At 43.2% G+C, this 115,343-nt stretch carries 105 protein-coding genes and 1 pseudogene (2 of these 106 running past the window's edge); 42 read left to right on the forward strand and 64 right to left on the reverse strand.

Annotated elements, in window-relative coordinates; translation table 11 throughout:
* The 10 genes from LLW17_RS03485 to uvrC form a co-directional block, all read right to left on the reverse strand.
* Positions 1-565, reverse strand: the 5' end (the start) of a protein-coding gene (locus LLW17_RS03485; protein WP_228228876.1) for a TonB-dependent receptor. 1,970 nt of this gene lie to the left of the window's left edge; the window shows 565 of its 2,535 coding nt (coding positions 1-565); it begins with the start codon at positions 563-565; the stop codon falls past the left edge of the window.
* Positions 566-740: 175 nt separating this feature from the next.
* On the reverse strand, positions 741-2,384 hold the full coding sequence (gene pgi, locus LLW17_RS03490) for a glucose-6-phosphate isomerase (RefSeq protein WP_228228877.1): 1,644 nt from the start codon (positions 2,382-2,384) through the stop codon (positions 741-743).
* A gap of 2 nt (positions 2,385-2,386) precedes the next feature.
* Positions 2,387-3,625: a M23 family metallopeptidase gene (locus LLW17_RS03495; RefSeq protein WP_228228878.1), complete on the reverse strand. Its 1,239-nt coding sequence runs from the start codon at positions 3,623-3,625 to the stop codon at positions 2,387-2,389.
* 31 nt (positions 3,626-3,656) lie between these two features.
* Entirely contained in the window at positions 3,657-4,610 is a 954-nt protein-coding gene (locus tag LLW17_RS03500) for a tryptophan 2,3-dioxygenase family protein (protein WP_228228879.1), read from the reverse strand.
* Complete coding sequence (locus tag LLW17_RS03505; protein ID WP_228228880.1) at positions 4,610-5,386, reverse strand: DUF3108 domain-containing protein; 777 nt, start codon at positions 5,384-5,386, stop codon at positions 4,610-4,612. Before LLW17_RS03505 ends, LLW17_RS03500 begins: the two co-directional genes overlap by 1 nt.
* Positions 5,387-5,618: 232 nt before the next feature.
* A complete protein-coding gene (gene hppD, locus LLW17_RS03510; protein WP_228228881.1) occupies positions 5,619-6,779 on the reverse strand; it encodes a 4-hydroxyphenylpyruvate dioxygenase in 1,161 nt (386 codons plus the stop codon).
* Between the two features lie 45 nt (positions 6,780-6,824).
* Entirely contained in the window at positions 6,825-7,190 is a 366-nt protein-coding gene (locus LLW17_RS03515; RefSeq protein ID WP_228228882.1) for a four helix bundle protein, read from the reverse strand.
* A 190-nt stretch (positions 7,191-7,380) separates the two neighbouring features.
* Complete coding sequence (locus tag LLW17_RS03520; protein WP_228228883.1) at positions 7,381-8,565, reverse strand: homogentisate 1,2-dioxygenase; 1,185 nt, start codon at positions 8,563-8,565, stop codon at positions 7,381-7,383.
* Positions 8,566-8,643: 78 nt separating this feature from the next.
* Complete coding sequence (locus LLW17_RS03525; RefSeq protein ID WP_228228884.1) at positions 8,644-10,905, reverse strand: patatin-like phospholipase family protein; 2,262 nt, start codon at positions 10,903-10,905, stop codon at positions 8,644-8,646.
* On the reverse strand, positions 10,902-12,698 hold the full coding sequence (gene uvrC / locus LLW17_RS03530) for an excinuclease ABC subunit UvrC (RefSeq protein WP_228228885.1): 1,797 nt from the start codon (positions 12,696-12,698) through the stop codon (positions 10,902-10,904). The genes LLW17_RS03525 and uvrC overlap by 4 nt, the downstream gene beginning before the upstream one ends.
* A 162-nt stretch (positions 12,699-12,860) precedes the next feature.
* On the opposite strand from uvrC, the gene LLW17_RS03535 reads away from it, so the two are divergent.
* Genes LLW17_RS03535 through LLW17_RS03555 form a run of 5 tightly spaced genes read left to right on the forward strand, consistent with a single transcriptional unit; the run spans position 12,861 to position 16,882 of the window.
* Entirely contained in the window at positions 12,861-13,286 is a 426-nt protein-coding gene (locus LLW17_RS03535) for an ATP-dependent zinc protease family protein (protein ID WP_228228886.1), read from the forward strand.
* Positions 13,283-14,155: a 30S ribosomal protein S6--L-glutamate ligase gene (rimK, locus tag LLW17_RS03540; RefSeq protein WP_228228887.1), complete on the forward strand. Its 873-nt coding sequence runs from the start codon at positions 13,283-13,285 to the stop codon at positions 14,153-14,155. The genes LLW17_RS03535 and rimK overlap by 4 nt, the downstream gene beginning before the upstream one ends.
* Before the next feature lie 3 nt (positions 14,156-14,158).
* Complete coding sequence (locus LLW17_RS03545; protein ID WP_228228888.1) at positions 14,159-15,145, forward strand: succinylglutamate desuccinylase/aspartoacylase family protein; 987 nt, start codon at positions 14,159-14,161, stop codon at positions 15,143-15,145.
* Positions 15,135-15,698 (forward strand): 5-formyltetrahydrofolate cyclo-ligase, encoded by a 564-nt coding sequence (locus LLW17_RS03550; protein ID WP_228228889.1) that lies wholly within the window; start codon positions 15,135-15,137, stop codon positions 15,696-15,698. The genes LLW17_RS03545 and LLW17_RS03550 overlap by 11 nt, the downstream gene beginning before the upstream one ends.
* A gap of 50 nt (positions 15,699-15,748) precedes the next feature.
* Positions 15,749-16,882, forward strand: coding sequence for an ATP-binding protein (locus LLW17_RS03555; protein ID WP_228228890.1), 1,134 nt, complete (start codon positions 15,749-15,751; stop codon positions 16,880-16,882).
* Here the strand turns inward: LLW17_RS03555 and LLW17_RS03560 are convergent.
* The 12 genes from LLW17_RS03560 to gdhA form a co-directional block, all read right to left on the reverse strand.
* Entirely contained in the window at positions 16,872-17,498 is a 627-nt protein-coding gene (locus tag LLW17_RS03560; RefSeq protein WP_228228891.1) for a lipoprotein signal peptidase, read from the reverse strand. The genes LLW17_RS03555 and LLW17_RS03560 overlap by 11 nt on opposite strands.
* Before the next feature lie 116 nt (positions 17,499-17,614).
* Complete coding sequence (locus LLW17_RS03565) at positions 17,615-18,241, reverse strand: hypothetical protein (RefSeq protein ID WP_228228892.1); 627 nt, start codon at positions 18,239-18,241, stop codon at positions 17,615-17,617.
* Between the two features lie 69 nt (positions 18,242-18,310).
* Positions 18,311-18,694 (reverse strand): TraR/DksA family transcriptional regulator, encoded by a 384-nt coding sequence (locus tag LLW17_RS03570; protein ID WP_099645546.1) that lies wholly within the window; start codon positions 18,692-18,694, stop codon positions 18,311-18,313.
* A gap of 6 nt (positions 18,695-18,700) precedes the next feature.
* Positions 18,701-22,135 (reverse strand): isoleucine--tRNA ligase, encoded by a 3,435-nt coding sequence (gene ileS, locus LLW17_RS03575; RefSeq protein ID WP_228228893.1) that lies wholly within the window; start codon positions 22,133-22,135, stop codon positions 18,701-18,703.
* A 374-nt stretch (positions 22,136-22,509) separates the two neighbouring features.
* Positions 22,510-24,237: a hypothetical protein gene (locus LLW17_RS03580; RefSeq protein ID WP_228228894.1), complete on the reverse strand. Its 1,728-nt coding sequence runs from the start codon at positions 24,235-24,237 to the stop codon at positions 22,510-22,512.
* Entirely contained in the window at positions 24,234-25,430 is a 1,197-nt protein-coding gene (locus tag LLW17_RS03585; protein ID WP_228228895.1) for a DUF4249 family protein, read from the reverse strand. The genes LLW17_RS03580 and LLW17_RS03585 overlap by 4 nt, the downstream gene beginning before the upstream one ends.
* 15 nt (positions 25,431-25,445) lie before the next feature.
* On the reverse strand, positions 25,446-28,208 hold the full coding sequence (locus LLW17_RS03590) for a TonB-dependent receptor (RefSeq protein ID WP_228228896.1): 2,763 nt from the start codon (positions 28,206-28,208) through the stop codon (positions 25,446-25,448).
* Positions 28,209-28,928 (reverse strand): hypothetical protein, encoded by a 720-nt coding sequence (locus LLW17_RS03595; protein ID WP_228228897.1) that lies wholly within the window; start codon positions 28,926-28,928, stop codon positions 28,209-28,211.
* Between the two features lie 634 nt (positions 28,929-29,562).
* A complete protein-coding gene (locus tag LLW17_RS03600) occupies positions 29,563-31,968 on the reverse strand; it encodes a TonB-dependent receptor (protein WP_228228898.1) in 2,406 nt (801 codons plus the stop codon).
* Positions 31,969-31,977: 9 nt separating this feature from the next.
* On the reverse strand, positions 31,978-32,694 hold the full coding sequence (gene recO / locus LLW17_RS03605) for a DNA repair protein RecO (RefSeq protein WP_228228899.1): 717 nt from the start codon (positions 32,692-32,694) through the stop codon (positions 31,978-31,980).
* Entirely contained in the window at positions 32,694-34,961 is a 2,268-nt protein-coding gene (porZ, locus tag LLW17_RS03610; protein WP_228228900.1) for a type IX secretion system anionic LPS delivery protein PorZ, read from the reverse strand. The genes recO and porZ overlap by 1 nt, the downstream gene beginning before the upstream one ends.
* A 95-nt stretch (positions 34,962-35,056) precedes the next feature.
* Positions 35,057-36,400, reverse strand: coding sequence for an NADP-specific glutamate dehydrogenase (gene gdhA, locus LLW17_RS03615; RefSeq protein WP_228228901.1), 1,344 nt, complete (start codon positions 36,398-36,400; stop codon positions 35,057-35,059).
* Positions 36,401-36,610: 210 nt separating this feature from the next.
* On the opposite strand from gdhA, the gene LLW17_RS03620 reads away from it, so the two are divergent.
* Positions 36,611-37,417 (forward strand): THC0290_0291 family protein, encoded by an 807-nt coding sequence (locus LLW17_RS03620; RefSeq protein WP_228228902.1) that lies wholly within the window; start codon positions 36,611-36,613, stop codon positions 37,415-37,417.
* A gap of 13 nt (positions 37,418-37,430) precedes the next feature.
* On the opposite strand, the gene LLW17_RS03625 is transcribed toward LLW17_RS03620, so the two are convergent.
* Positions 37,431-38,573, reverse strand: a complete 1,143-nt coding sequence (locus tag LLW17_RS03625) for a cystathionine gamma-synthase (RefSeq protein WP_228228903.1) — start codon at positions 38,571-38,573, stop codon at positions 37,431-37,433.
* Between the two features lie 105 nt (positions 38,574-38,678).
* On the opposite strand from LLW17_RS03625, the gene LLW17_RS03630 reads away from it, so the two are divergent.
* A complete protein-coding gene (locus LLW17_RS03630; protein WP_228228904.1) occupies positions 38,679-39,437 on the forward strand; it encodes a DUF3298 and DUF4163 domain-containing protein in 759 nt (252 codons plus the stop codon).
* Here LLW17_RS03630 and LLW17_RS03635 read toward each other — a convergent pair.
* On the reverse strand, positions 39,421-39,897 hold the full coding sequence (locus tag LLW17_RS03635; protein WP_228228905.1) for a DinB family protein: 477 nt from the start codon (positions 39,895-39,897) through the stop codon (positions 39,421-39,423). The genes LLW17_RS03630 and LLW17_RS03635 overlap by 17 nt on opposite strands.
* A 174-nt stretch (positions 39,898-40,071) precedes the next feature.
* Here LLW17_RS03635 and LLW17_RS03640 point away from each other — a divergent pair, with 174 nt between their 5' ends.
* A complete protein-coding gene (locus LLW17_RS03640; protein WP_228228906.1) occupies positions 40,072-40,425 on the forward strand; it encodes an arsenate reductase family protein in 354 nt (117 codons plus the stop codon).
* 9 nt (positions 40,426-40,434) lie between these two features.
* Positions 40,435-41,334, forward strand: a complete 900-nt coding sequence (locus LLW17_RS03645; RefSeq protein ID WP_228228907.1) for a DMT family transporter — start codon at positions 40,435-40,437, stop codon at positions 41,332-41,334.
* Here the strand turns inward: LLW17_RS03645 and LLW17_RS03650 are convergent.
* The gene (locus LLW17_RS03650) at positions 41,327-41,803 is read right to left on the reverse strand and encodes an acyl-CoA thioesterase (RefSeq protein WP_228228908.1); all 477 of its coding nucleotides are present in this window, start codon (positions 41,801-41,803) and stop codon (positions 41,327-41,329) included. The two genes, LLW17_RS03645 and LLW17_RS03650, sit on opposite strands and share 8 nt — an antisense overlap.
* Before the next feature lie 141 nt (positions 41,804-41,944).
* Between LLW17_RS03650 and LLW17_RS03655 the strand changes: the two genes are divergently transcribed.
* From LLW17_RS03655 to treF, 3 genes are all read left to right on the forward strand, one after another.
* Positions 41,945-42,913, forward strand: a complete 969-nt coding sequence (locus tag LLW17_RS03655; protein ID WP_228228909.1) for a YheT family hydrolase — start codon at positions 41,945-41,947, stop codon at positions 42,911-42,913.
* A gap of 55 nt (positions 42,914-42,968) precedes the next feature.
* The gene (locus LLW17_RS03660; protein ID WP_228228910.1) at positions 42,969-43,481 is read left to right on the forward strand and encodes a plastocyanin/azurin family copper-binding protein; all 513 of its coding nucleotides are present in this window, start codon (positions 42,969-42,971) and stop codon (positions 43,479-43,481) included.
* 89 nt (positions 43,482-43,570) lie between these two features.
* On the forward strand, positions 43,571-45,184 hold the full coding sequence (gene treF / locus LLW17_RS03665) for an alpha,alpha-trehalase TreF (protein WP_228228911.1): 1,614 nt from the start codon (positions 43,571-43,573) through the stop codon (positions 45,182-45,184).
* 146 nt (positions 45,185-45,330) lie between these two features.
* Here treF and LLW17_RS03670 read toward each other — a convergent pair whose 3' ends face one another.
* Genes LLW17_RS03670 through LLW17_RS03680 form a run of 3 tightly spaced genes read right to left on the reverse strand, consistent with a single transcriptional unit; the run spans position 45,331 to position 48,586 of the window.
* A complete protein-coding gene (locus LLW17_RS03670; RefSeq protein WP_228228912.1) occupies positions 45,331-46,260 on the reverse strand; it encodes a hydroxypyruvate isomerase family protein in 930 nt (309 codons plus the stop codon).
* Positions 46,260-46,898: a gluconate 2-dehydrogenase subunit 3 family protein gene (locus LLW17_RS03675; RefSeq protein WP_228228913.1), complete on the reverse strand. Its 639-nt coding sequence runs from the start codon at positions 46,896-46,898 to the stop codon at positions 46,260-46,262. The genes LLW17_RS03670 and LLW17_RS03675 overlap by 1 nt, the downstream gene beginning before the upstream one ends.
* 2 nt (positions 46,899-46,900) lie before the next feature.
* The gene (locus LLW17_RS03680; RefSeq protein ID WP_228228987.1) at positions 46,901-48,586 is read right to left on the reverse strand and encodes a GMC oxidoreductase; all 1,686 of its coding nucleotides are present in this window, start codon (positions 48,584-48,586) and stop codon (positions 46,901-46,903) included.
* A gap of 191 nt (positions 48,587-48,777) precedes the next feature.
* On the opposite strand from LLW17_RS03680, the gene LLW17_RS03685 reads away from it, so the two are divergent.
* The 6 genes from LLW17_RS03685 to LLW17_RS03710 are packed head-to-tail and all read left to right on the forward strand — an operon-like array spanning position 48,778 to position 54,794.
* Positions 48,778-49,755: a sugar phosphate isomerase/epimerase family protein gene (locus tag LLW17_RS03685; protein WP_228228914.1), complete on the forward strand. Its 978-nt coding sequence runs from the start codon at positions 48,778-48,780 to the stop codon at positions 49,753-49,755.
* Positions 49,756-49,762: 7 nt separating this feature from the next.
* On the forward strand, positions 49,763-50,995 hold the full coding sequence (locus tag LLW17_RS03690; protein ID WP_228228915.1) for a nucleoside permease: 1,233 nt from the start codon (positions 49,763-49,765) through the stop codon (positions 50,993-50,995).
* A gap of 9 nt (positions 50,996-51,004) precedes the next feature.
* On the forward strand, positions 51,005-52,159 hold the full coding sequence (locus tag LLW17_RS03695; RefSeq protein ID WP_228228916.1) for a Gfo/Idh/MocA family protein: 1,155 nt from the start codon (positions 51,005-51,007) through the stop codon (positions 52,157-52,159).
* Between the two features lie 25 nt (positions 52,160-52,184).
* Entirely contained in the window at positions 52,185-53,240 is a 1,056-nt protein-coding gene (locus LLW17_RS03700; RefSeq protein ID WP_099645520.1) for a sugar phosphate isomerase/epimerase family protein, read from the forward strand.
* Between the two features lie 7 nt (positions 53,241-53,247).
* Positions 53,248-53,988: a 3-keto-disaccharide hydrolase gene (locus LLW17_RS03705; protein ID WP_228228917.1), complete on the forward strand. Its 741-nt coding sequence runs from the start codon at positions 53,248-53,250 to the stop codon at positions 53,986-53,988.
* Between the two features lie 2 nt (positions 53,989-53,990).
* Positions 53,991-54,794 carry a 3-keto-disaccharide hydrolase gene (locus LLW17_RS03710; RefSeq protein ID WP_228228918.1) on the forward strand — a complete coding sequence of 268 codons (804 nt, stop codon included), beginning with the start codon at positions 53,991-53,993 and terminating at the stop codon, positions 54,792-54,794.
* A gap of 71 nt (positions 54,795-54,865) precedes the next feature.
* Here the strand turns inward: LLW17_RS03710 and LLW17_RS03715 are convergent, their stop codons facing one another.
* Positions 54,866-55,282, reverse strand: a complete 417-nt coding sequence (locus LLW17_RS03715; protein WP_228228919.1) for a hypothetical protein — start codon at positions 55,280-55,282, stop codon at positions 54,866-54,868.
* A gap of 78 nt (positions 55,283-55,360) precedes the next feature.
* Positions 55,361-56,452 carry a zinc metalloprotease gene (locus tag LLW17_RS03720; protein WP_228228920.1) on the reverse strand — a complete coding sequence of 364 codons (1,092 nt, stop codon included), beginning with the start codon at positions 56,450-56,452 and terminating at the stop codon, positions 55,361-55,363.
* 176 nt (positions 56,453-56,628) lie between these two features.
* On the opposite strand from LLW17_RS03720, the gene LLW17_RS03725 reads away from it, so the two are divergent.
* The 3 genes from LLW17_RS03725 to nadD are packed head-to-tail and all read left to right on the forward strand — an operon-like array spanning position 56,629 to position 58,654.
* On the forward strand, positions 56,629-57,489 hold the full coding sequence (locus LLW17_RS03725) for a YicC/YloC family endoribonuclease (RefSeq protein WP_228228921.1): 861 nt from the start codon (positions 56,629-56,631) through the stop codon (positions 57,487-57,489).
* Positions 57,489-58,064, forward strand: coding sequence for a guanylate kinase (gmk, locus tag LLW17_RS03730; RefSeq protein WP_228228922.1), 576 nt, complete (start codon positions 57,489-57,491; stop codon positions 58,062-58,064). Before LLW17_RS03725 ends, gmk begins: the two co-directional genes overlap by 1 nt.
* Before the next feature lie 2 nt (positions 58,065-58,066).
* Positions 58,067-58,654, forward strand: coding sequence for a nicotinate (nicotinamide) nucleotide adenylyltransferase (gene nadD / locus LLW17_RS03735; RefSeq protein ID WP_228228923.1), 588 nt, complete (start codon positions 58,067-58,069; stop codon positions 58,652-58,654).
* On the opposite strand, the gene LLW17_RS03740 is transcribed toward nadD, so the two are convergent.
* The 3 genes from LLW17_RS03740 to LLW17_RS03750 form a co-directional block, all read right to left on the reverse strand.
* Positions 58,651-59,247, reverse strand: coding sequence for a hypothetical protein (locus LLW17_RS03740; RefSeq protein ID WP_228228924.1), 597 nt, complete (start codon positions 59,245-59,247; stop codon positions 58,651-58,653). The genes nadD and LLW17_RS03740 overlap by 4 nt on opposite strands.
* A 165-nt stretch (positions 59,248-59,412) precedes the next feature.
* Positions 59,413-59,907 carry a peptidoglycan-binding protein LysM gene (gene lysM, locus LLW17_RS03745; RefSeq protein ID WP_228228925.1) on the reverse strand — a complete coding sequence of 165 codons (495 nt, stop codon included), beginning with the start codon at positions 59,905-59,907 and terminating at the stop codon, positions 59,413-59,415.
* Between the two features lie 222 nt (positions 59,908-60,129).
* Positions 60,130-61,059: a nicotinic acid mononucleotide adenyltransferase gene (locus LLW17_RS03750; protein WP_228228926.1), complete on the reverse strand. Its 930-nt coding sequence runs from the start codon at positions 61,057-61,059 to the stop codon at positions 60,130-60,132.
* 287 nt (positions 61,060-61,346) lie between these two features.
* Between LLW17_RS03750 and LLW17_RS03755 the strand changes: the two genes are divergently transcribed.
* Complete coding sequence (locus LLW17_RS03755) at positions 61,347-62,336, forward strand: NAD(P)H-dependent glycerol-3-phosphate dehydrogenase (protein ID WP_228228927.1); 990 nt, start codon at positions 61,347-61,349, stop codon at positions 62,334-62,336.
* A gap of 2 nt (positions 62,337-62,338) precedes the next feature.
* On the opposite strand, the gene LLW17_RS03760 is transcribed toward LLW17_RS03755, so the two are convergent.
* From LLW17_RS03760 to LLW17_RS03790, 7 genes are all read right to left on the reverse strand, one after another.
* The gene (locus tag LLW17_RS03760) at positions 62,339-62,680 is read right to left on the reverse strand and encodes a DUF6036 family nucleotidyltransferase (RefSeq protein WP_350355194.1); all 342 of its coding nucleotides are present in this window, start codon (positions 62,678-62,680) and stop codon (positions 62,339-62,341) included.
* 130 nt (positions 62,681-62,810) lie between these two features.
* Positions 62,811-63,002: a hypothetical protein gene (locus LLW17_RS03765; protein WP_228228928.1), complete on the reverse strand. Its 192-nt coding sequence runs from the start codon at positions 63,000-63,002 to the stop codon at positions 62,811-62,813.
* 22 nt (positions 63,003-63,024) lie between these two features.
* Positions 63,025-63,420 (reverse strand): hypothetical protein, encoded by a 396-nt coding sequence (locus LLW17_RS03770; RefSeq protein ID WP_228228929.1) that lies wholly within the window; start codon positions 63,418-63,420, stop codon positions 63,025-63,027.
* Between the two features lie 2 nt (positions 63,421-63,422).
* Entirely contained in the window at positions 63,423-63,590 is a 168-nt protein-coding gene (locus LLW17_RS03775; protein WP_228228930.1) for a hypothetical protein, read from the reverse strand.
* 46 nt (positions 63,591-63,636) lie between these two features.
* Positions 63,637-64,653: a phenylalanine--tRNA ligase subunit alpha gene (gene pheS / locus LLW17_RS03780; protein WP_228228931.1), complete on the reverse strand. Its 1,017-nt coding sequence runs from the start codon at positions 64,651-64,653 to the stop codon at positions 63,637-63,639.
* Positions 64,654-64,754: 101 nt separating this feature from the next.
* Positions 64,755-65,453: a hypothetical protein gene (locus LLW17_RS03785; protein WP_228228932.1), complete on the reverse strand. Its 699-nt coding sequence runs from the start codon at positions 65,451-65,453 to the stop codon at positions 64,755-64,757.
* 11 nt (positions 65,454-65,464) lie between these two features.
* The gene (locus tag LLW17_RS03790) at positions 65,465-65,821 is read right to left on the reverse strand and encodes a hypothetical protein (RefSeq protein WP_228228989.1); all 357 of its coding nucleotides are present in this window, start codon (positions 65,819-65,821) and stop codon (positions 65,465-65,467) included.
* Positions 65,822-65,928: 107 nt separating this feature from the next.
* On the opposite strand from LLW17_RS03790, the gene LLW17_RS03795 reads away from it, so the two are divergent.
* Positions 65,929-66,474, forward strand: a complete 546-nt coding sequence (locus tag LLW17_RS03795; protein WP_228228933.1) for a CvpA family protein — start codon at positions 65,929-65,931, stop codon at positions 66,472-66,474.
* A gap of 58 nt (positions 66,475-66,532) precedes the next feature.
* Here the strand turns inward: LLW17_RS03795 and LLW17_RS03800 are convergent, their stop codons facing one another.
* The 12 genes from LLW17_RS03800 to LLW17_RS03855 all read right to left on the reverse strand — a co-directional run bounded on the left by LLW17_RS03800 (position 66,533) and on the right by LLW17_RS03855 (position 79,682).
* Positions 66,533-68,131, reverse strand: a complete 1,599-nt coding sequence (locus LLW17_RS03800; protein WP_228228934.1) for a SulP family inorganic anion transporter — start codon at positions 68,129-68,131, stop codon at positions 66,533-66,535.
* 104 nt (positions 68,132-68,235) lie between these two features.
* On the reverse strand, positions 68,236-68,868 hold the full coding sequence (locus LLW17_RS03805) for a carbonic anhydrase (RefSeq protein ID WP_228228935.1): 633 nt from the start codon (positions 68,866-68,868) through the stop codon (positions 68,236-68,238).
* A 98-nt stretch (positions 68,869-68,966) separates the two neighbouring features.
* On the reverse strand, positions 68,967-69,257 hold the full coding sequence (locus tag LLW17_RS03810; RefSeq protein WP_228228936.1) for a hypothetical protein: 291 nt from the start codon (positions 69,255-69,257) through the stop codon (positions 68,967-68,969).
* Positions 69,258-69,328: 71 nt separating this feature from the next.
* Positions 69,329-70,138 carry a tetratricopeptide repeat protein gene (locus LLW17_RS03815; protein WP_228228937.1) on the reverse strand — a complete coding sequence of 270 codons (810 nt, stop codon included), beginning with the start codon at positions 70,136-70,138 and terminating at the stop codon, positions 69,329-69,331.
* Between the two features lie 21 nt (positions 70,139-70,159).
* Positions 70,160-71,902, reverse strand: coding sequence for a BatD family protein (locus LLW17_RS03820; protein WP_228228990.1), 1,743 nt, complete (start codon positions 71,900-71,902; stop codon positions 70,160-70,162).
* 28 nt (positions 71,903-71,930) lie between these two features.
* The gene (locus tag LLW17_RS03825) at positions 71,931-72,776 is read right to left on the reverse strand and encodes a tetratricopeptide repeat protein (RefSeq protein WP_228228938.1); all 846 of its coding nucleotides are present in this window, start codon (positions 72,774-72,776) and stop codon (positions 71,931-71,933) included.
* A gap of 10 nt (positions 72,777-72,786) precedes the next feature.
* A complete protein-coding gene (locus LLW17_RS03830; RefSeq protein WP_228228939.1) occupies positions 72,787-73,836 on the reverse strand; it encodes a vWA domain-containing protein in 1,050 nt (349 codons plus the stop codon).
* Positions 73,837-73,946: 110 nt separating this feature from the next.
* Positions 73,947-74,951 carry a vWA domain-containing protein gene (locus LLW17_RS03835; RefSeq protein WP_228228940.1) on the reverse strand — a complete coding sequence of 335 codons (1,005 nt, stop codon included), beginning with the start codon at positions 74,949-74,951 and terminating at the stop codon, positions 73,947-73,949.
* Positions 74,941-76,626, reverse strand: a complete 1,686-nt coding sequence (locus LLW17_RS03840) for a hypothetical protein (protein WP_228228941.1) — start codon at positions 76,624-76,626, stop codon at positions 74,941-74,943. The genes LLW17_RS03835 and LLW17_RS03840 overlap by 11 nt, the downstream gene beginning before the upstream one ends.
* A 7-nt stretch (positions 76,627-76,633) precedes the next feature.
* Positions 76,634-77,500 carry a DUF58 domain-containing protein gene (locus LLW17_RS03845; RefSeq protein ID WP_099645494.1) on the reverse strand — a complete coding sequence of 289 codons (867 nt, stop codon included), beginning with the start codon at positions 77,498-77,500 and terminating at the stop codon, positions 76,634-76,636.
* 130 nt (positions 77,501-77,630) lie between these two features.
* On the reverse strand, positions 77,631-78,635 hold the full coding sequence (locus tag LLW17_RS03850; RefSeq protein ID WP_228228942.1) for an AAA family ATPase: 1,005 nt from the start codon (positions 78,633-78,635) through the stop codon (positions 77,631-77,633).
* Positions 78,636-78,842: 207 nt separating this feature from the next.
* On the reverse strand, positions 78,843-79,682 hold the full coding sequence (locus LLW17_RS03855; protein ID WP_228228943.1) for a DUF4382 domain-containing protein: 840 nt from the start codon (positions 79,680-79,682) through the stop codon (positions 78,843-78,845).
* Positions 79,683-79,831: 149 nt separating this feature from the next.
* On the opposite strand from LLW17_RS03855, the gene LLW17_RS03860 reads away from it, so the two are divergent.
* From LLW17_RS03860 to LLW17_RS03875, 4 genes and pseudogenes are all read left to right on the forward strand, one after another.
* Positions 79,832-80,587, forward strand: a complete 756-nt coding sequence (locus LLW17_RS03860) for an SDR family NAD(P)-dependent oxidoreductase (RefSeq protein ID WP_228228944.1) — start codon at positions 79,832-79,834, stop codon at positions 80,585-80,587.
* 33 nt (positions 80,588-80,620) lie between these two features.
* Positions 80,621-81,009, forward strand: a pseudogene (locus LLW17_RS19060) (four helix bundle protein).
* A 37-nt stretch (positions 81,010-81,046) separates the two neighbouring features.
* Positions 81,047-82,183 carry an ATP-binding protein gene (locus LLW17_RS03870; RefSeq protein WP_228228945.1) on the forward strand — a complete coding sequence of 379 codons (1,137 nt, stop codon included), beginning with the start codon at positions 81,047-81,049 and terminating at the stop codon, positions 82,181-82,183.
* Positions 82,183-82,914, forward strand: coding sequence for a metallophosphoesterase family protein (locus LLW17_RS03875; RefSeq protein WP_228228946.1), 732 nt, complete (start codon positions 82,183-82,185; stop codon positions 82,912-82,914). Before LLW17_RS03870 ends, LLW17_RS03875 begins: the two co-directional genes overlap by 1 nt.
* A gap of 41 nt (positions 82,915-82,955) precedes the next feature.
* On the opposite strand, the gene LLW17_RS03880 is transcribed toward LLW17_RS03875, so the two are convergent.
* Complete coding sequence (locus tag LLW17_RS03880; protein ID WP_228228947.1) at positions 82,956-83,558, reverse strand: hypothetical protein; 603 nt, start codon at positions 83,556-83,558, stop codon at positions 82,956-82,958.
* 301 nt (positions 83,559-83,859) lie between these two features.
* Between LLW17_RS03880 and LLW17_RS03885 the strand changes: the two genes are divergently transcribed.
* From LLW17_RS03885 to LLW17_RS03895, 3 genes are read left to right on the forward strand one after another with little or no spacing between them, the layout of a single operon-like run.
* Complete coding sequence (locus LLW17_RS03885) at positions 83,860-84,312, forward strand: DUF2059 domain-containing protein (RefSeq protein WP_228228948.1); 453 nt, start codon at positions 83,860-83,862, stop codon at positions 84,310-84,312.
* A gap of 25 nt (positions 84,313-84,337) precedes the next feature.
* Entirely contained in the window at positions 84,338-85,462 is a 1,125-nt protein-coding gene (locus tag LLW17_RS03890) for an SPFH domain-containing protein (protein ID WP_228228949.1), read from the forward strand.
* Positions 85,463-85,480: 18 nt separating this feature from the next.
* On the forward strand, positions 85,481-86,572 hold the full coding sequence (locus LLW17_RS03895; RefSeq protein WP_228228950.1) for a TFIIB-type zinc ribbon-containing protein: 1,092 nt from the start codon (positions 85,481-85,483) through the stop codon (positions 86,570-86,572).
* Between the two features lie 54 nt (positions 86,573-86,626).
* On the opposite strand, the gene amaB is transcribed toward LLW17_RS03895, so the two are convergent.
* The 3 genes from amaB to LLW17_RS03910 form a co-directional block, all read right to left on the reverse strand.
* Positions 86,627-88,180 (reverse strand): L-piperidine-6-carboxylate dehydrogenase, encoded by a 1,554-nt coding sequence (gene amaB, locus LLW17_RS03900; RefSeq protein ID WP_228228951.1) that lies wholly within the window; start codon positions 88,178-88,180, stop codon positions 86,627-86,629.
* A 141-nt stretch (positions 88,181-88,321) separates the two neighbouring features.
* Positions 88,322-88,858, reverse strand: coding sequence for a 3-hydroxyanthranilate 3,4-dioxygenase (locus LLW17_RS03905; RefSeq protein ID WP_228228952.1), 537 nt, complete (start codon positions 88,856-88,858; stop codon positions 88,322-88,324).
* A 322-nt stretch (positions 88,859-89,180) separates the two neighbouring features.
* The gene (locus LLW17_RS03910) at positions 89,181-89,678 is read right to left on the reverse strand and encodes a CAP domain-containing protein (RefSeq protein ID WP_228228953.1); all 498 of its coding nucleotides are present in this window, start codon (positions 89,676-89,678) and stop codon (positions 89,181-89,183) included.
* Positions 89,679-90,078: 400 nt separating this feature from the next.
* Here LLW17_RS03910 and LLW17_RS03915 point away from each other — a divergent pair, with 400 nt between their 5' ends.
* The 3 genes from LLW17_RS03915 to LLW17_RS03925 are packed head-to-tail and all read left to right on the forward strand — an operon-like array spanning position 90,079 to position 92,029.
* A complete protein-coding gene (locus LLW17_RS03915; protein WP_228228954.1) occupies positions 90,079-91,131 on the forward strand; it encodes an isoaspartyl peptidase/L-asparaginase family protein in 1,053 nt (350 codons plus the stop codon).
* Entirely contained in the window at positions 91,121-91,666 is a 546-nt protein-coding gene (locus LLW17_RS03920) for a hypothetical protein (RefSeq protein WP_228228955.1), read from the forward strand. Before LLW17_RS03915 ends, LLW17_RS03920 begins: the two co-directional genes overlap by 11 nt.
* Positions 91,667-91,711: 45 nt before the next feature.
* Positions 91,712-92,029 carry an antibiotic biosynthesis monooxygenase family protein gene (locus LLW17_RS03925; RefSeq protein ID WP_228228956.1) on the forward strand — a complete coding sequence of 106 codons (318 nt, stop codon included), beginning with the start codon at positions 91,712-91,714 and terminating at the stop codon, positions 92,027-92,029.
* Between the two features lie 271 nt (positions 92,030-92,300).
* On the opposite strand, the gene LLW17_RS03930 is transcribed toward LLW17_RS03925, so the two are convergent.
* Entirely contained in the window at positions 92,301-92,798 is a 498-nt protein-coding gene (locus tag LLW17_RS03930) for a CAP domain-containing protein (RefSeq protein WP_228228957.1), read from the reverse strand.
* A 457-nt stretch (positions 92,799-93,255) separates the two neighbouring features.
* Here LLW17_RS03930 and LLW17_RS03935 point away from each other — a divergent pair, with 457 nt between their 5' ends.
* From LLW17_RS03935 to LLW17_RS03960, 6 genes are all read left to right on the forward strand, one after another.
* Entirely contained in the window at positions 93,256-98,829 is a 5,574-nt protein-coding gene (locus LLW17_RS03935; RefSeq protein WP_228228958.1) for an alpha-2-macroglobulin family protein, read from the forward strand.
* 27 nt (positions 98,830-98,856) lie between these two features.
* Positions 98,857-101,202 carry a penicillin-binding protein 1C gene (gene pbpC / locus LLW17_RS03940; protein ID WP_228228959.1) on the forward strand — a complete coding sequence of 782 codons (2,346 nt, stop codon included), beginning with the start codon at positions 98,857-98,859 and terminating at the stop codon, positions 101,200-101,202.
* A gap of 97 nt (positions 101,203-101,299) precedes the next feature.
* On the forward strand, positions 101,300-101,803 hold the full coding sequence (locus tag LLW17_RS03945; protein WP_228228960.1) for a GbsR/MarR family transcriptional regulator: 504 nt from the start codon (positions 101,300-101,302) through the stop codon (positions 101,801-101,803).
* A 6-nt stretch (positions 101,804-101,809) separates the two neighbouring features.
* Positions 101,810-102,946 carry an efflux RND transporter periplasmic adaptor subunit gene (locus LLW17_RS03950; protein ID WP_228228961.1) on the forward strand — a complete coding sequence of 379 codons (1,137 nt, stop codon included), beginning with the start codon at positions 101,810-101,812 and terminating at the stop codon, positions 102,944-102,946.
* A 12-nt stretch (positions 102,947-102,958) separates the two neighbouring features.
* Positions 102,959-106,099 carry an efflux RND transporter permease subunit gene (locus LLW17_RS03955; protein ID WP_228228962.1) on the forward strand — a complete coding sequence of 1,047 codons (3,141 nt, stop codon included), beginning with the start codon at positions 102,959-102,961 and terminating at the stop codon, positions 106,097-106,099.
* A gap of 2 nt (positions 106,100-106,101) precedes the next feature.
* Positions 106,102-107,499: an efflux transporter outer membrane subunit gene (locus LLW17_RS03960; protein ID WP_228228963.1), complete on the forward strand. Its 1,398-nt coding sequence runs from the start codon at positions 106,102-106,104 to the stop codon at positions 107,497-107,499.
* A gap of 124 nt (positions 107,500-107,623) precedes the next feature.
* On the opposite strand, the gene LLW17_RS03965 is transcribed toward LLW17_RS03960, so the two are convergent.
* Together LLW17_RS03965 and LLW17_RS03970 are read right to left on the reverse strand one after the other, a co-directional pair.
* Positions 107,624-108,091: a CYTH domain-containing protein gene (locus tag LLW17_RS03965; RefSeq protein WP_228228991.1), complete on the reverse strand. Its 468-nt coding sequence runs from the start codon at positions 108,089-108,091 to the stop codon at positions 107,624-107,626.
* The gene (locus LLW17_RS03970; protein WP_228228964.1) at positions 108,084-108,749 is read right to left on the reverse strand and encodes an NAD(P)H-binding protein; all 666 of its coding nucleotides are present in this window, start codon (positions 108,747-108,749) and stop codon (positions 108,084-108,086) included. Before LLW17_RS03970 ends, LLW17_RS03965 begins: the two co-directional genes overlap by 8 nt.
* A 68-nt stretch (positions 108,750-108,817) precedes the next feature.
* On the opposite strand from LLW17_RS03970, the gene dinB reads away from it, so the two are divergent.
* Positions 108,818-109,921 (forward strand): DNA polymerase IV, encoded by a 1,104-nt coding sequence (gene dinB, locus LLW17_RS03975; protein WP_228228965.1) that lies wholly within the window; start codon positions 108,818-108,820, stop codon positions 109,919-109,921.
* Positions 109,922-109,979: 58 nt separating this feature from the next.
* On the opposite strand, the gene pyk is transcribed toward dinB, so the two are convergent.
* The 5 genes from pyk to LLW17_RS04000 all read right to left on the reverse strand — a co-directional run bounded on the left by pyk (position 109,980) and on the right by LLW17_RS04000 (position 114,242).
* Positions 109,980-111,416, reverse strand: coding sequence for a pyruvate kinase (gene pyk, locus LLW17_RS03980; protein WP_228228966.1), 1,437 nt, complete (start codon positions 111,414-111,416; stop codon positions 109,980-109,982).
* A complete protein-coding gene (locus tag LLW17_RS03985) occupies positions 111,416-111,898 on the reverse strand; it encodes an IPExxxVDY family protein (RefSeq protein WP_228228967.1) in 483 nt (160 codons plus the stop codon). The genes pyk and LLW17_RS03985 overlap by 1 nt, the downstream gene beginning before the upstream one ends.
* 83 nt (positions 111,899-111,981) lie before the next feature.
* The gene (gene rnc, locus LLW17_RS03990; RefSeq protein WP_228228968.1) at positions 111,982-112,728 is read right to left on the reverse strand and encodes a ribonuclease III; all 747 of its coding nucleotides are present in this window, start codon (positions 112,726-112,728) and stop codon (positions 111,982-111,984) included.
* A 7-nt stretch (positions 112,729-112,735) separates the two neighbouring features.
* Positions 112,736-113,989: a beta-ketoacyl-ACP synthase II gene (gene fabF, locus LLW17_RS03995; protein WP_228228969.1), complete on the reverse strand. Its 1,254-nt coding sequence runs from the start codon at positions 113,987-113,989 to the stop codon at positions 112,736-112,738.
* A 19-nt stretch (positions 113,990-114,008) separates the two neighbouring features.
* Positions 114,009-114,242, reverse strand: a complete 234-nt coding sequence (locus LLW17_RS04000) for an acyl carrier protein (protein WP_009778413.1) — start codon at positions 114,240-114,242, stop codon at positions 114,009-114,011.
* A 178-nt stretch (positions 114,243-114,420) separates the two neighbouring features.
* Here LLW17_RS04000 and purN point away from each other — a divergent pair, with 178 nt between their 5' ends.
* Both purN and LLW17_RS04010 read left to right on the forward strand, forming a co-directional pair.
* Positions 114,421-114,990 carry a phosphoribosylglycinamide formyltransferase gene (gene purN, locus LLW17_RS04005; RefSeq protein ID WP_228228970.1) on the forward strand — a complete coding sequence of 190 codons (570 nt, stop codon included), beginning with the start codon at positions 114,421-114,423 and terminating at the stop codon, positions 114,988-114,990.
* A gap of 208 nt (positions 114,991-115,198) precedes the next feature.
* A protein-coding gene (locus tag LLW17_RS04010; protein ID WP_228228971.1) for a ribonuclease H1 domain-containing protein crosses the window boundary here: on the forward strand, positions 115,199-115,343 show its beginning. Its footprint extends 491 nt past the window's final position; only the first 145 of its 636 coding nucleotides appear in the window; the start codon lies at positions 115,199-115,201; its stop codon lies beyond the right edge, outside the window.

Below are 115,343 nucleotides of genomic sequence, written 5' to 3' on the forward strand. Positions count from 1 at the left end.
TTTCCATATCGTTTACCGGAATACCATTGATCATCACCGCAACGTTCTCTGAGTTGAAACCACGTAAACGCAGTTCAGAATCTCCAAAACCACCACCACCACGGGTTACATAGATACCGGGTGTATTTCGTACAATTTCTGGAAATTCCTGGTTACCAAGCTTATTTTCGATCTCTGCAGCCTTGATAGTAGAAACAGCTACAGGTGTTTTTCTATCAATAGCCAGGTTATAAGCAGTAACAATAACTTCGTCTAAAGCATCTGAGTCCACCATTAGAGAAATGGTTCCCATATCCTGAGAAGAGTTTGTAAAGGGAATTGTTTTTTTCTTAAAGCCTACATAAGAAATTGCTAATACCCCAGTTTCAGTTTTGGGACTAATAGAAAAATTTCCATCAAAGTCTGTTGAAACACCGTTTGTGGTGCCCTCAATAACAACGTTAACTCCGGGTAGGGGTGTACCATTCTCACCATCTACTACAGTTCCACGAATAGTCCCTTGAGCCTGTGCCGCAGCAGTAAGCAAAAGAAACACAAGTGTAAGTAAACTTGTAATTTTTTTCATTGTGCTTGTTTAAGTTTAGATTTTGCGCAAAAGTCTTATAAAAGACCCATTTAAATATTAAGAGAACGTTAAGGATTATTTTCTCTTTTTTAACTTCTGCTAAAAATAACGCAACAAACAACTCGCTAAAAGCCAGTTCGTTGAATTAAACCTAAAACTTATCAACACTCGTTAATTAACTCTTAAAAGCTTTAATTAACTGCGTGGTTGAAGCATCGTGAGCAGCTACCTGATCTGAATTGAGGTCATTCAGTACATTTTTGGCAAGCTGTTTACCAAGCTCCACACCCCACTGATCGTAACTGTAGATATTCCAAAGGATACCCTCTGTGAAGATTTTGTGTTCGTATAAGGCAATTAAAGCTCCCAAACTTTCAGGAGTTAGCTTGTCTATAAGAAGTGTGGTTGTCGGCTTGTTTCCATCAAATACTTTAAACGGAACCAGCTTGTCAATCGCACCTGAGTCCATCCCCGAAGATTGAAGTTCTTCGCGGGCCTCGGCTTCGGTTTTACCATTCATCAACGCTTCGGTCTGTGCAAAAAAGTTTGCCATCAATTTATTGTGATGATCGGTATCGCCGTGAAGCGAGTGTTTATATCCTATAAAATGGGTTGGGATAATTTTGGTCCCCTGGTGTATGAGTTGGAAAAAGGCGTGTTGTGAGTTGGTCCCCGGCTCGCCCCAAACGATTTGACCGGTTTGATAATCTACGTGTTTCCCGTTACGGTCTACACTTTTCCCGTTGCTTTCCATAATCGCTTGCTGTAAATAAGCGGGAAAACGGTGCAAATACTGTGTATAGGGAATAATCGCTTCACTTTCGGCACCAAAGAAGTTGTTGTACCAAACCGTCGTAAGCGCCATCATCACCGGAATGTTTTCGCCCAAATCAGCATTTTTAAAATGCTCATCGGCTTTGTGAGCTCCTGCAAGCATACTTTCAAAATTGCTGTATCCTACTGCCAGCGCTATAGAAAGGCCAACAGAACTCCAAAGCGAAAAACGACCACCAACCCAGTCCCAAATTGTGAACACGTTGTTAGGATCTATGCCAAAATCTTTCACCGCTTCCTCATTAGTAGAAACCGCAACGAAATGTTTAGCCACCGCTTCACCTTCACTTGCTGCGCCCGCAACCTTACCTAAAAACCATTTACGCGCTGTATTAGCGTTTGAAAGGGTTTCCTGCGTGGTAAAGGTTTTTGAAACGATTACAAAAAGAGTGGTCTCCGGATTCAAAGATTTCAATGATTCGTGCACGTGATCGCCATCTACGTTAGAGATAAAATGCACATTGAGATGATTGTGATAATAGGCCAAGGCTTCGGCAACCATTACGGGCCCCAGATCTGAACCTCCAATCCCTATATTCACCACATCGGTAATAGCTTTGCCGGTATACCCTTTATGGCTTCCGCTGATAACTGTATCGCAAAATCCTTTTATCTTTTCTTTTACTTCATTAACCTCAGGAATCACATCTGCACCATCAATGCTTACGTGCGCATCTTTTGGCTGACGCAAAGCGGTGTGCATCACCGCACGTCCTTCGGTCTCGTTAATTTCGGCTCCGGCAAAGTACGCTGCGCGTGCTTCCTCCAGATTCATTTCTTCAGCCAAATCAAGCAGTAAGGATTTGGTTTCTGCAGTCATTCGGTTTTTGCTGTAGTCAACTAAAAAATCATCCCATTTTAAGGTGAACGCTTCCGCCCGGCCCGTATCCTCAAATAATTTTTTCATTTGAAGATCTTTTATGTTTTCAAAGTGAGCTTGAAGGGCCTTCCAGGCTTTGGTCTGTGTGGGATTGATTTTTTTCATTTCTAAGTTGATTTATCGAAGGTTATTTCATCTAGTTGCGCTCTTAATGGAGCGATAAGTTCGTAATATTCGGGCTGCAGTTCTTCAGCCAGAGGTTCTGAAGTAGGCAGATCAATGTTAAACGGATCTACCTGCTTTCCATTTTTCCAAAAACGGTAGCACACGTGAGGTCCGCTAGTGTTTCCGGTCATACCAATATAACCAATTACTTCTCCCTGACGCACATAATCTCCGCGACTTACAGCGCGCTTGCTCATATGCAAATATTGGGTGTCGTAAGTGCCGTTATGGCGTAATTTCACATAATTCCCATTACCACCGCGATATTCTGAAGCGATGACGGTACCGTCTGAAGTCGCCATAATCGGGGTGCCTACAGGTGCAGCAAAATCGGTTCCTTTATGTGGACGTATGCGGTTACCGTAATAGGCGATTCTGCGCTTTAGGTTATAGCGGGAAGAAATACGACCAAACTTAAGCGGACTCTTTAAAAAAGCACGTCTTAAATTTTCTGCATTCTCGTCGTAATAATCGGGTTTACCCTTGATGCTGTCACTAACGAAAGCAAAAGCATAAATGGGTTTTCCTTTATGTTCAAACCAGCTGGCTTTTATCTTGCCAAAACCTGCAGGTATCGTATCATTAATGTATTTTTCGGTATAAATGACTTTAAACTTATCACCGGGCTGAAGCTTGAAGAAGTCAATAGTCCAGGCATAAATATCTGCCATCCCGTAGGCAACCAGAATATTAAGACCTAAATCATCAAAGGTTGTTGAAAGATTATCTTCAATTACCCCATAGGCGATACGTTCTTTTACGGTAACCGGTCTCTTTTTGGCCAAAGCCTGCACAACCTCATCCTTAAAGTCGAGCACCACATAGTCAATTTTATTTTCTTCGTAGATAAATACCTGTGCCTGGCCGGTTGAATCTTTGCTTTTTAGCAGCGTGTAGGGTTTACCCGCAACAATCTTACGGGTATCAAATACCGAAGCAACCGAATCTGTAATTTGCTGAATAGTCCCGTAATCAATACCGTTTTCGAAGAGAATTTGCCCAAAACTATCACCGGGTTGGATGGTGTCTGAAATAACCTCATAATCGTCAAGTATATAACCAAACTTTTTAGTCTTCGGTTTTTTGACCTCCTTTACAACAGGTTCTTTTTCTTTTGTTTCATCGTCGGCGCAGCCTATTAGGGTAAGCATAGCCATAAGTATGAGACTTAATTTTTTCAATTTTGGGCTTTTGATAAGTTAAGGATTACGATTAATTGTCTTTACCCCAATCTGCGCGTTCTTGTTCAGACCACAAATCAGGAAAAAATATACGTTTTTGATATTTGGGATGCATGTATTTGACCCAGTCACTACCACCTGTGGCTTCCAGGGGTTCTTTACCCTGATTTAAATAATGCACCGCAGTATGATAATGAGACATCACCCATTTTATATTTACCGTATGGTCATAATGACGCATCGCCGCTATCAGCGTTGCATCCTTTTGATCTTCGGCGGGCAACATTTTAAACTTTGACCACAAATTTAAGTTTTTGTAAGCTTTTAAGAAACGTATAAAGTCTTCCTTATATTTCAATTCGAAGTCTTTTAAGGTGTACGTTTTCTCTCCGGTAGTGTAATCTTTGCCGGCAGCCTGCCAGTACAGGTGCTCTACAACCTCATCATAATACAGGGGATCCTGCTCATCTTTGGTTTTAAAGCTTTCGCGAAAGCGGGCATCAATGAGATTTATAAATTCTGTGGAAGCAAATTCTATCAGGCGGTACTGAGCACTCTGAAAGCCACTTGCCGGACTTAGCGTTCTTCTGAATTTTAGATACTGCTCCATCTGCATCCCTTCACGCATAATGTTGAATGAAGTGGTAAGCATATCAAAATACCGGCTAATGCGCTGAAGCTTTTCACTGAAATAAGCGGTGGTTAATTCCTGAGTATTGGCAACCTGCTCCATTTCCCACAGGATCATTTTAAAAAGTAGTTCGTTGATCTGATGGTACATAATAAATACCATCTCATCAGGAACCAGCGTACGCTGGTTTTGCAAACTAAGCAGCGTATCAACCTGAATGTAATCCCAATAGTTTATAGGCTTACTGTGAACAAAACCTTCAAGCTGATGCCCCAGATTCAGACCCATCGCGTCAAACTTGTTTTGTAGCGCTTCTAATTGTTCTTGAGTTTCAGGACTGCCTGTATGCGTCATTAATCTTGTATAATGTAGAATGGATGCTTTAGACCTTTATACGCTTCAATATCTGCTTTTAAAGAGCCTACTGCTAAATCTGCTTTGATTTGCAAAGGTATTTTATTTTGATCATCACTTATCCAAACCGTAAGACTTTCTTTCTCTTTAAAAACACGTCCTGCCTGCACATAGGGTCTAAAAATTAGGCTATTTACCTTGCCAAATTTGGTTTTAATTACCTCACGCCCCAAAAACTTGAGCTTAAACTTAAAGTTCTCCTGATCAAAAAACATATTGATCACGGTCTCGTCACCTTCTTTCAAAGTTTTAGTGTCAATTGAATTGCGCAGGTAATAAAAACTGCTCACCATATCGTGAATGGAAGGCTCTGTTTTATACGTGGTAATGCTGTTGTGCTTTTTATCGTTTACGGTAGCCACGCGTGCCTGCTGGTCAAAGTCGATGATTTTATCTTTGGTATGCCCGCCTTCATCAATTTTACGTATAAAACGATAGGGCATGGTACTTTGCTTGTCAATATAGGTTTCGTAGTAATCTTCAACGCTAAAAAATAATTTGGTCATCCCGGTGGTAACACCTTTTCCCTTAACGTGATAGACCGGCTTACCTTTGTACGTATCATTCACGACTGCAAGTGTTGCCTCTCCGGCCTTCCACCAGCCGCTGTAACTGATACGGAATTGAAACCATTCCCCATCCTGAAATGCCGGCTCCTGTGCATAGGTAGAAACGCCAAAACCGAGCAGTATAATAAGTGTCAAAATCCTTTTCATTTTTTAAAATTTTGTTATCCAAAAACAATCAATAGCTATTTGGGTAGAAATTGATTATTAAATGCCCGTAATGGGCTTTTATAGTCTTTGATTTGAAGCCTATACCTATGCTTTTACAAGAGTTGTTCCAAAAGTAGCCAAAAGTGTATTATTCCCAGGTTATGCTTTCATTAAAATGAAAAATCCCCGTTTATACAACAGGGATTTAGCTTCAATAGTATATCTAAAACGCTTAAAGTGTTCCGCGTTGCGCCTGCTCGCGCTCAATAGACTCAAAAAGGGCTTTAAAGTTACCGGCTCCAAAACCTTTTGCGCCCATACGTTGTATGATTTCAAAAAATAAGGTTGGGCGATCCTGTAATGGTTTGGTGAATATCTGAAGCAAATAACCTTCTTCATCAGCATCTACCAGAATGGAAAGTTCCTGAAGTTTAGAAAGATCTTCTTTCATCGTATCCATATGAGCACCGAGTCTGCGCGGGATGTCATCATAATAGGCTTGTGGTGGTGGTGGCAGAAACTCGACCCCTCTGGCTCTTAAGGCCGAAACGGTACTTACAATATCATCTGTTGCGACGGCAAGATGCTGTACACCGGGACCTTCGTAAAAATCCAAATACTCTTCAATCTGTGATTTTTTAATGCCCTCGGCAGGTTCGTTGATGGGAAATTTGATGCGACCATTGCCGTTGCTCATCACTTTGCTCATTAAAGCCGAATATTCGGTGGTGATTTGCTTATCGTCGAAGGTTAGGAAGTTAACAAAGCCCATCACGTCTTCATACCATTTAACCCAGGTGTTCATCTCGCCCCAGCCTACATTACCTACCATATGGTCAATGTATTTTAAACCGGTAGGCTCAGGATTGTAAGCGGATTCCCATTTTCTATACCCGGGCATAAACTGACCTTTATAGTTTTTACGCTCTACAAACATGTGCACGGTTTCTCCATAGGTGTAAATCCCCGAGCGTACGACTTCGCCGTGTTCGTCGGTTTCTACTTTGGGTTCCATAAAGGGCTTAGCTCCGCGTTTTGTGGTTTCTTCGAAAGCGCTGCGCGCGTCTTCCACCCAAAGTGCAACTACTTTTACACCGTCACCGTGCTTTACGATATGATCATTAATCGGCGAGTTGCTGTTAAGCGGCGAAGTAAGCACCAGACGAATTTTATCCTGCTTCAATACATAACTCACACGATCTTTTTGGCCGGTTTCTAACCCGCTGTAGGCAAAAGACTGAAAACCAAAAGCGGTTTTGTAAAAGTGCGCAGCCTGCTTGGCATTACCCACATAAAATTCTACATAGTCGGTGCCCAGAAGCGGTAAAAAGTCCTGTGCTCCTTCAAATATTTTTTCGAGACCGTAGTCTACTGATTTTAGTTCCTTACCCATAATATTAATTAGTTAATGTATCAAGTAGCGAATTAGCGTGTTCTCTTACCTTCGCTTACTTGAACTTATAATTTTGTTTAAAATTTTCAATATCTCATTTAAATCACCAAGAAGGTTACCCGTATCTGGATAGTGCTTTATCGCCTTACAGAGAAATAGCCAGTATTCTGTCTCATCAGCCTCTTTTAAAGCAACTTTCATTTTGTGAATGAAATCAGCATTGCTCTCGGCATTCTGAGCTTCTTTCACATTGGCACCAATTGAAGTCCCTGACTTAAGAGTTTGATTTGCAAGAACAAATTTTCGTTCTTTTTCAAGTTCCTCTGCGTATAAAATGATATCCATTGAAAATTTGAAAGTCTTTTCAAGAATGATGTTGTTTTTGTATTTATCGCTAAATGTATATTCCATAACATCTGGTATTTCAACAAATTCGCTTATTCCCGAATTGGCTAATTAAACTAGCCCTGATTGCAGCGGCATCCTTTTTACCGGTTGCTGAGTGATTTGCCAGCGGCAAATTGTATCGAAGCACCGGGAAAAAGATACAGCGGAAAGCAGGAAACAGCTCCTCCTCAAAATCATTCAATCTGGCTTAGCCTTATTCCCCTTTTGGGGGTTGGGGAGCGTGTGGAAGCCAGGATTTATAATAGCTTTCGTCTGCTATAGGCATCGCGTCTTCACAAATCTGTAAAGGCTTAAACGTGTCTACCATGACGGCCAACTCTTCGGTCTCGGTCTTGCCAATGCTGCGCTCGGTCGCTCCCGGGTGCGGCCCGTGCGGAATACCCGCAGGATGCAGCGAAATATGCCCGGCCTCAATATCATTACGGCTCATAAAATCGCCGTCCACATAATACAAAACCTCATCGCTGTCAATATTGCTGTGGTTGTACGGCGCCGGAATACTCTGCGGATGGTAATCGTATTTACGCGGACAGAAACTACAGACCACAAAAGCACTGGTCTCAAAAGTCTGGTGTACCGGTGGCGGCTGGTGAATGCGCCCGGTAATGGGCTCAAAATCGTGAATGGAGAATGCGTAAGGATAATTGTAGCCGTCATAACCGACCACATCAAACGGATGCGTGGCATAAATCATCTCAAACAGATCGTCCTGTTTCTTGATTTTCATCAGGAAATCGCCGGTCTCGTTGTTGGTTTCCAATTCGTAGGGCCTTCTCAGATCGCGCTCACAAAAGGGAGAATGCTCGAGCAGTTGACCAAACCAGTTGCGGTAGCGTTTTGGGGTATAAATGGGGTGGCGTGATCCTACAATAAATAGGCGGTTGTCGCTGTCATCAAAATCCATCTTGTAAATCGTGCCGCGCGGTACCACGATATAATCCCCGTATTTAAAATCGAGATTTCCCAGATGACTGCGGAATTTTCCGCTGCCGCGATGCACAAAAATGAGTTCGTCTGCATCGCTGTTTTTATAAAAATAGTCCTGCGTTTTATTTTGTGGAGCTGCCAGAATGATGGTACAGTCGTTGTTTGTCAAAACGGGTTTACGACTATCCAGATAATCAGCTTCGGGTTTGATCTCAAAACCTCTGAAGCGATAGGATTGAATGTGATTTGCTTTAGCAATTTTAGGCTTTACATTTTTGCTTCCCTTAATCTCTTTAACCTGAGTGGGGCGCTGCTCGTGATACATATTGCAGTACATCCCGTCAAAACCAATGGTGCCAAAAAGCTGCTCGTAATACAGGCTGCCATCGGGTTTTCTAAATTGGGTATGCCGCTTATGCGGAATTTTACCGAGTTGATGATAAAAAGGCATAGTTTATATTTTTCTTCGAAAACGTTATCGTTATTTACAAATATCGTAAAACCGAAAGCGTTTTGGGCTAATTTTTTCTTAAAACCAAAAACCTAAACTGAAGTTCCAAAACACGCGATCTACTTCGGGGGAATAGGAAAGCTTGGTTTGCAGAGGTCCTACCAAAGTCTCCAGACCATAACCCATGAAATACCCGGTATTGTTGGGAGCAGACAGCCAGTTACCGGTGGTAAAGAGGTCGTTTTCTATATTGGCAATATTGGCCCCAAAATTAAGATGGTGTTTTCTATAAAAATTGTAATCAAAGGTAACTTCAGACTTTACCAGACCATCTCCAATAAGGCTGATGTAATCATACCCGTAGAAACTCACGATATTATTAATAAAGTCATTACCCCAGCCCCCAAGCACAAAGTCCAGCGAACTTACACTGCTACCTCCAATCTTAAAGCCACCTTCCACGCCCAGCACCATAGCAAAACGCGAGCTCAGGCTTGCTGCGTATTTAAGCTGCGCACTACCCAGTGAAAACTCTTCAAAATTGTTGTTATAATCTGATGAAAACAGGTATAAATTAAAGTCCCCGTTAAAATACCAGCCGCTGGTGGGGAAATATTTATCATCAAAGGTGTCGAGCAATAAATTGCCGTATGCGCTAAAATAATGGCTGTTATCAAAATAGACTTTACTATCGGGATTTTCTTCTAAGCGCACGCTTTCGGTGTCTATTTCCAAAAATTTATGCTCCAGACCTATTCGTAAGGCAAACTGCTTTTGAAACAGAGTTTGCAGGTAGATTTGATTGGTTATATCCAGATAGTCAACCGTAAGGCTGTTGAAACTTTCAAGCGGCAGATCACTCAATTGCTCTATAAAACGAGCATCTACGCGGGTTTCAAAACTGTTGTAGGATGAATTAAGACCAAAGCCCAAATAAAAACCATTGTCGCTGTAGTAATCAAAATTATAGCGAATGTTATCGCCTAACGCCACACTCAGGGAAGCGATATCGTTTTTAAAAAGTGCGCGCTTTTTGGTGATGTTAATGAGTGCGGCACTTTTATAAATATCGTCATAATGCAATCCTGCTTTCAGGTAAGTGGTTGACTCGCTTTCGGTAAGGTTTAACACCAGATGATACTGCCCGCTTTCGTATTTTTCCAAACGGTGGTTTATGCGCTCAAAATTATTGCTTGCTGCCAGATTATTAATGCCTTCAAAAAGCTGTTGATAGGTAATCTCGGCCGGCATTTTTATTTTTAGCTTCCCCAGTATATAGCTTCGGGTATAATAGGTATTGCCATTTATGGCCACACTGCGAATGCTTAAGGTATCTTCCCGCTCAATCTTTAAAGGCGGTTTTTGATAAAATGCTCCCTGTAATTCGGCCAACTTTTTAAAATCGTCGGCAAACTCTTTGGCCCGCTCCTCGCCACCGGCAATGATTTCGGCACCTTTTTCAAAATCCATCACGGTGTAGGCTTCAATATCGGGTTTGATGTAGATATCTGTAAGCACTGCCTTTTGCTTCATCGCCTCAATGGTACGGTAGTTGTTGATCTGCATCAGCATTTCGGGCGCGCTTTTAAGTTCATCCTTATCCCGTAAATCATCCTGCACGTCTACGCCTATGATAAAATTGGCTCCGCGTTTACGCAACTCTTCTACCGGATAATTGTTTACAACCCCGCCGTCAATAAGCAACTGACCGTCTAAAATAACCGGACTAAACAGCGACGGCAAGGCTCCACTGGCAGTAATGGCTTCAGAAAGACAGCCCTTATCGAGAATGATAGCTTCTCCTTTTTCAGCATTAGTAGCGACGCAGAAAAACGGTGTACTCAATTGCGTAAAATCACTGGTTTCTTCTACGTGATGGGTAAGCTGTGTAAACAGGTTGTATATGTTTTGACCCTTAGAAAGCGCCGAGGGAAATGAAATTTTAAAATGATCAAAAGGAAGGCTTAATGCAAATTTTTCGGCATCGCTGCGCTCGTGAAAGGATTTGGCGTCACGCGGAATATCATCCTGAATGAGTTTCTCAAAATTTACGACCGCAAAAATAGAATCGAGCTGATGTGCATTGTACCCGGCAGCATAGAGTCCGCCAACGATGGCTCCCATACTGGTACCACCAATATAGTCTATTTTGATACCGGCTTCTTCCAGTTCTTTAAGGACGCCAATGTGCGCTAGACCTTTAGCACCGCCTCCACTTAGCACCAGGCCAACTTTTAAGTTTTCGCCCTGCGGCACATTACTGAAATCCACGCCTGTCGTGTCCTGAGCATAGGAAGCCAGTGTTAAAAGAAGCAGGACTAAGGCAGTGTATTTTCTCATTCTGTTTGTTGATAATGCTCGTAAATAATTTTGGCCTTTGCCGGGCCTATGACTTCTGCAAGGGCTTTTTCTGAAGCGGCCTTGACTTTACTTACCGATCTAAAGTGCCTCAGCAACTCAACCACGGTTTTTTCACCAATACCGCTAATGGTTTCCAGCTCGGTATTTAAGGCACTGCTGCTGCGTTTGTTTCTGTGAAAGGTAATCCCAAAACGGTGGGCTTCATTCCGCAACTGCTGGATCACCTTTAAGGTTTCACTCTTTTTATCCAGATAAAGCGGAATCGAATCTCCAGGATAAAACAATTCTTCCAGACGCTTTGCAATACCAATGATTGCGATCTTTCCGCGAAGGCCTAAGCTTTCTAAAGCCTTAACCCCAGATGAAAGCTGCCCTTTACCACCATCGACAATAATGAGCTGCGGCAGGGGTTCATCTTCATTGAGCAGGCGGCGATACCGTCTAAAAACCACCTCTTCCATAGACGCAAAATCATCAGGTCCCGTTACAGTCTTGATATTAAATTTACGATAATCTTTCTTGCTGGGTTTTCCATCTTTAAAAACCACACAGGCCGCAACCGGATTGGTTCCCTGAATATTGGAGTTATCAAAACACTCTATGTGCCTCGGTTCTGCAGAAAGCCTCAAATCTGCCTTCATCTGCGCCATCAGCCGGTTAACGTGACGATCAGGATCTACGATTTTGGTTTGCTTAAAGCGCTCCATCCTGAAGTATTTGGCATTGCGCTCAGAGAGTTCTACAATACGCTTCTTATCGCCCAATTTTGGTACGGTAACTTTAAATTTTTCGCCCAAATCAACCTCAAAAGGCGTGTAAATCTCCGGAGACTGGGAATTGAAGCGCTGCCTGATCTCAATGATACCGATCTCGAGCAATTCCTGATCAGATTCATCGAGTTTCTTTTTGAGTTCGAGCGTGTGGGAGCGTATGATCGCGCCGTGTGAAAGCTGTAAAAAGTTGACATAACCATAACCTTCATCAGACACGATACTAAACACGTCTACGTTATTTATAGAGGGGTTGACCACGGTGCTCTTGGCCTGGTAGCCTTCCAGAATATCGATTTTGTCTTTGATGCGCTGGGCATCTTCAAACTCCATCGCATCTGCGTGTTCTTTCATTTTAGAGCGAAAGCGGTGTAGCGAGTCTTTAAAATTCCCTTTAACAATATCCCGAATGGCTTCAATATTATCGTGATAGGTTTCCGCAGAAATCTTATCCTCACAAGGGCCCAGGCAATTGCCCAAGTGATACTCGAGGCAGACTTTATATTTACCCGACTCTATTTTTTCTTTTGAAAGATCGTAGTTACAGGTGCGAAGGGGATACAGCCCTTTGATGAGATCGAGCAGGGTATGTACGGTTTTCATACTCGTGTAGGGGCCGTAATACTCACTGCCGTCTTTGATCAACCGTCTCGTAGGAAACACCCTTGGGAAGCGCTCGTTTTTTATGCAAATCCACGGATAACTTTTGTCATCCTTAAGCATGACGTTGTAGCGCGGCTGGTAATTTTTGATCATATTGTTTTCGAGCAGCAAGGCATCGGTCTCGCTTTCTACCACAATATGTTTGATCTGCACAATCTTGCGCACCAGCATACGGGTACGCGCATTGTCATGATTTTTAGAAAAGTACGATGAGACACGCTTCTTTAGGTTTTTGGCTTTGCCAACATATAAAAGCTTGCCTTTCTTATCGTAATATTGATACACCCCCGGGCTTGAGGGTAGTGTCCTGAGTTGTATTTCTAGTTCGGGGGTTTCCATACCTCTCAAAATTACGGCTTATTGCTCGCTAAAAAAAGAAATACCGGCCAGCCGGAAACCAAATTTTAGAGATACCTTTCCTAAAACCACTTCTGAGAATTTTGAATTGTTTTAAGATCAGGTTTCATGTAAATCAAACATGCTTTTCGTATTTTGCAAGCCATGGAAAAGAAGGTTATAGGTCGTACCGATCAGGCAGATTTCCCCGCGCTGGGATTATCAGATATCGATATTAAAATAGATACCGGTGCCTATACCTCTTCTATACACTGCAATCACATACGTGAAGAAGACAATGTTTTGTGCTGCACCTTTCTGGATCCCAAGCACCCGGAGTATAACGGAAAAGAAATGCGCTTTGAAGCCTATGACATTACGGCTGTAAAAAGCAGTAACGGCGAGATTCAATACCGGTATGTGGTACAAAGCAACATCAGGCTTTTCAATAAAGTCCACAAGATCTCGCTCACACTGAGCTCCCGTGAAGACATGCGTTTTCCGGTTTTGATAGGTCGTAAATTTCTGACCAAAAAATTTGTAGTAGACACCGAGCTTACCGATGTTTCCTACTCACAAAAACAACTATGAACATAAAAATCCTTTCCAGAAACTCTGGATTATATTCTACAGCCCGACTGGTCGAGGCTGCAAAGAAGCGCAAACATAACGTTGAGGTAATAGACCCGCTTAAATGCGATTTGATCATCGAGAAGAAAAAACCTTCGGTGTATTATAAGGGACGTTATTTGTCAGAAACAGACGCCATTGTACCCCGTATAGGTGCATCTATCACCTATTACGGTACTGCTGTGGTACGCCAGTTTGAAATGATGGGTTGTTTTACCACAACCGAATCTCAGGCATTGGTACGCAGCCGTGATAAATTGCGCAGTTTGCAAATCCTTTCCCGTGCGCGATTGGGTCTTCCCAAAACCGTATTCACCAACTACAGCCGCGATGTGGCCGAAATCATAGACCATGTAGGTGGTGCTCCGCTTATCATTAAATTGCTCGAAGGTACTCAGGGACTGGGTGTGGTTTTAGCAGAAACTAAAAACGCCGCCGAGTCTGTTATCGAAGCTTTTAACGGCTTACAGGCCCGGGTGATTGTTCAGGAGTTTATAAAGGAAGCCGGAGGTGCAGATATACGCGCATTTATTATTGACGGTCAGGTTGTGGGCGCAATGAAACGCCAGGGTAAAGAAGGCGAGTTCCGTTCTAATTTGCACCGCGGGGGTACAGCAGAAGTGATTCAGCTTACAGACGACGAGGAAAACGCAGCGATTAAGGCCGCCAAAGCTATGGGGCTGGGTGTTGCCGGAGTTGATATGCTTCAAAGTGCGCGCGGACCCCTTATTCTGGAAGTAAATTCTTCACCCGGACTTGAAGGTATTGAAAAAGCCACCGGTAAGGATATTGCCAAAAGTGTCATTCGTTACATCGAACGCGGAGTATAGCCTATGATGGGATTTGATGAGAAAAACGTGTTGCACATTTTGGGCGAAAAAATTCCGCCCGGCGCAAAACGTACGCTCAATTTTAATCTGGCCAAACTCTATACAACCACCTCTGTTGAGGTACCTATAATCATTCAGCGGTCTAAAAAACCGGGACCCTGCATCCTGATTACTGCCGGAATTCATGGTGATGAAATCAACGGAGTAGAAATCGTACGCCAGGTTATTTCGAAGAAAATAAACAAACCCGCACGCGGTACTATCGTGTGCATTCCGGTCATCAATGTTTTTGGGTTTCTCAATATGGACCGGGCATTTCCCGATGGGCGGGACCTCAACCGGGTATTTCCCGGAACGCGTAACGGTTCTCTGGCCAGCCGCTTTGCCTACCAGTTTACAAATAAAATATTGCCCATCGCTGATTTCTGCCTCGACTTTCATACCGGGGGCGGGAGCCGTTTTAATGTAGCCCAGATTCGGGTAGATCCCGAAAAAGAAGAGCTGCTCAGGTATGCTGATATTTTTGGCGCTCCGTTTGTGGTCTATTCTAAAAATATAACAAAATCGTACCGATCAACCTGTGAGAAGATGAATATCCCTATTCTTCTTTTTGAGGGCGGAAAGTCTCAAATAAGCGATAAAGACATTGCCCGGGCAGGAGTGCATGGAGTGATGCGCATTTTAAATCACTTTAAAATGCTCGATAAAGATCATATCGCACCCGAAATTTCCGGCAAGGTGGTAACTATTAAATCCAGCACCTGGCTGCGGGCCAAATACAGCGGCCTGCTGCATCTCAAGATTACCTGCGGGGATTTTGTGGAAAAAAACGAAGTTATAGCAACCATTACAGACCCTTACGGAAGTTTCAGGCACAAGGTCAAAGCGCCAAACGACGGCTATATCATCAATACCAATGAAGCCTCCCTGGTCTATCAGGGTGATGCCATCTTTCACCTATCAACAGCATTGGTAAAAGATGACGAGTAAGGCCGAATACCGAAAAAAATATAAGGAATTGCGAAAACAACTTACTTCTGAAGAACGGGAGGAAGCCAGTTTACAAATCGCAAACAGGTTGCTTTCGCTTGATATCTGGCAGCACGAATTTTACCATATTTTTCTGCCTATCGTGAAGCTGGGAGAAATCAACACCGAGTATATTCTAAACATCTTAAGCGGAAAAGACAAAAATGTAGTCTTATCCAAAAGCGATTTTGAAGAACTAAGGATGACACATTACCTGCTAACCGATAATCTGGTCATAAAACCTAATGAATGGGGAATACCGGAGCCTCAAAACGGAATACAAATAGATCCCAAACAACTGGATGTTGTTTTTATACCTCTTCTGGCTTACGATGAGAGCGGTAATCGTTTGGGATACGGCAAGGGCTTTTACGATCGCTTTCTGGCTGACTGCCGTCCCGATATTTTGAAAATAGGCCTCAGTTATTTTGATGCTGAAAAAGCAATTCCGCATAACTCTGACGATATAAAGCTAAGCCATTGTATCACGCCTTCTAAAACCTTTCGATTTTAACAGATCAACGCTATTTTTGTTATCTTCAACCTTATTTAACTAACCAAAGCATGTCTAACAACGGTTTCCTTTCGATTTTCTCGAGGTCTGCGATTCAATCTCCAGATGCAAAAGCAGACAGCTTTTATTACGAGCAGATAGCAAAAGTTACCCAGGCCGGGGGATGGAATATTAATTTTACCGAAAAGAAAACCTATTTCGATAAAGAACTTCAGGCCATACTGGAAACGCCCGAAAACTACAGACCTTCCTTAAGACATGCGCTGCACTTCTTTGACATGGAGTATCACAGCCTCGTGATCAAAACCTTTCAGGAGCTGGGAGAAGGCGGGGCTGACTTTGACGGGGTTTTAAAGATGGTTACTTATACCAATAAAGCTTTCTGGGCCCATTGTATTGCCAAACCCATTGTAAACTCCAGAGGTCGCGTAATCGGGATTAAAGGGATTGTGATTAACATCAATGAGAAGAAAGAGCGTGAACTCATGCTTCAAAAAGCCAATGAGGTTGTAGAGGCCAACAATTCGCGTCTGTTTACTTTTGCCAATTATGTGTCGCACAACATCAAATCGCACGTAAACAATCTGGAACTTACCAGCCAGTTAGTTGATACCAATAAGCTTCCGCAAGATCAGAAAGAATTATTTGTTAATTATAAAGAGATCGCAGCCAGCCTTAACCGAACGGTTTCAAGACTTAAAGAAGTAGTTTCCATTCAAAATAAAGCTTCAGATCCGCTGGTATCCGTAAGTCTGGAGGAAGCTTTTGAAAAAGCCCGGGAAGAACTGAGACCACTTATAGAACTGGAGGAAGCCTACCTGTATTCCGATTTCTCAGAGACCCCGATTATCAGGTACAATCCTGAGTTTTTGCATAATATATTCTGTACGCTTATTAAAAACGGAATCGTAAATAAAAGTCCGGATCGCAAACCCGAAATCAAGGCCTATTGCCTCGAAAATAAAAAGAAATTGTCTTTAATTATAGAAGACAACGGCAAAGGTTATGATTTGCAAGGCAATACAGATAAGATTTTTCAAATGTCATCCAGCGAGACCAGCAATTCAGACACCAGTCAGAATGTAGGATTGTTTATTGTGAAGAATGAAGTTGAAGCCTTAGGCGGAAAAATTGACGTCACCAGCAAGCCGGGTTATGGCACCAAGTTTATCATTATGCTGTAGCCTCCTCCTCTTCGTGCTTATCTTTAGCAAAAGCACGCTTATTAAATACTAAAAGCAAGCCAACACCGGTGCTTATAGCCATATCGGCAACATTAAAAACCGCGTTAAAAAATCTGAAAAACTTACCTCCCCAGATGGGCAGCCACTCAGGCAGGTAACCCTCCCACATCGGGAAATAGAGCATATCAACAACCTTACCATAAAGAACGGGTGCATAGCCACCCTCTTCGGGTAAAAAGGTTGCCAACTGACCCGCGCTGCTGTCGAAAATTACCCCATAAAATACCGAGTCTATAATATTCCCGAAAGCTCCTGCAAATATGAGCGCGATCCCGGTGATTAAGATTCTGGAAGCCCCCTTCTTTACGCTATCATACAACCAGTAGCCTATAAGCGGCAGGATTCCTATTCTGAAAAGAGTAAGGATGATTTTACCATAATTACCCGGGATTTTAGCTCCCCAGGCCATACCTTCATTTTCTACAAACAATATTTCAAACCAGCTAAAAACCACGATCTTTTCATCTAATTGAAAATGGGTTTTGATATACAGTTTACTGATTTGGTCTACCAGCAGGATCAGGACGATAATCCCTATAGCTTTTTTTAATGACATGTGCTTTTTTTAATAGCTAAACCCGGATTTGAGATCACAGGCTCTTTAATTTTTAATACCCCGACCGCGTTTCAGCTGAGTTGCTGAAGTGGTAAAGGCGGGTAAAAATACTCAAATTATTCAGATTGACTTACGCTTATATCGCCGCCAATGGTTTTCAGGCTAAGCAGATGGCTTCCGGCACTGGTTTCTTTAGTTTTTACAATACCGTTGCGGCTTTCGGCCAGCACACGGGTATCGCTCACTGCTGCTGTGATGCTTCCGCGCAGCGTATTGACAATTCCGCTTCCGCGAAAATTATTCAGTATACAACCTCCTCCGGATAAATTAAGATTGATTTGATCAAAAGCACCCGTCAACTGTACCGAAGCCAGGTCTGAATCTACCCAGACTTCCTTATCCTGCGGCATTTCAATATACAACACCACCGAAAGCACTTTGTGAGCAGCCAGCTTGTCGTCTATATTTTTAAACCCAAAGGTACGCCCGGTTTCAATATGCCATAATCCGTTTTCTACTGTGGTATCTAGTTTAAGCGTTTCAAAAGTTTCACCTTCAACTTCGGCATTTACGCTAAACCCGGAACCCTCAACAGCCCTGACAAACACCTCAAAAACCTGATCAGAATCTATAAAAACACCTTTAACAGCCTGGGAATCGAGCGTATTGAGCATACGTTTCTGAGCAAAACCGCTAAGGCTTTGCAGAAAAATGAATACCCAAAAAATTCCTTTAAATCGCATAGCGCTTTAATCTAACAAAAAACGCTCCAGAACAATCTGAAGCGTTTTGTTTTAAGCCTGTACAGCATATTATTTCTGCATATTCTTGGCCTCGATACTCAAGGTAGCGTGAGGTACTAACTTTAGACGTTCTTTATTGATAAGTTTACCGGTTACGCGGCAAATTCCGTAAGTCTTGTTTTGAATACGCGTCAATGCGTTTTTAAGATCGCGTATAAATTTCTCCTGACGGATGGCCAAAGCAGAGTTTGCTTCTTTACTCATAGTCTCGCTACCTTCTTCAAAAGCTTTAAATGTAGGTGAGGTATCATCTGTACCGTTATTACCGTCATTCATATAAGCACTCTTAATAAGGTCAAGATCTTTTTGGGCCTTATCAATCTTTTGTTGAATCAACACTCTGAACTCTTCAAGTTCGGCATCGCTGTAACGTTCTTTAATGTCTGCCGCCATAATTGTTTACTGTTTTTTAATAGCCAATATTGTTTCTACATCATCAAAAGCAATGGCTATTCCGTTAGTAACCTGCTCTGCAACGTCGAGTTTTGCGGTGAGCGTTTCCATTTTTATATAGTCTAAATTCTCGTTAACGGCTTTCTCGACCTTTCCGTCACGCTGTAATTGTACTTCAATCTTGTCTGTAACCTCAAAACCACTGTCTTTTCGCAGGTTTTGAATACGGTTAACCAGTTCGCGGGCAATGCCCTCATTCTTCAATTCTTCGGTTAGGGTTACATCAAGGGCAACGGTTAATCCACCACTGCTTGCAACCAGCCAACCTTCAATATCCTGAGAGGTGATTTCCACATCTTCGGGCGCCAAAGTAACACTTTTTCCATTAATCTGCACCTCGATTTTACCCTCATTTTCAAGCTTTGAGATATCAGCGGCACTCATTGCAGTAATAGCATTTGCTACCAGCTTCATGTCTTTTCCAAACCGAGGTCCCAGAACCTTAAAATTGGGTTTAATATTCTTTACCAGGATACCTGAAGCATCGTCAATCAGCTCAATTTGCTTCACATTTACCTCAGATTTAATCAAATCCTGTACCGAAAGTATTTCTGCACGCTGCCCTTCATCAAGCACCGGTATCATAATACGTTGCAGCGGTTGTCTTACTTTTATTTTTTCTTTTGCGCGAAGCGAAAGCGTCAAGGACGAAATCGTCTGTGCTTTTTGCATTTTACGCTCCAGACTGCGGTCTATTTGCGACGCATCACTCACCGGAAAATCAGCCAGGTGCACACTTTCTGAAGCTTCACGCCCGGTAAGACCATTTAGGTCTTTATACAAACGATCCATATAAAACGGAGCTACCGGAGCACCCAGTTTTGCAACCGTGATCAGGCAGTTGTATAAGGTTTGATATGCCGAAATTTTATCGTGAGCATAATCGCCTTTCCAATAACGGCGACGGCTTAGGCGCACAAACCAGTTACTCAGGTTTTCCTGTACAAAGTCTGAAATGGCACGGGTTGCTTTGGTAGGCTCATAATCGGCATAAAACGCGTCAACCTCAGCGATAAGCGTATTGAGTTCCGAAAGGATCCAGCGGTCAATTTCCGGTCTTTCGTTCCAGTCGATTTCTTTTTCAGCAAAGCTGAATTGATCCAGATTGGCATAAAGCGCAAAGAACGAATAGGTATTGTAGAGCGTACCGAAGAATTTGCGCTGCACCTCAGTTATTCCGTGTAAATCAAACTTGAGGTTATCCCAGGGGTTTGCGTTGCTGATCATGTACCAGCGGGTCGCATCAGGACCAAAGGTATTTAGCGTGGTAAACGGATCTACCGCATTACCCAAGCGCTTCGACATTTTTTGTCCGTTTTTGTCCAGTACGAGTCCGTTTGAAACCACATTTTTATACGCCACATCGTCAAACGTCATCGTGGCGATGGCGTGCAGGGTGTAGAACCAGCCGCGGGTCTGGTCAACGCCTTCTGCGATAAAATCAGCCTTGCGCCAGGTTTCTTCAACCTTCTCTTTGTTTTCAAACGGATAATGCCACTGTGCATACGGCATGCTTCCGCTGTCAAACCACACATCAATCAAATCTGCCTCGCGACGCATAGGTTTTCCGCTTTGCGAAACCAATTTGATTTCATCCACAACATTTTTATGCAGGTCAATCAAATCATAATTGGCATCGCTCATATCGCCCGGCACAAAATCTGCAAACGGGTCGCTGTCCATCACACCAGCTTTTACGGATTCGGTGATTTTTTCTTTTAGTTCGGCAACCGAACCAATGATAATTTCCTCTTTGCCATCCTCGGTTCTCCAAATAGGCAACGGAATTCCCCAATACCTTGAGCGCGATAAGTTCCAGTCGTTGGCATTAGCCAGCCAGTTGCCAAAACGACCTTCTCCTGTGGCTTTTGGTTTCCAGTTAATGCCCAGGTTGAGTTCGTGCATACGATCACGCACATCAGTCACTTTGATAAACCAGGAATCTAACGGATAATATAAAATAGGTTTATCGGTACGCCAGCAGTTGGGATAACTGTGTACGTACTTCTCCACCTTAAAAGCTTTGTTTTCTTCCTTCAGCTTGATCGCGATTTCGACATCAACGCTCTTTTCGGGAGCTTCGCCTTCATCGTAGTACTCGTTTTTAACATATTTGCCACCAAACTCCTTCAACTCAGGACGAAAACGCCCTTGCAAGTCAACAAGCGGTACCAGATTACCGTTTTCATCTTTAACCAACATAGGAGGTACGGGCGGTTCAGCCTGCTTGGCAACCAGCGCATCATCTGCACCAAAGGTTGGTGAGGTATGCACGATACCGGTACCGTCTTCGGTAGTTACAAAGTCTCCGGCAATCACCCGAAATGCATCCTGCGGATTGTCGTGCGGCTGCACATAATCAATTACCGGCTCGTAACGCAACTCCAGCAGTTCGCTTCCTTTACATTCGGCCACGACTTGATAGGGTATCTTTTTATCTTTTTCGCTGAAATTGGTAAAATCTTCTTCACTTTCGGCAACAAAGAATTTTTTAGAAAATTGTTTGCCAACCAAAGCCTTAGCCAGAACTACGTGAATAGGCTCAAACGTATACTGGTTGAAGGTTTTGACTAAAACGTAGTCTATTTTCTTACCAACAGTCAAAGCCGTGTTTGAAGGCAGGGTCCAGGGAGTGGTCGTCCAGGCCAGAGCCCCCACCCAGCCTCCCCCTGAAGGGGAGGAGTTTTTCATTGCAATTCCAATTGGAGACTTTTCGTAAGTCTCATCTTCCACAAAACGGAATTGCGCCGTTACCGTAGTATCGGTCACATCCTGATAGGTGCCGGGCTGGTTGAGTTCGTGCGAACTTAAGCCGGTACCGGCTTTAGGAGAGTAGGGTTGTATGGTGTAGCCTTTGTAAATAAGGCCTTTGTCGTAAATGTTTTTAAGCAGCCACCACACCGTTTCCATATACTTGGGTTTGTAGGTGATGTAGGGATCTTCCATATCTACCCAATAGCCCATCTGCTCGGTGAGGTTGTTCCACACATCGGTGTAGCGCATTACTGCGTTTTTACAGGCTTCGTTGTATTCGGAAACGCTTATTTTCTTGCCAATGTCTTCTTTGGTGATGCCGAGTTCTTTCTCAACACCCAGCTCTACCGGAAGTCCGTGGGTATCCCAACCGGCCTTACGTTTTACCTGCTTGCCTTTTTGGGTTTGAAAACGGCAGAAAATATCTTTAATCGCACGCGCCATCACGTGGTGAATACCGGGCATCCCGTTTGCTGAAGGCGGACCTTCAAAAAAGATATACGGCTCATTACCTTCGCGGGTTGAGATACTCTTTTCAAAGATGTGGTTCTCCTGCCAGTAGCTCAGGATTTCTTCGGCTACTTTAGGGAGGTCAAGTCCTTTATATTCAGGAAACTTTGTGCTCATGATCTGCGTTTTCTAATAAGTGTGCAAAATTAGGGAATTTTGGTTAGAAAACAGGTGGTTAAAGCCTTTCCAAACTTGAACACTTTTAAATAGTAGGGTTGTACATATAAAGTGACAATTTATTCAAATCAAAAATTAGCTAAAAAATATATCAGGCTGCATCATTTGTAATGTAGGATACTTTATAAGATAGGACTTACTACAGGAATGCGACACTTGCTTTATGCTCTCAAATACATCTCAGCTTCGGTGCGTTTTTGTCTACTAATAAAAGACCTAACCAATATTTTAAAGACTTCTTTAGGTTCGATAGATAGCGAAATGTCAAAATATTTTGCATTAATTACTTTTAACACAAGATTGTCAATTAGAAATTAATTGGTTACTTCAAAAAATGATTTAACAAATACGGGCTGTCCAGATCCTGTAAAACCCGACACTACCACTTCAAAAATTCCTGTTACATCAGAGGTATAGCAATTAAAGGATGCCTCGTCATTTTGTAGGGAGACTAAGGGCTTCCATAAAAGTTGATAGCGATAATCAGGAATTTTGGATAGCGATTCTGTGTCCGTACCCCCGTATTGCTGATTAAAGTATTTCTTTTGCAGCGCCACCGGATTTATTGACAGGGCCTCTGAGGCTTGCAAAAGATATTGTCTTTTAAAGTCTGCATCAAAGGAATGAATATCTAATATACCAGAAAATCGCTGAGGACCGAGATAGTATTCTTCTGGCACAACTGTGATGCGCTCAATATTCTTTGAAGGATAGTTATATAGAAATTTGTGATTGGTTACAAGAATACCATCAACTAGAAGTAATGTAGGATACTCTTCATTTCCTTGTATAAAATTGCTGGTTTCTACTTTGAAAACCGGCTCCCCATTCCTTATACGTACAGCCCCACCCTGTATTATCTCCGTAAAGGTTTCTTTTAATGTATTAAAACGAGTGAAATTACCTAGTATGAACGTCTTTCCAGCATCAATGTAAAAAGGCCTTATTTTTGGAGTTTCAATTATTGTATCGGGCTTAAATTGGTAATAGGCATTTTCTATTTGATTAGCTACACTACGCCTCTCGATAAGATTTTTAAGGTCACGGTCAATACCTATACGTTTAAAAGTCAAATCTGAATACTCCGGTCTGGGATCTTCAAAAATTTCAAAATCACAAACATTTTCCACCCCTATTGCTACCCCCATGGTCTGACGGCTGGTTGGTAATTCCTCCAAAACCCAGGTAAATCTACCTTCATCATCGGTCAATGCAAATTCTGGTGTCCTATCTACATCTACAAAAGAAAGTACCACCGTCCTGTTCTCCTTTCCTTCGTTGTTTACCGGGAAATTCAATTTACCCGAAACCAAAGCTCCCCTCAATTCTGGCGCCAAAAGACTATCGGTATTTAAATTCTGATTAAAATTCCATTTTAGCTCTACTGAAGATTGCATTTTTACAAAGTCTAAACTGTCTATCTTTCTTACAGAAAGTGCATAGCTTCCACTCAACGCATCTTTACCTTGAGTCTTCAGTTCAATGTTTAAGGGCTGGCGAGGCTTGAGAATACTTTTGTCCAAGGCAACAGACAGATAGGGTGAAGTCATTTCCTGAAAGGAAATATTTTCAAGATATTCTGGATAGTCAGAATATGGTTTATCTGCTTCACGCGTACGATATGGATTTATGAGAATTAAATCTTTTTCAAAAAAGTGCTGCTTACCAAAATTAAGCATCCATCGAGTGTACGCGATTAGTTTGTAATGTCCGGTTTTTAAACTGGTACCCAAAAAAAGATCCCCGTTCCCTCTGCCTTTATTCATAGCTATCTTCTGAAAATTCACCTCCTCACCGGCATCATCAACCAAAGTCACATATAAAATTTTACTAAGCGGTGAGGGACGCGAAGAGGATCCTAAAAACGAAAATGCGCTTATGTAGACCGTTTCACCTGAAAGAAAAACAGCCCCATTAGTCTGCAAATTGACTTCTTCTGACTGAAGCTTGTTGTAATCAATTTTCTCTTGACTCCAAACTACTGAACTCACGAAAGTCATTGAGAGTTGTAACAATACGCTAAGATTTATATATAATCTCATTCTATCCAAAAATCTGGTTTGATGTTGGTGCCGTGAACGGTACAATCCATGCACCTCGTAGGCACTACTCTGTAGACACCTCCTCCTTCAGGATGATCAGGTTCTGGTATTATCATATATTCTAAAAACTTTACAGACCCGCGTTCAAGTAGTGTTCCCAGCTCATCTGATAACGGGCGAGTAGGATCACAATTTCCAGCAAAACTACCCCTTATCTTTTCATCCTCTTCACTAGGAAAAAAGTCCTGATAGTCAAAAAAAATACGCTTTTCTGCTAAACTGACAACACTAAAAAAGCCTATAACCTTATTATCTCGACTTCCAACTTCGTATAAATTGCCCTCTAAAAATCCCGGTTGATTTTGCACGAATACATTAGAAGATTGGCTAAGCTCTTTTAGGGTGGAATAAAACCGAAAAGTTGCATTGCTCACTACATATTGACTCACGTTGATACTGTACCGATGAGCAATATTTGGGTTTCCTTGACTTAGAAAGCGTACTTCAAAATCCCGAACCTTTTTGTCCTGAAGCTCCTCGGTAGAAGCTACAAGTATACTGTTACCCATGTTGGTGTTATAACATATTTTCTCCTCTTTTTGTTTAGGAACCAATTCAAAAACATAGGTGGAATTGTCAATTTTTGTATACGTAAGATCCTCATTGACCTGATTTGGTGAAATTATTTTATAAGTCTCGGTATATTGATATAAATAAAAACCATTTTCTGCCGAACTCTGACCATTAACAGTAATGAGCACACCAGTCTCCCCTTCTCTATTTTGTGTTCGTTTAGCATCCACATTATCGATCTCTGAGGTCCCAATAATCTGTTCTTCTTCAGAACGATAATTCTGACCATCCTGTGTTATAATTTCAAGCATATACTTTACTCCGGGTTGAGCTGCAAAAGGACTATTGGATAAATAGTTACCTTCGGAAACTTCACTAAAGATAAAGCTACTGCCATCATCGCCAACAACACTTACATTGGCATTTTCTTCAAACTCCGGAATGCTCTGTTCTAAAGTAAAATAACGCGTTAATTTTACTTTCTGTCTTATTAACTCATTACTGATGAGGGCCTCTACAACCAAAATACCTTGAGAAGTTTCTGCCTCTAAAGGGATCTCTTCTATACATCCCAAAATGAAAAGAGCAAAAGCACACAGTAAACACTTTAAATTTTTCATTCTCATCTTCCCGTATTAAAATTTAAAATTATAGGTTATCGTTGGTACCGGTACTGAAAATATAGAGCTCTGATAAGCTTTTACTTCACCAGCGTCAGTCACAAAATAAACGGCATAAGGGTTATTTCGTCCAAGTACATTATATACTGAAATATTTACAAAGCTGTGCCCCAACTTATTTTTCTTATGATTCCCTTCTATATTAACACCAAGGTCAAGACGGTAATAATCTGGAATCCTGAATTGATTACGATCGCTATAAACCACGTATTCTGCATTATTATAGATGTATTTCCCAATAGGGAAAGTTACGGGTCTACCAGTTTGATATACTATGTTCCCAGAAAAGCTAAAACGTTTAGTTAACCTATAGTTTGCTATTAAACTTACATCGTGAGGCTTGTCATAATTGGTTGGAAAATATTCTCCTTCATTAATTCGATTCTCTCCATAGGGACTGTCAAATTGCTGCAGGGATCGGGAATAAGTATAACTAAGATAGCCATTAAAATCCCCGGCTTCCTTTCTTATAAGAAATTCAACACCATAAGATCTGCCATTTCCCTGCAAGGCTTCGGTTTCTATAAATTCATTAAAGAACAAAGAGGCTCCTGTTTTAAAATCGATTAGATTCGTAGAGGTTTTGTAGTAACCTTCAAAGCTTAACTCAAGTAAAGGCGCATCAAAGTTTTTGTAAAATCCTAAAGAAACTTGCTGAGATCGCTGCGGTTCTATGTTGCTATCTGATAAAGTATAAATGTCAATTGGCGATGCAGCAGTGTTATTTGAAAGAGTATGTATATACTGTAGAGTATTGTTGTAGCTCGCTTTTACAGAAAAGCTACGACTCAACAGATATCTTGAAGAAATGCGCAACTCAGGTCCTCCATAGGCCTGAGCAAACTCTCCACTATTATATTCTATCACATCGGAAACGGTCTCATCGCTTTTGGGAAGGCCTTCTTCATAAACACGCTGCTTTGTAGGACCTACAAGATTAAACATACTTAAACGCAAACCTGCCTCCACCAGTAACTTTTCATTAATTTCAAATTCATCAGAAAAATAAATGGCCGACTCAAGCCCTTTTTTGTTATCAAGTGTAATCGGTTGTAGGTTACTTTCATTTAATGGATCTAAGGTTCCTGGATTTATAGAATATAGTTTTGTATTAAGACCGTAACGTAAATTATGTCGTTCATTAAGTTTTGAGACGAGATCAAAACGTAAAGCACTTTCGGCTATAGCATAATCCTGTGCAAAAGCGTTTTGATTCTGAGAATCATAGTCAATTTCAAAACTGTACCTACTGTGACTTATAAGTGCATGGCCTCGACTTTTTTCACTCAAACGAAAATCATAACTGGCGTTAGCCATTATATTTTGGTACCCATAAACAGAATCAGAATTAATGCTAAAACGATCTTGGCTTGTATAGGCAGAAGCCTTAAACCTTCCATATTGTCCTATTTTGTGGTCATACCTGAGAAAAATATCATAGAAAGAAGCGCTGCTGTTATCCAGCGATTCCTCATCCAGTGCCCGAAGAATGTAATCAGAATATGTGACCCGACCCCCAATCATTAATCCAGATTTTACTTTCACCACCGGAATCTGCAACATTAAACTACTCGTAACTGGCCCAATAGAAGCTTCCCCGTTAAAATCTGATTTACTAGGTGTTTTTGATTCAATATCGAAAACTGATGCCAATCGCCCCCCAAATCGAGCTGGCATATGACCCTTAAAAATCTCAACGCTTTCCGTAGTAAAGGGATTAAGCGCAGAAAAAATACCAAAGAAATGAGAAGGGTTATAGATTACGCCACCATCCAATAAAAACAGATTCTGGTCGCTTCGGCTTCCCCGAACATTGTAGCCCGAGGCACTTTCACCAACTGTGGAAATTCCAGGTAGCGTAGCGGCTATCTTAAGTACATCTCTTTCGCCCAGCACCAAAGGAATATTTTTATTTTCTTCTACATTATACTTTTCTGAGCCTGCTGTTGCATCCTCTACATTGGCATTAGCACCAGTATTAAGCAATACCTCCCCAAGTAGCTGGTAATTTTCACTCAGGCTTAAATTCAATTCACCTCCACTATATACAATTACTTTTTGTACTAGAGTCTGCATGTCCAATAAACTTGACTTAAGAGTATGCTCTCCGGGCGGTAGGGTTATTTCATAATACCCGTTCTCATCAGTACTCGTGCCAATACCAAGATCTTCAACAGAAATAGAGAGATCCTGAAGGGGGTTACCACTATCCTGATTAATTGCTATCCCAGAAATAGTGTACGACTGCTTTGCACGACCAAGAACTTCTTTGCCGATACGAACGGTATTAACAAATCGTGTCTGCTCTATTTTTTGACGATCATAAAAAAATGGGTCTTCTTGAGATTGTTCCAATGCTAAAACTTGAATACTATCTTGTGGTTTTGAAAAAAAACCTTCTGGCAGGGAACTATATATTAAATTGTTTTTGGTTATTATGACCCTCCTGTTCTGAGTTATGAAAAAATTTAGGGGTGTATCCTCCAAAAGACCGGAAAGCACATTAGACAGAGTTCCTTCAAAATCTCCGGTTACAGTCACACCTTCTATCCAAGAATCTGCATAAAAAAAAGAAACATCTACTTGTGATTCAATAAATTCAAAAATATCAATTAGAGACTTTTCTTTCGATGTCACATATATCGTTTCTGTTGTCGTTTGCGCTTCCAGTACTTGCAGAAAAAAGATATAGAATAAAAAAGATAGAAGTTTCTTCATTTATGAGTTTATCGAAATATTTTTATAAATGATTTGTAGGAGTCGAGAATAATAAGCTGCAACATCTATTTTCGACAAATTTCGATTTTCTTTATGCCCTTGAACAATGACCTCGCTTAGCTGTGGAAAAAGTCGCTTTAGAATTTTATAACTTTTCAGATCGTAATATTTTCCATCGTATTTAATGTAATAAATAGGTTCTCGATCGTAGAATTCTGAATACTCGTGTACTCTATTATTTTTTTTGTAGCGATTTTTTCTAAGTTTTCTATAAAGGCCTAAATCAAAATTTTCAAATTGAAGAAGCTGCTCGTAAAAACCCTTTAATTCTTCCCAGTCAATATGTACAAAAAATCTATCCTCCATGCTAAAACATTCAACTTGCTGTTGCAATGGCTGTACTAAAACATTTCTGGAAGCCATCGGCAGGCGCATCAAAATGAGATCGTCATAAACATTATAATTGATTGACACTCTGAAATACCATTGACCATCATAAAGTATTGACCCATCAATGTAATCAAAATAAAGCCTTGGAGTAAATTCATTAATACTCCTGTACTTTGAAGTGTATACGGATCCTTTATAAAGATTGGTGTTATCAGGACCTATATTCGAATCAAAAAGTTCGTAATAGGTGCTTTCCAATGAAGATTTTTGAGCTAAACCAAAAGCAACATTAAAAAATAATAAAAAGATGATCCAGTTATAGAAATTCAACAAGACAAGTATTAGTACAATTGTAATTTAGAAAAACCCACTCTAAATAAAGAATGGAGCGTTGTTAAAGTTTTAGACAAGTGTAAGTTAAACAGGGTTTTTAAATGATTGGCTTATAAAATTCACTCAAGGTACCACCCCGCATACCTAAAAATAATTAGTTGGTTAACTTAAACGAGTATTCAAAAATCTGAATCAACAAAATTCTCTTTTCTTGAATAAAAATTCCTAGCTATGACTATTCTAAAGTCTTTTGATCCCTGAATATTAATTTTAGACTTTTGAATACTCTCTATGCAAATATTCAAAAATGTTTATAGCTTAACCTTAAAGATAAACTATGAAAGTGCTCTATTAGTAAATCCTTGTTTAAACTTAAACGTTTTAAAGATTGACACAATTCGCAAAAAAATTCTGCAATGTTAATCTTTAACAGGTGTTGCTTTTCTTTAATTTAAAAGTCAAAAAATGAACTGTTGGTTTTAAGTGAAAGGTTATCTATTTCCTTTATTAAACCTAGACATATCCTTCCGATAAAAAAAATTTAAACAAAATAAGAGCAATATTCAAAAAGCCTTAAGCGCTAGACTGACTTTTCATTTATCAAAATTAACTAGCGAAATCTAAACGATCCCTAAAAACCATACTTCAACGCCACAATAAAATTCCTTCCCGGGGCTGAGATTCCTGAAGAATACGGGCGATAGCGCTGGTCGGTTATATTTTCTAAAGCGGCGGTGGCCTTCCAGTTTTTGGCAATCTGGTATTCGCTGTACAGATTAAGCGTGTACCAGCGCGGCGAATAGGGGTTGCCATTAGCGTCAAGCGCGTACAAATAGGCATTGCATACCTGAGACGGGGCGAGTTCGTTAAAATCAAATTGCCCGTTGTAAACGGCAGAAGCATCAAACTTCCAGCGCTTCATGCGGTAAATGAGGTGGGTGTTGCCAAATGTAGGCGCAGCGTGACGCAAAGGAGCCTCGCTGCCATCGTCTTCTTCCTGACTACCCTCGGTAATAGTAATTTGTGAGGTAAGTTTCAGATTTTTGGTAAACAGATATTCCAAACCTGCTTCCAGACCGTAAACTTCTGCACTTGCCGCATTTTGTATGGCTTGCACCGTGCTGGGCTCCCCCTGATAGTCAATAGTGGTTTCGCCATTCAGGCTAAAATCACGACGAACCAGCGCATTATTCAGTCTGGTGTAATAGGTTGCAAAGTCTAAACGCAATTTTTCGCCCAGACGTAAACCGGCACCAACTTCGGCATTGTAGGCATATTCGGCTTTTAAATCGGGATTGGGCACGACAACAGAACCCGGCTCGCTGTCAAATATTTTCCCAATATCGTCAATATTGGGTGCGCGAAAAGCAGTGCCCAGATTGAGGCGTAAATTCAGGGTTTCATTGGTTTGCCAGTTTAAGCCTGCTGAGCCCGTGACATTCCCAAAATTCAAATCGGTTTCCTCAAACGGAAAATTATAAAACGCATCGTTAAAGGTAGCATTTACCAAAATCTGATTGTAGCGCAGTCCGGTTTGCAGTGTAAGCGCCTCTGCTAAATCGAACTGGCCGCTCACGTAAGCGGCAAGCGACTGCCAACTCGAATCATCAGGATACCTGGTAGCCGTAGGCGTTTCTGCTCCGCTAAAAATATCGGTCTGCTTGCCGTACGAACCGATTCTGTTTAAAACATATTCTAAACCGTAAAACAGGCGGTGTTCCCGTAATTTTTTAGTAAAATCGGCACTTAGCGAATAGGCATTTACCTGCTCCTGCGTGGTAAATAAATCGGTTTTACCGAAATCGCGATCATTTCGGCTTTCTTCAAAATACTGGATGGCGGCATTCAATCTGGCTTCATCGTAAAAATCACCATTTCCTTTTTTGTCAATCTGAAAATTCCCCATAAACCAGGTTTGTGGTCCATAATACCACTCGGCTGCACGCAATTGACCATCGCGCTTACGGGTAAGGCGGTCGTAACGCGCATAGTCTGAGGTCGTGCTGTAATGCAGTCCCAGATTGAAATCCCAAACCGCATTAGGCATAAAACGCACTTTTTGAGTGAGGTTTAGCAAGTCAAAACCGGTGGGCACCTGCACCAGGGGATTTTTATTTTCAACGACTTCATCCACACCATTTCGGGTAACCACATATTCCGGTCTCAGGTAATCATCAGGCCCGTGCCTGCCCATGCGCAAATCGTCAAAATCAGAATAACTGATGCTGCTTAAAAAAGCCCATTTCTTTCGGCCGATATTGATCTCAACGTGACCCGTTTTTTCGTTGTTTGCCGTGGCATAACGCGTTAATGCCTGCCCGCTGAAACTGGTCGCTTCTTCAAAAGAAAACGCGGGTCTTTTGGTATAAAAATTCATCACCCCGCCTACCGCATCACTCCCGTAAATTACTGAGCCCGGACCCAGAATGACTTCGGTTTGATCTGCCGTAAACGGATCTATATTGATTACATTCTGAAGGTTTCCGCTGCGAAAAATTGCCGTATTCATCCGCACTCCGTCTACTGTAATCAGCAGGCGATTGGTTGAAAAACCCCGAATCATTGGGCTGCCGCCACCCAACTGACTTTTTTGAACAAACACCTGCCCGCTTTGGTCTAACAAATCGGCTGCAGTCTGGGGATTTTTAAGCTCTACGTCTTCAGCGTCAAGCGAAATGATTTTCTGAGCGACTTCGCGTTCTTTTTGCTCAAATTTAGATACCGAAAGCACCACCTCGTTCAGCAGGTTTTCGTCGTCAGCGAGATACACCTTATTCCCGGCGGCAATAAGGGCCGCTTTTGTGGTTTTTTTAAGTAAATGCGATACGTGGGAGATAAAAATGGTTTCCCCATTGGTAAATGCAGAAACATCTACGAGCCCCGTTGCGTTAGAAATTGCGGAATGAGTCTTTTCTGTGTTGTAAAGGCTTGCATTTTCAATAGGTTCGCCGGTTTGAAGATCAAAAATGCGTATTTGCTGGGCAAAAATACCGGAGCTGAAATTGATAAAAAAAAGGAGAATAAAAAGAATCCGCATACTGGATTTTTAGTTGAACAAGCTGCTTAAAACCGCCAAAGACTTTGGTTTTCTAAAGCCGTGCAAATGTAATTCATAATACGCCAGCAGCATATTTACAAAGCTCGTTCTTCGTTTTTGGTTAAGTTTAATCTCAGATAGTTCATCAAAATTTGTACCCAATAAGACTTTGAGGGTGTCTAAATTTTCTTCGGAAATGCTGTAGCGGCTTTCTGTAGTTTCAAAAATTCCGGTCTCGAGATTGAAGTATTCGTATTCGGTGGTAGAAGTGTCGGGGTAAAAACCGAGGTACCTGGTCAATTCAAGCAAAAACAACAAATGAAAATTAGCCGAATGCCCGTGCAGATCGAGCCATAAGAAGGCGTGCTCTAAAAACGCATAGAGCGGACGGTTTGTTTCTTCTTCCTGAATGGAATTGCGCAGCATTTCGGAGAGAAACAACACGATGCTTGATTTAAAAATATCGGTATGCAAACTGGTATAGGCGTGAGTCACTTTTGCATCGCGTATGCTTTCTAAAGTCCCTTTGTCTTTATGCATCGCCACCAGTTCCAGTTGCATACCGGGTTGAAACATCGCAGTACGCAGTTTTCCTTTTTTCGATTTTAGAATACGTCTTAAAAGGTAGCTTTTAAGGCCTGCCTCTTCGGTAAAACAGCGTACGATTAGATCTGCCTCGCCGTATTTTAAAGCCGAAATTACCAATGCCTTTGTCGTTACCAGCATCAGCGTATAATCATAAGTTTAACCACTTTCGTCTCCACCGCATCTTCCGCGGTTATCAAAATAAAGTACACTCCTGAAGCTACTCTGTTGCCTCCAAAAACCGTCGTATCCCACTGAATACTTCCACCCTCAGAAACGGCTTCGTGCACCAGATTGCCGTTGAGATCGGTAATCTTTACATTGGCGCGTTCGGTTAAACCGTCTACAGTTACCTGCCCGGTAAACTGCGGCCTTACCGGATTAGGAAAAACCCGGGCTTCCTCGAGGGTTTCATTAGGAGCCACTGCAAAACCGGAATAGGAAACCAGTCCCAGCGGAGTGGCAAAATAGACTTCGCCACTTTCGTCATCTATCGTGATGTCCTGAATATTATCAGACGGAAGCGGAGAGTTTGAAGTATTAAACTGTAGTAAGGTTTCCTGACCGTTGGCACTGAAGTAAAACACACCGCTGGAAATGGTTCCCACCCACTTGTTGTTATTGCCATCAACCGCTATAGAACGAATAACCTGATCGTTGAGCAGCTCGACCGCCACACCATTCTCTTCTATAATTATAGGTCGTGCCTGCAAATCGGGATTTTCAAAGATTTGTGCCGGTGAAAACAGCACCCGTAAGCCCTGAGCGGTACCTATCCAAAGACTTCCGTTAGCATCAACCGCAAGCGCCTGCACCGCATTTGAAGGCAAATTTGAACGCTCGGCATCCAAACGCGCAAACCGATTGGCATCAGGATCATAAGCAATGAGACCGCTGTTTGAAGAGCCAAAATACACGTTTTGCTGCCTGCCTATTACGAGTTCGGTGTAGCCTTCAACCATTGGGAAATCGGGGATCAGCTCTGCAATAGAGAAACCCTGAATCTGGTCTCCGGTTTTTCGTGCCAGGGCATTTTCAACCTGACTGTTAGTCATCCACAGCGTTCCTTCCCGGTCAAAAGCCGCGCCGTTGATACGCACATCGGTTGGGTTTACCGGAATATCACTCAGCCCGGTATTAGTTTCATCATAGATTTTTACCGCTACTTCTTCGATCACTTCAAGCAAACCCTGATTGTACGAACTTAAAAATACCTGCGAAAAGTCTTCCGGATTGTAGGTGATGTTAGTCAAATTATTAGCGCCCAAAAGTTCGCCATACGGGATATTTTGCCAGCCATCTTCTAAAGTTAAATGCGATGCGCCGCGCTGTTTTAAGGGAAAGGGATTATAATTTGCCGAATAATCCCCATAAACCACCCAGAGCTGACCCGGTGCTGCTTCAATACTGAAGGGATCATTGCGCAGAGGACCGTCCGGCAAAATTTGTAAAGGAGCGGAAGCATTTGATGGAACAAGCAACATTCCGCTTTGCGAAGTCCCGGCATAAACCTGACCGTCGCTAAAAAGTCCCGAAGTATAAAGCCCAGGAAATTCAGAAAACAGCGGAATGGTCGCACTTCGCACTCCATTTTGATCGTAGACCAAAATACCATCAGCAAGGCTAATACTTAGATGAGTGCCGTTACTTTGAAAATCAACCGGAACTGCCGGAAGCGTTTCAAGGGTTGCAAAACCGGTATCGTCAAATTCCTGAAGGCTTCGGTCTGTTTTTACCCCCACCAGCTTTTCGCCCAGCACCTGTATACCCAGCCAACCCCCGGCATCGAGACGCTCCCAATTGCGAAAATCAATCAGGTTTGCATTTGTCGCATTTGCGCGTTGTAAACCGGCGGTAGGCGAGGCGGCATATATAAATCCATCAAAAATGACGGTTTGCGCAATGGGAATACGAGACCCGTTAGGACCTATAAAATAGGAGTCGTCAAATTCCAGACGCTGCAAATCAAATAAGGAAATACCAAAACCGCTTGCTATGTAGAGTGTGTTTTCAAATTCCTGAAAGCCATTGATGATTTTCTCCTGCGGAAGGATTACCGGTTTATCACGTATGGCGACGAGCGTTCGTACATTTCCGTCAGGGAGAACCAGATCCAGAAGCCCCGAAGCATAACCTACAAAGAGAATATCCTGCGCCTCCGAATAATGCAAGGCGCTTATCTGCTCGCCCGTAAGCCCCTGAATGGGTGAATAGGTTGTGATTTCATCGGCGTTAAGATCGTAGCTGAAAACCGAGTTTTGAGCCGCAGCAAAAACCCGCTCACCACCCTGAGTCACCGCGGTGATCGAACTATAGGAAAAGTAGCCGGTCCAGGAATCTGAATAATCCTGAGCTCTGGTCATAGTAACCAGTACCAAACAAAGAAATGTGAGCAATTTAGGTTTCATAACCGGTTTTGAAGTAAGCTAAAAGTACAATTTCTGACATAAAAAAACCCCGGGAGATTTTCCCGGGGCTATTTGATTTATTATCAAGAGTTCGCTTAAACGATTCCCTGTGCCAGCATAGCATCTGCTACTTTAACGAAACCGGCAATATTTGCTCCTTTTACATAGTCAACAAAGCCGTCTTCCTGCTTGCCATACTCCACACAAGATTTGTGGATATCGTACATAATCTCGTGAAGTTTTTTATCAACTTCCTCAGCAGACCAGTTGTAACGAATGCTGTTTTGAGACATCTCAAGACCTGAAGTTGCCACTCCACCTGCATTAGAAGCTTTACCTGGAGAAAACAAAATTTTAGCTTTAAGAAAGACCTCAATAGCTTCGGGAGTACAAGGCATATTTGCCCCTTCTCCAACGCTCATCACTCCGTTTTTAACCAGAAGTTCTGCATCTTCCTTATCCAACTCATTTTGAGTGGCACAAGGTAGTGCGATGTCGCATTTAATACCCCAGGGTGCTTTGCCCTCGTGATATTCTGCATCCGGATATTTATCTAAATATTCTTTGATACGACCGCGGCGCTCGTTTTTGATTTCCATGATGAAAGCCAGTTTTTCTTTATCAATTCCGGCTTCGTCATAGATAAATCCATCTGAATCAGAAAGGGTCACCACTTTAGCATCAAGCTGGGTTGCTTTTTCGGCAGCATATTGCGCCACGTTACCCGATCCTGAAATCACGATGGTTTTTCCGGAAATCTTTTCACCGATATTATTCAACATATACTTGGTGAAGTATACGTTACCGTAACCGGTTGCTTCCGGACGAATTTTAGAACCGCCATACGACAGTCCTTTTCCGGTTAAAACGCCGGTAAATTCATTGCGAATGCGCTTGTACTGACCAAACATATAGCCAATCTCACGACCACCAACACCTATATCACCCGCAGGTACATCGGTATTAGGGCCAATGTGACGATACAATTCCGTCATAAAGCTTTGGCAAAAACGCATTACTTCTGCATCGCTCTTCCCTCTGGGATTGAAGTCTGAACCTCCTTTACCTCCGCCCATAGGCAACGAAGTAAGGCTGTTTTTAAAAACCTGTTCAAAACCTAAAAACTTTAAAATACTCAGGTTTACCGAAGGATGAAAACGCAAACCACCTTTGTAGGGACCTATCGCCGAGTTGAACTCTATGCGATATCCTTTATTAACCTGTGTTTCGCCATTATCATCTACCCAGGGAACCCTAAACAGAATAGCACGTTCTGGCTCAACCATACGTTCTAAAAGTTTCTTGCCCTGATATTTGGGATTGTTTTCTATAAATGGAATAACCGTCTCTGCGACCTCCTGAACCGCCTGAATAAATTCGGGTTCATTAGGATTTGCCTTTTCAACAGAGTCGACAAACTTTTTTATGCTATCTGTCATTTTTAAGTTTTTTTAGAATTTATAATTTTTAAGGCTCTTATTCTGCACAAATATATGATATCATCAAAAATGACCTTCATGTTTTTAGATATTCTTAATATCGAAAATTAGTTTTTATTAAATTTCAAATAAAATCCTAGACAAGCAGCACAATTTTAGGTTAAATTGCCAGTTTTACTATATTTGTGAACGAATATTTCCCTAAACTCAATGAATACCAAAATTATAGCTGCGGTATTGACTCTCTGGCTTTTACTGCCATTCTCCAGCAGAGCGCAGCTTGGCTTTTCGAATGAGGTGGGAATCATCGCAGGCCCTCTACTTTTTCAGTCTGATTTTGGATTGCGTAATAATTACGACACCAACATTAATAATCAGGGTATAGGTGTGGGCATTGTGCATTATATGAACTTCGCCTACCGCGCCGATTGTAATTGCTATTCCAGAGACTTATATTTCAACGATCACTTTAAGCTTCGTTCTGAAGCCGATTTGCATTATACTAAACTCACCCACGAAGGTTTTGAATCTGAAAAGCAAACTTTAGGTGGTTTGCAACTACGTTCCCACACCGGAAGCTCACTGGTTTTTGAACTGGGTATGCAGCTTGAATATTTCCCTTTAAGCATACGGGATTTTCAAGCCGGAGCTTATAAGGTGGCACCTTACATCTCTTTAGGAGCCCATTATGTAGGCTATCAGGCAAAGTATGAATCAAGCCTGGACGCGCCCGGCGCACTACCGGAGGATATTTATTTTAATCCATTTCTGGTAGGAGATGGTGAATTAGGCGGTATTGACGACAGTCCCGGTAATACCTGGGCGATAACCAGCAGTGTGGGAATTCGCTACAAATTAAATGTCCTGAGTGATATTAACCTCGAGTTGCGCTATCACCGCTATTTTTCAAATTGGGTTGATGGCTTAAATCCTGATCAGCAGTTTTACCCGCCCAACAAATATGACGACTCCATCGTGTGGTTGAATGTAGGCTATATTTACTACCTGGACTTTTAAAAATCCAGAGGATTTATCCCAGAGCCTGTTTCAAGTCTTCCAGCAAATCATCTATATCTTCAATACCTACACTCAGACGAATGAGTGAATCTTTGATACCGGTTTTTTGACGTTCTTCTTTGGGAATACTGGCGTGTGTCATCGTTGCCGGATGCCCCGCAAGACTTTCAACCCCACCCAAACTTTCAGCAAGGGTAAATACGTTTAATTTCTCTACTACCTCAACGGCTCCCTGAAGTGAATCATTTTTAGTCGTAAAAGAAACCATTCCGCCAAAATCCTTCATTTGCTTTTTGGCAACATCATGATTGGGATGATCTTCAAAACCCGGCCAATATACTTTATCAACTTTAGGATGATTTTTTAAGAAATGAGCAACGGCTTTACCGTTCTCACAATGTCTTTGCAGGCGCACGTGCAAGGTTTTGATTCCGCGAAGCGCAAGAAAACTATCCTGTGGACCACAAACGGCACCGCTTGCATTTTGAATAAAGTACAATTTATCTGCCAGCTCTTTATCGCGCACAATCAGGCCTCCCATCACCAGGTCACTATGGCCGCCCAGGTATTTGGTCACACTGTGCATCACGATATCTGCACCTAAATCTAAAGGCTGCTGCAGGTAAGGAGTCGCAAAAGTATTATCAACCGCAAGCAGAAGATTGTGGGCTTTGGCTACTTTAGAGACAGCTTCAATATCTATAATATTCATCATTGGGTTAGTAGGAGTCTCCACCCAAATGAGTTTGGTTTTTTCGGTAATTGCAGCTTCAATTTTTGAAGTATCCTGCATAGATACAAAGTGAAATTTCAAACCAAAATCTTCAAATATTTTGGTAAACAACCGATACGAACCTCCGTATAAGTCGTTAGTTGAAATGATTTCGTCTCCCGGCTTAAACAGCTTCAACACCGCATCAATCGCGGCAAGACCCGAACCGAAAGCAAGACCAAACGCTCCATTTTCAATACTGGCAAGCGCATCTTCAAGAGCTTTACGGGTAGGGTTTCCGCTACGCGAATACTCAAAACCCTTATGCCCGCCCGGAGTCGTTTGGCTGTAGGTTGACGTTTGATATATGGGAGGCATCACACTTCCGTAAGCCGGATCTGTATGGTGTTGTCCTCCGTGAATGGTCTTGGTATTGAATTTCATATCTTCAAAAATTTCAGTGTCTGAAACGTAAATGTAGGAAGCCCGGGCTCCATTCCCAAAATTGGATGTACCTTTATTTAATGTTTAACACCTAATGAATCTGGTTTGAAAAAAGTAAGTCTGATCCTGAGTTTGTTTATGATTTTGGTTGCCTGTAAGAAAGAAGATCCCAGGCTAACCTATGATATAGAGGTTATCAAAACCGAAAGTCTGGCCCTTTGTGATGAAGGTTTATGTCCTGAAATCGCTATAGATAAAGTAACCATGGGAGGAGGGGCTTTTGCAGATACCATCAACACAGCCGTTGAAAAGCACCTCATTGATTTGCTCATCATGGACCCCGATGAGGCTAAAAAAGTTCATACGCTGGATGAGGCGCTTCAAAATTTTGTTCAAAATTACCGGGTGTACCGAAGCGATTTTCCCGATGCAATCCCTGAATATGAGGTTAGCAGCACATCTTCTATAAGTTTTGACAACGGCAAACTCCTGTGCATTGCTTTTGATGATTATACCTATTATGGTGGTGCGCACGGTTACGGCAGCACCTTTTACCTCAACTTCGACAAAGATTTACAGCAGGTTCTTACGCCTGAAATGCTTTTTAAGGATCTGGAAGGTTTTAAGCGCTTAGCCGAAAAACGTTTTAGAAGTCAATACCAAATACAACCCGAGGAAGACTTAAGCGAAACAGGCTATTTCTTTACCGAAGATACTTTTACATTGCCTCAAAACATTGGTTTTAGAAATGACCAACTCATTTTGCTCTATAACCCTTATGAAATTGCCTCTTACGCAGACGGGCAGCTCATTTTAAACTTTGATCTTGCCGAGGTTAAAGACTATCTTAAGTCAAACCCATAGCACGGCGTAAAGCCAGTACCGATCCCAGGTGGATACCTTCGTGGAAGTTGTTGTAGGCGATAGCTTCATCAACATTGGTCAGTGTGCTGTCCATAGACGTGGTGATGCTGTTGTAGGTTTTAAACATGCCTGCTTCGTAATCTTTTTTGGTTTGATCTAGCGTGCTAAAAAGTAATTCCCTGATTTCATCAACTTCGGCCTGAGTGACTTCGCCTTCGGGTTTTGTGCCTTTTCTGTAGGCGTTGATGATTTCATCTGAAACCAAAGCAGGAACATCTGAAAATTTATACACCAAAATCTGCTGCGTAGCCACAAGGTGCGCGATATTCCAGAAGATATTGTTGTTATAACCTTCGGGGATTTTATTGAGGTCTTCTAGAGAAATGCTATCCAGATAATTTTTAAGGATCGTTCGGGTTTTATAGGTGTTTGTAAGCGTAAAATCGAGAATTGGAGTCATAAGTTTAATTTGGATTAACTCACCTCGGGGCAAGCCCGGGAGGTCTTTGTTGGGTACAATTTTTTAATTTTAAGACAAGCCTCAGACATTATACCTTTGGCTGTGCCAATAAAAGTACCGTTTTAGCCCAAAATGCGATTACTTTGCAGGGCAGAAATTCTAAAAAATTGGGTTTTGAAAAAAATATATTACCTGTCTACCTGCGATACCTGTACCCGTATTATGAAGGAAATCGAATTGCCTTCGGCTTTTATACAGCAGGACATTAAAACAGACCCGCTTACCGAAGAACAGCTTGACGAGCTCTATAACCTTAGCGGAAGCTACGAAGCACTTTTTAACAAACGTGCCCGCCTATACCGGGAGCGTGGCCTCAACAATGAGCCGCTGGAGGAAGACAAGTATGCCGAATTGATTCTGGAGCATTATACCTTTCTAAAACGACCGGTAATTGTAAACAACGATCAAATTTTTATAGGTAACAGTAAAAAAACGGTTGAAGCGGCAAAAGAAGCCATCCACAATTAAGCCCCGGCTATGAGCAAACGCACGCTGGCGCTCGTCGCAGCAACCCTGGCCGGAACGATCTACGGTATCAACCACACGCTGGCCAAAGGCGTTATGCCTCAGTTTATAAGTCCGTTTGGGTTTATTTTACTTCGGGTTTTGGGAGCTTCAGTCCTGTTCTGGATTGTAAGCCTGTTTACCAAGTCTGAAAAGATTGACCGCAGCGATTACTGGCGTCTGCTGGGCTGTGCCTTTTTTGGCATGTTTATCAATATGCTGGCCTTTTTTACCGGTTTACAGCTTTCGACACCGGTAAACAGTTCGGTGATCATCACGCTCAGCCCTGTAATTTTACTGGTGCTTTCGGCTCTGTTTCTTAAAGAAAAAATTTCCGCCTTAAAGATTCTGGGTATCGCGATTGGTATGCTTGGGGCATTGGTTTTGGTACTTTTTGGCGCTTCAACCCAGCAGAACGCACCAAATATTCCGCTGGGGAATATTATGTTTTTGATAAACGGTACGGCTTACGCGGTGTATCTGGTTTTGATCAAACCCCTTACCAAAAAGTACAACACGGTCACCATGATGAAATGGCTGTTTCTTACCGGCGTCTTCTTAAACCTTCCGTTTACCTATGGCGATTTTGCCGCGGTAGACTGGTTAAATCTACCGGCATGGGCAATCTGGGTTATGGTGTTTGTGGTGGTAGGAACTACGTTTTCAACTTATTTTCTCAATCTGTATGCATTGCGAACGCTTAAAGCTTCTACAGTAGGTGCTTTTATTTACCTGCAACCGCTTATCGCTGTGCTCTTTGCTGTTCTTACAGGCGCAGACCGAATCACTCCGGTACGCTTAATCGCCGGCCTGATGATTTTTACAGGCGTTTACCTCTCAACACGCACCAAAAAGAAGACGCAGACTAGCTAAGATCCTGTGGCTTTTTGCCGTATTTACGGGTATCTTCTTTGGTAAGGGTTCTAAAATCTTCGGTATGCTCTAAGGAAGATAGGTTTTTAAACAGCTCTTCCGGAAGTGCAGTAAGCTTGCGTTCTTTAAGATCAATCCAGGCGCCCATCATTTCGCAGCTTGCAAAATTTCGGCCTTTGTGATCGTAGAAATTATGTACAAATTCAAAATACATACCGTCTTCCGCAAGGCCTTTTAATTGCAAGGACACCTTTACAGACTTACCCGCAAACACTTCCTTGAAATAATACATATGCTCGTAAAACACAACGGGACCTATGTTGTGTTTGGCCATTTCCTCCTGTCCAAAACCGTTTTCCATCAAAAAAGCCATACGGGTATGACTCATAAAATTGATGTAAGCACTATTGGCAAGATGGCGGTTGGCATCTATATCACTCCAGCGTATTTCAAATTCTTTGGTGTACATAAGCTCAATTTAGAATGCAAAATTACATAATATCTTGTGCGTGCATAGGACTTTACAAAAACCTTAATAATCAAGAAGTCCTCTCAATTGTGATATTTAGGGTATCTTCGGCATTCAGTTAAAGCCTTTATTTGCCCAAAAATGCCTGTTGTTAAATCTACCTATAAAGCTCCTGCTCCCTTTAAGAATGCGCACTTCAACACGATTTTTGCTGCAAAGATCAGAACGGTAACCGGTCTTAGCTACGAGCGCGAACGCATTAACCTGCAGGACGGGGACTTTCTGGATATTGACTGGAGTTTTTCGCAGAGCGAAAGCAAAGCAAAACAGGTGGTATTGCTTTTTCACGGTCTTGAAGGCCACGCCAAAAGGCCTTATATGGCAGGCACCACAAAAATTTTAAATGCAAACGGGTTTGACTGCGCTGCTGTTAACCTGAGAGGCTGTAGTGGGGAGACTAACCTGCACCTGCGTTCCTACCATTCGGGTGCTACAGATGATGTAGCTGATGTGGTCGCTTTTGTAGAAGCTGCTAAAGATTACGATCAAATCTTTTTATGCGGTTTTAGTCTGGGCGGAAATCTGGTATTGAAATATCTGGGCGAAAACCGAAGCCGGCCGGAAAGCATCAAAGCCGGAGTCGCCGTTTCAACCCCGGTAGATTTGTATGATTCGCTGGAAGCTTTACAACAAAAACAAAACTGGGTGTACCGCTGGTCCTTTCTTAAAGGATTGCGAGACAAGTACCGGCAAAAGCTGGAGCGTTATCCTCAAGAGCTCAGCAAACAGGATTACAAAAACATCAAATCCCTGCGGCTTTTTGACGAACTCTACACTGCGCCAGCCAATGGTTTTAAAGATGCTATGGACTACTATACCAAAAGCAGCAGCAAGCAGTTTTTAGAAGACATTAAAGTACCTACCTTGATTTTAAATGCTAAAGACGACTCCTTTCTCAACGCGAGCTGTTACCCGGTTGAGGCTGTTCAAAAGAATACCAATCTCTTTCTGGAAATGCCCAAAACAGGTGGTCACGTGGGCTTTATGCTTTTTGAACGACCCACCTACTGCGAAAAACGCAGCCTGCAATTCATTCAAGATTATGCATAATATTGTACTGCGCTAAAATGTTATGTATATTAGTCCTCCAATTAAAATTTTAAAAATGAAATTATTAAAAATAACCCTGGCATTTCTTTTCGTCGTATCACTTAGTGCCTGTGGTGACGACAAAAAGAAAGAAGAAAAAGAAACCGTGACCATTGGTGCAAAAAGCACTGATACCGAAACGAAGACCGATGACAATGTCACCGAGATCGTACTGCTTGCAGACGACATGATGAAATTCAATATGAACGAAATCAAAGTTCCTGCAGGTAAAAAAGTAAGACTTACCCTAAGACACGTAGGTAAGCAAGCTATTGAAGTTATGGGTCACAATTTTGTACTGCTAACTCAGGGAACCGAAATTCCTGCTTTTGGAGCTAAAGCTTCTGCTGCACGCGACAATGGTTACATCCCCGCAGATACAGACGCTGTAATCGTACACACTAAAATGCTTGGCGGTGGCCAGTCTGACACTATTGAGTTTGACCCACCTGCTCCCGGAACCTACGATTTCATCTGTAGTTTCCCCGGTCATTACAGTGTGATGAAAGGTAAATTTATAGTAGAGTAATTTTCCGATCTACTCCTAACACGCATTAAGGCCCAAAAATTATCTTTGCCGATTAATTTTTGGGCTTTTTTGGCTTTAAAAACAAACCCATGAAAACCCTGTATTCTCAAATCCTTGCTGCCCTGGTGATCTTATCCCTATCCTCGTGTAAAGAAGAAAACAAGTCTGAATCTGTTGATCAGCAGACTTTTGATTTCCCAAAGAAAAATGAAAATCCCATTGACCGCTATGGCGATCTGCTGGTTGATGTGCAAATGCAAAGTGTTTTTGAAGATGGTAAGACCTTTGTAGATTGCGAGCCTTTGTTTCCAGCAGATACCATTCTGGCCAGATATCAAAGCGCTTCAAAAGAAACAGACTTTGATCTAAAGGCTTTTGTGCTTCAACATTTTAACCTGCCCGAATCTCCTACTGCCAGTTTTACATCAGATACCACGCGTACTACTGCAGAGCACATCAAAGCGCTTTGGCCTTACCTGAAACGCGATGCAGACACTCAGGAAAACGGGTCGCGCATTGCCTTACCCAATCCCTATATTGTACCCGGCGGTCGTTTTAGAGAGGTTTACTACTGGGATTCGTTTTTTATAATGCTGGGGCTGAAAGAATCCGGAGAGCTTAAACTCATTGAAAATATCCTGGACAATTTTGCATATCAGATTAATACTATTGGTTTTATTCCTAACGGAAACCGCACCTACTACCTCAACCGTTCACAACCGCCGTTTTTCGCAGAAATGGTAAGCCTGTACGCCTCCACCGGGACCGAAAAAGACATCTACCTGAAGTATTTAGAACCTCTGGAAAAAGAATACGCATTTTGGATGAAAGGCGCTGAAAATTTAGCCGAAGGGGAAGCCGCAGCGCGCGTGGTTAAAATGCAGGATGGTTCTGTTTTAAACCGATTTTACAGCAATCGCTCTGAGCCTCGTGCCGAAAGCTACCGGGAAGATATTCTAACTGCTCAGGAAGCGACGGGTAAATCTCCGGAAGAGGTGTATCTCAACATCACCGCTGCCTGCGAAAGCGGATGGGATTTTAGCAGCAGATGGTTTTCTAATCCCGATGATTTGGCCAGCATTCAAACCACCGAAATTATACCGGTAGATTTAAATGCACTACTCTATAATATGGAGGAAATTCTTGCGATTGCACGACGCTTTAACGGTGACCCGGAAGGCGCCCAGAAAATGGTAGATGCTGCTTCTGCCCGTAAAGACGCGATTGACGCCTATCTGTGGAATGCAAATCAAAAAACCTATACCGATTATAATTTCAAAAATCAGACTCCTACCGAAACGCTTTCACTTGCGATGGTCTATCCGCTGTATTTTAAAGCAGCTTCACCGGCTCAGGCTGAACAGGTTGCTCAGGTGCTGGAGCGTGACTTTTTGAAACCCGGTGGTCTGGTAACCACACTTAATACCAACGGGCAGCAATGGGACAGCCCTAACGGCTGGCCACCGCATCAATGGATGGCAGTTCGTGGTCTGCAAACCTACGGCCTGGGCGATCTGGCCGGGCAAATTAGTGACCGCTGGATTCAGCTGAATGAACGCGTGTACAAACGCACCGGTAAAATGCTTGAAAAATATAATGTGGTTGATACTACCCTGGTTGCAGGCGGTGGAGAATATCCCAATCAGGATGGTTTTGGCTGGACAAACGGGGTCTATCTCGATCTGAAAAAAGACTCTGAATAAAACCTTACGAACAGAGGCTGTCGAAAAAAAGACCTGTGGATTGGTTTGTCAGTCTGAGCCTGTCGAAGACTCATGGGTTATACGCACCTTAAAAACTTCGACAAGCTCAGTTTGACAGCCTTTTTTTTAATTTATCCTTCGGTATGCTAAAAATCATCACAGGCCACATAAGCGTCTATAACTGCCTGTTCTCCTGCTGCACCGGGCATTGAGTTACCATGCTCCATACCCATGATTCCTGTAAAACCCCTGTCGTGAATGTGTTTGAAGATATTTAGGTAATTAATTTCACCGGTCGTAGGTTCTTTTCTTCCGGGGTTGTCCCCTATTTGAAAATACCCGATTTCATCCCAGCATTCGTCGATATTCGGGATTAAATTCCCTTCCTGAATCTGCTGGTGGTAGATATCAAAAAGTATCTTGCAAGCCGGGCTGTCAACCGCTTTACAAATCATATAAGCCTGTGGACTTTCCTTTAAAAACAAACCGGGGTGATTAAAGAAATTAAGCGGCTCAAGCACCATGGTCAGGTTTTCCTTTTCCAGGATTGCCGATGCCTGCTTTAAACTTTCAATCACATTTGCAGTTTGATAATTAGCATCAAGTCTTTGATCTACATAACCGGGAACCACGGTCATCCATTTGGCATTAACCCGCTTTGCAACTTCTACAGATTGTTTAATATCCTCTAGAAATTCAGTTCGTTTATCGGGATTACCGCTGGTCAGGTTACCTTCGGTCCAGTAGATTTTATGCGCCACAAAAACACCCATTTGCAGGCCGCGCTTTTGCATGGTGTCGGCCATTTTTTGCTGCAACTCAACCGGACGGTTACGCATCTCGTTATCTTCAAAAGCCGTAAAACCCTGATCTGCCATAAAATTTAGCTGATCTATAGGATCATCTCCCGCCATACTTTTAAACATCCCCAGGTGAGGTGCATAATTGAGATTGAACTGATGCAAAGGCTCCGGATTTCCTGCAATGCCGGTATTTAAGGCAAACAGGCTCGTTCCGCCTAAAGCGAAAAAAGAGCCACTTAAGGCTCCTTTTTGTATAAATGATCTTCGTTTCATTATAAAGACATGGTTTTACCGCCTCCGGCTTCCTCAAGAGGCAAACAGCCCTGATAAACTCCGGGGATGGGATCGTACCAAAGTACGTTTTCGCCCACTTCCTCGCTGTTTTTCCAGGCCCAGATTCCCAAATCCCGCACGGTGGCAAGATAGGCATACGAACCGGCGTGCGCGTCAAAATCAACCTCAGGAGCCTCAGGGTCCTGAGTTGCTGAAATGCGTTTTACGTAGGCATCACGGGTTTCTTTATCAGCTCCTAAATATTTAGCTACTGCTTTTTCAAAATCCTCGTGCTCTCCATCAGTAAGCTCCTTATCTACATTCTCTTTAAAGCTTAAGGCAAAAGCGTTAGCACCGGCTTCAAATTCTTTTTTCTGACGATCGTCGGCAACTTCATCCATAAAGGAGTCAATAAACTGCGCGATATTTAATTCTGAAGCTCCCGGAGTATCCGTTTTTGGGAAAATAACATCCAGAATATGCACAAGAGCCGCACCGTTTGTCGCATTTAAGAAAACGGGTTGCCATTCATTCTTAGGTTCGCTTTTACAACTCTGTAATAAGTTAAAAGCTGCAGGGGCGACCATTACATAACCCGCTCCCAGACCAATATTTTTTAAGACTTGTCTTCTATTCATAACTATGCAAATTTTCCGTTCTTAAGTTGTTCTGCAGCATGCTTGGCTGCACGGGCAGTAAATGCCATATACGTAAGCGATGGGTTTACACAACTTGCAGAAGTCATAAAAGCACCGTCTGTGACATATACATTAGGAACCGCGTGTACCTGATTGTTTCCGTTAAGAACCGAGGTTTTAGGATCTCTTCCCATACGGGCTGTACCCATCTCGTGAATTCCTAATCCCGGGGCTCCGGGGCTATCGTAAGTACTTACATTTTTATAACCGGCCTTGGTAAGCATTTCTTCAGCCTGTGCCTTCATATCTTTACGCATCTCCCATTCGTTTTCTTTCCACTCTGCGTCGAAAGTAACGGTAGGCAGACCCCAATTATCAAGCTTATCGTAATCCAGAGTCATTTTATTCTCGTGATAAGGCAAACATTCACCAAATGCAGTAATCCCAATGGTCCACTTACCGGGTTTGGAAATCTCCTTTTTAAGATCTGCTCCATAAGACATTTCAGAGATCGCCTCAGTCCAGTCTCCCCTGCTAGCTCCGCCCTGATATCCGTATCCGCGTTTAAAGTTAGGCTGATCGGTTTCCCCGCCTAAGTTTCTAAATCGAGGTATATAGAGCCCGTTTGCACGGCGTCCTTTGTAGTATTTATCTTCAAAACCTTCTACCACGGCAGAAGCTCCCACTCTAAAATGGTGGTCCATGATATTATGACCTAATTCACCGCTGTCATTTCCTAATCCATTAGGGAAACGATCAGATTTAGATTGCATAAGGATAGAGGCCGAAGCAATTGCTGAAGCACATAAGAAAATCACTTTAGCATTAAAGGTAATTTCTTCTTTGGTTTCGGCATCAATAACTTTCACTCCGGTTGCAAGCTTGGTAGTATCATCGTAAACAACCTCACTTACGATACTGAAAGGTCTCAGGGTCATATTTCCGGTGCGTTCTGCAGCAGGTAAGGTAGACGAGTTACTACTGAAGTAAGCCCCAAAAGGACAACCTCGCATACAACGGTTACGATACTGGCAGGCAGAACGGCCCTCATAGGTTTTTTCAGTAGAAGTAATATGAGCAGTACGACCGATCGTGAGCAGACGGTCTTTGTAATTTTGAGCCATATTCTTCTTGAGGTGCTCTTCAACACAGTTGAGTTCCATCGGCGGACCAAATTTACCATCAGGTAACTGAGGCAGACCCAGGTTTTCACCACTTACACCTATATATTCTTCAACTTTATCATACCAGGGTGCTATATCTGCATAACGCACGGGCCAGTCTACAGCTACACCTTCTTTTTTGTTGGCTTCAAAATCAATATCACTTAAGCGATAACTCTGACGTCCCCACATAATAGAACGTCCACCCACGTGGTATCCACGCATCCAGTCAAAACGCTTGGTTTCATTATAGGGGTGTTCTAAATCATTTACGAAGAAATGGCTGTGCGCACGATCTACCGTATAGCCGGTACGCGCCTGTTTAAATTGCTTGGCTTTTTCTTCCTGAGTGGGTTGCCCCTTAAATTTAAAATCCCATGGATCCATGTTCATAGTCGGGTAATCTTCAATATGTTTTACCATACGACCCCTTTCGAGAACCAGGGTTTTAAGACCTTGTTCACATAATTCTTTGGCAGCCCAGCCACCACTAATTCCTGTACCCACCACGATGGCGTCGTACATTTCTTCTGGTTTAATACTACTCACGCTATATTTAGTTTTTGATAATATAATCTAGCCTATGCTATCAAATATATAAATTTTAAGTTATTTTTTGATAAACCAAAAAAAGTATAATTTAGAGAACTTATAGGTTTTGCAAGTGCCTGTTGCATTTTTAAAACCTGTTTTCAAACACCTAATTGACTAATCTAATGACGACTAAACTCTATACAGTCCTGCTCTTTCTTTTTATTTTGGCAGGCTGTAAAAATGAAAAAAAAGCTGAAAATCCAACCGATTTAACTTCCCAAACTGCCCAAACCGACCTTTTTTTTGATATTTCTTTGGCACAATGGTCCCTGCACAAGGCTTTTCAAACTGGAGAAATAAGCCCTATGGACTTTGCAAAAAAGGCAAATGAAATGGGTTTTGAAGGCATTGAATATGTAAGCCAGCTTTACAATGCCGAAATGGAAAAATATGAGAATGCACAAGTTGCGCTTGACTCCATTTTGCCCAAACTAAAAGCCAGCAGTGAGCAATACGGCGTACAGAATGTTTTAATCATGGTTGATGGCGAGGGCAATCTGGCTTCAGAAGATGAAACTGAGCGCAACACCGCTGTAGAAAGCCATAAAAAATGGGTAGATGCCGCTGCTTATCTGGGTTGCCACGCCATTCGTGTAAATCTTATAGGCCCTAAAGACAAAGAACTCTTTAAACAAAGTGCCGTTGACGGTCTGGGCAAACTGGCCGATTATGGTGCCTCCAAAAACATTGAGGTGATTGTTGAAAATCACGGCGGTTACTCCTCTGACGCTGCATTTTTAATGGAAATCATCAATACCATCAACAAGCCTAATTGCGGAACCCTGCCCGATTTTGGAAATTTCTGTATGGAACGCGAAAACGGCGAAATGTGGGGTGCTCCCTGTGTGAAGGAATATCCGCGTTATCAGGGTATCGAAGAGTTGATGCCTAAAGCGCTTGCCGTAAGCGCCAAATCCTACGACTTTAATGAGGAAGGCGAGGAAACTTCGATGGATTATTCTAAAATTCTCCAAATCGTTAAAGATGCCGGCTACACCGGTTTTATAGGTGTTGAATATGAAGGAGAGGACTTCAGTGAAGAAGAAGGCATAAAACGCACCAAAGAATTACTAATCAAATCTGCTCAAGAGCTTAATTAACTAGTTTATGAAATCACTTGTAAGAGTACAATTATCAATAATGATGTTCCTGGAGTTTTTTATCTGGGGCGGATGGTTTGTGACACTCGGGACATTTATGGGGCAAAACCTAGGGGCGAACGCGGTAGAAATCGGTGCCGCCTTTTCTACTCAATCCTGGGGTGCCATCATAGCTCCCTTTATTATTGGTCTTATCGCAGACCGCTATTTTAATGCAGAACGCATTCTGGGAGTGCTGCATCTTATTGGCGCATTTTTAATGTATCAGATGGCTTATGCCGAAGATTTTGCGGAGTTCTATCCCTACGTTTTGGGATACATGATCGCCTATATGCCCACATTAGCTTTGGTAAACTCGGTAGCATTCAGACAGCTTAAAGATCCTGCAAAAGAATTCTCCTATATTCGTGTTTTTGGGACGATAGGCTGGATTATTGCGGGAATTGTAATCAGCTACGTATTTTTTTGGGATAGTACAGATGCTTTAGCTCAGGGGGCTCTTAAAAATACTTTCTTGATGACCGCTATCGCTTCTGCGGTATTGGGTGTATTCAGTTTTACCTTGCCTAAAACTCCACCCGCCGTTGCAAAAGGCGAAAAAATTCAACTTAGAGATATTTTAGGACTCGATGCATTGGCGCTTTTGAGAGATCGAAACTTTCTCGTGTTCTTCGTTTCATCGATTTTAATCTGTATTCCTCTAGCATTTTACTACCAGAATCTGAGTCCGTTTCTAACCGAAATAGGAATGGAAGGTTCTACAGCAAAAGCGGCAATCGGGCAATTGTCTGAAGTGCTTTTTATGCTTTTGCTTCCAATTTTCTTTAAGCGTTTTGGTGTAAAATATACTTTATTGATTGGTATGGCGGCCTGGGCAGTACGTTATTTATTATTTGCCTATGGTAATGCAGACGAACTCGTATTTATGCTATTTATAGGTATTGCACTTCACGGGGTATGCTATGATTTCTTCTTTGTTTCAGGCCAAATTTATACCGATAGCAAAGCAGGAGAGAAATTTAAAAGTTCTGCTCAGGGATTGATAACGCTGGCTACATACGGCGTAGGAATGTTAATAGGTTTTTACATCGCCGGTAAGGTCACAGACAGCAACTTGTTAAGTGAAGGCGTACACGACTGGAACGGGATTTGGACATTCCCGGTACTTTTTGCTGTAGCTGTTATGGTTCTTTTTGCTATATTCTTTAAAAACGAAAAAGTAGAAGAAAAACATATATAATTTTAGAATATGAAAAAACTGAAAATGGGAATGGTAGGCGGCGGTAAAGGCTCGTTTATAGGCGATGTGCACCGCAGGGCTTCCCGTATAGACGGAATGGTTGACCTCGTATGCGGCGCCTTTAGCAGCAACCCGCAACGCAGCCTCGAGTCGGCCGAAGAACTGGGTGTGTCTCCTGAGCGGGCTTACAAGAGTTTTGAGGAAATGATCACCAAAGAAAAAGAACTTCCCGAAGGCGAGCGTATGGATTTTGTTTCTATCGTAACGCCAAACCATATGCACTTTCCTCCGGCAAAACTGGCGCTTGAAAATGGGTTTCACGTGATTTGCGATAAACCGGTAACCCTTACGCTTGATGAGGCTTTTGACCTGCAAAAAGTGGTCAAAAAAAGCGGAAAAGTTTTCGCCCTTACCCACAATTACACCGGCTATCCTATGGTTAAGCAGGCCCGTTTGATGATTCAAAACGGCGAGCTGGGCGAAATTCGCAAAGTGGTGGTTCAATACCTGCAAGGCTGGCTGTCTACTGCGGTTGAGGAGACCGAAAACAAACAGGCTTCATGGCGGGTTGACCCTAAAAAATCAGGAATAGGTGGCGCCCTTGGCGATATTGGTACGCATGCCGAAAACCTGACCGAATACCTCACCGGTAAAAAAATTGAGAAAGTCGCGGCAGATCTCAGCAGTTTTGGCGCGGGTCGCGTGCTGGATGATGACGGCAATATCCTGCTGCGCCTGGAAGGAGACACTAAAGGCTGTATGACCATTTCGCAAATCGCAACCGGTGAAGAAAACAACCTGGGCATACGCGTATACGGAAGCAAAGGAAGTATTGCCTGGTATCAGGAAAATCCGAATGAACTAACGGCTTACTGGCTTGATAAGCCCAAACAGATTTACACCCCCGGAGGTAACGGCACCTACGAAGAATCTACCGCATACACCCGTGTTCCTCCCGGTCACCCGGAAGGCTATCTGGAAGGTTTTGCCACTATTTACAGAAGCTTCGCGAAAGAAGTCCTTTCGGTAATGGAGGGTAACGCCATTTCAGAGCGACCCGATTTTCCTACCATTCACGACGGCTTAAGAGGCATGCAGTTTATTTATGCTTCGGTAGCCTCAAATGATAATAACGCAGCCTGGGTAAGTCTAAAAGAAGATTAAAACCATAATCTAAAACCAAAAGAATATGAAAACCATAAAAGGACCGGCCGTGTTTCTGGCTCAGTTCATGGACGATAAAGAACCTTTTAATTCTCTGGATGGCCTGTGCAAATGGGCCAGTGATTTAGGGTATAAAGGAATACAAATCCCCACCTGGGAGAGCCGGCTTATAGACCTTAAAAAAGCAGCAGAAAGCAAGACCTATTGCGACGAACTCAAAGGCAAAGTAAACAGCTACGGTCTGGAAATTACCGAACTGTGTACGCACCTGCAAGGCCAGCTTGTAGCGGTTCATCCCGCATACGATGAGATGTTTGACAACTTTGCTCCCGATGGGTATAAAAATAATCCGAAAAAACGCCAGGAATGGGCAGTAGATCAGCTCCTAAGTGCAGCAAAAGCCAGTAGAAATCTGGGTATAGATGTGCACGGCACGTTTAGCGGAGCTTTGCTTTGGCACACCTGGCATCCCTGGCCGCAACGCCCGCCCGGGCTTGTAGAACTGGGATTTAAAGAACTCGCTAATCGCTGGACACCAATTCTTAATGCCTTTGATGAGCAGGGTGTTGATGTGTGTTATGAAGTGCATCCGGGAGAAGACATTCACGACGGTGTGACTTTTGAGCGTTTTCGTGAAGCTACCGGCAATCACAAGCGAGCCAATATTCTGTATGATCCCAGTCACTTTGTACTGCAGCAGCTCGATTATATAGAATACATTGACAACTATCACGAGTTTATCAAAATGTTCCACGTTAAGGATTCCGAATTTAATCCTACCGGAAAAAAAGGAGCTTTTGGAGGCTATGGCGACTGGATTGACCGCGCAGGTCGCTATCGCTCGCCGGGTGACGGCCAGATTGATTTTAAAACCATTTTTACTAAACTAACCGAGTACGGTTGCGATGTCTGGGCGGTGATGGAATGGGAGTGCTGCATCAAATCCCCCGAGCAGGGAGCCCGCGAAGGCGCACCGTTTATCGCCAGTCATATTATTGAGGCTACCCAAAAGAAATTCGATGATTTTGCGGGAGCGAAAACCGATGAAGCTAAACTGAAACGCATACTTGGAATAAACTAAACAACTCATGAAAAAACAAATTTACCTTTCTGCCTTTGCGCTGTTGGCGCTTGCAGCCTGCAAGGAAAAAGCAGAGAATACCGAAGAACCGGTTGCTGAAACAACTATGGAAACTCCACAACCCGAAAACGAATGGATTACCCTTTTTGACGGAAGCAATCTCGACAGCTGGCATGCCTATAATGGCGAAGCTCCCACACAGTGGAAAATAGAAGGAGAAAATCTGGTTTTTACCCCGGCTGAAAATCAGCAGGGAAGTCAAAATCTGGTCACTAACGAGACTTTTGAAAGTTTTGAACTAAGCCTTGACTGGAAAATATCGGAAGGTGGAAACAGCGGGATTATGTGGGCTGTTCAGGAGAATGATTCCTTAAGCGAACCCTATCTGACCGGACCTGAAATCCAAATTCTGGACGACGAGCGGCATCCTGATGCTAAAGCAGGCACCACGCACCGTTCGGGTGCTCTTTATGACATGATCGCTGCTCCTGAAGGCGTCGTGAAACCTGCCGGTGAGTGGAACAGCTATGTCATCACCATAGATTATGAAAACAATAAAGGTGTCGTGGTTTTAAACGACACCGAAGTGGTAAGCTTTCCGGTGAGTGGCCCTGAATGGGATGCTATGGTTGCAGAATCCAAGTTTGCAGACTGGTCTATTTTCGGCAAATCACAATCCGGTCACATCGCCCTGCAGGATCACGGAAATGTGGTTACCTTCCGGGATATTAAAATCAAAAAACTTTAATTATGAACACTAAATTTATCCTTCCGCTTCTGGCTACAGGTTTACTTTTTTCCTGTAATACGTCCACAGAAAAAAGCACCGAAGAAACTGCACCGGCAACAGATACCACAGCAGTAGTTGAAGAAGCTCCCATTACAGACCCTGCAGCAACCGAAGTCTGGGAGCCGGAACCGGAAGTGGTTACTTTTAATGAAGCCGGCGTGCCTTCTGACGCGATCGTATTGTTTAATGGTGAAAATCTGAACGCCTGGGAAAGCACTAAAGATTCTATCGTAAATGCGCCCTGGCTGGTGAACAGCGACGGTTCTATGACTGTTGCGGGTGGCACCGGAGATATCCAGACCAAAGAAAGCTTTGGCGACATCCAATTGCACGTAGAATGGCGTGCGCCACAGGTTGTTGAAGGAGAAGGACAAGGACGCGGAAACAGCGGTATTTTTCTTCAGAATCGCTATGAAGTACAGGTTTTAGACAGCTACGATAACCGCACCTATTCAAACGGGCAGGCGACTGCGATTTATAAGCAAAGTATCCCGCTGGTAAATGCTACAAAAGCCCCCAGCGAATGGCAGGCTTACGACATCATTTACCATCAGCCGGAATTTGATGCCGATGGGAACAAAACCAAATCTGCAACCGTAACGGTAATGCATAATGGCGTTTTGGTACAGGATCACGTAGAAATACTGGGTACAACCGAATACATTGGGAAACCCAAAAATGAGGCTCACGGTGAGGCTCCATTAAAACTGCAGGATCACGGAAACCCCGTAAGCTATCGCAATATCTGGGTGCGTAAGCTGTAACCGGCAAATTATAAAAACAAAAACCCCACACTTCATCGTGTGGGGTTTTCTTTTTTAAACGTATTTCAATTTTAGGGCGCTTCTGCAAGAAGCAGTAATCTGCCTACTAAGGGCGCCACCCGTGCCGGTGGATTTCCGCGGTCAAAAGAAGCGCTTCGGCTGTAAGTACCACCTACAACAAGAACTTTAACCGGCACCGCTGCGTCGCGGTCTGGTGCGTCAGAAGGATTCTCAATATCATCAGCAGTAGTGGCAACAAAAGTCTGCGCCAGACGATTGAGTTCGCTTACCTGTGACGCTGTAAGCTCTTTGGTAATTCTATCGCTTCCGTCACGGGAATGCTCCGAGATCAGGGTATTTCCTTCGACACGCACATGATGATACACCCCGCGGGAAGCAGCCTCATAGTCAATGCTGGTATAGTTAAATTGCTCTTCGCAACCTTTCGCAGCAAAGAGAACCATAAAAAAACCGAGTATATAATTCATTAAGTTTAATTTTAGCAGTAAAATACAAAAAGGTGCTCTTCACGAGCACCTTTTCAGATCGATTTAAGATGTTTTTATCTAGTTCAAAAACGCTGCGCGAGGCCCTCCACTTGCAAAAAGAGCACGCATACGTACCTTTTGACCTTCAGAGAACATATACATACACGCATCATTTACATAATCCATATAGTTCATCGTCATATCGTTAGAGCGGCAATTTACAGTTGGGTACGATGGGCAACCGTAATTAGGACCGTTTGAAGATGGTGTATCAGCTACAAAATCATCCTGTCTGCAGCTACCATCACCCCAAATATGACGCAGGTTTAAGTAGTGACCCACTTCATGAGTTGCAGTACGACCTTCGTTAAAAGGAGCAGCTACATAACCGGTACTACCAAAATACTGAGGACCAACTACAACACCATCTGTAGAAGCAGAACCTCCGGGGAACTGCGCGTAGCCCAATATTCCACCACCTATATTACACACCCAGATGTTAAGGTGCGTAGCAGGACTTACCACATCAGAACCGCCATTTGAAGAAAACTTCATTTCGTCACGCGTACCCCAGGATGTACGGGTAGTTGATTTACGGATGGTTTGAGCTAAGGTAAAATTGATATCAGAATCTGCAACCACATCTGCAAACTCAGAAGGAACCTGACTTACATCAGAGTTGGTCGCATTAAAATCTGCATTAAGTACTGCGATTTGAGATGCGATCTGAGCGTCAGAGATGTTCTCATTAGCATTGCTGTAAAGAACGTGTACAACCACAGGGATGTTGATCACACCAAGACCATCATCAACCGGGGGAGTGCTACCTCCACCGTCTCCACCTCCGGAACCGGGTTTTCCTTTACCATTTGTAGATTTAGCCGCGATAAAGGCTCTGGCATTTTTCTCTATGCTGAACATTTTATCGTATAATTTATCATCTTCATTAAGCTGTCTGTTTAAGTTTGCCATTGTAAAACAAACTTTTGGATCTTTTCCTACACTTGATTTACCGTTTGTAAAATCATCGGTATACAAATAAAAGTCGCTCATATCTACGGCAACTTCCTGATCCACACTTTTTTGTACATCGTTATTCTCTTCAACGTTGTCTGTACAGGAGAGCATGGTTACAAATGCTACTCCTAAAGCTAGTGCTGCTTTTTTCATAAAAAATCTGTTATTAGGGTTAATGTTAAGGTGAATTTATAAATACTTAACAATAATTAAACATATTATTCAAGATATTTTAATATCATCCTTAAAATTTTAACACTGTAGCCGGAGTAATTTCGATGTTTCTAAGCCCGCGTTGATTTGCTATATTTGCCGTCTAATGTAGCCTCATGATTAAATCAATGACCGGTTTTGGGAAATCTGTAACCCAATTGCCTTCCAAAAAAATTACGATCGAGATAAAATCGCTCAACAGTAAAAGTCAGGATCTCAATGCCCGAATCCCTTCCTTCTATCGGGAAAAAGAATTAGAACTGCGTAATCTCGTAGCTCAAAAATTACAACGCGGCAAAATTGACTTCAGCCTTTATGTTGAACTTAACGGTGAGGAAACCTCAACTGCTATCAATACCGATGTGGTACGTCAATATATCAAACAACTCAAGGCAGTTACTCCGCATGCCGATGATGTAGAGCTGCTTAAAATGGCTATAAGGCTTCCAGACGCACTTAAGACCGAAAAAGATGAGATAGACGAAGACGAGTATCAGGCTATTTTAAAAGGTGTTGAAGAGGCCCTGGAAAGCATAGACAAGTACAGAGCTGATGAAGGCCAGGTTTTAAAAGAAGATTTTGAACTGCGCGTCAGCAACATTTCAAATTATCTGGACGAAGTAAAAAAAATAGATCCCGAGCGTATGGAAGGTGTGCGTGAGCGCCTCAACAAGGCCGTTGCAGACCTTAAAACCACGGTTGATGAAAATCGTTTTGAGCAGGAACTTACCTACTATCTCGAGAAGTATGACATTACCGAAGAAAAAGTGCGCCTGCGCAATCACCTGGAGTATTTTTCAAAAACCTTAACCTCCCCACAGTCTAACGGAAAAAAACTGGCCTTTATAAGTCAGGAAATGGGCCGTGAGATCAATACCATTGGCTCTAAGTCAAATTACGCACCTATGCAACAGGTTGTGGTGCGCATGAAGGACGAACTCGAAAAAATAAAAGAACAACTTTTAAACGTACTGTAATGGAAGGCTCAGGCAAACTCATTGTTTTTTCGGCACCTAGCGGAAGCGGTAAAACAACCATTGTGCGCTGGTTACTCGCCAAGGAGGAACTCAATCTGGAATTTAGCATTTCGGCCGCTTCACGGGAGCCCAGACCTAATGAACAGGATGGCGTTGATTATTATTTTTTATCGCTTAAAGAGTTTAAAAGACGCATTAAAGCCGAAGAATTTCTCGAATGGGAAGAAGTATACCGCGATAACTTTTACGGCACACTTAAGAGTGAAGTAGAACGCATCTGGAAACAGGGTAAACACGTGATTTTTGACATTGACGTGGTAGGTGGTCTGGATATTAAAAAGCTCTATCCCGAGCGTACACTGGCGGTTTTTGTAAAACCTCCCAGTATTGAAGAGTTAAAAATCAGGCTTAAAAAGCGCAAGACCGAAAGTGAAGACCGCATCAATATGCGCGTTGCCAAAGCGAGTATTGAACTGGCAACCGCTCCGCAGTTTGACCACATCATCGAAAACAACGATCTGGACACCGCGCTCGAAGAAGCTTATGCACTGGTACGCAATTTTGTAAAGGAATAGCTATGAAAATAGGTTTGTACTTCGGCACCTTCAATCCCGTGCATATAGGACACCTCATCATCGCAAACCACTTTGCCGAATACAGCGACCTCGATAAAATCTGGATGGTGATCACCCCTCACAATCCATTCAAGAAGAAAAAAACGCTTTTAGACAATCATCATCGTTATCAACTGGTGCTTGAAGCCGTAGAAGACTATCCTAAAATTGAAGCGAGTACCATCGAGTTTAATTTACCTCAACCCAATTATACTTCAAACACTTTAGCTTATTTGCAGGAAAAGTATCCTGATTATGAGTTTAGCCTGATTATGGGTGAAGATAACCTGCGTACGCTGCATAAGTGGAAAAACTACGAGACACTCCTGGAAAATCATGCAATCTATGTATATCCCCGCGTTGCCGAACAAGCAGACGCAGACCGCCCTAAACTTTTAGAGCATCCTAACATACATATCGTAGATGCTCCCGTAGTAGAAATCTCGGCAACCTTTATTCGTAAAGCAATAAAGGCCGGCAAAAACTGCCGACCCTTATTACCGCAACCGGTATGGCGCTATATTGATGAGATGAATTTTTACCGATCTTAGGTTTGTTGCAAACAACCCAATAAGAAGGCGTGCACGTACATCGCCCAGTTCTTACCGTCAAAAGATTCTCCCTCGGCCCAGGCAGTTTCCTCTCCTTTTGGCCCCTGTACCACCGCGTGAGCAGCAAAACAAAACTCCCAGCTGAATGAATCCTGATAGATTGTATATTCTACCGTATCAATGCCGTTCTCGTGCGAAGCAGCATACTCAAACTTTCCTACCTTGGGATTTCCGGTTTTGGTGACCGGAAACGTTGGATTTTCACAATCAGGACTTAAACTTAAATGCGTTTCCTGCAAAGACCAGCCTTCAAGGGTATGATAAGTAAGCGTCCAGCTACCATCCTGATTTACATCTATAGTAACCTGGCCCACTACCTCATTTTGACCCGCGATCAAATTTCTTGAAAAACAGGCTTCATCCTGTTCTTCTTCAGCATTTGAAAGGGAGGCTTTAAAGTCGGCAACGGTATAAGCAGCAACGCCAGTATCGTCAGACTCATTGAGGGTTTCGGTATCGTCTGAACAGTTTATAAATAAAATTGAAGTCAGAAGAAGAGCTCCTGCTTTGGTAAATGGGTTTTTAAATTTCATAGTATATTGGTTTTAATACTATTTACGAACTGAAGCCTTTGCCGGATTTCTTTACAGGCGTGGTATTTTATAGCCTTCTGAATGCGAATGCCTTGTGCTGAAAGTTTAACATAAAAAAACTCCGAGGAATTGACCTCAGAGTTTTTCAGTATGATTTTATGCGTATTAATCCAGCCTTGGGATGCGTAACATCTGCCCCGGATAAATTTTGTCCGGATCTTTTAGCATAGGCTTATTGGCCTCAAAAATCACCGGATATTTCATGGCATTCCCATAGAATTTTTTAGCGATTTTACTCAAGGTATCTCCAGATTCAACGGTGTGGAATTGCGCTTCAGGTTCTTTGTGCTCCACATCGATACGGTCGTCTACCTGAGCGATACCTTCAACGTTACCCACTACCAAAACCACTTTTTCTTTAGTCGTCTGGTCTTTGGCTTTACCTGCAACGATTACCATTTCTCCTTTAATATCAAGCTGAAGGTTTTCGACCTCAAGACCTAAGTCCTGAATGGTTTCTTTTAAAGAAGCTTCTGCCTTGCGATTTGCTGCTTCTGAGGCGGCTGCTGCTTCCGCTTTCTTTTCGGCAGCTTCTTCAGCTGTACTTTTACCTATGCCTATTTTGGCTCCGGCGTTTTTAATAAATGAAAATAATCCCATAATTTTTTGATTCTTTCCGGTTTCCCGGGATTAGTTAGTCTTAATTGAAATGAAAATTACAAAATCAACACTTAAGACTGCGTCAAGACTTCGGTAAATCTATGTGAATATTTAAGCCCACACAGCTTCATTCACCGCGTTTACCGCTACTTAAAACACAAAATCGCCCTGTCATTTACACGACAGGACGATTTCAACTAACTAACCAACCAAAAAATCTAACTATTTACTTTTGCTTTTTGCCGTTTGCAACTGCTTAATACTTTGTTCAATTACAGCCTGCTTCAACCTGCTCTTACCTTCTTCGGGTGTTTTATAGGTTATATAGCCTTTTCCTCTAAAGCGGTATTCACTTCCCGATGCGGGGTGATACAGGGATATTGTGCTATCATCAAGGATTGATAATTCAAAAAACTCATTTTCAAAATAATCATAATCTAGCGTAAGCGTCTTCAAGAGCGCGTTTCCGGCAACATTTTGCACATCATAAATACCGGTATAATCCCAATACAGATTATTCACTGAAGTACCTCTCACATCTTGCGAGCTCTGAAAGTTTCCACCCCCATTAGCCGGATAAAAGCTTAAAAAGTTTTCTGCATCAAACTCATTTGAAACCCCACTTGCCGAAGTATAAATCTTTTCCCAGGCTGCATATTCCTGCAAGAAGAAATGGATGTTGTCGTAAAAAATACGGTCGTAATCAAAGTTAGAACGCTGATAGCCTTTTAAGAAAAAGGAAGTCTGCGTAGGTCTGTGATAGAGTTCAATTGTATTTCTATTGACCTGGATCACTTCAAACGAATAAAAACCATCTATGTCGTGACTAATATCCAGATCGTAATCAAAAATATCATAATACCCTACTTCGATACCATATCCCGCACCCTGATTACCTATACCGGCGAGATTGTTATTTGCCCAGACATCTCCACTTAAAAATGAAAGCGTAAAGGCCTTCTCCATAAACGGAATATTGCCGTTACCTTGTGTCTGATTGATGTCTACGTACCAGAGCTCGTAGTCACTTAGTACTACAGATAAAGGTACTGCCGGTTCTATTATTTCATCTTCAATATAAACATCGCTCACACACGAAGTAAATACGCCAAGAAACAGAGCCAGGCCTCCAAGTAATTGTATTGCTTTCATAATTGTTCTTCTTTAAGTTATCACTTCTGAAATCTTCTTTGCGCTATGCACCAAAGTCCTTCAGCTTAACTAATTCTTAGCCTTGACGTCTTGCCTGAATTGTACTATCAGGTATTCAAAGCCTGTGCCAAAAAATTAAAGCGATGTTTTTCAAGATTTTAGGTCCGCTTTAAAATCTGTACATTTAGGGAGAAGAAATTCTTAAAAAATCACCGTTATAAAATTGATTTTTAGGAAGCTGCTTCGTTTATAATCCTAACCTCATATGAGGTAAATCTTAAGTTATTATGGCCTTAAAATTTGGTGTTATTGGGGGAGGTAGCTGGGCTACCGCCATTGTAAAAATGCTTTCCGAAAATCTGGATGAAGTAGGCTGGTATATGCGCAGCGTTTATGCCATGGAGCATCTTAAAAAGGAACAACACAATCCCAATTACCTGAGTGCCGTAGAGTTTGATACCACGAGGCTCAAGCTGAGTAATGATATCAACGACATAATTGATTATGCAGACTACCTGATTTTTGCAATTCCCTCTGCATTTGTGGGTAAAGAACTTGAAAAGGTGAGCAGCAATTTTAAAAACAAAATTGTTTTTTCGGCAATCAAGGGTATCGTACCCGAAACCGGTAAAATCGTTGGCGTACACTTTCACGATGCTTACGATATTCCGTATGAAAATATTGGAGTCATCACCGGACCCTGTCATGCCGAAGAAGTTGCCCTCGAGCGGCTTTCTTATTTAACCATCGCATGTGCTGATGAGGAGCACGCAAAAGTTATGGCCAAACATCTGGGCAGCGACTACATCAACACCACAATCACTGACGATACTATAGGCACCGAATATGCCGCAATGCTTAAAAACATTTACGCCATTGCAGCGGGTATTGCCCATGGTCTGGGTTATGGTGATAATTTTCAAAGTGTGCTGATGAGTAACGCCATACGCGAGATGAAAAAATTCATCAAAAAAGTGCATAAGATGAAACGTAACATCAATGATTCAGCCTATTTGGGAGATTTGCTGGTGACCGGGTATTCGGTATTTAGTCGCAATCGTATGTTTGGGAATATGATAGGTAAAGGCTATACCGTAAAAAGCGCACAGATGGAAATGAGTATGGTGGCCGAAGGGTATTATGCAGCCGAAAGCGCCTATAAAATCAAGGAGAAAACCGGAGCCAAAACACCTATAATAGATGCCGTTTACGAGGTTTTATACAAAGGAAAAGATCCTAAAAAGACTTTTAAAAAGTTAACGGAGAAATTGGATTAAAATCAATCTTTATCCTTGATTCTTTGCAGTTCCTGTATGTCTAACAAATCTTTAGGCCTTCCGGATTTCACTTTGCTGGTAATTAAATCCTCATATGCCAATACCCTCCAGTTGAGTTCAAAATTATTTTCAGAAGTAGCAACTATCGAATCTTCATAAGCCTCATCAAAAGATTTATTGACTGAAAAATTAGTGATTAGCTCAAGATTTAAAGAGTCTGGAGAAAACTTTACCGAAATATTTTGCTGTTGCTTTTTTACAGCCTCCGGAAAATCGTCCAGATCGTATCCCAGTTCATTAAAAACCTGAACTAAGTTTTTAAAATTAGTCTCAGAAGTTTCTATCCAAAAATCGACATAGGCCGAATGCCTCTGTTAGCCGTGGAAATTTACCGCTCCGCCTCCCACCATTATTAGCCTGACTCCTTTACTCATACATAGCCTTAAGAAATCATGTATTTCATAATCCCATAAATTATTCATTTTGAGATTTCTTTTCTAAAATAAAATTAGACGGATTTGGCTGTCGTCGCCGCGACACAGGAAATTGGTTTACATCGCTGCAAAGTTTTAAAAAAGCATAAAAACGTTGTGAAGGACTCAACTTAAGAAATGCTTGTTCCTGTGAGGCTTTACTTTCGGATTTTGTAGTGAATGTGATATTCATACCACTAAAGTTAAGAAATAAACTAGGATGCCAACACCCCTTCTTTGGGCATCACGGGGATTGGCCCTGTTGTTTCATCAGAAATGGATGAAGCCTGAAAAACAAATTTCTTTTCAAAAAGGGTTCCGCCCAGAAAATAGGTTACTGCAAACTCATTAGTCAACTCGAGCACACTATCTTCTATAAATTCGATTTTAGCATAGCCCTTAGCCGGAAGTAGTTGCAATTTATGCCGCATCTGGCTGGTCACTTTTTGATCGTTGTAACCGTTAGAAACAATAAGCACCAGTTCCAGCGGTTCGTTTAGATCGTTAATGATATAGGCGTTCCAGTCATTGGTGCGGTGGGTTTCATTAAACTCCTTTACAGCAGCCACATAAACGCCATCGCTTTTAGGGATATCTATATCCTTCCGCATAATTAGTCTGTTTTAACCTTCCACATAATCCACAATGCCAGTATGGCTATTACCATTATTACCAGGAAAACACTCCCGATCATAATTTTAATAACGCCAATTGCAAAAGTCAGCACGGCAATTACCACTGCGACAAAAATGAGGAAACCTATTATACCATACTTTTTCATAACCAGAATTTTAAGAATACATCCGGTACAAAAGTCGCTTTAAAAGCTATAGGGCACTCTTAAATTGTTCCAAAAACCTCAGATCATTTTCACTAAGCAAGCGAATATCTGATATCTGATGCAGCAAAAGCGCAATACGATCTATGCCCATACCAAAGGCAAAACCGCTGTATTCTTTAGGGTCTATACCGCAATTGCTTAATACATTAGGATCAACCATTCCACAGCCCATAATCTCCAGCCATCCGGTTCCTTTGGTCATACGGTAATCGGTTTCGGTTTCCAGTCCCCAGTACACATCTACTTCGGCACTGGGCTCTGTAAACGGAAAGTATGAAGGACGCAGGCGTATCTTACTTTTCCCGAACATTTCGGTAGTAAAATGCTGCAAAGTTTGCTTTAAATCTGCAAACGAAACATCCTTATCTATGTACAAACCTTCCACCTGATGGAAGAAGCAATGCGAACGCGCCGAGATCGCCTCATTGCGATACACACGACCCGGAGAAATGGTGCGTATAGGCGGCTTATTGGCTTCCATATAGCGTACCTGCACAGATGACGTATGTGTGCGCAATAAAATATCGGGATCTGTCTGAATAAAAAAGGTATCCTGCATATCACGTGCGGGATGGTATTCGGGCAGATTAAGCGCGGTAAAGTTGTGCCAGTCGTCTTCAATCTCAGGCCCTTCCGAAACATTAAAACCGATTCGGGCAAAAATATCTATAATCTCATTCTTAACGATAGAAATAGGATGTCTTGAACCCAAAGAAACAAGATCACCGGGACGCGTAAGATCACCGTAAACTCCTTTTTCTTCAACGGTTTCCAGGTCTGACTTTAGAGCATCTATACGTTCCTGAACAACAGCTTTGAGTTTATTTATGGTCTGGCCAAACTCCTTTTTCTGTTCGTTTGGTACATTTTTAAATTCTGCAAAAAACTCATTAAACAGACCCTTTTTCCCTAAATACTTAATGCGGAAAGCTTCCACCTCATCTAAGGAGCTTGTGGTAAAGCTTTTTGCTTCGGCAATACGCTCTTTTATTTTATCTAACATAGTTTAAGAGTTCAATCTGATGGCCCTTTCTTCAGCATCTGGACTGAAGTGGATAGTGACTTATTTATATAATGCCCTTACGGACTTTTGAAGGCACAAATTTAGGAAATCCCTTCGGCTTGTGCTTTATTGTCCATGAAAATATAGTTGAGAATGCAAAACACAGCCATTCCGCCCAGAAGATGCCACAGCCAGTGGGTTCCCATCCAGAAGATATCAAACTCAAGACGCTGATCTATAAACCGGAAACCAATCGCACAGGCAAATATGATAAATCCCGAAAATGCCCAACCCGCGTGCCTCCAGTGGGTTTTACTCAAATAGCCAACAACCGGTATTAAGATGGAAAGCGCGTTGATGAGATAACCCAGATTATGCTCAATATTTTCAGGTACGGGCAAATAGCGCAATCCTATAAAAGCCGCTCCAATAGCGACGATAAACAATATGCGCTGAGGCCAGGTGTCTTTCCACTTAAAAATGAAATAGAGAACGGCCAGAAAACTCAGTCCTCGTATGGGCACCCAGTCTAGTAACAGCCAAAGCTCTGCACTGCGCAGACCATGATAAAGCGTGCCGCCTACATACCCTACAAAAATGAGCGGGATTGTGATCATTAAAAACCAATGCTGCCTGGGTTTGTTATAGATCTTCAAAAAGAAGTACAGGACGATAAACAGAAAAATGAAATTACTGTAGGTATTAAATGGCTCTACAGGGAATCTGCCGGCGACCGTCTCTTTATAGATAGGCCCGGAATCGTTAGGAAACGTACGTTGTAACAGATTTAAGAACAGCAATGCCTGGCAGATTAATGAATCAATTCTTTTTCTAAAAAGTAATTTACAATGGCTTCTTTCATCAGCAGGGATTGTTCCCCGGCTTTGAGGGGAGGTAGTGGCTCCAGCATTTCATAATGAGGCCAGCCCTCTTCATCCTGATAATCAAACCGGTAAAACCCAAAAGGCTCCAGTAAACGACAAATGGCGATGTGCATTAAATTGATTTTATCATCTTTTTTAAAGCGCATTCCGGGTTTACCCAACTCCTGCACACCTATCAAATAGATAATTGCGTCCAGGTCAAGTCGCTCGCCGTCTGCAAAACGCGCCGCAAGCTTGGTGACTACCTGTTCCCAGCGCTCCTTAAGTTGTTCATCTCTTGCCATGCCGCAAATATAGTCAAGAAGCACTAGTCTTAAAGCTAATGTCTGCATGAAACGCTTCAGGCCTTTTTGAGTGGGCCCTGACTTTAGAAAAAATGTATATTTAGCCTATGAATTATTTAGACATTATACTCGGAGTCTTTTTACTTCTGGGTTTATACAAAGGCATAAAAAACGGGTTGCTCCTGGAGCTGGCCTCCCTGCTTGCACTTATTCTTGGGGTTTATGGCGCCATTCATTTTTCATTTTACGCTGCAGATTATCTCAAGGACCGCGTAGAATGGGAACCTGCGACGCTTAATCTCATCGCTTTTACGGTGACCTTTATTGTCATTGTACTGGTTATTACCCTGACGGGAAAACTACTCACCAAACTCGCCAAACTCATAATGCTGGGCATCCTAAACAAGATTCTGGGGGCCGTGTTCGGGCTTCTGAAATCTGCATTTATACTGAGTGTTTTGTTGATGTTTATCAACTCAATTACCGCACGATTTAATCTTATTCAGGAGGAAACCAAAGAAACCTCTGTGCTTTATCCGTTTGTTGAGCCAATTGCGCCGCTGGTGCTTCCTAGTCTTCTCCAAGAGATCGAAATCTTACGTAATGAAGAACCTGAGCAGCAAGAACCCCCTATGCAGACCGAAACCATTTAATTAAAAAACCCCGAGTGCAATACATCCGGGGTTTTTAATTTTAATGAGCAGGCACCATTTATGCCGGTGTACGGTATTCTTCAATTTTTACTTCTTTGAAAAAGGCCTCGTAACTCTCGGGATTTTCAATAGTACCCCGTTCAGAGATAATCTTAACGTTGATGTTTTTGTCATTGGCCCTAAAACGGAAGTCATCGAGGATTTCGATAATATCATGATCCAGATAACGGGTTTTACACACATCAATTTCCAGATACGAATTGGGCTCCAACTTGTCCAGTTCTTTTAAAATCGCTCCCTTATTGATGAACGTGACCTCTTCGGCAAGAGTCATTTTTACCACTTTTATTCCGGTTTCCTTCTCATCGCGAATGTGCAAAAAGTGCGAATTCTGGTAGTTCTTGATTAAAATCACCACGATACCTACTGCAAGGCCCATGCTGATACCAATGAGCAAATCGGTAAATACAATTCCCAAAACCGTAATCATATAGGGTACCCATTGTTTCCATCCTAAAGAAAACATACGCTTAAGGGTAGACGGTTTTGCCAGTTTAAAACCTACTAAAAACAGAATTGCCGCAAGTACCGAAAGCGGAATAAGATTCAAAATGTTTGGCACTAAAATAACCGAAATCAACAACAGAAATCCATGCAGAATAGCAGACATTTTAGTCTGACCTCCTGACTGAATGTTTGCCGAACTACGCACGATAACCTGGGTCACAGGCAGACCACCTATCATTCCAGAGACGATATTCCCGGCTCCCTGAGCAAAAAGCTCACGGTTGGTAGGTGTGGTGCGCTTTTTAGGGTCTAATTTGTCTGTCGCCTCTACGCATAAAAGCGTTTCTAAACTGGCAACCAGCGCAATCGTAAAGGCTGTAATCCACACCGCTGGCTCACCGATAATAGAGAAATTGGGAAACGTAAACTGCGCGATAAAATCCCCGAAATTTTCTGGTACCGGTACAGAAACCAAATGCTCCTGCGCAATACCCCATTCTCCTGAATTCTGAGTGACTAAATAATACACAATACCTAAAGCTACTGCAACCAAAGGTCCTTGAATAAGTTTAAAAAACTTTCCTTTTTTACTGAGCACGACATCCCAAAGTATGAGTATTCCCAGGCCAATAGCCGCTATAAGCGTAGCTCCGGGACTTATATTACCTATAATATTTCCCAGTTCTGAAAAGGTATTTTCGCCATCTACCTGAAAGAAACTCCAGTCGCCTTCCGGGTCTGCATCATAGCCAAAGAAATGTGGAATTTGCTTAAGAATGATGATGATCCCAATACCGGTAAGCATTCCTTTAATAACCGAAGATGGAAAATAATACCCAATTATACCTGCTCTGAGGACGCCAAAAAGCAACTGAATTACACCTCCCAGCACGATAGCTACTAACAGATTTTCATACCCTCCAAGGGTTGTTATTGCCGCAAGAACAATTGCGGTAAGTCCGGCTGCCGGACCACTAACTCCCAGGCTTGAGCCACTTATGGCTCCCACCACGATACCGCCTACGATACCTGCTATAAGCCCCGAAAATAATGGGGCTCCGCTCGCCAGCGCGATTCCCAGACAGAGCGGTAAGGCCACAAAGAAGACCACTACTGCTGAAGGGAAATCATTTTTTAAATGTTTAAACATGATGTTTTGGTTTTAGGTTATTCTAACTATGCTGCCGCTTTTCTAAAAGCCGGCAGGTCTAATAAAGGTTGATTATTATTGCAGATCAGGACGGGCTTATCGTTTTAAAGAGCATCCAGTCTGTATATTTCCATAATGTTGCGAAGTATATTCTCAAAATCAATATTCAGGTCTATCAACTTCCCGGAATGAATGTCAAACACCCAGCCGTGAACCGATAACTTACGGGTGCGTATTGCTTTCTGAACATCGGCCGTTTTAATCACGTTCACACACTGTTCCTGAACGTTTAGCTCCACAAATTTTTTGTAACGCTCTTCCTCATCTTTGATCTCATTGAGTTCGTCTTTATGTATACGGTACACGTCACGTATGTTTCTAAGCCAGGGATTGAGCAGTCCCAGGTCTGCAGATTGCATTGCGGCCTTTACGCCCCCGCAGTAATAATGCCCGCAAACCACAACGTGCTCTACCTTAAGATGTTCTACGGCATAGTTGATCACAGACATCGAATTAAGGTCGGTATTGGGAACCATATTCGCAATATTGCGGTGTACAAAAACATCCCCGGGGCCCACGCCCATAAGCTCTTCAGAAGATACCCGGCTGTCACTGCAGCCTATGTACAGTATTTTGGGCGACTGACCCTCAGATAGTTTTTTAAAGTAATTAGGTTCTATACTCAGGCGTTGCTTTACCCACTCTTTGTTGTTTTCAAAAATCTTTTGAATATCCATAATTTAAAATTGGTTGCGGTTGTTTAAAAATAGTGGTAATATATACATCAGCCTCAACCCCACAGGGAGTTTGGCTACTATGCATGTAAATATTAAAATTAATTATTTTTTGGAGGTGGAGAAATCAAGTCAAGGTAGACCGAATCAGGAACCACTGAAAAATGCAGCGGTTCGGGAGCAATTACTTCAACGATGTTGAATATGGTGTAGGCTGAGTCTGAATTTTTACTGAACTCATCTTCTGTGTCAAATACACTCCCCAAACCTCGCTCGTCATCAATACCGTCTAGCATACACCATTTATCCTGATGCTCAAAAGCGCGCACCAAAACCGGAGTGATTAGAAAAATTACAAAAATACTAAGCAGTAAAAAGGATTTGGTTGTCAAGGATTTGGTTTTGGCTAAGCCTAGTAAATTTATAAAAGTTATATTGAATTACTATCAATATAACTTATTATCTACAAAAGCTTTATATCAGACACAGGAATCCAACCTTCCTTACCGTCTGCCAATTGAATCATCGCCCAGTTTACATCCTGCTCCAGCACCCGCACCTTTGTACCTTCATGCAGGACAAAGCTGCTTTCACCCGCAAGATTAGGGGCGTTTTTTATTTCAGCCTCCGGCGAAAAAATCACAGCAAAAATGCGGTTTCGTTTTTCCGATTGGGATTGAAAAGCCAAAGTAAGACTCAATAAACCCAGTCCTAAAGCCAGAAAGGAAACCGTAAAAAGGGTGCGCTTTAGGGAAGTGGAAGCTATAAAGTAGTAAAACAGGAAACTTAGAGTAAATAAGCCCAAAAGCGCTACGGTTAATACCGCCCAGCCATCTACACTGAATAAGCCCAACACTGCGCGATACCATTTTTTGAAGATATTTTGAGGCAAGGGCGTAATAGCATCTACCGTCATATTCTGGGCAAACTCCAGATTGTTTTTTATTTCCTGATCGTTGGGTTTTAACTGAAGTGCTTTTTCATAATTATAAATACTGGGAGCTATACGGTTAAGCTTATAGTTCGCGTTTGCCAGATTGTAATAAACGGCTGCAGACTCATAACCGGCATCCAAAACTTTTTCGTAGTTCTTAATGGCCTCTTCATAATTGTTCTGGGCATATTGAGAATTTCCGGTTTCGAATAACTGTTCCGGGGTCTGGGCGTGTGACACAAATGCCACAAACAACACCACAAATGCAAAAATCAGTTGGGTTGCATTGCATCTGAATCCTGAGCTTTTCGGTCTAAAAAATTCTATATTCTTAATCATTTTTATAGCGATTTTAAAACCTTACAATTGCTTATCTATATCTGAAATAACCTGTGACGCCTGATCGTAATCGTGCTGCATCGCAACACTGCTAGCCGGGGTATAACGGGCAAATTCACAACTTTCCAACAGTTTGAGGAAGCTTGCCGTAGTTTCTACCGTTACTCCGCGTTCCTGTAATAACTGGCTGATACGCTCTTTACTCATCTCACTGGTTTGGATATTGAGCCTTGCCTTAAGGTAATTGTGCAAACATTTCTCTAAAGCCAGATAAAACGCGGTCTGATCGCCCAAATTCTTTTTGGCATCGCCCAGGTATTTGCGCGCCAGTTTATCTGCCTTGCGCAATCTGTTGCCTTTAATGTCATTTTGATATTCACGTCTCTTACGACCAAAAAATATCACCAGCGGAATCAAAAGAACCGGTGTTCCCAGCATACTCCAGAAGATTGTGCTGCCAAAAAAAGATTCCTGATTTTTTGAGATGAGGTTTGCCTCCGATTTGATGTAGCTAAATTGCTTCTGAGCCTCAACCGGCACTTTATTGTTGTTTTGTGCCAGAGTAGCAGGGCCATTCTCCACATCAATGATAATTTCATCGCTGCTCAGGGTTTTGTATTGCTCTGTCGCCGGGTCAAAGTAGGAGAAATTTATAGGCGGAATAGGATAATTCCCCTTTTGCTGAGGCACGATGGTATAACGCTGTGCATTTTTACCACTCATCCCATTAACAGAAACCCGAATATCCTGCTCGTTTTCGGGCTCGTAAACTTCCAGAGAACTGGGCAATTTAGGCTTGGGCAGATTAAACAGTTTCAGGTTGCCATTACCTTTAGCACTTATGGTAAGATCTAGAGCTTCCTGCGCATCCAATTTGGTTTTACTAGCTGTAACGTCAAAATCAAAAGTTCCTACGGCTCCGGTAAAGCTTTCAGGTTTTCCGGCTTCAGGAAGGGGCTTCACCTTTACTTTTCGCGTAGGCGCACTCACCTTAATCTGTGCCGGACGCAGAATGCGCATCCCAAATATATCACGGCGATTGGTAGGAGCTTCCACATTGATATTAAGCGCAAGCGGCTCTATGGTGAGTTCGCCGGTTTTTTGAGGATACAACAACGTACGTCTTAAAATCACATAGCGATAGGGCTTACCGTTAAAGCTGCCATCGTAAATTTTAAACTGCTTTTCATCAATACTTTGATTCCAGAAGTCCGAAAATTTTGGAGCTTCAACCTCATTCCAGCCGGTCACAGATGTTTCTCTGGAAACGTACAATTTGTACACGACCGTAAATGCTTCATTGAGATAGGGATCAGATTTTGAAACCTCAGCAACCAAATGCACATTTTCTGCCGCTGCAACCGCAGGATCATTAGGATCTTTGGGTACATCAACGGCTCCTGTCACAGTAATCTCTACCGGAAGGGTTTTATAGGTAGTACCGTCAATATCAATCTCAGCCTGACCTATTTTTAATTTTCCGGTGGCATTAGGCTGTAAAAAGTAGGAGAAGGTCTTCGAAAAACTTGCCCTCCCGTTTACCCATTGTTTGCTGATGCTTTGGTTAGGACCACCCACAACGGTAAATCCCTGAAAACTGGGTGGTCTAAAATTGTCACCATCCTGATTCATCTCAAAATCTACACGCAGACGCTCATTGACTCCAAGCGTCTCTTTACTCACCCGGGCATCAAATTCCACCTGAGACCAGGCCGTAAATCCTGAAAAAATCAGGATCAGTAAAAGTTTTAACTGCATCTTCATCATCATTGCTGCTTTTAACTTAAACTAATTACCAGTCTTTATCTGTTTTTACTTTGGCACCTTTAACTTTCTCGGCATTTATTTTTTCCTGTACCTTATTTTCTTCATTCTTCATGGCCTCAAGCAAGCTTTTTACCTGCTGGGGTGAAAGCTGTCCCTGACCCGGCTGTGGCTTAGGCTGTTCTTTAGGTTTGTCACCGTTTTCTCCTTGATCTTTCTGATCGCCTTCCCCGTCCTTAGGTTTGCCTTTATCTTCCTCTTTATCCTCGCCTTTGTCGCTCTCTTTGTCTCCGTCACCCTCTTTAGGCTTACCATCATCGCTTTCCTTGTCGTCGCCTTCTCCATTCTGATCTTTCTGATCCTGGTTTTGGTCCTGATTCTCATCGTCTTTATTATCGTCACCGCCGCCGCCGTTTTTCTCTTCCTCTTTTTTAGCAAGGGCTAAATTGTAACGGGTCTCGTCATCTGTAGGATCGTTGCGCAAGGCATTTTTATAAGCCTCTACAGCTTTCTTATAATCTTTTTGCTGATAGAATGCATTACCCAGGTTATGATAAGCTTTATGCTTCTCTGCTTTGGTTGTGGCTACTTCAGCTGCCTGAAGGTAGCGTGTCATACCCTCATCATACTTTTTGTTTCGGTAGTAGTTGTTGCCCATATTGTATTTTGCCGCCACATTTCCCGGGTCTTTAGCAACAGCTTTGCGATACGAGGTTTCGGCAGCAGAAAATTCTTTAGACACAAACTCTTTATTGCCTTCAGCAACAAAATCCTGTGCCTCGAGAATGGCAGGATTGGGTTTTTCGCTTTGCGCGAAAAGACTCCCACTCATCAATACTGTAAAAATTGCTACTAGTTTAATCGCTCTCTTCATCTTCAAAATCCTATTTTTCTTTTTTGTTTTCGTTAAATAAGTTGAGTTTACGTACCCAGGCGGTTTTACGCTCAAGCAGAAACACATCCAAAAATAACAAGAATAATGCCGCGCCTACAAACCACTGAAACTGGTCTTTAAAGTCGGCAAATTGCTTGGCCTCAAACTCTTTTTTATCCATCTGGCCAAAAGCGGTGCTCATCTTGTCAACCACTTGCTGAGTGCTGTTGCCATCGATGTATTCTCCATTAGCCTCATTGGCGATTTCCTGCAAGGTTTCAGGATTGAGCTTTGTGATCACCGTCTCGCCTTCCTGATCTTTTTTGTACGACTGCACCACACCATTACGTTTTATGGGAATGCGCTCTCCGGCTTCGGTACCTACGCCTATGGTAAAAATACGAATGCCCTCTTCCTGTGCAGACTCTGCAATCGCTGCGGCATTACCTGCGTGATCTTCCCCGTCTGATATGATTACCAAAACCCGGTTGGTCTGTTCGGCATCATCATAATAGGTTTTGGCCAACTCAATAGCGTCTTTGATTGCCGTTCCCTGACTCGAAAGCATATCGGTATTCATCGCGTTGAGGAACATTTTGGCACTGCTGTAATCGGTCGTGATGGGCAATTGCGGATACGCGCTACCGGCATAGGCGATAATTCCCACGCGGTCGCTTCCCAGGTTGTTGATGATTTGGGTTACCAGCTGCTTGGCTTTTTCCATACGGCTGGGCGCAATATCTTCGGCATCCATACTTTTAGACACGTCAACGGCAAACACCACATCAACTCCCTCTCGTTTTACCGTCTCGAGCTTGGTGCCAATCTTGGGGTTTACCAGCGCAATAGCCATAAGCGCGATAGCCAGACAAATCAAAACCAGTTTTAAAACCGGCTTAAAAACCGAGCGCTGTGGGGTAAGGGCACCCAGTAACTCGCGGTTGGCTACAAAGCGTTTTTGCGCATTGCGTTTCCAGAGGCTTACTGCCAGAAACAGCAGTACCACCACCGGAATGGCAAGCAGGGCCCAAAACCATATTTTTTCTTCCAATAAATACATAGAAGCTTATCTATTATTATTGTTATTATTTATTTTTTCGAATCTGCTTCGATGCCAAATTCAGCTTGTTGCATCATTTGAATTTCACTCAGCAGCCGTTATAAAATCTTCTACACAAAACTCCTGAAAACCGTGAAGCGCAACAGCAATTCAAACAAAAGCAACAGCCCTGCCAAAATCACCAGCGGACGATACTTTTCTTCATAATTGGTGTACTTAAACTCTTCGACATCTGTCTTTTCAAGCTTATTGATTTCGGCATAAATCTGCTCCAGTTTTTCGTTATCCGTCGCCCGGAAATACAATCCGCCGGTCTCGTCTGCAATCGTTTTGAGCAATTCCTCGTCAATTTCAACCGGGATTCTTCCGTAAATAAAACTTCCGTCAGATCTTATATTTGTGGGCGAAAGCGCTGTCCCGTTTGTCCCCAGACCTATAGTATACACTTTAATGCCGTATTCCTGAGCAAGCTCACTGGCTATAGCAGGCTCAATAAAACCGGCGTTATTCACCCCATCGGTCATCAAGATGATCACCTTGCTGATGGCCTTACTATCTTTTAAACGGTTAACCGACGTTGCCAGACCCATCCCGATAGCTGTACCGCCTTCAATGATGCTGTTGTACTGTACATCTTCGAGCGAACTCAACACAATGGCTTTATCGCTGGTGATGGGTGTACGCGTATAGCTTTCACCCGCATATTCCACCAGACCAATACGATCGTTGGGACGCTGGCGGATAAATTCTGCAGCCACATCCTTTAACGCATCAAGCCTGTTAGGCCGTAAATCACGCGCAAGCATACTCGCCGAAACGTCAATCGCAATCACGATATCTATACCTCGTGTGGTTTTAGAGCGCGTTGACACATCAACATTACGTGGACGCGCCAGAGCGGTTATGAGACAGGCCAAAGCGAGTAATCTTAAAATAAAGAGCACGGGCCGCAGCTTTGCCAGCAAACCACTTCCTGCTTTAAAACCTTTGAGGCTCGAAAGTTTTACCTGTGCCGTGAGTTTATTCCGTTTCAGGAAATACCAGAGCGCAGCAATTGGCAAAGCCAAAAGCAGCCAGAAAAATTCAGGATTTTGAAATTCAAAATTACTTAACATTAGTAGGTACTGTTTTTTGAAGTTCTACTGAATTGATGATGCGTTGCGCCATCTGAGCGGCATACTGATCGTCTTCACGCCAGGCTACCAGCACCTGCTGAAGCACTCCCGGAGTTGTGAAAAGCAGGAGTTCATATTCACCGGCATCAAAGTTTTTCTTATTCAAGGTCTGCGGGAACTCACCCGAGCCAAAAACACGTAAGCCTTCCGTTCCTTCAGGGGTCGTGTATTTTTCGGTTTTAACAACCAGATTTTTAGCGCCGCTGGCTTCAAGAGTGCTAATCATTCCCTGAACCGCGCCATCCAAATTAGCTTCTTCCTTGCTGTTAAAACGCGCATTGTTTACTACTACATAAAACTGGTCAATAAGACTTCCGTAGGCAAATGAATTCATATTAACCTGCATCGCAATGGAATCAGGCAGAGGCACTACGGTGCGCTCCAGCACGCGGGGCGTACTTACAATAACGGGCGGATAGCCGTATTCACTGCGCACCCAATCGCCTTCCAGCAAATCTTTAGACGGGTGACCTATGAAGTTGTCTTTTACAAAATCAAAGCCTTTGGTGGCGATTAAAATACCGGTTGAGATTAGCAGTATGGCAAAGACTCCCAGCACGCCGGTAAGAATCAATTTGCGCTTGCGGCGTTTGGCCAAAGCTTCGCGGTAGGCGGCATCGCGCATCAGTTCCTCTTCGGTAGGCTCGGGAATTGATTCTTTGGTTTCCTTTACAATTTCTTCAGCCACAAGACGGTCTGCCTGCGCCTGGCCTTCACCAGGTACAGTACGTGCGAACTTGGTAAGATCGGCACGTTTTAATATCTGGTCAAGCTTTAGAATGGTCTCTTTGCTCAGGTCAATTCTACCCTTCTGCTTCTCTTCAAGCAGGCGTTCAATAAGTTCACCCGAAGTACTTTCCATAGAACGGTCGTAAACTTCCTCGTCCAGGTAATGCCGTACAATATCGGTAAGTTTGGAATAATAGGCTTTTGAAACTTCCTGGTCAGAAAGTCCGCGACCCGGGGTTTTGAATTCCTCATCAAGCGCTTTAAGCGAAACCATCGCCTGCTCAAAAGGAGGCAGTTTGCGCTCAGCTTCCGCCTTTTTGCGATTGCGTCTAATGATAAAAAACAGGAAAACACCAATTACAATCGCAAGAATTAAAAAGTACAACAAATACTCCCAGATTTTACTGGTAGCACGTTCAACCTCCACAATTTCCTTGATATCGTAAAGACCCTGCTTGGTAGTATCTACTAAGACATTATTAACCTCAACCCGAATCGAATCGGTATAAAACGGCTGCTGATTGATGCTGATTACCTGCCGCGGAATGGTATAACTCCCGCTGTCAAACTGGGTAAGCCCGTAACGCTTGATCAGGTTCATTTTGGCTCCCGCAAATGAAGTGTCTGTTTTGTAGGTTTCGATTAACTCGAGCGGTACAAAGCTTTGACCTTCGGGAAACATAACAAGATCTGTAGAGTCTGCCTCGACATTTACGGTATAGGTTATTTGCTCGCCAATGAGAATGTTTGTGCTGTCAACCGCAGCTTTCACCTGCTGCGCCTTTAGATCACTTCCGCTTAAAACAAGCAGTATAAAAAGTCCCAAATAGAAAAATTTGGTCTTCAGGTTGCCAAAAATTAGGGTTGTTTTAGGCTTATCGTTCATCGTATATCTATCCTCTTCTTTTAAAATAACCTAGTAATTTTTTTACATAACTTTCATCGGTACGCACATCGATGACGCCTGCCCCGCTGCGGGTAAAGCTTTCTTTAAAATAGCCTACACGGTCGCGGTAATATTTGGCGTAGTTGTCGCGCACTTTTCGCGAAGTGGTATTGACTAAAAGCAATTCGCCGGTTTCTTCATCTTCCATCTGTACCACGCCCAGACTGGGGATTTCTTCTTCCCTGCGGTCGTAAATGCGAATACCGGTAATGTCGTGACGTTTGGCGGCAATTTTCATCGTATCGTTATAATCGTCTGCGATAAAGTCTGAAAGCACAAAAACAATGGCTTTCTTTTTCATCACGCTCGATAAAAATTTAAGCGCCTGAGCCACATCGGTACGTTTACTTTTAGGTTTAAACTCGAGCAGTTCGCGTATAATGCGCAATACGTGCGACTTTCCTTTTTTAGGCGGAATGTAGAGCTCAATGCCGTCTGAAAATAAAATCAAACCGATTTTATCGTTGTTTTGAAGCGCCGAAAAAGCAAGCGTCGCTGCGATTTCGGTTACAATTTCCGATTTAAACTGCTGGTCTGTACCGAAAAATTCGGAGCCACTCACATCTGCAATAAGCATCATGGTGAGTTCGCGCTCCTCTTCAAAAACCTTTACAAAAGGCTCACTGTATCGGGCGGTGACATTCCAGTCTATATTACGCACATCATCGCCAAACTGATACTGCCGCACTTCACTAAAGGTCATGCCACGCCCCTTAAAGGTAGAATGGTATTCCCCTCCAAAAATATGATCAGACAGTCGCCTGGTCTTAATCTCTATCTTGCGTACTTTTTTTAAAAGTTCTTTAGTATCCATAGGCCCCCTGACCCCCGAAGGGGGAATTATGCGTTACTATTTTTTGATTAGTATTCAAATCAATTCTGTTTTCAGAAATTTTCAAGAATTTTTTAGCCTGATTACCATTCCCCCACTGGGGGTTAGGGGGCTAAGGCACTTCGATCTCGTTTACGATCTTATTGATGATTTCTTCGGTGGTGACGTTTTCGGCCTCTGCCTCGTAGGTGATTCCGATACGGTGGCGCAACACGTCGTGTACGATGGCACGTACATCTTCAGGAATTACATAACCGCGCCCTTTTATAAAGGCATAACATTTTGCTGCCGTAGCCAGATTGATACTACCCCGTGGAGACGAACCAAAGCTGATGAGTGGTTTTAGATCGGCCAATTTGTAGTTTTCAGGATAACGGGTCGCGAAGATGATATCCAAAATGTATTTTTCGATTTTTTCGTCCATATAAACCTCACGCACTGCTTCCTGAGCACGTAAAATCTGCTCTACAGAAACTACGGGATTTACCTTCTCGTAAGATCCTTTTAGATTTTGGCGGATGATGAGTTGTTCTTCGGCGTGTTTTGGATAATCAATAACGGTTTTCAACATAAAACGGTCAACCTGAGCTTCAGGCAGTGGATAGGTACCTTCCTGCTCCACCGGGTTTTGAGTTGCCATTACCAGAAAGGGTGCATCCAGTTTAAAAGTCTCATCGCCAATGGTCACCTGCTTTTCCTGCATGGCCTCAAGCAGGGCACTCTGAACCTTTGCCGGAGCACGGTTGATCTCATCTGCCAGTACAAAGTTGGCAAAGATGGGTCCCTTTTTTATGCTGAAGTCATTCAGCTTCATATTGTAGATGAGTGTACCCACCACGTCTGCCGGAAGCAAATCGGGCGTAAACTGAATACGGCTAAAACTCCCGTGAACAGCTTGTGAAAGCGTGTTGATCGCCAGTGTTTTGGCCAGACCCGGAACCCCTTCGAGTAAAATGTGACCCCGACCCAAAAGGCCTATCAAAAGTCTTTCGACCATATGCTTTTGACCTACGATGACCTTATTCATCTCCATCGTCAGGATTTTCACAAAAGCACTTTCTCTTTCAATCTTTTCATTGATGGCTCCAATATCAACAGATGCGCCGGTATTTTCCATAATTTATATGCTATTAATGTATATTTTACATTCTAAAGGTTAACTTTTCTTCAGAACGATTGCGTTAAGCTATCGTTAAAACCCCAGCCAGTGTTCACATTAGAAACCACTTGGCTGCAGTGCCTCTAATGACTGATTTTAGAGTAAATTGTTGCAAAAAAAAAGCAATCTTCTCAGATTGCTTTTCAAATATACAGTATTTAAGGCTTATTCTTCAACTACAACAACCTCACCAACACTGGTTGTTTGTCCATTTTCAACAACAACGTCTTCCACAATAAAGGTGGTAATAACACCTTCTGTAATCTCGGCTCTTACGGTTAAATCATAAGTTCCCTCAGGAAGACCTACTAATTCAAAGTCTCCGTCAACATTGGTAGAAGTGGTTACTTCAGTGGTTCCTACTAAAGTACTTACAGTTGCAGGAATCACAACATCTCCTGTTGTAAATACACTACCTGAAATCGCTCCTGTTGCCTCAATGGCAGTGGCACGAATAACCGGTTTAAGACTGTAACCACCGTTACCCTGAGTTACGATTGATTTGTCAACATCAAAGTCAAGAACTACTGTGTAAAATACACCAGCCTCAAGAGTTTGATTGAATTGTACTTTTAAACCTGATTGTTGTGCACTTGGCGTAGCAAGCGGATAGGTCTCCCCATCAACAACAACCGTGTTGTCATCACCTAATATAAGTCTGATTTGATTGATCGCTCCTGCAGGGATATCTTCATCAGCAAGCAATGCATAAGTACCTCCGGTTAGCTCAAGAAGGTCATAAATTTCCGGATCTACTAATAGCTCGTACTCATCGCTTTCAAAATCATCGTCGTCTGTAGCATCATCCAGATCGTCAAGATCTTCATTGTACTTTACAACCACAGCTTCAACATCTATAAAAACGTGGTCGTAATCACCCGGACCGTCTACCAGTCGCACAGACATACCTGCAGTACCGCGGTCTGAAGAGTTAGAATCATCGCTACATGAAGTGAACGCTATAAATGCTACAAAGAGCATACTTAATTTAAATATTGTTTTCATTGTTTAATTATTAAGATTAGATTTCCCAAAGATGATGTCCTTCGGGCTCATTATCAAATCCTTTAACGGCAATTAACGAAGTTTAGTATTGCTTTAAGGAATGTAGCGTAGATAAAACCTTATTTTCATACGACCAAAAAAATTAAATTATGAAAGGAAAAACAGCGTTCATAACCGGCGCCACCAGCGGGATTGGCAAGGCAACGGCCACGCATTTTGCAGCAAACGGCATCAACCTCATTCTTTGCGGAAGAAGGCAGGATCGTCTTGATGCGCTTCAGGCAGCTTTGAGTAAACATGTACAGGTACACACCTTAAATTTTGATGTACGCGACAAGAAAGAAGTGCAGCAAGCCATAGCCGGCTTACCCGAAGATTTTCAGCAGATAGACATTCTCATCAATAACGCGGGTAATGCTCACGGCCTTGATCCCATTCAGGATGGAAGTACAGACGATTGGGATGCCATGCTCGACATCAACGTAAAAGGTTTGCTTTATGTAAGCGATGCCATAATCCCCAAAATGATCAGGGCAAACAGCGGTCATATCATCAACATTGGTTCTACCGCCGGAAAAGAGGTTTATCCCAAAGGCAACGTGTATTGCGCGAGTAAGCATGCCGTAGATGCCATCAACCAGGGTATGCGACTCGACCTGAATGGTTACAACATACGCGTGGGTGCCGTGAACCCCGGGATGGTAGAAACCGAATTTAGCGAGGTACGCTTTAAAGGAGACGCTGATAAAGCAGGCAAGGTCTACCAGGGCTTCAAACCATTGCAGGCCAAAGACGTTGCAGACATCATCCATTTTGTCGTGACCAGACCCTATCATGTAAACATCGCCGATCTTGTGGTTATGAGTGTTGACCAGGCTTCGAGTACGGTAGTCAACAAAGCTTAAAGAATTGCACGTTACAGGTTAAAGAATTATTTTATGGGGAACATTCAACGTTTTGAAGATTTGGAGATCTGGCAAAAAGCAAGAGTATTAAATCAAAATCTCTTCAGGCTTATTTCTGATACCCAGCTACAGAAGGATTTTAAACTGCGTGAACAGATAAATGGTGTGCAGGCTCAATAATGGATAATATTGCTGAAGGCTTTGAAAGGGACGGAAATAAAGAATTTGCGCAATTTCTGAGTATTGCCAAGGGTTCCTGTGGTGAAGTGCGTTCTCAACTATATCGATGCTATGACCGGGAGTACATTGATCAGGATCAATTTAATGAATTGAAAAACCAGTGCACAAACCTGAGCAGGCAGATAAATGCTTTAATGAAATATATAAAATCTTCGGATAGACGAGGTTCCAAATACGACTAAACCTGTAACTTGTATCAAGCAACCTGCAACGTTAAAAATGATCAACAAACGCCTTCTTATTAAAAACCTGCTCGCGCATAACGACGAGAACAGTTTTTATGACAAGAAGCGCAAAGTGGATATTGGCAACAAAGAAGGCAAGGCCAAATTTTTAAAGCACATTTGTGCACTCTCAAACTCCAATCCTAAAAACAACAGCTATATCGTCATTGGGGTTGAGGACGAAAGCAATGAGATTGTTGGTGTTCCGTTTTTTGATGACAGCAAGATTCAGAATTTGATTAACGCGTATCTCGATAATCCGCCCATTGTTTCTTACGAAAACATTCCGTTTCCACACCTTCCGGCAGATCTGGTTGTGGGTTTGGTGACCATAAGACCCTTAAACAAGCTTACCGCGCTCAAAAAGAATATCTGGAAATATTGGGGAGGAACAGTTTTCTACCGGGACGGAAGCATTTCTATGCCGAAGTCTTTCAAAAGCGAAATTTTAGACGTTAACAGCGAAATCGTCGCTACTATTGAAAAACATTCGCACAACAGCATTGAGCATACCCTTGATGGGGTTATAGACTTTATAAACGTGCGGCACGCCGATCTGCACACCCAATACAAGGTTTTTAAAGAACAGTTTGTTGTCTGCTGGGCCGGGAATAAAAAGGAAGTCAAGGGGGAGACCTACTTCAGCCGGGTTGATATTGAACTCATCAATGAGCAGGTGCGTATTTTTTATTCGGCGCTTGACGAGGTTTCCATTACAATGACAAACGATTCATTTACCATATTAGAATACGTGTTGCTGGGGCTTCAGGGAAATTACAAATACTATCCGCTGGAAGAACTCACGTTGTACTTCAACGAAAACGGTTCGTATTACATAGACAGCGATCTGGTTTTTGAACCCCCGAAATACGACAAAAAATTGTTGCACCACATCTACAATAACAACAATACCATACTCAATAAGGTTTTGGCTGGCATTGAACTAAATAAAGGCGAAACTGCAGATTTGTATAACCTGCCCGCGACCTATTTGCTGTGTTATCTGAATGGTTTTGAACCGGCTCTCGAAAAACTGGAAAGCATGCGGCCTTTTCTGCGTAAGTTTGACAGTAAATTATATCAATCCTATAAAGAAAACATACGCATTTTGCGTAAAGTAAAATACAATTAATGGCACGTACACTGGCTATTGGCGACATCCACGGCGGACTCAAAGGCTTAAAACAGATTTTAGAACGGGCAGCAGTACAACCCGATGATTTGCTCGTCTTTTTAGGCGACTATGTTGACGGGTGGAGCGATAGCGCACAGACCATAGATTTTTTGATCGACCTCAAAACCAGGCAAAACTGCATTTTTATCAGAGGGAATCACGACGAGCTCGTCTCAGATTGGCTTAAAACCCATAAAACCAATGAAACCTGGCTCAATCATGGCGGGATTAGCAGTATAAGATCCTATCAATCTTATTCTGAAGCCCAACGTAAGGAACATCTGGAGTTTTACGAAGCTCTTGAGAATTATCACATAGATGCAGCCAATCGTATGTATGTGCATGCCGGTTTTCAAAACCACAACGGCCCCGAGTATGAACATCACAGCACCGCTTTTTACTGGGATCGCACTTTTTGGGAAATGGCGGTAGGTCTTGATAAAAGCTTAAAGCCAGATGATCTGGAGTATCCCAAACGCCTTACGCATCACAAAGAGATTTTCATAGGTCACACTCCCGTTACGCGAATCAACCGAGACGAACCCACGCAGATGGCTAACGTGTGGAATGTGGATACCGGCGCGGCTTTCTACGGAAAACTTTCCATACTGGATGTGGATACTAAAGAATTCTGGCAAAGTGATCCGCTTTACAAATTGTATCCCGATGAGGATGGCCGAAACGCATAAAAAAACCGAAGCTTTAAACTTCGGCTTTAATAATTAGGTTATTAGATCATCACCTTATGCTTGTTTTGCCACTCGCGCAATTCCTCCCATTTTCCTTCATAGGCTAAACGTGCCTGATCTGGCCAGGAAGCGGGTTGATGCGTATCGGTGGCGCGACCACTGCTCGTGAGGATTTCCCGGCATCTTTCGGCCGAAGTAGTTGAAAGTTCCTTCCAGGTATTTATTCCGTTTTGCTTCAATAAAGACGCAATTTCAATAGTGATTCCTTCAACAATAGTTAAGTCATCCTGAATAACATCTTTACCATAAGCTCTTCGCGCTTCTTCAGACCTGAAGGAATTTACGGTTTCGGTAGTTCCGCTGGCGATATTTTGAACCGCATTCAGCTTAGATTTTGAACTAGCCAATTCAGACTCTACATTGCTCAAACGGGTTTGTAGATTTGATATGGTATTCTCCAGTTCTTTACGCTTCTCAAGAGAAGTATTGAGTTCGCGATTTTTAGCCTCGTATTTATTTTCCCAGGCTTCAAGTTCCTTCTTTGAATCAGGTGATTTTTTGGTAGCATATCCCATAAGATACCCAATCACGATCCCTAAAATTCCGGCTAATACCGGGCCTGCAATCATCCAATTTATTTCCATAATTATAATGTTTGTTTAGTTAATTGATGTAAAGCTAACAGGATGATCTCTTAAAATTTCAGTACGTCGGGTTAAACAAAACCCAAATCAAGTCATTGATAATCAGTTAATTTTAAGATAAATAAAAATTGTTTTGTGGGCTTAGAGGATTCGTATTTCAAGCGGTACAATGGCTTAATGGCTATTTTCAAATTTTCAAAATGAAAGACCTTGTTCTTAAAGCCAAATTCCCTTTTATTAAAAAATTGTGTGTGGTTTGAAACAAATCAGATTAAATTACTACCTATTATTAAACACATTTATGATGAAAAAATTACTGGTAATTGTTCTCCTGCTTTTTACAGGTGTAAGCACGTTAAACGCTCAGGCACAACCTGACGCCTATACCGAAACGCTACGTGAAATGATGAAAGTTTCAGGGTCTTTAGAATCCTTTCACGCGGCTATAGACCAGATCTTTACTATGTATAAACAAGAAAAGACAGCTGTACCAGATAAATTTTGGGATACGATGAAAGCCGAATTTGATAGCACCTCTATTAATGACCTCACGGAGATGCTTACTCCGGTATATAAAAAAAGGATGAGTATAGAAGATTTAAGGGCTATTATCGCATTCTACAACACTCCCGTTGGTAAAAAATTTGCCAAAGAAACACCCGGAATTATGCAGGAATCTATGCAGATAGGTCGGGAATGGGGTATGCGCATAGGCAAGGAAATGGTTTCAAAATTACAAGAAAACGGATACTAACAAACAAGCTTTAAAATCAACATCTATGGGACTTTTTGACAAAATCAAAGAAAAACTCAGCCACGAATTTATAGACATCATCGAGTGGCTCGATTATACGGAAGACACCATTGCCCACCGGTTTGAACGGTATCAAAACGAAATTAAAAACAACGCAAAACTCATCGTACGTGAGGGTCAGACTGCTGTTTTTATAAATGAAGGGCAGCTTGCAGATGTGTTTGGGCCCGGTACCTATACGCTTAACACGCAAAACCTTCCGATTTTAACGACGCTTAAAGGCTGGAAATACGGTTTTGACAGTCCGTTTAAGGCCGAAGTGTATTTTGTAAACACCCATTTGTTTACCGATGAAAAGTGGGGAACTAAAAATCCCATTACGCTGAGCGATGACCGCTTTGGTTTAGTAGAAATACGCGCGTTTGGTACTTATGCCTTCCGCATTAGCGATGCCGGAAAATTCATTAAAGATATCGTGGGCACCGATGCCAACTTCACTAATTTCGAAATCAACGAGCATCTAAAAAGCCTCATTGCCACACGCTTTACCGATACCGTGGGCGAAGCCAAATTGCCTATTGAATTGTATGCGGCAAACACAACCGAGCTTTCAGAGACCTGTAAAGAGGTTATGCAGCCCGAGTTTAGCAGCGTGGGGATTTCGCTCGAAAAATTCTTTATCGAAAATGTCTCGATGCCCGAAGATCTCAAAAAGGAAATCTTTGAGTACAGTCGTATTGACAAACTGGATATGGATAAGCTTACCAAGTTTAAAACCGCAAAAGCTATCGAGGCAGCGGCAAACAATGAAGGAGGCACGGCCGGCGCCGGAATGGGAATGGGAATGGGCTTTGCCCTCGCCCAGCAAATGGGTACAGCAATGGCAAACCCTCAGGCGCATCAACCCGCACCTCAGGCCGCAACGCCACCACCTATGCCTGCAGCTACGCAGTATTACTACGCCATCAACAACCAGCAGCAGGGGCCCGTAAGCTTTGAGCAATTACAGTCTTTATTTGCGTCACGTACCATAAATCGCGATTCGCTGATCTGGAAACAGGGTATGAGCGAATGGAAAGCCCTGCAGGAGCTAGACGAATTGAAACCCTTTTTAGGTGGAAACACACCACCTCCATTACCGGCTCAATAATTTGACAACAACCACACGGTGAGCGATCCTGTAATTCAAAAATCGGAACTTAAAAAAGCCTGTAAAAACTGTGGTGCCGAGCTTACCTACAAGCCCGGCACCACCCAGGTCACTTGTGACTATTGTGGTCATAAAGAAGAACTGAACCTGAGTCTGGATACCGTTAAAGAATTACCCTTGCGCGAGTATCTGCGCGAAATGGGATCTCAGGCCAATTCGGTAGAAATAAGCCTGCTGCATTGCAAAAACTGTGGTGCAAACCAGCATGTAGAAGAAAATTACAAATCCCTGCATTGCGTGTATTGCGGCACTCCGCTTATTCGCGAAGACGCGGTGACCGAGCAATGGATTCTTCCGGGAGGGGTATTGCCTTTCCAGCTCACGCAACAGGAAGCACTCCTGCGCTTTAAAAAATGGGTAAAAGGCCTGTGGTGGGCGCCTAATGATTTGCAAAAAGCCAGCCTCGATCCGCAGTTTACAAAAGGTTTGTATTTGCCCTACTGGACCTTTGACGCACAGCTTTACGGCCGGTACACCGGTTCAAGAGGCGATTATTATTATGAAACTGAAAGTTACCGTGATTCTAAAGGCCGAAACCAAACCCGTCGGGTACGTAAGACCCGCTGGTCACCGGTCTCCGGAAACATACAGGGTTTTGTAGACGACACCCTGATTAATGCCTCAAAACAACACACCGGAAAAGTGCCTCGTGGCGTTAGCCGTTGGGACTTAAAAAAACTGCAGCCTTTTGAGAGCGGTTTCCTGGCCGGTTTTGTTACCGAAAAATACACCATCCCCTTAAATCAGGGGCATCTGGAAGCTCAGGACGAAATGCGAAATATAGCCACGGTCTGGGCAAGACGCGATATTGGCGGCGATGAGCAGCGCGTTAATCAGCTCAATATTCAGCTTGAGGAGGAAACCTTTAAACACATTCTGCTTCCGGTGTACATAAGCGCCTATCGTTATAAAAACAAGGAATACAGCTTTTTTGTAAATGGCGAAAACGGAAGCGTTTCAGGTAAACGCCCGTATTCGTTTTGGAAAATCTTTTTTGCAGTGCTTGCGGGTCTGCTGTTTTTTGGACTGATCTATCTCTTTAGCAAATAATAAAAGCCGCATAATCTGCGGCTTTTAGTTGTATATGTAGCACCTCAATTGCAATTACAAATCAAACTTAATCCCCTGCGCAAGCGGAAGCTCAGTCGTATAATTAATCGTATTGGTTTGTCGGCGCATATACACCTTCCAGGCATCGCTGCCGCTTTCACGGCCACCTCCGGTTTCTTTTTCACCACCAAAAGCACCGCCAATTTCGGCTCCGCTGGTACCAATGTTTACATTTGCAATCCCGCAATCACTACCGGCCACACTTAAAAAACGCTCCGCTTCACGAAGATTGTTAGTCATAATAGCTGAAGACAGTCCCTGGCGCACGCCGTTTTGCAGTGCGATGGCATTATCCACATCCCCGCTATATTTCATCAGGTATAAAACAGGTGCGAAAGTCTCGTGCTGCACAATCTCAAAATGGTTTTCTGCTTCGGCGATAGCAGGCTTTACATAGCAACCGCTCTCGTAACCTTCGCCTTCAAGTACTCCACCTTCCACGATTAGTTTTCCGCCTTCTTCAACAACTTTTTCTAAGGCTTTTTGGTAATTCTTAACCGCATCGGTATCAATTAAAGGTCCTACGTGGTTTTTTTCGTCCAGCGGATTCCCAATACGCAACTGACCATAGGCATCCACAAGTGCATTTTTTACTTTATCGTAAATGCTTTCGTGAATGATTAACCTGCGGGTAGAGGTACAGCGCTGTCCGGCAGTTCCTACCGCTCCAAATACCGCCCCGATTACCGTCATCTTTAAATCAGAGTCGGGAGTGACGATGATCGCATTGTTTCCGCCCAACTCCAACAAGGATTTACCCAGACGGGCACCCACGGTTTGCGCGACCTGTTTTCCCATTCGGGTAGAACCTGTTGCGGAGATCAAAGGTACGCGCTCGTCCTGAGTCATCAGTTCGCCCACTTTATAATCCCCATTTATTAAGCACGATATACCCTCAGGCAGCTTGTTTTTAGCGAAAACACGAGCGGCTATTTTTTGACAGGCGATTCCGGTAAGCGGGGTTTTTTCGGAAGGTTTCCAAATACACACATCGCCACAAACCCAGGCCAAAGCCGTATTCCAGGACCACACGGCCACCGGAAAGTTAAATGCCGAAATAATACCTACAATCCCCAGCGGATGGTATTGCTCGTACATACGATGCCCGGGGCGCTCGCTGTGCATCGTCAAACCATGAAGCTGACGCGAAAGCCCTACCGCAAAGTCGCAGATATCAATCATCTCCTGCACTTCGCCCAGACCTTCCTGATAGCTCTTTCCCATCTCATAGGAAACGAGTTTCCCTAAAGGTTCTTTAAGGCGACGCAACTCCTCATTAAACTGGCGCACCACTTCACCACGCTGGGGAGCCGGCATCAGCCGCCAAACTTTAAAAGCTTCCTGAGCAGTTTGCACCACCTGCTCGTATTCTTGCGGTGTTGTCTGGGTCACACTGGCAATGTGCGAACCATCAACGGGAGAAACCGAGTCTAAAAGCGAACCGCCATTCATAGATTTTGAACCGGTAGAAGTACCCGGGTTTTGAGCTTCAATTCCTAAAGCTTTTAATGCTTCAGAGATTGCTGTATATGCTTGAGTTTCGGCCATTATTTTATGATTTTCGTATAAATTAAGATTCAATTCTACGAAGTTAATAAATCAAAAAAGCTAATTAAAGGATTTACTAACAGATTCGTAAATGAAAAATGCACCTCTACAAGGTGCATTGATTGTTCGTTAAAATGTACTTTAGTCCTGAACAAAGCGCGGGTCTGCTTCCATCACCGTACCGCAGTTGTTGCAGGTGCGCAGTTCTTTGCTTCCGTAGAATTCTTTAAAGTGCTTTAAAAAATCTTTTTCGATATCATTTAGCGGAAAATAAACCTCATACAGTTTATTGTTGCAATTGTCGCAAAACCACAGCAAACCATCTTTACCGTCAAGGTCAGCGCGTTTGCGCTCTACCACCAGACCTATAGAACCCGGCTTACGCACGGGAGAGTGCGGCACTTTTGCCGGATGCAGATACATATCGCCCGGGCCCAGCTTCATCGTACGCTTCTCACCATCTTCCTGTATATGAACTTCAATCTCACCTTCAAGCTGGTAAAACAATTCTTCGGTCTCATTATAATGGTAGTCTTTACGGGCGTTGGGGCCTGCAACAGCCATCACGATATAATCATCGGCGTCTTTGTACAGGTTTTTATTTCCTACCGGCGGCTTGAGTAATTCGCGGTTTTCTTCTACCCACCGGGTTAGATTAAAGGGTTTTGCAATTGGCATAATCGAATTCTTTTAAGTTTAAAAATACGATTTTCCGGCAGATGCTTTCGCAGTAAAAGCGGGAAGTAAAAAGAAAATCCCTTCACACATGAGCTGCGAAGGGATTTCTTTTGGCAAGTCCGTTGCCGGACTTTAAACGAGACAGCAGGTCCCCACCTGCTGCATCTAACATAACAAAACCAACTTAAAGTCCTGAATTTTGTAAATGTTGTGAATGTTGTAATTGATTTTGTACTTCGGGGTTACGGGGTTTTAAAAATGATTTGGGGTTTGTTGTAATTGACTTGTTTAATTATGATCTGGGGTGATCGTGATTTGGGGTTTATTTGGTGATGAAAATCTGCGTAAAAAAGGCAGTTCCTTTATCATTTTTTACTACTGATATTCCACTGTGTGTGAAATTTCCTTCAAGTGCTTCGCGATGACTGTCGCTCTTAATCCAGGCTGCAACAACCTCCTGAGCCGTGCGGTAACCAAAAGCTACATTCTCACTTACACGACCGGCACCACGTGATTTAAGATAGTCTGAACGCTTAAAAAAGTTATCGTGGCTTATCTGACCTTTGGTAGCCATATACTTAGAATGATCTGAAGCCTGAACTTTAGAATCAGTATTGGCCTGAAGTGCAGTTAAACCAAGGCTTTGACGGTGTGCGTTAACTTCTGCAAGAACTTCCTGAGCGAAAGCTTCTTCAACAGTAAGGTTTGCAGCAACTTCTAAAGTTGCTTCTTCGGTTGGCATCAACTCTTCGTCTTGTGAACAGCTGGAAAAGAATACAGTAAATGCAAGAGCCAAAAGGCTTGTAGTAAAAGTTCTCATGATTTGGGGTTTATGAGTTATGTTGATACAAACATAAGTAGGATTTTTTGTTCCTACAACCTTTCATCTGTCATTTTGTGTATTTCATCGATTATCGTGTAAAATTTAACAGAATTTCCCAAATTTTAACACTTTTCAGCTGTTTAAAATGCACTTTGTCGTTAGTTGACTATGTAGCGCTAAATCGTTTAATTGAATAATTGTGCATTTTGTCGATCATAATATACTATAAATAGTCGTTTATCGGTATTTTTTGCAGTATGTAAGAAATAATAAATCGCCTAATGCAGCTTAGGCACTGGTTTTAAGAGAGATGACTATTTAAAAGCCCGGATTGACCATTAGAAATTCGTTTTCAGACTGAAACATTGTATTTTTAAGCATAAATCTGTCTTAACCCATGAAAACCTTATCTGTCTTACTCCTGAGTCTTCTAGTAATTGCATGCAATACCAAACCTAAAGAGGAAACAACTCCCGAAATTCCCAAACAACAGGAATTTGCCATCATCATACATGGCGGTGCGGGAACAATCCTGAAAAAGAATATGACCGACTCCCTGGAGCGGGCTTACAAAGCAGCACTTACCGAAGCCATACAAACCGGATATAAAATTCTTCAGGATGGAGGCAGTAGTCTTGAGGCCGTGCAACGTACTATCAATGTGATGGAAAACTCGCCCTTGTTCAATTCGGCTAAAGGCGCTGTGTTTACGCACGAAGGTAAAAACGAACTCGACGCTTCCATAATGGATGGCGCCACGCTTAACGCGGGTGCGATTGCCGGCGTCACTACCGTAAAAAACCCCATCAATTTGGCCTATGAGGTGATGGTCAATTCAGATCACGTTTTGTTAAGCGGGCAGGGAGCAGAGACCTTTGCAAAAGAACAAGGGGTTGAACTCGTAGATCCTTCGTATTTTTTCACCCAAAACCGCTACGACGCACTACAGCGCATTCTGGAGCGTGAGAAACAAGATTCGGTAAGTGCTTCTTCTGCTTTTATTGATCCGTTTATTAAAGACGAAAAGTTTGGAACCGTAGGTTGTGTGGCTCTGGACAAAAATGGAAATCTGGCCGCCGGAACTTCTACAGGCGGAATGACCAATAAAAAATATAACCGCATTGGTGATTCGCCAATAATTGGTTCGGGAACATACGCCAACAATGCGACTTGTGGGGTTTCCTCAACCGGCTGGGGCGAGTACTTCATCCGCGGGCAGGTCGCTTACGACATCAGCGCGCAGATGGAATATGCCGGCAAAAGCCTTACCGAGGCTACCCATAATGTAATTCAGGAAAAACTCACCAAAATGGGCGGTACCGGAGGTATCGTCGCGCTTGATCACTACGGCAATCCGTCGATGGAATTTAATACCGAAGGTATGTACCGTGCGTATATGAACGATCAGGGCGAACTCATTCTTGGGATTTATGGGGAGAATGAAGACTGAAGAAATTAACTACGTTGAGCTCACTGCGTTGCTCATAGCTATAATTCTTTTAATAATATCAATTACTCTTATAATCGTAACCGGCAACCAACTAACGCTTGATTATTATATAGGGTTTTTCTTGTTCAGCGGTTCACTATTCTTATACTTCAGAAACAAAAAATACTACGTTATTTTATTTACATTAACCCTTACAGGGGGCATCCTAAACCTCTATGACCCCTTTCTTATAAAGTTAACTTTCGGTCTGGTATTTTTAAGTTTGAACATCACATTCATGGCGCTTACCATCGCCTTTTTAGCAACCAATAAAGACTTACTTAATACCGTTTTTCCTCAAAAATCTTCTTTGGAAGAAGAAATTCAGATCGAGAAAAAGAGAGAACAACAAAAAATTCAAAAATTTATCACGCAGTATCAAACTAAATCCCCTATTGACTTAGAACGTATTCTGGAAAAAGACAGCGGTTATGTCGAAGAAGCTAAAATTGCTGCCAGACGTGTTTTAGAAACCAAAAGTGACCATACTATTTAAAAGCAGATCATTCCGCTTCACCTATTCAATCATCAGGTCAACAACATGATATCACCTCAACCCTACTACGCCGTTATTTTTATTTCCACGCAAAGCGAAAATACTATAGGTTACAGTGAAATGGCCACACAAATGGAACATCTTGCTCAGCAGCAAGCGGGTTATTTAGGCATGGACCACGCCCGAAGCGCTATAGGGATCACAATCTCCTACTGGAAGACGGAAGCCGATATCCTCAACTGGAAAAACAATCTTGAGCATCTTAAAGCTCAACATTTAGGCAAAAAAACCTGGTATAACTCTTACAGCATACGCATCTGTAAAGTAGAGCGCGAATACCATTTTAAACGCCATGAAGATTGAAGAATTGAAAAGGTAAAAAAAGAAAATCCCTTCACACATGAGCTGCGAAGGGATTTCTTTTGGCAAGTCCGTTGCCGGACTTTAAACGAGACAGCAGGTCCCCACCTGCTGCATCTAACATAACAAAACCAACTTAAAGTCCTGAATTTTGTAAATGTTGTGAATGTTGTAATTGATTTTGTACTTCGGGGTTATGGGGTTTTATAAATGATTGGGGGTTTGTTGTAATTGACTTGTCTAATTATGATCTGGGGTGATCGTGATTTGGGGTTTATTTGGTGATGAAGATCTGCGTGAAAAAAGCAGTTCCTTTATCATTTTTTACTACTGATATTCCACTGTGTGTGAAATTTCCTTCAAGTGCTTCGCGATGACTGTCGCTCTTAATCCAGGCTGCAACTACCTCCTGCGCTGTGCGGTAACCAAAGGCTACATTCTCGCTTACACGACCGGCACCACGTGATTTAAGAAAGTCTGAACGCTTAAAAAAGTTGTCGTGGCTTATCTGACCTTTAGTAGCCATATACTTAGAATGATCTGAAGCCTGAGCTTTAGAATCAGTATTGGCTTGAAGTGCAGTTAAACCAAGGCTTTGACGGTGTGCGTTAACTTCTGCAAGAACTTCCTGAGCGAAAGCTTCTTCAACAGTAAGGTTTGCAGCAACTTCTAAAGTTGCTTCTTCGGTTGGCATCAACTCTTCGTCTTGTGAACAGCTGGAAAAGAATACAGTAAATGCAAGAGCCAAAAGGCTTGTAGTAAAAGTTCTCATGATTTGGGGTTTATGAGTTATGTTGATACAAACATAAGTAGGATTTTTTGTTCCTACAACCTTTCATCTGTCATTTTGTGTATTTCATCGATTATTGTGTAAAATTTAACAGAATTTAGCCAAACTTTAACACTTTTTAGCTGTTTAAAATGCACTTTGTCGTTAGTTGACTATAGAGCGCTAAATCGTTTAATTGAATAATTGTGTATTTTGTCGATCATAATATGCTATAAATCGTCGTTTATCGGTATTTTTTGCAATATGTAAGAAATAATAAAGCGCTTAATGCAGCTTAGGCACTGGTTTTAAGTACTGTAGAAGCCATCAGGTCTTTAATTGCAGATCATTTTTTTACTCCCGGCTTTAAAATAGCATTGTTCATTCTAGAAAACGTATGTTAACTTTACCTGATCTCTAAGATCAACTACAGATCGTTTTACCTTCACAACTGCAGTATATGAACCGATTTACCCGTATTGTTCTGTTGCTTTTAGTCCTTGTTTTAGGCAGCTGTCATCATACTCAACGAGACGATGACAACATCTTTAAATTCAAAGAGTATATCGCGTTTAATACTTTTGGCCGTGTTTCGGTAAAAGCTCCCCTTAAAATTGAACTCGCTCAGCCCACTTCGCGGTTTGATGCCAATCAGATTATTCCTTCAGAATACCTTGTGATTTATCCAAAAACCGAGGGCGTGTTACACATTAAAAACGGTACCACACTGGTTTTTGATCCTAAAGAAGACCTTCTGCCCGACACCGAATACACCTTGACCCTGAAACTCAGCCGCTTTTTTGAAGATATCGCTCCGGAGTTTAGCAGTTACACCTTCAGCTTTAAAACCATTACGCCCAATTTTAAAATCAACCTCGGCAATCTGCAATCCTACAGCAGAGAATGGCAGTATCTTACCGGGTCTATAGAAACGGCAGATGAAACCACCCTCAGCGAGGTTCGAGAAATCATCGAGGCCAATCAGGAAGACAGCGCTTTAAAAATAGACTGGCCGGCAGACTCTGCCAGCGGTTCGTTTTTCAATTTCACCATAGATAGTATAAAGCGTAAAAAAGAAAATTCTCAAATACGCATTGTTTGGGATGGTAAACCCATAAAAAGCAAAACGCAGGGTCAAAGCACACTCAACATCCCGGCTCGATCGCGCTTTACCGTGGTTGATGTGACCACCGCTCTCGCCCCGGAAACTTCGGTGAGTGTGAACTTTTCAGACCCGTTGGAAATGGAGCAAAATTTTGACGGACTCGTACAGTTAGACAGCCTTCAGAATATGCGGTTTGAGGTACAGGGCAACGTGCTTACCGTTTATCCCAGGCAGCCTTTGACCGGCACGCTTCAGCTTATTTTAAATAAAGGAATACGAAATGCCTACGGTATGGCCTTACCTCAGGATGCCGTTCAGCAAATTTCCTTTGAGCAGCTCAAACCTCAGGTGCGTTTGGTTTCCAGCGGAAGCATTTTACCCGCATCTGCTAAAACTCCCATCTATTTTGAAGCCGTTAATCTTTCGGCTGTAGATGTACGGGTGATTAAGGTGTACCAAAACAATATGCTTCAGTATTTACAGTCGGCTTCCCTAAACAGCACAGACAGCTACGAGCTCAATCGCGTGGGTAGGCGTATTGCAAAAAAGACCATTCCGCTTATAGACAACAACATTGCCCAAAACGGACTCTGGCGTGCCTATGCGCTTGATTTATCTGAATTTTTCAAGGCAGATCCAGGCGCTTTATACCGGGTGGAGTTCAGTTTTGAGCCCGCCTATAGCCTCTATCCCTGTGCAGAAGACGCGCAGGTTGACGGCCAGACCAAAAAAGAAGCCTATCTCGAAGAAGCCTATGAAGACTACTACAATACCGAAGCAAACGATGAAGAAAATCTGCGCGAAGAAGCGTATTGGGATAATGAGCGCTACTACTGGCGAAACCGCGTTTACAACTGGGAGGAAGAAGACAATCCCTGTCACCCGGCCTACTATAATGAAGACCGCTTTGTAAAAACCAATGTTCTGGGTTCTGATCTGGGCTTAATTATCAAAGAAAGTGAAAACGGAAGCTACGACTTTGCCACCTCAAACCTCATCACCGCTCAGCCCGAAATGGGTGTCGAAATACGGCTTTACAATTACCAGCAACAGCTCATCAAAAGCCTGAAAACCGATCTTGAAGGCCTGGCGTCCTTTACAAGCGACAAGCAGGTCGCCTTTGCGATAGCCCGGCAGCGCAACAATTACGCGTACGCAGATCTCAAAGATGGTAACGCGCTTTCGCTTAGTAATTTTGATATTAGCGGAACTAAATTAGAAAAAGGCCTTCAGGGCTATATCTATACCGAACGTGGCGTACACAGACCCGGAGACAGCATTCACCTCACCTTTGTGCTCAATGATCTGGCAAATCCCTTGCCGGCAGAACACCCGGTAAAGCTTGAAGTAACCGATGCCCGCGGCAAACTCGTATTGCGCAATGTGATTAGTTCGTCGCTGTCTGATAAAGGCATGCCCGGCGATCGCAATCATGGCTTTTACTATTTTCCCATCGCAACGCACGACACAGATCCCACCGGAAACTGGACAGCTACCATAAGCGTAGGTGGGGTTAAGTTTACCCAAAGATTACGGGTTGCCACAGTAAAACCAAACCGCCTCAAGATCAAACTCGACTTTGATGAGGCCTATTTAACTACCTCGCAACCGGTTAACGGCAGCATCAGTGCGTTGTGGTTGCACGGAGCTCCCGCACGCAATCTGAAGGCCGATATTACGGCAACGCTAAGCAGTACAACGGCAGATTTCCCTGCTTTTAAGAACTACACTTTCACAGATCCTGTACGCAGTTTTAATGAAGTCGAAATTCCTGTTCTGGAACAGCAGGAACTCAATGGGGAAGGCAAGCTCGACTTTACTAAAAAACTGGAGTTAAGCGGCAAAGCCCCCGGAATGCTGCAAGCCACGTTCTTAACCAAAGTCTATGAAGGTGGTGGCGATTTTTCGGTAGATGTGTTTTCAAAAAAACTGGCTCCGTACACCCATTTTGCCGGTATCCACGCCCCCGAAACCCGCGAATACGATTCCTATTACACCGATCAGGAAGTCAAATTTGATCTTGCCAGTGTCACCGAAACCGGTAAAGCTGCTCCGGGCCGGGTATTGCAGGTACAGCTTTTTAAAATCGAATGGCGCTGGTGGTTTAGCCGTTCTTCAGACAATCTTTCGCGTTACGAGAATACTTCGGTTTATAAACCCGTGCAAAACTTCGATGTTACTACAAACGCCAGCGGTAAAGCAATTGCAAAAATCACGGTTCCCGAACAGGAAAGCGGCAGGTACTTGTTACGGGTAATCGACAAAAATTCGGGTCACGCAACCGGTCTTACCACCTACTTCTTCCGCAACTGGGATAACCTTCCGGCAGGCGAAGGCGACAGCGCCAAAATGCTGGTATTCTCTTCCGATAAAGAAACCTATCAGGTAGGTGAAGAGGCCGTGGTGAAATTTCCGTCCCAGCAAGGTGGCAAAGCCCTGCTCAGTATCGAAAACGGCACGCAGGTGCTTTCTAAAAAATGGGTGGAAACCGAAACTCAGGAAACCGTAGTGCACATACCCATTACCCGGAAAATGGCCCCGAATGTCTATGTACACATCAGTTTGCTTCAGCCACACGCCCAGACCCTTAACGACCGGCCCATAAGACTTTATGGTATCATCCCGTTAATGGTAGAAGATCCCGCAACGCGGCTTGAGCCCAAAATCCGGATGTCTTCAGAGCTTAAACCCGAAGAATCCTTTAGCGTGAAGGTTAGCGAAGCCGGCGGCAAAGCGATGGCCTACACGCTTGCGGTGGTTGATGAAGGTTTGCTTGATCTCACCCGCTACGAAACCCCGAAAATTCACAATGCTTTTTACGCACGCCAGGCGCTGGGTGTTAAAACCTTTGATATGTATGATGATGTGATTGGCGCTTTCTCGGGCAGTGTTGATAATATTTTTGCCATTGGAGGTGGTGATATGGCTGCGGGAGCAAAAAACCGAAAGGCCGACCGGTTTAAGCCGGTGGTTAAATTTTTAGGCCCCTTTTATTTAGAAGCCGGAAAAACAGCAAATCATCAAATCAGGATGCCTAATTATGTGGGTTCGGTACGTACCATGGTAGTTGCCGGAAACACCAAAACCGGTGCCTACGGAAGTGCAGAAGCTACCACACCCGTACGCAAACCGCTAATGGTACTCGCTTCGCTTCCGCGAAAACTGGCGCCGGGTGAGCAACTCACGCTTCCGGTGACCGTGTTTGCGATGGACAAAAAAGTGAAGGAAGTCACAGTTACTGTAAAAACTTCGGAAGCCCTTTCGCCCAAAAACGGAAGCACAAAAAGCATCCGCTTTGCGACAACCGGAGAACAGCTGGTGAATTTTGACTTTGACGTGAAGCGTACCGATGCCATTCAGAAGTTTGAGATTACCGCTACGGGTGGTGGCGAGCGGGCTACGTATTCGGTAGAAATTGATGTGGAAAATCCAAATCCCATTTCGCAGCGCAGCAAACATTATACCCTTGAGCCTAACGAAACGCTGGACCTAAGCTACGCCAGCTTTGGGGTTAAGGGCACCAATACTGCGGTGTTAGAATTTTCAACCCTTCCACAAATTGATTTTACCAAACGCCTGCAATACCTCATTGGCTACCCCTATGGCTGTGCAGAACAAACCACTTCCAGCGGCTTTCCGCAGCTGTACCTCAGCTCGGTTTTTGAGCTTAACAACACGCAGGAAAAAGAAACCCAAAAGAACATCAGGGCGACCATAGATCGCCTGGGCATGCTGCAAAGACCGGAAGGTGGCGTGAGTTACTGGCCAGGTGAACGCGAGGCTGATGCCTGGGCAACCTCCTACGCGGGGCATTTTATGCTCGAAGCGCAAAAACAGGGTTATTCCTTGCCGGTGACCTTTTTGACAAACTGGCTCAACTACCAAAAAAACGCAGCCCGTCAATGGCGTAACGGGGCTACCTCGTACAACAGCAGCCTTACACAGGTCTACCGCCTGTACACCCTGGCACTTGCCGGGCAACCCGAACTGGCGGCGATGAACCGCCTGCGCGAATCCGGCGAACTCACCAATGCCTCACGCTGGAGGCTGGCAGCGGCCTACGCACTGGCCGGTAAAAAACAGGTGGCCAATCAGCTGGTGGCAAAAGCCGGACTCGAATTTAAAGAGCGGCGGGAGTTGCAGTATTCCTACGGTTCGGTATTGCGCAATAAAGCTATGGCTTTAGAAACTATGATTTTGCTTGATGATAAACGCCAGCAGGAACTTGCCGAGTCGATTGCCAAAGATCTTTCTTCTGGCAGTTGGTACAGCACGCAGACCACAGCTTTCTCGCTGCTTAGCCTTAGTAAATTGCTCATCGCAAACGGTGGTAAAAGCATTGCGGTACAGCTAGGGCCGCAAAAACTCACTACCGAAAAAGGCTTTGTAACCACAGATCTGCCTGTTTCGGAACAGGAGCAAAAACTCAATCTTAAAAACCTTAAGCAAAACCGGGTTTATGTAAGTCTGGTACAGCAAGGCAAATTGCCTTTGGGTGAAGAGCTGGCCGAGCAGCGCAACCTCAGCGTCAAAACCGTTTTTATGGATAAAGCCGGTAAACTGCTGACCACTGAGCGTTTACGCCAGGGCACCGGGTTTAAGGCTCGGGTTACGGTAACAAACACCTCGTTAAATGCGGTAAATCATATTGCACTTGCCCAGTACATTCCCAGCGGCTGGGAGATTGTAAACACCAGTTTTACCGCTCTGGGCGGCGGTGCGAGTGGCAAGGCAAGGTATACCGACATACGGGATGACCGGGTGTATTTTTACTTCGACCTGAATTCAAAAGAATCCCGAACCTTTGAGATTGACCTCAACGCCTCGTTTTTAGGGAAATACTATTTACCGGGTACACAGGCCGAAGCGATGTATGATAATGACTATTTCGCCCGAAACAAAGGAAGTTGGATTACGGTTTTTCAGTAATTAAAATCGCATCTAAATCAAAACTTTATGCAGCTAAAACGCAAACACCTTGTAGTTACAGGCATTGCTATCGTTTTGCTGCTTTGGTATTTGTGCCTGCCTAAACCGCTTTTTAAAAATCCGACAGCCACGGTAGTTACCAGCAATGAAGGCCATTTACTGGGCGCGCGTATTGCCGATGACGGGCAATGGCGGTTTCCTGCCGGTGACTCGGTTCCCTTTCGGTTTAAAACGGCGATCCTGCAGTTTGAAGACGCTTATTTTTACCGGCATCCCGGCTTTAATCCGGTTTCGATGACTAAAGCCTTGTGGTCTAACCTGACTTCAGATAACCGCCGCGGTGGCAGCACGCTTACCCAACAGGTCATTCGGCTTTCGCGTGACAATCCCAAGCGTACCTATCTGGAGAAACTTCTGGAAACATTTATGGCGACCCGGCTTGAGGCGGGTTATTCTAAAGACGAAATCTTAAGCCTGTATGCCTCACACGCACCTTTTGGTGGAAACGTGGTAGGGCTGGAAAGTGCCTCCTGGCGGTATTTTGGGATTCCGGCATCTCAGCTGAGTTGGGGACAGGCAGCCGCTCTGGCCGTATTGCCCAACGCCCCGGCGCTGGTTTTTCCCGGAAGAAATGAAGGTGTTTTTAAAGCAAAACGCGATCGTTTACTGCTAAAACTAAAAACGGAAAACATCATCGACGAGACCACCTACAACCTGGCGCTCGCCGAAGTTTTACCCGGCGCACCACAGGAACTCCCCGATCTGGCGCCGCATTTTACCGAACGTATGGTACAGGAACATCCGGGCGAAAGCGTAAAAAGCAGTCTGGATTTAAACTTGCAAAACCGCCTTAACGGCATCGCAGCCGAAGCCTATTACCGCCTGAGTCAAAATCAAATTCACAATCTGTCTATTCTGGTCCTTGATGTTAAAACCCGTAAGGTTTTGGGCTATATGGGCAACGCGCCTACGACTCGCGAGCATGCCAGTTATGTAGATCTGGTTAGCGCCAGGCGCAGCACCGGCAGTACGCTCAAACCCTTTTTATACAGCGCCATGCTGGGTTCGGGCGAACTTTTACCTCACGAACTCGTCGCAGATGTGCCCACGACGATCAACGGTTACAATCCGCAGAATTTTGACAAAACCCATAACGGCGCGGTGCCGGCCTCGCAAGCCCTGGCGCAGTCGCTCAATGTTCCCGCAGTTAATTTACTACGCAGCCACGGCCTAAAGCGTTTTTACAACGATCTGCAAAAATTGGGGTTTAAAGATATAAACCGCCCGGCAGATCATTATGGGCTTTCGCTTATTCTGGGTGGCTCCGAAAGCAACCTTTGGGATCTCACCAATGCCTATGCGGGAATGGCCGCTACTCTCAACTTTTTTAATGATTCCTCCAGTGAATATCCCGCTCACGCATTTGATGAGCCGGTTTATTTAAAGAATACTGCTTATGATTTGGGCGAAAAGCAACCACTACCTGAACTTTATGATGCCGGAGCCATTTACCAGACTCTGCAAACCTTGCGGGAAGTCAACCGGCCCGAAGGTTCAGAAAACTGGGAGTTTTTTAGCGATGCGCAGCCACTGGCCTGGAAAACCGGCACGAGTTATGGCTTTAAAGATGCCTGGGCGGTTGGGGTTACCCCGCAATATGCCATTGGCGTCTGGGTGGGCAATGCAGATGGTGAGGGGCGACCCGGAATTACAGGTATTCAGGCGGCGGCACCCATTTTGTTTGAGGTGCTTGATCTTTTACCGGCTTCGGGCTGGTTTAAAATGCCCTTTGATGAGCTGGTCGAAGCTGAAATGTGCCCGCAAAGCGGAAAACTGGGCGGCCTGTATTGTCCCGAGACCCAATTGAAGTGGATTCCCAAAAAAGGAACCCGTACCGAAGCCTGCAGCTTTCACCGGCAGATTTTCCTTAATGCCGAAAGAACCCATCAGGTTAATGCCGAATGTTATCCTTTGGGCCAAATAGTATCTCAATCGTGGTTTAGCCTTCCACCGCTGTGGGAATATTATTATGCTCCCCTGCATCCCGAATATCAATCCCTGCCTGACTTCTTACCGGGATGTTTCCGCGAAAGCGAAAAAACTATGGAGTTTATTTATCCCAAAGCCGGTGAAGCCATCCTGATACCGAAAGATTTTGAAGGCGAGAAACAAGAGACCGTTTTTAAACTCGCCCATCGCGATACAGACGCTACAATTTACTGGTATCTTGATGCGTTTTATCTGGGTTCAACAACCACTTTTCACGAGCTCAGTCTGATTCTTAAACCCGGTGACTACCTTCTCTCGGCCACAGACCGTGCCGGCAACAGCATTTCGCGCAAGCTGCATATTCGATACGCTTCGGAAGATTGACCAAACTACAACGATAGCGTTGATTTAACAAAGCGTTAAGTTTCTTTAGTTCGGAAATTACCGAACTAACTGTAAATTTGCAACCAAGAATCGAATTATGCCTGAAGAGATTGAGAAACAAAAAGAAGTATTAATTGAACGGCTGGGTATTTTCATCGAGAAGAAAGATCAGATACCGCCGCTTGCTGCACGCATCATCGCCAGCCTGGTATTGAGTGGTAAAAGAGGCTGCACTTTTGATGATCTGGTGACCGGACTTAAAGCCAGCAAAAGCACCATTTCTACCCACCTAAACTCCTTACAACAGTCTGAGCGCATCACCTATTTTACCATTTGCGGCGATCGTAAGAAATATTTCATAACAAACCCCAAGAGTTTATTAATAAGTCTGGATGAAATGCTAAAAAGCTGGGAACAGGAAAAGCAGCTGCATCTGGAGGTTATGAATTATAAGGAAAAATACAACGCACTCAATTCTGAAGAGGGAGAAGTCTTTTTTGAGCTTGAGTTTCACAAAGATTTTATCAATTATATAGACCAGGCCCAGAATTCTGTAAAAAAAATACGCGAGAAAGTCGCAGAGAAGCTTAAACACGAATAAATCATTATGAAAAAGAATTTCTATCATCTAGTAACTGCTACGCTCCTTACGGTTGTGCTTGCAGGCTTTAGTTCTTGCGGAGAAGGTAAGGCAGACCAGCAGGCTGCGGCCTCACAAACACCTTCTTTACCGGTTATAAGCTTACCCGTTAAAACCCTGACCGGATATCAATCTTATCCCGCGCGTATTGAAGGGGTGATTAATGCAGAGGTATATGCTAAAATCTCGGGTTACATCACCGATGTGGCCGTTGATGAAGGTCAAAAAGTACGTAAAGGACAGGTACTTTTTCGTCTGGAAACCCAGTCGCTCAACCAGGATGCTGCAGCGGCAAAAGCCAACGTAAATGCTGCGCAGGTTGAAGTAGATAAGCTGAAACCTCTGGTGGAGAAAAACATCATCAGCGAGGTACAGCTTGAAACTGCGAAAGCCAAATTGAAACAGGCAGAAAGCGCCTATAACAGTATTGCTGCAAACATAGGCTACGGTACTATAAAGAGTCCGGTAGACGGTTATGTGGGTGCGATTAATCTGCGTGCCGGTTCACTGGTGAGTCCGTCGAGCCAGACCCCGCTTACTACAGTTTCTGAGATAGATAAAGTCTACGCCTATTTTGCGATGAACGAGAAAGAATATCTCAATTTCATCATGGCTGCAGATGGCGGTGTACGTGACGAAAAAATTGAAAACCTGCCTCAGGTGACGCTTATTTTGGCTAATGGGGAAGAATATCCGCAACAGGGTACCATTGAGACGGTAAATTCGCAGGTCAATGAAAACACCGGGAGTGTAAACTTCAGAGCTGTTTTCGACAATCCGCAGCGACTGCTTACTAACGGAAACAGTGCGACTTTACGTGTTCCAAAAACCTATACCGATGTGGTTGTTGTACCTATAGAATCGACTCTCGAACGTCAGGGAAGCACCTATGTTTATCAACTGGATGCAGACAATAAAGCCACGGCTACCGAAATCACCGTCAAAGATGAGATTAACAATCTGTATATCGTTTCAGATGGCATTTCTAAAGGTGATCGCATCGTAGCTAAAGGCATTCAAAATCTGCGCGGAACCACCACCATACAACCGCAGGAAACACCTTTTGACAGTATAGCTGCACCCATCAAGAAATCATTCAGATAAAGAAAAGCCATTATGCTTAAGACATTTATAGACAGACCGGTACTTTCTACCGTGGTTTCGGTCATTATTGTAATCTTGGGAGTTTTGGGCCTTACCCAGCTGCCCATTACACAATATCCCGACATCGCGCCACCTACCATTAGTGTTACGGCCACCTATCCAGGTGCCAATGCCGAGACCATTCTGGAGAGTGTGATCATACCTATTGAAGAACAAATCAACGGGGTTGAAGGGATGACCTACATCACCTCAACCGCAAACAACAACGGTACAGCTGAGATCACTGTATTTTTTAATCAGGAAGTTGATCCTGATATCGCTGCTGTAAACGTGCAAAACCGGGTTGCCCGAGCCAATTCACTATTACCTCAGGCAGTTATTCAAACCGGGGTAACGACTCAAAAGCAACAAACCAGTGCGTTGATGTATATGTCATTTTACAGCGAAAATCCCGATTATGACGATACCTTCATTCAAAACTACCTTAAGATCAACGTCATTCCTTCCCTGCAACGGGTAGATGGTGTAGGTGCGGTTAATGTTTTTGGCGGAAAGGATTACGCCATGCGCATCTGGTTAAATCCCGATAAGCTTGCGGCCTACAACCTGATTCCTTCTGACGTGGCGGCGGCACTTAATGAGCAAAGTCTCGAGGCAGCAGCGGGTTCTTTAGGTGAAAACGACGGTGAGGCATTTAGTTATGTGATTAAATACGGCGGGCGTTTTAAAACTGAAGAGCAATACAGTGACATCGTGATCAAAGCTTTGGGAGACGGCCAGTACCTGAGACTTAGCGATGTTGCCGATATTGAACTTGGGGCACAGTCCTACGCCGGAAGCTCTATTACTGCCGGAAAACCCGCAGTAAACCTGGGGATCTTTCAGACTAAAGGTTCTAACGCCCGCGACATCATTAACGAGATCGAAACCCGTCTTGACGAGGTGCGGGGTGACCTGCCCGATGGAATCGAGATCTTTATTCCTTACAACACCAACAGCTTCCTGAATGCATCTATTGAAAAAGTAGTGCACACCCTTATTGAAGCCTTTATTCTGGTATTTATCGTCGTGTTTATCTTCCTTCAGGATTTTAGATCAACGCTTATTCCGGCAATTGCAGTGCCGGTATCTATTATAGGTACGTTTTTCTTCCTGAATCTTTTTGGGTATTCGGTAAACTTATTGACGCTTTTTGCACTGGTGCTGGCCATCGGTATCGTGGTTGATGACGCGATTGTAGTGGTTGAAGCCGTGCATGCCAAGATTGATGAAGGTGAAAACAACGTGCGCAATGCTACTGTTAATGCGATGAGCGAAATTTCGGGCGCGATTGTTTCTATTACCCTGGTAATGGCTGCCGTGTTTATTCCCGTGACTTTTGTGACCGGACCTACAGGTGTATTTTACGAGCAGTTTGGGGTAACGCTTATTGTGGCGATTATCATTTCGGCAGTAAACGCATTAACGCTGAGCCCTGCACTGTGTGCACTTTTTCTTAAAAGCCACGACGAAAAAGAAGGAACCAAAAAAGGCAGCTATCTGCAACGCTTTTTTGCTGCCTTTAACCGCGGCTTTTCGGCTACGGTAAATAAATACGGTAAATCTATTGGCTTTTTATATCGAAATAAATGGGTTACCGTTGCCTTACTGGTTGTTGCGGCAGCCGGAATCTGGTGGTCATCTTCTCAGGTGAAAACCGGTTTTGTACCTGATGAAGACCGTGGAATTGTGTTTTTGAACATTCAATTGCCTCCGGGATCTTCACTAGACCGTACCGAAGAAATCAACCGCGAAGTTTATGATAAAATCAAACAGATTCCCGGCATTAAAGAAGGATCTGTAGTGAGTGGCCGAAGCTTCTTAGGAGGCGCCGGTAGCAACAACAGTTTAGGATTTATACGTCTGGATGACTGGGAAGATCGCGATGCCGACTCACTTTCTATCGAAGCGATTACGGCTAAGATGTTTGGCGTTGCAGCTCAGTTTCCGGGTGCGCAGATCGTATTTTTCTCACCGCCCAGTATTCCCGGTTTTGGAAGTTCGGCTGGTGTAGAGGTTAACCTGCTTGACCGTTCGGGAGGAAGTTTTATTGATCTTGACAAAGTGAATCAGGAATTTATTGGAAAGCTTTCGCAGCGACCCGAAATTCAATACGCACAGTCTTCATTTAACACCAATTATCCGCAGTATAAACTTGACGTAAATGTGCCGCTGGCTAAAGAAATGGGCGTGCCTATTTCCAGTATTTTCAGCACCCTTCAGGGTTATATCGGTGGGATTTTTGCAGCAGACTTTTCCCGTTTCGGAAAACAATACCGGGTATATATTCAGGCCTTGCCCAGAGACCGCGCAAATAAAGAAAACCTCAGCGAACTCTACGTGCGTACCGGTTCCGGAGAGATGACACCCATAACCCAGTTTGTAAGCCTGGATCGCGTTTACGGGCCACAGTCGGTTACCCGATTTAACCTGTTTAACTCAACCAAAATTACGGCCGCTACCAATCCCGGATATTCTTCGGGTGACGCTATTGCCGCTGTTGAAGAAGTGGCTAAAAGCCTTCCGGCTAATTACACTACGGCTTACTCGGGTCTAACCCGTGAAGAGGTAAATGCCGGCGATCAGACCACCGTTATTTTTATACTCTCTCTGGTGTTTGTGTACTTCCTGCTTGCAGCACAGTATGAAAGCTATTTGTTGCCGCTGAGTATCATTTTCTCCCTGCCGTTTGGGGTATTTGGAGCTTATTTCACCACCCAGTTATTTGGTCTTGAAAACAACATTTACTTTCAGATTGCACTCATTATGCTCCTGGGGCTGCTGGCTAAAAACGCCATCCTGATTGTGGAATTTGCCTTACAACGCAGACGCGCCGGAGAATCACTGCTGGATGCTGCAGTTGATGGTGCAGAATCCCGTTTACGACCCATTTTGATGACCTCGTTTGCTTTTATTATGGGCTTACTCCCTCTGGTTTTTGCCAGTGGCGTAGGTGCAGCCGGTAACCGATCAATTGGTACCGGAGCTGTGGGTGGATTGCTCATAGGAACACTCATTGGGGTTTTTGTAATCCCGGTTTTATTCATGCTTTTCCAATGGCTGCAGGAAAAAATTTCCGGAGCTCCAAAAGCTAAAACTGAAGAAACGCACTAATTATGAAAAGACACACCATCTATAGAATTGTAGCACTCATCTCAGTACCCCTATTGCTGGCATCCTGCTTTGCTGCAAAAGAATACGAGCGGCCCGAAACCGTAGTCGAAGACCTCAACTACCGCACCGATAATCTGCCCGTTGACAGCTCAAATGTGGCTTTGATCAGTTGGGACAAACTCTTCGCAGATCCTATGCTGAAGAACCTCATTGCAGAGGGGCTGGAGGAAAATATCGACATCCGGGTAGCCCTTGAGAATATCAACGCTGCCGAAGCCTACTTCAAACAAGGTAAGCTGGCGTATTTTCCAACATTAAATGGAACCGCCCAGTACACAAGACAGGAATTGTCTTCAAACAGCCAGTTTGGGGGTCAGTTTTCAACGCTTGATGTGTATCAGGTTAGCGCCGGACTCTCGTGGGAAGCAGACATCTGGGGGAAAATACGCAGTAATAAACGCGCGTTTGCAGCATCCTACTTACAATCGGTCGAAGCACATCGTGCGGTAAAAACGCAGTTGATCGCTTCCATCGCATCGGCATACTTTCAGCTTCTGGCCTTAGATGAGCAGTTGCGCGTAACTCAGGCCACCATCGAAACGCGAAGCAGCAGTCTCGAGACGACCAAAGCGCTTAAGGAAGCCGGTAATGTTACCGAAGTAGGCGTAAAACAAACCGAAGCTCAGCTTTACACCGCTCAGGCGCTTAATCTGGATATTCTAAAACAAATACGCCTGCAGGAAAACAGTCTTTCGATCTTGTTAGGCCGCGAACCCGGTCCCATCAACCGAAGTGAACTGGCAGCACAAACCATAAATACCCCGCTTAAAACCGGCGTACCGGCAGAACTCCTGAGCAACCGTCCCGATGTGCGCGCGGCAGAGTTTGGGCTTATCAATGCATTTGAGCTCACAAATGTTGCCCGAAGTAATTTTTACCCTTCCCTGACGCTTAATGCGACGGGAGGTTTTCAAAGTCTTGATTTCTCTAAACTTTTTGATACGACCTCGCTGTTTGCAACCATTGTGGGTGGCCTTACCCAGCCTATTTTTAATGGAAGGCAAATACGCACGCAATACGAAGTCGCACAGGCACAGCAGGAACAGGCTAAACTCCAGTTTAGACAGGCTCTTCTAAATGCAACCCGTGAAGTTTCAGATGCGTTGTACAGTTATGAGATCGCTACCGAAAAACTGGAAGTAAAGCAAAACGAGTTTGACGCCTATGAACTTGCTACCGGTTATTCTGAAGAATTATTAGATAATGGTCTGGCTAACTATCTCGAAGTATTAACAGCTCGTGAAAATGCACTGAACTCCAGCTTAGACCTCATCAATACCCGCTACAGTCAATTACAGGCTATCGTAGACCTGTATACCGCGCTGGGCGGAGGCTGGTGATAAATCAAGGCGCCTTTTTCCCCTAAAAGCAATGCCTTTAAAGCCTGTAGCCAAGTGTTACAGGCTTTTCCTATAATTTATAAGCCCTCACATCCCTCAGTTGAAAAGCCAATTCACTTTAATTTTACCAGGATGTATACGGGTTTTTACTGAGCTGCGAATTGTAATACCGGTTATCGCCGGTAACTTCCTCTCCCAACCAGTCTGGTTTATCAAAATGCTGATCTGCGGTTTCGAGTTCTATTTCAGCCAGCACGAGGCCCTCATTATCGCCATAAAACTCATCAACTTCATAGGTATGCTTACCGGCCTTTACATAATATCGCGTTTTATGTATGCTTCCGGGTTCGCAGAGTTTAAAAAGCTCCTGAGCGTCTTCAGGTGCAATCTCCTTTTCCCATTCAAAACGGGTAGTCCCGCCGGCATCTGAAGCTCCTTTTACAGTCAAAAAAGCCTGGTCGCCCGTGATACGCACGCGTACTGCACGAGCCGGATTGCTGCTGAGATAGCCCTGCTTAATTTCGCTTTGCGAAAAAGCTTCCGTCTTAAAGCCGGTATTTTTGACCAAAAATTTACGTTCGATTTCAAGCATCGCCATAGGCAAGTTCTTTTATTTTATCAGATTCTATTCGGGCATCGGGATAGGTGCTAACCGCAAGTTTTTTCATTGCGATAACCAATGCTTCCGGCTTGATGCTTTGGTATTTCTTTAGCGGTCCTACCAGAAACCAGTTAAAAACCTTAAAGGCTTTTATGGCCAGTTGCTCTGCGGTGCGTTTTTCGTCCCGGTCTGCAGCAAGCAATGCCGGTTCCAGAAAATAGGCCTCAGGAAGATTGAGTGCCAAAATATCGCGTTCCATTTCGCCCTTAACCTTATTGTAAAACACCCGGCTATCAGGATCTGCACCCAAAGCCGAGATCACGATAAACTTTGGGATTCCGTTTTCTTTACACAGCCTGGCCGCAGCTAATGGAATACCATAATCTATAGCCTTATACTGCTCTTTATCTTCCGTTTTAGATTGGGTAGTGCCAATGCAGCAAAAAACCACATCGGCTTTAAAATCGTCCTTTTGCTTTTTAAGTTCAAACAGATCTACAACCTGCTCCTCGAGTTTAGGATGCTCAAGACTCGATTTGCGCCGGTGAAAACTGATGAGTTTGTCGTATGTGGCATCGGCTAGAATGGATTGTGCCAAAAGCTTTCCGGTTATGCCCGTAATTCCGAGAATGATTGCTGTTTTTCCCACCTTGTATATTTTAGTCTAAAATACAACAAGCATCTTAAACCTCAACTTGTGCGTATTTTTGTAGCGCGATGGAAGAATTCCCCACAGACCGAAAAATCATACACGTTGATATGGACGCGTTTTACGCCTCTGTAGAGCAGCTGGACAACCCCGAGTTGCGGGGCAAGCCAGTGGCTGTAGGTGGCGGTTCAGAGCGTGGCGTGGTAAGCGCTGCCAGTTATGAAGCTCGAAAATTTGGTGTACGGAGCGCCATGGCGGGAGGTCTCGCACGCAGATTGTGCCCCGATCTTATTTTTGTAAAAACCCGTTTTGACCGCTACCGCGAAATCAGCACGCAAATACGGGAGATTTTTTACGAATATACTGATCTGGTTGAACCCCTTTCACTTGACGAGGCCTATCTGGATGTTACCGAAAATAAGAAAGGAAACCCAAGCGCCACGAAGATCGCCCGCGAAATTCGAAAAAAAATAAAGGAAAAAACGGGCCTGAATGCTTCCGCTGGAATTTCAATCAATAAGTTTATTGCTAAAGTGGCCAGCGATATCAATAAGCCCAACGGGCAAAAAACGATTCCACCGGAAGAGGTGATTTCATTTCTGGAAGCTCTGGATATTCGCAAGTTTTATGGCGTAGGTAAGGTCACCGCAGAGAAGATGTACCAACTGGGCATTTTTACAGGAGCTGATCTCAAGCAAAAGTCGCAGGAATACCTAACCCAACATTTCGGTAAAGGTGGAACACATTATTACAACGTGGTGCGCGGTATTCACCGCAGTCTGGTAAAACCAGATCGTATACGTAAATCTCTGGGTGCAGAGCGAACCTTTAGCGAGAATATTTCTTCTGAAATTTTTATGCTCGAAAGGCTCAACAGCATTGCAGAAGAGATAGAACGCAGGCTGAAGAAATCTGACGTGGCGGGTAAGACGATCACCTTAAAAATCAAATACAGCGATTTTACCCTTAAAACCCGAAGCAAAACCCTGCCCTATTTTGTACGCTCAAAAGATGTTATATTAGAAACTGCCAAAGAACTTCTCTTTCAGGAAAAAATGGAAAATAGCGTACGCCTGCTGGGGATTACGCTGGCTAACCTCAATACCGAAGATCGAAAACAGGAGGAGCCGAAAGAACGCGAAATCGCGGTACAACTTAAATTTGCCTTTTAATAAAAAAGGTCATTCAGTTACCTGAATGACCCTTCTTTTCTATTCTATAAGTTATAGCTTAACTACCCTGTATTTCACGTACGCGAAGGGTGTTTACCATACCTTTTTCGCTGATAGGCATAGCCGCAAGGCTTATTACCATATCACCGATATTTAGGAAACCACTGTCCCGGGCAATCCGGTTAATGTCTCGCACCGTCTCATCTGTTGAAACAAATTTATCGTAGAAAAATGCCTTAACACCCCACAATAAATTCAACTGACTTAGGATAACCCGGTTTGATGTAAATACCAGAATGTGTGAATTGGGTCTCCAGGCCGAAATCTGAAATGCGGTATAACCTGAATTGGTAAGCGTTGTGATCGCCTTAGCGTCAATCTCGTTGGCCATAAGAGCCGCGTGATAGCAAATCGCTTTGGTAATATAGCGACGCGTGCGAATGTGTGGTGGTGTATGTGGTACTTTGATAAGCTTAGAATCTTCAACCTTTCTACAGATAGAAGCCATACGCTCTATTACCTGTACCGGGTATTTACCTACCGAAGTCTCCCCGCTCAACATCACAGCATCAGCACCATCCATTACCGAGTTGGCAACGTCGTTTACCTCTGCACGGGTTGGGGTAAGACTGTCTATCATTGTTTCCATCATCTGTGTGGCGATGATAACCGGGATTCGGGCTTTTTTAGCCGAAAGCACCAATTCTTTTTGAATAAGAGGTACTTCTTCTGCAGGAATTTCAACTCCTAAATCACCACGAGCAACCATCAAACCATCACTATACGCAACGATTTTCTCAATATTTCTAACGGCTTCGGGCTTCTCAATTTTAGAAATAATAGGAATTTTATGCTCTGAATGTTCTTTGATCAGATCCTGAAGCTGAATCAAATCACCCTCGTGTCTTACAAAAGATAAAGCGATCCAGTCTACTTTTTGGCCTATGGCAAAGATGGCATCTTCGATATCCTTTTCAGTAAGTGCAGGCAAGGAAATGTTAGTATTCGGCAGGTTTACCCCTTTTCTGGATTTAAGCGGTCCTCCCTGAATAACTACGGTTTCTACCTCGCTTTCCTTATCGGTATTTAAAACTTCAAAAATCAGTTTTCCGTCATCAAGCAGGATGCGCTCACCTTTATTTACATCTCTTGGAAAGTGCTCGTAGTTCATATAGACACGCTCTTTGGTGCCTTCAAATTCTTCTTTTGTAGAGAAAACTATCTTATCACCGGGCTCCACCACCACTTCGTCTTTCATCACACCAACCCGAAGTTTTGGTCCCTGTAAGTCTGCAAGAATTGCCGTGTTGTAGCCAAACTCTTCACTCAGGCTTCTGATCATCTGGATACGCTCTTTTACAGCATCGTAATCTGCGTGAGAAAAGTTGATACGAAAAACATCTACCCCTGCTTTTATCATATCGTGTAAAACTTCCCGTTTACTCGTGGCAGGGCCCAATGTGGCAACAATTTTAGTCTTTTTTGTGTCTGACATTATTCAAAAATTAAATTCTGTTTCGATTTTAAAGCGCTTACGTCTATCTGGTAAGCGGTTATTATATGGGGAATTCGGTTTAATTGCCCCAAAAGTTTGGTACAGGGAGCGTTATCTTCATCGCTCTCAACTTTAAGCAGGTAATCGGCATTTTTTACTTCAGGAACCAAATTAAAGGTCTTGAAGTGTTCTGATTCTGCAAAAAGTGCGTTAGCTGTAAGCACCTGCGAATATCTTAATTTAAAATGATTTGAGATCAAGGTATAATTAAGATAATTTTTAGAATCTTCATACCGCATAGTGCCAAAACTGTACTTCAGTTGCTTTGCATAAAAATGTACATCCTCTGAACTTGACAGGCGCAATCCTGCGTATTTATTGATTAAAAAGGCCAGTCTATACTGTTCTAAAGAACAATGTATGGCGATCAGATTAAAGTCAAAATCAAAAGCCTCGTCCAGCAAGAGTTTATAAGATCCCATATCTGAGGTTAAAGATAAGTCAACTGTTTTTTAATTAGCGCACTTTTGCTTTATGAAACTGTAAACCTTCTTAATAAAGGAATTTAATTAAACTGTTGCAAATCTATTTTGCTCTGAAACACGTAATACGCCCTTTTTGCGGCCTTCTCTTCTGCTTTTTTCTTTGAAGTTGCCCGTGCCTTGGCCACCTGCTTGCCGTCTATACTCAGTTTTACAGAAAAGTGACGAATCACATCCTGCCCGGAGTCTTCATAGGTATTGAAGTTGAAGGTTTTCTTTTCTTTCTGGCACCATTCAATCAACAGGCTTTTATAGCTTATAACGCGTCCTTCAAGTTTCTCAATATCCACGTAAGGGTCAATGACGCGCTTATTTATAAATTTTCGGGCATATTTATAGCCGCGATCCATATAAATGGCACCCACCAGTGCTTCAAACAGATTGCCGTGTACATTGACTCCAAAATTCTCTTTAGGTATAGCCGCCCGAATGAGATTGAGTAAACCCAGGTCACGCCCCAGTTCATTAAGATGCTCACGACTAACTACCTTAGAACGCATTTTAGTTAAATAGCCCTCATCACCACGGCCTACCTCGTCAAAAAGATAAGCGGCAATAACGGCACCCAGCATCGCATCCCCCAGAAACTCCAGGCGCTCATAATTAAAGGGATGTCCCTTTTTATTTTGCAACCCCAGTGAGCGATGGGTAAAGGCTTCCTCGTAGCATTTTAAGTTTTTAGGCTTAAAACCCGTGATCTTTTGGATTACCCCAAAAAAATTCCCGTCCTTTTCAGAACGGGAAGTAAATATGTTGCGAATAACACCCATAGGTGGATTAATCGCTTAACTTTTTAAATAAGATACAAGCATTATGACCTCCAAAACCAAAAGTGTTGCTCATCGCTACATTAACTTCACGCTTTTGCGCTTTGTTAAGGGTTAAATTGAGCGAACTATCAATATTCTCATCAACCGTAGTATGATTTATTGTTGGAGGAACCAGACTGTGTTGCATCGCCAGAATAGAGGCGATAGCTTCAATGGCTCCTGCAGCTCCCAGTAAATGACCGGTCATTGACTTGGTTGAATTGATATTGATATCTTTTGCATGATCACCAAAAACTTTGGTAATCGCTTTTAGTTCTGCAACGTCTCCTAAGGGAGTTGAAGTACCGTGCGTGTTGATCGCGTCTACTTCTTCGGGTTTTATGTTGGCATCGCGCAGACAGTTAAGCATCACGCGTTCTACACCTATACCATCAGGATGTGGTGCAGTCATATGATACGCGTCGCTAGACATTCCGCCACCTACAACTTCTGCATAGATTTTTGCGCCTCGTGCTTTTGCATGCTCGTATTCTTCAAGAATAAGGGCTCCCGCACCTTCGCCCAAAACAAATCCGTCGCGGGTTGCATCAAAAGGTCTTGAAGCAGTTTCCGGACTATCGTTGCGGGTGGAAAGGGCGTGCATCGCATTAAAACCACCCATACCCGCTTTGGTTACTGCCGCTTCGCTACCACCGGTAACAATGATATCGCAATGCCCCAAACGAATGTAGTTTAAAGCATCAATCATTGCATTGGCTGAAGAAGCACATGCTGAAACCGTGGTATAGTTGGGCCCCATAAAACCGTGCTTGATTGAGATATTACCCGGGGCGATATCTGCAATCATTTTAGGTATAAAAAACGGATTGAAACGCGGGGTGCCGTCACCTTCAGCGAAGTTGATCACTTCATCCTGAAAGGTTTCCAGGCCACCTATTCCTGCTCCCCAGATTACACCTACCCTAAATTTATCAACCTCTTCCAGATTAATTCCGGCGTCAAGAATAGCCTGATCAGAAGATACCAGTGCATACTGTGCAAAACGATCTAATTTTCGGGCTTCTTTTCGGTCAAAAAAATCTAACGCGTTGAAATTTTTGAGCTCACAAGCGAATTTTGTTTTAAACTTCTCTGTATCAAAATACGTGATAGGGGCACAGCCACTCTTACCCGTACTCAATCCTTCCCAATATTCTTCAATATTGTTTCCGATCGGGGTAAGCGCACCAAGACCTGTTACAACGACTCGCTTTAACTCCATAAGGTAATTTGCTTTCTTCTTACTTTGCTTCTTCTATATAGGAAATAGCTTGACCTACAGTAGCTATATTTTCTGCCTGGTCGTCTGGAATCTGAATGTCAAATTCTTTTTCAAACTCCATAATTAGCTCAACTGTATCTAATGAGTCTGCTCCCAGGTCATTAGTGAAGCTTGCTTCAGCTACAACCTCGTTCTCATCAACGCCTAATTTATCTACGATGATAGCTTTTACTCTTGATGCAATGTCTGACATAATATTTAATTTTAAATTTTAATTAGGAGGCAAAAATAGCAAACTTTACGGTTTTACCACATTACCAGTCTAAAATGTGACGTTAATTTAAGTATTTAGTTTTTAAGAACAGGCTTAAAGCGCTTATTTAAACAAATAATAATACGTTGTTTTGCAGCCTTACAACATTCTATTTTTAATGAAACATATAGTAATTTTTGCCTCAGGAAGCGGGACCAATGCCCAGCGCATCATAGAATACTTTAATGATCGCGACGATGCACAGGTCGTTTTGGTGCTTAGTAATAAACCCACAGCGCAGGTGCTTCAACGTGCCGGCAAACTCAAGGTAAGTGCCTTTAGTTTTAATCGCACAGCTTTCTACGAAAGCGACCAGGTTTTAAACCTGCTTGAACAAAACAGACCTGATCTTATCGTTTTAGCGGGCTTTTTATGGCTGATGCCCAAAAAAATCATCGCAACATTCTCCGGAAAAATTCTAAATATTCATCCTGCCCTGCTTCCGGCGTATGGTGGTAAAGGCATGTATGGCTCACACGTTCACGAGGCCGTTGTTGCCGCAGGCGAAAAAGAATCTGGTATCACCATACACGAAGTCACCGAAGAATACGACAAAGGCAGCATCCTGTTTCAGGCTAAAACACAACTTACACCAAACGAAACCCCCGAAAGCCTTGCTGCGAAGATTCATGAATTGGAATACGAGCATTTTCCGCAGGTGATCGAAACGTTTTTGAATAAAAAGTAAAGCAGCACATTTTGAGCTTTTCGCTTTGCGGGAAAGTAGAAAGCATCAAAAAAGCAGATTTAAGTGATGGTATTTCCACCGAAGCCTGTGCTGAGGAATCGAAGTGGGCGGAAGAAAAGTTCAAAAAACAGCTGTGCTTGCAGTAAAAGATTTCCGCCGAAGCCTGTGCTGAGGAATCGAAGTACGGAAATGAAAGAAAGAATTATCTATGGGTAAGAAAGAAAAGTTTTACGTTGTTTGGCAGGGCAAAAAGCCGGGTATTTATACCACATGGAAAGATTGCAAGGCTATGATAGACGGGTATGCCGGAGCTCAGTACAAATCATTTTCCAGTTTTCCGGAGGCCAAAGCAG

This window comes from Leeuwenhoekiella parthenopeia, from assembly GCF_020782115.1.
Lineage (GTDB): Bacteria > Bacteroidota > Bacteroidia > Flavobacteriales > Flavobacteriaceae > Leeuwenhoekiella > Leeuwenhoekiella parthenopeia.

What these genes read in the sequence shown, in the direction of transcription:
- pgi (WP_228228877.1), bottom strand. Translation starts at nt 2,384, where the DNA reads ATGAAAAAAATCAATCCCACACAGACCAAAGCCTGGAAGGCCCTTCAA.
- LLW17_RS03500 (WP_228228879.1), bottom strand. Translation starts at nt 4,610, where the DNA reads ATGACGCATACAGGCAGTCCTGAAACTCAAGAACAATTAGAAGCGCTA.
- LLW17_RS03505 (WP_228228880.1), bottom strand. Translation starts at nt 5,386, where the DNA reads ATGAAAAGGATTTTGACACTTATTATACTGCTCGGTTTTGGCGTTTCT.
- hppD (WP_228228881.1), bottom strand. Translation starts at nt 6,779, where the DNA reads ATGGGTAAGGAACTAAAATCAGTAGACTACGGTCTCGAAAAAATATTT.
- LLW17_RS03515 (WP_228228882.1), bottom strand. Translation starts at nt 7,190, where the DNA reads ATGGAATATACATTTAGCGATAAATACAAAAACAACATCATTCTTGAA.
- LLW17_RS03520 (WP_228228883.1), bottom strand. Translation starts at nt 8,565, where the DNA reads ATGCCTTTTTATCATCAACTCGGTAAAATTCCGCATAAGCGGCATACC.
- LLW17_RS03525 (WP_228228884.1), bottom strand. Translation starts at nt 10,905, where the DNA reads ATGAGAAAATACACTGCCTTAGTCCTGCTTCTTTTAACACTGGCTTCC.
- uvrC (WP_228228885.1), bottom strand. Translation starts at nt 12,698, where the DNA reads ATGGAAACCCCCGAACTAGAAATACAACTCAGGACACTACCCTCAAGC.
- LLW17_RS03535 (WP_228228886.1), top strand. Translation starts at nt 12,861, where the DNA reads ATGGAAAAGAAGGTTATAGGTCGTACCGATCAGGCAGATTTCCCCGCG.
- rimK (WP_228228887.1), top strand. Translation starts at nt 13,283, where the DNA reads ATGAACATAAAAATCCTTTCCAGAAACTCTGGATTATATTCTACAGCC.
- LLW17_RS03545 (WP_228228888.1), top strand. Translation starts at nt 14,159, where the DNA reads ATGATGGGATTTGATGAGAAAAACGTGTTGCACATTTTGGGCGAAAAA.
- LLW17_RS03550 (WP_228228889.1), top strand. Translation starts at nt 15,135, where the DNA reads ATGACGAGTAAGGCCGAATACCGAAAAAAATATAAGGAATTGCGAAAA.
- LLW17_RS03555 (WP_228228890.1), top strand. Translation starts at nt 15,749, where the DNA reads ATGTCTAACAACGGTTTCCTTTCGATTTTCTCGAGGTCTGCGATTCAA.
- LLW17_RS03560 (WP_228228891.1), bottom strand. Translation starts at nt 17,498, where the DNA reads ATGTCATTAAAAAAAGCTATAGGGATTATCGTCCTGATCCTGCTGGTA.
- LLW17_RS03565 (WP_228228892.1), bottom strand. Translation starts at nt 18,241, where the DNA reads ATGCGATTTAAAGGAATTTTTTGGGTATTCATTTTTCTGCAAAGCCTT.
- LLW17_RS03570 (WP_099645546.1), bottom strand. Translation starts at nt 18,694, where the DNA reads ATGGCGGCAGACATTAAAGAACGTTACAGCGATGCCGAACTTGAAGAG.
- ileS (WP_228228893.1), bottom strand. Translation starts at nt 22,135, where the DNA reads ATGAGCACAAAGTTTCCTGAATATAAAGGACTTGACCTCCCTAAAGTA.
- LLW17_RS03580 (WP_228228894.1), bottom strand. Translation starts at nt 24,237, where the DNA reads ATGAGATTATATATAAATCTTAGCGTATTGTTACAACTCTCAATGACT.
- LLW17_RS03585 (WP_228228895.1), bottom strand. Translation starts at nt 25,430, where the DNA reads ATGAAAAATTTAAAGTGTTTACTGTGTGCTTTTGCTCTTTTCATTTTG.
- LLW17_RS03590 (WP_228228896.1), bottom strand. Translation starts at nt 28,208, where the DNA reads ATGAAGAAACTTCTATCTTTTTTATTCTATATCTTTTTTCTGCAAGTA.
- LLW17_RS03600 (WP_228228898.1), bottom strand. Translation starts at nt 31,968, where the DNA reads ATGCGGATTCTTTTTATTCTCCTTTTTTTTATCAATTTCAGCTCCGGT.
- recO (WP_228228899.1), bottom strand. Translation starts at nt 32,694, where the DNA reads ATGCTGGTAACGACAAAGGCATTGGTAATTTCGGCTTTAAAATACGGC.
- porZ (WP_228228900.1), bottom strand. Translation starts at nt 34,961, where the DNA reads ATGAAACCTAAATTGCTCACATTTCTTTGTTTGGTACTGGTTACTATG.
- gdhA (WP_228228901.1), bottom strand. Translation starts at nt 36,400, where the DNA reads ATGACAGATAGCATAAAAAAGTTTGTCGACTCTGTTGAAAAGGCAAAT.
- LLW17_RS03620 (WP_228228902.1), top strand. Translation starts at nt 36,611, where the DNA reads ATGAATACCAAAATTATAGCTGCGGTATTGACTCTCTGGCTTTTACTG.
- LLW17_RS03625 (WP_228228903.1), bottom strand. Translation starts at nt 38,573, where the DNA reads ATGAAATTCAATACCAAGACCATTCACGGAGGACAACACCATACAGAT.
- LLW17_RS03635 (WP_228228905.1), bottom strand. Translation starts at nt 39,897, where the DNA reads ATGACTCCAATTCTCGATTTTACGCTTACAAACACCTATAAAACCCGA.
- LLW17_RS03645 (WP_228228907.1), top strand. Translation starts at nt 40,435, where the DNA reads ATGAGCAAACGCACGCTGGCGCTCGTCGCAGCAACCCTGGCCGGAACG.
- LLW17_RS03650 (WP_228228908.1), bottom strand. Translation starts at nt 41,803, where the DNA reads ATGTACACCAAAGAATTTGAAATACGCTGGAGTGATATAGATGCCAAC.
- LLW17_RS03655 (WP_228228909.1), top strand. Translation starts at nt 41,945, where the DNA reads ATGCCTGTTGTTAAATCTACCTATAAAGCTCCTGCTCCCTTTAAGAAT.
- LLW17_RS03660 (WP_228228910.1), top strand. Translation starts at nt 42,969, where the DNA reads ATGAAATTATTAAAAATAACCCTGGCATTTCTTTTCGTCGTATCACTT.
- treF (WP_228228911.1), top strand. Translation starts at nt 43,571, where the DNA reads ATGAAAACCCTGTATTCTCAAATCCTTGCTGCCCTGGTGATCTTATCC.
- LLW17_RS03670 (WP_228228912.1), bottom strand. Translation starts at nt 46,260, where the DNA reads ATGAAACGAAGATCATTTATACAAAAAGGAGCCTTAAGTGGCTCTTTT.
- LLW17_RS03675 (WP_228228913.1), bottom strand. Translation starts at nt 46,898, where the DNA reads ATGAATAGAAGACAAGTCTTAAAAAATATTGGTCTGGGAGCGGGTTAT.
- LLW17_RS03680 (WP_228228987.1), bottom strand. Translation starts at nt 48,586, where the DNA reads ATGTACGACGCCATCGTGGTGGGTACAGGAATTAGTGGTGGCTGGGCT.
- LLW17_RS03685 (WP_228228914.1), top strand. Translation starts at nt 48,778, where the DNA reads ATGACGACTAAACTCTATACAGTCCTGCTCTTTCTTTTTATTTTGGCA.
- LLW17_RS03690 (WP_228228915.1), top strand. Translation starts at nt 49,763, where the DNA reads ATGAAATCACTTGTAAGAGTACAATTATCAATAATGATGTTCCTGGAG.
- LLW17_RS03695 (WP_228228916.1), top strand. Translation starts at nt 51,005, where the DNA reads ATGAAAAAACTGAAAATGGGAATGGTAGGCGGCGGTAAAGGCTCGTTT.
- LLW17_RS03700 (WP_099645520.1), top strand. Translation starts at nt 52,185, where the DNA reads ATGAAAACCATAAAAGGACCGGCCGTGTTTCTGGCTCAGTTCATGGAC.
- LLW17_RS03705 (WP_228228917.1), top strand. Translation starts at nt 53,248, where the DNA reads ATGAAAAAACAAATTTACCTTTCTGCCTTTGCGCTGTTGGCGCTTGCA.
- LLW17_RS03710 (WP_228228918.1), top strand. Translation starts at nt 53,991, where the DNA reads ATGAACACTAAATTTATCCTTCCGCTTCTGGCTACAGGTTTACTTTTT.
- LLW17_RS03715 (WP_228228919.1), bottom strand. Translation starts at nt 55,282, where the DNA reads ATGAATTATATACTCGGTTTTTTTATGGTTCTCTTTGCTGCGAAAGGT.
- LLW17_RS03720 (WP_228228920.1), bottom strand. Translation starts at nt 56,452, where the DNA reads ATGAAAAAAGCAGCACTAGCTTTAGGAGTAGCATTTGTAACCATGCTC.
- LLW17_RS03725 (WP_228228921.1), top strand. Translation starts at nt 56,629, where the DNA reads ATGATTAAATCAATGACCGGTTTTGGGAAATCTGTAACCCAATTGCCT.
- gmk (WP_228228922.1), top strand. Translation starts at nt 57,489, where the DNA reads ATGGAAGGCTCAGGCAAACTCATTGTTTTTTCGGCACCTAGCGGAAGC.
- nadD (WP_228228923.1), top strand. Translation starts at nt 58,067, where the DNA reads ATGAAAATAGGTTTGTACTTCGGCACCTTCAATCCCGTGCATATAGGA.
- LLW17_RS03740 (WP_228228924.1), bottom strand. Translation starts at nt 59,247, where the DNA reads ATGAAATTTAAAAACCCATTTACCAAAGCAGGAGCTCTTCTTCTGACT.
- lysM (WP_228228925.1), bottom strand. Translation starts at nt 59,907, where the DNA reads ATGGGATTATTTTCATTTATTAAAAACGCCGGAGCCAAAATAGGCATA.
- LLW17_RS03750 (WP_228228926.1), bottom strand. Translation starts at nt 61,059, where the DNA reads ATGAAAGCAATACAATTACTTGGAGGCCTGGCTCTGTTTCTTGGCGTA.
- LLW17_RS03755 (WP_228228927.1), top strand. Translation starts at nt 61,347, where the DNA reads ATGGCCTTAAAATTTGGTGTTATTGGGGGAGGTAGCTGGGCTACCGCC.
- LLW17_RS03765 (WP_228228928.1), bottom strand. Translation starts at nt 63,002, where the DNA reads ATGAATATCACATTCACTACAAAATCCGAAAGTAAAGCCTCACAGGAA.
- LLW17_RS03770 (WP_228228929.1), bottom strand. Translation starts at nt 63,420, where the DNA reads ATGCGGAAGGATATAGATATCCCTAAAAGCGATGGCGTTTATGTGGCT.
- LLW17_RS03775 (WP_228228930.1), bottom strand. Translation starts at nt 63,590, where the DNA reads ATGAAAAAGTATGGTATAATAGGTTTCCTCATTTTTGTCGCAGTGGTA.
- pheS (WP_228228931.1), bottom strand. Translation starts at nt 64,653, where the DNA reads ATGTTAGATAAAATAAAAGAGCGTATTGCCGAAGCAAAAAGCTTTACC.
- LLW17_RS03790 (WP_228228989.1), bottom strand. Translation starts at nt 65,821, where the DNA reads ATGGCAAGAGATGAACAACTTAAGGAGCGCTGGGAACAGGTAGTCACC.
- LLW17_RS03795 (WP_228228933.1), top strand. Translation starts at nt 65,929, where the DNA reads ATGAATTATTTAGACATTATACTCGGAGTCTTTTTACTTCTGGGTTTA.
- LLW17_RS03800 (WP_228228934.1), bottom strand. Translation starts at nt 68,131, where the DNA reads ATGTTTAAACATTTAAAAAATGATTTCCCTTCAGCAGTAGTGGTCTTC.
- LLW17_RS03805 (WP_228228935.1), bottom strand. Translation starts at nt 68,868, where the DNA reads ATGGATATTCAAAAGATTTTTGAAAACAACAAAGAGTGGGTAAAGCAA.
- LLW17_RS03815 (WP_228228937.1), bottom strand. Translation starts at nt 70,138, where the DNA reads ATGATTAAGAATATAGAATTTTTTAGACCGAAAAGCTCAGGATTCAGA.
- LLW17_RS03820 (WP_228228990.1), bottom strand. Translation starts at nt 71,902, where the DNA reads ATGAAGATGCAGTTAAAACTTTTACTGATCCTGATTTTTTCAGGATTT.
- LLW17_RS03825 (WP_228228938.1), bottom strand. Translation starts at nt 72,776, where the DNA reads ATGAAGAGAGCGATTAAACTAGTAGCAATTTTTACAGTATTGATGAGT.
- LLW17_RS03830 (WP_228228939.1), bottom strand. Translation starts at nt 73,836, where the DNA reads ATGTATTTATTGGAAGAAAAAATATGGTTTTGGGCCCTGCTTGCCATT.
- LLW17_RS03835 (WP_228228940.1), bottom strand. Translation starts at nt 74,951, where the DNA reads ATGTTAAGTAATTTTGAATTTCAAAATCCTGAATTTTTCTGGCTGCTT.
- LLW17_RS03840 (WP_228228941.1), bottom strand. Translation starts at nt 76,626, where the DNA reads ATGAACGATAAGCCTAAAACAACCCTAATTTTTGGCAACCTGAAGACC.
- LLW17_RS03845 (WP_099645494.1), bottom strand. Translation starts at nt 77,500, where the DNA reads ATGGATACTAAAGAACTTTTAAAAAAAGTACGCAAGATAGAGATTAAG.
- LLW17_RS03850 (WP_228228942.1), bottom strand. Translation starts at nt 78,635, where the DNA reads ATGGAAAATACCGGCGCATCTGTTGATATTGGAGCCATCAATGAAAAG.
- LLW17_RS03855 (WP_228228943.1), bottom strand. Translation starts at nt 79,682, where the DNA reads ATGAAAACAATATTTAAATTAAGTATGCTCTTTGTAGCATTTATAGCG.
- LLW17_RS03860 (WP_228228944.1), top strand. Translation starts at nt 79,832, where the DNA reads ATGAAAGGAAAAACAGCGTTCATAACCGGCGCCACCAGCGGGATTGGC.
- LLW17_RS03870 (WP_228228945.1), top strand. Translation starts at nt 81,047, where the DNA reads ATGATCAACAAACGCCTTCTTATTAAAAACCTGCTCGCGCATAACGAC.
- LLW17_RS03875 (WP_228228946.1), top strand. Translation starts at nt 82,183, where the DNA reads ATGGCACGTACACTGGCTATTGGCGACATCCACGGCGGACTCAAAGGC.
- LLW17_RS03880 (WP_228228947.1), bottom strand. Translation starts at nt 83,558, where the DNA reads ATGGAAATAAATTGGATGATTGCAGGCCCGGTATTAGCCGGAATTTTA.
- LLW17_RS03885 (WP_228228948.1), top strand. Translation starts at nt 83,860, where the DNA reads ATGATGAAAAAATTACTGGTAATTGTTCTCCTGCTTTTTACAGGTGTA.
- LLW17_RS03890 (WP_228228949.1), top strand. Translation starts at nt 84,338, where the DNA reads ATGGGACTTTTTGACAAAATCAAAGAAAAACTCAGCCACGAATTTATA.
- amaB (WP_228228951.1), bottom strand. Translation starts at nt 88,180, where the DNA reads ATGGCCGAAACTCAAGCATATACAGCAATCTCTGAAGCATTAAAAGCT.
- LLW17_RS03905 (WP_228228952.1), bottom strand. Translation starts at nt 88,858, where the DNA reads ATGCCAATTGCAAAACCCTTTAATCTAACCCGGTGGGTAGAAGAAAAC.
- LLW17_RS03910 (WP_228228953.1), bottom strand. Translation starts at nt 89,678, where the DNA reads ATGAGAACTTTTACTACAAGCCTTTTGGCTCTTGCATTTACTGTATTC.
- LLW17_RS03915 (WP_228228954.1), top strand. Translation starts at nt 90,079, where the DNA reads ATGAAAACCTTATCTGTCTTACTCCTGAGTCTTCTAGTAATTGCATGC.
- LLW17_RS03920 (WP_228228955.1), top strand. Translation starts at nt 91,121, where the DNA reads ATGAAGACTGAAGAAATTAACTACGTTGAGCTCACTGCGTTGCTCATA.
- LLW17_RS03925 (WP_228228956.1), top strand. Translation starts at nt 91,712, where the DNA reads ATGATATCACCTCAACCCTACTACGCCGTTATTTTTATTTCCACGCAA.
- LLW17_RS03930 (WP_228228957.1), bottom strand. Translation starts at nt 92,798, where the DNA reads ATGAGAACTTTTACTACAAGCCTTTTGGCTCTTGCATTTACTGTATTC.
- LLW17_RS03935 (WP_228228958.1), top strand. Translation starts at nt 93,256, where the DNA reads ATGAACCGATTTACCCGTATTGTTCTGTTGCTTTTAGTCCTTGTTTTA.
- pbpC (WP_228228959.1), top strand. Translation starts at nt 98,857, where the DNA reads ATGCAGCTAAAACGCAAACACCTTGTAGTTACAGGCATTGCTATCGTT.
- LLW17_RS03945 (WP_228228960.1), top strand. Translation starts at nt 101,300, where the DNA reads ATGCCTGAAGAGATTGAGAAACAAAAAGAAGTATTAATTGAACGGCTG.
- LLW17_RS03950 (WP_228228961.1), top strand. Translation starts at nt 101,810, where the DNA reads ATGAAAAAGAATTTCTATCATCTAGTAACTGCTACGCTCCTTACGGTT.
- LLW17_RS03955 (WP_228228962.1), top strand. Translation starts at nt 102,959, where the DNA reads ATGCTTAAGACATTTATAGACAGACCGGTACTTTCTACCGTGGTTTCG.
- LLW17_RS03960 (WP_228228963.1), top strand. Translation starts at nt 106,102, where the DNA reads ATGAAAAGACACACCATCTATAGAATTGTAGCACTCATCTCAGTACCC.
- LLW17_RS03965 (WP_228228991.1), bottom strand. Translation starts at nt 108,091, where the DNA reads ATGCTTGAAATCGAACGTAAATTTTTGGTCAAAAATACCGGCTTTAAG.
- dinB (WP_228228965.1), top strand. Translation starts at nt 108,818, where the DNA reads ATGGAAGAATTCCCCACAGACCGAAAAATCATACACGTTGATATGGAC.
- pyk (WP_228228966.1), bottom strand. Translation starts at nt 111,416, where the DNA reads ATGTCAGACACAAAAAAGACTAAAATTGTTGCCACATTGGGCCCTGCC.
- LLW17_RS03985 (WP_228228967.1), bottom strand. Translation starts at nt 111,898, where the DNA reads ATGGGATCTTATAAACTCTTGCTGGACGAGGCTTTTGATTTTGACTTT.
- rnc (WP_228228968.1), bottom strand. Translation starts at nt 112,728, where the DNA reads ATGGGTGTTATTCGCAACATATTTACTTCCCGTTCTGAAAAGGACGGG.
- fabF (WP_228228969.1), bottom strand. Translation starts at nt 113,989, where the DNA reads ATGGAGTTAAAGCGAGTCGTTGTAACAGGTCTTGGTGCGCTTACCCCG.
- LLW17_RS04000 (WP_009778413.1), bottom strand. Translation starts at nt 114,242, where the DNA reads ATGTCAGACATTGCATCAAGAGTAAAAGCTATCATCGTAGATAAATTA.
- purN (WP_228228970.1), top strand. Translation starts at nt 114,421, where the DNA reads ATGAAACATATAGTAATTTTTGCCTCAGGAAGCGGGACCAATGCCCAG.